General features: G+C 44.1%; 104 protein-coding genes and 1 tRNA gene (1 of these 105 running past the window's edge). 44 read left to right on the top strand and 61 right to left on the bottom strand.

Annotated features, from left to right (window positions below; translation table 11 throughout):
• Positions 1–189: 189 nt before the first annotated feature.
• The 7 genes from parC to MHN30_RS04300 form a co-directional block, all read right to left on the bottom strand.
• Positions 190–2,493, bottom strand: coding sequence for a DNA topoisomerase IV subunit A (gene parC / locus MHN30_RS04270; RefSeq protein WP_239358606.1), 2,304 nt, complete (start codon positions 2,491–2,493; stop codon positions 190–192).
• Between the two features lie 8 nt (positions 2,494–2,501).
• Positions 2,502–3,611 carry a PQQ-dependent sugar dehydrogenase gene (locus tag MHN30_RS04275; protein WP_010379057.1) on the bottom strand — a complete coding sequence of 370 codons (1,110 nt, stop codon included), beginning with the start codon at positions 3,609–3,611 and terminating at the stop codon, positions 2,502–2,504.
• Position 3,612: 1 nt separating this feature from the next.
• Positions 3,613–5,502 carry a DNA topoisomerase IV subunit B gene (gene parE, locus MHN30_RS04280; protein ID WP_239358608.1) on the bottom strand — a complete coding sequence of 630 codons (1,890 nt, stop codon included), beginning with the start codon at positions 5,500–5,502 and terminating at the stop codon, positions 3,613–3,615.
• A 77-nt stretch (positions 5,503–5,579) separates the two neighbouring features.
• A complete protein-coding gene (locus MHN30_RS04285; RefSeq protein ID WP_130164756.1) occupies positions 5,580–6,143 on the bottom strand; it encodes a YqiA/YcfP family alpha/beta fold hydrolase in 564 nt (187 codons plus the stop codon).
• Positions 6,128–6,901: a metallophosphoesterase gene (locus MHN30_RS04290; protein ID WP_239358610.1), complete on the bottom strand. Its 774-nt coding sequence runs from the start codon at positions 6,899–6,901 to the stop codon at positions 6,128–6,130. The genes MHN30_RS04285 and MHN30_RS04290 overlap by 16 nt, the downstream gene beginning before the upstream one ends.
• Positions 6,888–7,343, bottom strand: a complete 456-nt coding sequence (locus MHN30_RS04295; protein ID WP_010379051.1) for a DUF1249 domain-containing protein — start codon at positions 7,341–7,343, stop codon at positions 6,888–6,890. Before MHN30_RS04295 ends, MHN30_RS04290 begins: the two co-directional genes overlap by 14 nt.
• 22 nt (positions 7,344–7,365) lie before the next feature.
• Positions 7,366–7,968: an NUDIX domain-containing protein gene (locus MHN30_RS04300; RefSeq protein WP_239358612.1), complete on the bottom strand. Its 603-nt coding sequence runs from the start codon at positions 7,966–7,968 to the stop codon at positions 7,366–7,368.
• 247 nt (positions 7,969–8,215) lie between these two features.
• On the opposite strand from MHN30_RS04300, the gene tolC reads away from it, so the two are divergent.
• The 5 genes from tolC (at position 8,216) to MHN30_RS04325 (ending at position 13,078) form a co-directional block, all read left to right on the top strand.
• Positions 8,216–9,562 carry an outer membrane channel protein TolC gene (tolC, locus tag MHN30_RS04305; protein WP_045989153.1) on the top strand — a complete coding sequence of 449 codons (1,347 nt, stop codon included), beginning with the start codon at positions 8,216–8,218 and terminating at the stop codon, positions 9,560–9,562.
• Positions 9,563–9,667: 105 nt separating this feature from the next.
• On the top strand, positions 9,668–10,591 hold the full coding sequence (lpxL, locus tag MHN30_RS04310) for an LpxL/LpxP family Kdo(2)-lipid IV(A) lauroyl/palmitoleoyl acyltransferase (RefSeq protein ID WP_239358614.1): 924 nt from the start codon (positions 9,668–9,670) through the stop codon (positions 10,589–10,591).
• 26 nt (positions 10,592–10,617) lie between these two features.
• Complete coding sequence (locus MHN30_RS04315) at positions 10,618–11,226, top strand: TcpQ domain-containing protein (RefSeq protein WP_017217000.1); 609 nt, start codon at positions 10,618–10,620, stop codon at positions 11,224–11,226.
• Between the two features lie 476 nt (positions 11,227–11,702).
• The gene (locus MHN30_RS04320) at positions 11,703–12,548 is read left to right on the top strand and encodes an SsrA-binding protein (protein ID WP_239358616.1); all 846 of its coding nucleotides are present in this window, start codon (positions 11,703–11,705) and stop codon (positions 12,546–12,548) included.
• A gap of 41 nt (positions 12,549–12,589) precedes the next feature.
• Positions 12,590–13,078, top strand: coding sequence for a hypothetical protein (locus tag MHN30_RS04325; RefSeq protein ID WP_130164760.1), 489 nt, complete (start codon positions 12,590–12,592; stop codon positions 13,076–13,078).
• 207 nt (positions 13,079–13,285) lie between these two features.
• Here MHN30_RS04325 and glnE read toward each other — a convergent pair whose 3' ends face one another.
• Positions 13,286–16,084 carry a bifunctional [glutamate--ammonia ligase]-adenylyl-L-tyrosine phosphorylase/[glutamate--ammonia-ligase] adenylyltransferase gene (glnE, locus tag MHN30_RS04330; RefSeq protein WP_239358618.1) on the bottom strand — a complete coding sequence of 933 codons (2,799 nt, stop codon included), beginning with the start codon at positions 16,082–16,084 and terminating at the stop codon, positions 13,286–13,288.
• Positions 16,085–16,163: 79 nt separating this feature from the next.
• Here glnE and MHN30_RS04335 point away from each other — a divergent pair, with 79 nt between their 5' ends.
• From MHN30_RS04335 to ruvX, 6 genes are all read left to right on the top strand, one after another.
• Positions 16,164–17,057 (top strand): hypothetical protein, encoded by an 894-nt coding sequence (locus tag MHN30_RS04335; RefSeq protein WP_045989157.1) that lies wholly within the window; start codon positions 16,164–16,166, stop codon positions 17,055–17,057.
• 11 nt (positions 17,058–17,068) lie between these two features.
• Positions 17,069–17,566 carry a hypothetical protein gene (locus MHN30_RS04340; RefSeq protein ID WP_039494456.1) on the top strand — a complete coding sequence of 166 codons (498 nt, stop codon included), beginning with the start codon at positions 17,069–17,071 and terminating at the stop codon, positions 17,564–17,566.
• Between the two features lie 62 nt (positions 17,567–17,628).
• Entirely contained in the window at positions 17,629–18,363 is a 735-nt protein-coding gene (gene rsmE, locus MHN30_RS04345) for a 16S rRNA (uracil(1498)-N(3))-methyltransferase (RefSeq protein WP_010379040.1), read from the top strand.
• Between the two features lie 57 nt (positions 18,364–18,420).
• Entirely contained in the window at positions 18,421–19,380 is a 960-nt protein-coding gene (gshB, locus tag MHN30_RS04350; RefSeq protein WP_010379037.1) for a glutathione synthase, read from the top strand.
• Positions 19,381–19,399: 19 nt separating this feature from the next.
• Complete coding sequence (locus tag MHN30_RS04355; protein ID WP_010379034.1) at positions 19,400–19,957, top strand: YqgE/AlgH family protein; 558 nt, start codon at positions 19,400–19,402, stop codon at positions 19,955–19,957.
• Between the two features lie 42 nt (positions 19,958–19,999).
• Positions 20,000–20,449, top strand: coding sequence for a Holliday junction resolvase RuvX (gene ruvX / locus MHN30_RS04360; protein WP_017217006.1), 450 nt, complete (start codon positions 20,000–20,002; stop codon positions 20,447–20,449).
• A 314-nt stretch (positions 20,450–20,763) separates the two neighbouring features.
• Here ruvX and MHN30_RS04365 read toward each other — a convergent pair whose 3' ends face one another.
• From MHN30_RS04365 to MHN30_RS04375, 3 genes are read right to left on the bottom strand one after another with little or no spacing between them, the layout of a single operon-like run.
• Positions 20,764–21,648, bottom strand: coding sequence for a hypothetical protein (locus MHN30_RS04365; RefSeq protein WP_239358627.1), 885 nt, complete (start codon positions 21,646–21,648; stop codon positions 20,764–20,766).
• On the bottom strand, positions 21,626–22,747 hold the full coding sequence (locus tag MHN30_RS04370; protein WP_222242509.1) for a PilT/PilU family type 4a pilus ATPase: 1,122 nt from the start codon (positions 22,745–22,747) through the stop codon (positions 21,626–21,628). The genes MHN30_RS04365 and MHN30_RS04370 overlap by 23 nt, the downstream gene beginning before the upstream one ends.
• 14 nt (positions 22,748–22,761) lie before the next feature.
• Positions 22,762–23,808 (bottom strand): type IV pilus twitching motility protein PilT, encoded by a 1,047-nt coding sequence (locus tag MHN30_RS04375; protein WP_130126814.1) that lies wholly within the window; start codon positions 23,806–23,808, stop codon positions 22,762–22,764.
• 30 nt (positions 23,809–23,838) lie between these two features.
• Here MHN30_RS04375 and MHN30_RS04380 point away from each other — a divergent pair, with 30 nt between their 5' ends.
• The 7 genes from MHN30_RS04380 to MHN30_RS04410 all read left to right on the top strand — a co-directional run bounded on the left by MHN30_RS04380 (position 23,839) and on the right by MHN30_RS04410 (position 29,992).
• Positions 23,839–24,522 carry a YggS family pyridoxal phosphate-dependent enzyme gene (locus MHN30_RS04380; RefSeq protein WP_239358629.1) on the top strand — a complete coding sequence of 228 codons (684 nt, stop codon included), beginning with the start codon at positions 23,839–23,841 and terminating at the stop codon, positions 24,520–24,522.
• 13 nt (positions 24,523–24,535) lie between these two features.
• Positions 24,536–25,357 (top strand): pyrroline-5-carboxylate reductase, encoded by an 822-nt coding sequence (proC, locus tag MHN30_RS04385; protein WP_039494449.1) that lies wholly within the window; start codon positions 24,536–24,538, stop codon positions 25,355–25,357.
• Positions 25,358–25,366: 9 nt separating this feature from the next.
• Positions 25,367–25,900, top strand: coding sequence for a YggT family protein (locus MHN30_RS04390; RefSeq protein WP_010379021.1), 534 nt, complete (start codon positions 25,367–25,369; stop codon positions 25,898–25,900).
• Between the two features lie 10 nt (positions 25,901–25,910).
• Positions 25,911–26,345, top strand: coding sequence for a DUF4426 domain-containing protein (locus MHN30_RS04395; protein WP_069020914.1), 435 nt, complete (start codon positions 25,911–25,913; stop codon positions 26,343–26,345).
• Between the two features lie 8 nt (positions 26,346–26,353).
• Complete coding sequence (locus MHN30_RS04400) at positions 26,354–26,947, top strand: XTP/dITP diphosphatase (protein WP_239358631.1); 594 nt, start codon at positions 26,354–26,356, stop codon at positions 26,945–26,947.
• Entirely contained in the window at positions 26,944–28,080 is a 1,137-nt protein-coding gene (gene hemW, locus MHN30_RS04405; protein WP_069020912.1) for a radical SAM family heme chaperone HemW, read from the top strand. Before MHN30_RS04400 ends, hemW begins: the two co-directional genes overlap by 4 nt.
• A gap of 79 nt (positions 28,081–28,159) precedes the next feature.
• Positions 28,160–29,992 (top strand): DUF885 domain-containing protein, encoded by a 1,833-nt coding sequence (locus MHN30_RS04410; protein WP_239358633.1) that lies wholly within the window; start codon positions 28,160–28,162, stop codon positions 29,990–29,992.
• 400 nt (positions 29,993–30,392) lie between these two features.
• On the opposite strand, the gene MHN30_RS04415 is transcribed toward MHN30_RS04410, so the two are convergent.
• The 3 genes from MHN30_RS04415 to MHN30_RS04425 all read right to left on the bottom strand — a co-directional run bounded on the left by MHN30_RS04415 (position 30,393) and on the right by MHN30_RS04425 (position 34,291).
• Complete coding sequence (locus tag MHN30_RS04415; protein ID WP_130164768.1) at positions 30,393–32,195, bottom strand: HAMP domain-containing sensor histidine kinase; 1,803 nt, start codon at positions 32,193–32,195, stop codon at positions 30,393–30,395.
• A 44-nt stretch (positions 32,196–32,239) separates the two neighbouring features.
• Positions 32,240–33,631, bottom strand: coding sequence for a diguanylate cyclase (locus MHN30_RS04420; RefSeq protein WP_130164769.1), 1,392 nt, complete (start codon positions 33,629–33,631; stop codon positions 32,240–32,242).
• A 575-nt stretch (positions 33,632–34,206) separates the two neighbouring features.
• Positions 34,207–34,291: transfer RNA gene (locus tag MHN30_RS04425), tRNA-Leu, on the bottom strand.
• 317 nt (positions 34,292–34,608) lie between these two features.
• On the opposite strand from MHN30_RS04425, the gene MHN30_RS04430 reads away from it, so the two are divergent.
• Positions 34,609–35,106 carry an RDD family protein gene (locus tag MHN30_RS04430; RefSeq protein ID WP_130164770.1) on the top strand — a complete coding sequence of 166 codons (498 nt, stop codon included), beginning with the start codon at positions 34,609–34,611 and terminating at the stop codon, positions 35,104–35,106.
• 93 nt (positions 35,107–35,199) lie between these two features.
• Here the strand turns inward: MHN30_RS04430 and lptG are convergent, their stop codons facing one another.
• A complete protein-coding gene (lptG, locus tag MHN30_RS04435) occupies positions 35,200–36,267 on the bottom strand; it encodes an LPS export ABC transporter permease LptG (RefSeq protein WP_088531502.1) in 1,068 nt (355 codons plus the stop codon).
• The gene (gene lptF, locus MHN30_RS04440) at positions 36,264–37,376 is read right to left on the bottom strand and encodes an LPS export ABC transporter permease LptF (RefSeq protein ID WP_130164771.1); all 1,113 of its coding nucleotides are present in this window, start codon (positions 37,374–37,376) and stop codon (positions 36,264–36,266) included. The genes lptG and lptF overlap by 4 nt, the downstream gene beginning before the upstream one ends.
• A gap of 196 nt (positions 37,377–37,572) precedes the next feature.
• Here lptF and pepA point away from each other — a divergent pair, with 196 nt between their 5' ends.
• From pepA to MHN30_RS04455, 3 genes are all read left to right on the top strand, one after another.
• Positions 37,573–39,084, top strand: a complete 1,512-nt coding sequence (gene pepA, locus MHN30_RS04445) for a leucyl aminopeptidase (protein ID WP_010377415.1) — start codon at positions 37,573–37,575, stop codon at positions 39,082–39,084.
• Between the two features lie 447 nt (positions 39,085–39,531).
• Positions 39,532–39,978 (top strand): DNA polymerase III subunit chi, encoded by a 447-nt coding sequence (locus MHN30_RS04450; protein ID WP_010377414.1) that lies wholly within the window; start codon positions 39,532–39,534, stop codon positions 39,976–39,978.
• Between the two features lie 20 nt (positions 39,979–39,998).
• Positions 39,999–42,848 carry a valine--tRNA ligase gene (locus MHN30_RS04455; RefSeq protein ID WP_130164772.1) on the top strand — a complete coding sequence of 950 codons (2,850 nt, stop codon included), beginning with the start codon at positions 39,999–40,001 and terminating at the stop codon, positions 42,846–42,848.
• A gap of 86 nt (positions 42,849–42,934) precedes the next feature.
• Here the strand turns inward: MHN30_RS04455 and rpoS are convergent, their stop codons facing one another.
• From rpoS to MHN30_RS04505, 10 genes are all read right to left on the bottom strand, one after another.
• Positions 42,935–43,915, bottom strand: coding sequence for an RNA polymerase sigma factor RpoS (gene rpoS, locus MHN30_RS04460; protein ID WP_017217021.1), 981 nt, complete (start codon positions 43,913–43,915; stop codon positions 42,935–42,937).
• Between the two features lie 63 nt (positions 43,916–43,978).
• Positions 43,979–44,800: a peptidoglycan DD-metalloendopeptidase family protein gene (locus MHN30_RS04465; protein WP_130164773.1), complete on the bottom strand. Its 822-nt coding sequence runs from the start codon at positions 44,798–44,800 to the stop codon at positions 43,979–43,981.
• A 124-nt stretch (positions 44,801–44,924) separates the two neighbouring features.
• On the bottom strand, positions 44,925–45,563 hold the full coding sequence (locus tag MHN30_RS04470) for a protein-L-isoaspartate(D-aspartate) O-methyltransferase (RefSeq protein WP_039494434.1): 639 nt from the start codon (positions 45,561–45,563) through the stop codon (positions 44,925–44,927).
• A gap of 9 nt (positions 45,564–45,572) precedes the next feature.
• Complete coding sequence (surE, locus tag MHN30_RS04475) at positions 45,573–46,313, bottom strand: 5'/3'-nucleotidase SurE (protein WP_010377409.1); 741 nt, start codon at positions 46,311–46,313, stop codon at positions 45,573–45,575.
• 35 nt (positions 46,314–46,348) lie between these two features.
• Complete coding sequence (locus tag MHN30_RS04480; protein ID WP_130164774.1) at positions 46,349–47,386, bottom strand: tRNA pseudouridine(13) synthase TruD; 1,038 nt, start codon at positions 47,384–47,386, stop codon at positions 46,349–46,351.
• Positions 47,383–47,859 (bottom strand): 2-C-methyl-D-erythritol 2,4-cyclodiphosphate synthase, encoded by a 477-nt coding sequence (gene ispF / locus MHN30_RS04485; RefSeq protein ID WP_130164775.1) that lies wholly within the window; start codon positions 47,857–47,859, stop codon positions 47,383–47,385. The genes MHN30_RS04480 and ispF overlap by 4 nt, the downstream gene beginning before the upstream one ends.
• A complete protein-coding gene (gene ispD / locus MHN30_RS04490; protein ID WP_239358635.1) occupies positions 47,852–48,550 on the bottom strand; it encodes a 2-C-methyl-D-erythritol 4-phosphate cytidylyltransferase in 699 nt (232 codons plus the stop codon). The genes ispF and ispD overlap by 8 nt, the downstream gene beginning before the upstream one ends.
• Positions 48,534–48,827: a cell division protein FtsB gene (ftsB, locus tag MHN30_RS04495; protein ID WP_010377404.1), complete on the bottom strand. Its 294-nt coding sequence runs from the start codon at positions 48,825–48,827 to the stop codon at positions 48,534–48,536. Before ftsB ends, ispD begins: the two co-directional genes overlap by 17 nt.
• Before the next feature lie 32 nt (positions 48,828–48,859).
• On the bottom strand, positions 48,860–49,504 hold the full coding sequence (locus MHN30_RS04500) for a hypothetical protein (protein ID WP_205991262.1): 645 nt from the start codon (positions 49,502–49,504) through the stop codon (positions 48,860–48,862).
• 84 nt (positions 49,505–49,588) lie between these two features.
• Positions 49,589–50,059 (bottom strand): DUF2947 domain-containing protein, encoded by a 471-nt coding sequence (locus MHN30_RS04505; protein WP_045962078.1) that lies wholly within the window; start codon positions 50,057–50,059, stop codon positions 49,589–49,591.
• Positions 50,060–50,143: 84 nt separating this feature from the next.
• Here MHN30_RS04505 and MHN30_RS04510 point away from each other — a divergent pair, with 84 nt between their 5' ends.
• Genes MHN30_RS04510 through MHN30_RS04520 form a run of 3 tightly spaced genes read left to right on the top strand, consistent with a single transcriptional unit; the run spans position 50,144 to position 52,447 of the window.
• On the top strand, positions 50,144–50,380 hold the full coding sequence (locus MHN30_RS04510; protein ID WP_010377401.1) for a DUF1653 domain-containing protein: 237 nt from the start codon (positions 50,144–50,146) through the stop codon (positions 50,378–50,380).
• 43 nt (positions 50,381–50,423) lie between these two features.
• On the top strand, positions 50,424–51,260 hold the full coding sequence (locus MHN30_RS04515) for a MoxR family ATPase (protein WP_088531513.1): 837 nt from the start codon (positions 50,424–50,426) through the stop codon (positions 51,258–51,260).
• 2 nt (positions 51,261–51,262) lie between these two features.
• Positions 51,263–52,447: a VWA domain-containing protein gene (locus MHN30_RS04520; RefSeq protein WP_010605646.1), complete on the top strand. Its 1,185-nt coding sequence runs from the start codon at positions 51,263–51,265 to the stop codon at positions 52,445–52,447.
• A gap of 46 nt (positions 52,448–52,493) precedes the next feature.
• On the opposite strand, the gene MHN30_RS04525 is transcribed toward MHN30_RS04520, so the two are convergent.
• Positions 52,494–53,147 carry a response regulator transcription factor gene (locus MHN30_RS04525; protein ID WP_239358637.1) on the bottom strand — a complete coding sequence of 218 codons (654 nt, stop codon included), beginning with the start codon at positions 53,145–53,147 and terminating at the stop codon, positions 52,494–52,496.
• 86 nt (positions 53,148–53,233) lie between these two features.
• The gene (gene acs / locus MHN30_RS04530; RefSeq protein WP_239358648.1) at positions 53,234–55,174 is read right to left on the bottom strand and encodes an acetate--CoA ligase; all 1,941 of its coding nucleotides are present in this window, start codon (positions 55,172–55,174) and stop codon (positions 53,234–53,236) included.
• A 314-nt stretch (positions 55,175–55,488) separates the two neighbouring features.
• Here acs and MHN30_RS04535 point away from each other — a divergent pair, with 314 nt between their 5' ends.
• Positions 55,489–56,649 (top strand): DcaP family trimeric outer membrane transporter, encoded by a 1,161-nt coding sequence (locus MHN30_RS04535; protein ID WP_239358650.1) that lies wholly within the window; start codon positions 55,489–55,491, stop codon positions 56,647–56,649.
• Positions 56,650–57,012: 363 nt separating this feature from the next.
• On the opposite strand, the gene hflC is transcribed toward MHN30_RS04535, so the two are convergent.
• The 9 genes from hflC to MHN30_RS04580 all read right to left on the bottom strand — a co-directional run bounded on the left by hflC (position 57,013) and on the right by MHN30_RS04580 (position 66,975).
• Positions 57,013–57,891, bottom strand: a complete 879-nt coding sequence (gene hflC, locus MHN30_RS04540) for a protease modulator HflC (protein ID WP_010377388.1) — start codon at positions 57,889–57,891, stop codon at positions 57,013–57,015.
• Between the two features lie 5 nt (positions 57,892–57,896).
• The gene (hflK, locus tag MHN30_RS04545; protein WP_239358665.1) at positions 57,897–59,072 is read right to left on the bottom strand and encodes an FtsH protease activity modulator HflK; all 1,176 of its coding nucleotides are present in this window, start codon (positions 59,070–59,072) and stop codon (positions 57,897–57,899) included.
• Between the two features lie 92 nt (positions 59,073–59,164).
• Positions 59,165–60,454 (bottom strand): ribosome rescue GTPase HflX, encoded by a 1,290-nt coding sequence (hflX, locus tag MHN30_RS04550; protein WP_010605651.1) that lies wholly within the window; start codon positions 60,452–60,454, stop codon positions 59,165–59,167.
• A 24-nt stretch (positions 60,455–60,478) separates the two neighbouring features.
• Positions 60,479–60,742 (bottom strand): RNA chaperone Hfq, encoded by a 264-nt coding sequence (hfq, locus tag MHN30_RS04555; RefSeq protein WP_010377383.1) that lies wholly within the window; start codon positions 60,740–60,742, stop codon positions 60,479–60,481.
• A gap of 76 nt (positions 60,743–60,818) precedes the next feature.
• Positions 60,819–61,709: a tRNA (adenosine(37)-N6)-dimethylallyltransferase MiaA gene (gene miaA / locus MHN30_RS04560; protein ID WP_239358928.1), complete on the bottom strand. Its 891-nt coding sequence runs from the start codon at positions 61,707–61,709 to the stop codon at positions 60,819–60,821.
• Positions 61,710–61,815: 106 nt separating this feature from the next.
• Positions 61,816–63,681: a DNA mismatch repair endonuclease MutL gene (mutL, locus tag MHN30_RS04565; protein WP_239358667.1), complete on the bottom strand. Its 1,866-nt coding sequence runs from the start codon at positions 63,679–63,681 to the stop codon at positions 61,816–61,818.
• A gap of 3 nt (positions 63,682–63,684) precedes the next feature.
• Positions 63,685–65,028: an N-acetylmuramoyl-L-alanine amidase gene (locus MHN30_RS04570; protein ID WP_239358669.1), complete on the bottom strand. Its 1,344-nt coding sequence runs from the start codon at positions 65,026–65,028 to the stop codon at positions 63,685–63,687.
• The gene (tsaE, locus tag MHN30_RS04575; RefSeq protein ID WP_010605655.1) at positions 65,021–65,494 is read right to left on the bottom strand and encodes a tRNA (adenosine(37)-N6)-threonylcarbamoyltransferase complex ATPase subunit type 1 TsaE; all 474 of its coding nucleotides are present in this window, start codon (positions 65,492–65,494) and stop codon (positions 65,021–65,023) included. Before tsaE ends, MHN30_RS04570 begins: the two co-directional genes overlap by 8 nt.
• Positions 65,491–66,975 (bottom strand): NAD(P)H-hydrate dehydratase, encoded by a 1,485-nt coding sequence (locus MHN30_RS04580; RefSeq protein ID WP_239358671.1) that lies wholly within the window; start codon positions 66,973–66,975, stop codon positions 65,491–65,493. The genes tsaE and MHN30_RS04580 overlap by 4 nt, the downstream gene beginning before the upstream one ends.
• 11 nt (positions 66,976–66,986) lie before the next feature.
• Here MHN30_RS04580 and queG point away from each other — a divergent pair, with 11 nt between their 5' ends.
• Entirely contained in the window at positions 66,987–68,120 is a 1,134-nt protein-coding gene (queG, locus tag MHN30_RS04585) for a tRNA epoxyqueuosine(34) reductase QueG (protein WP_010377373.1), read from the top strand.
• A 141-nt stretch (positions 68,121–68,261) separates the two neighbouring features.
• Here queG and MHN30_RS04590 read toward each other — a convergent pair whose 3' ends face one another.
• The 3 genes from MHN30_RS04590 to MHN30_RS04600 form a co-directional block, all read right to left on the bottom strand.
• A complete protein-coding gene (locus MHN30_RS04590; RefSeq protein WP_045988582.1) occupies positions 68,262–69,395 on the bottom strand; it encodes a response regulator in 1,134 nt (377 codons plus the stop codon).
• Between the two features lie 157 nt (positions 69,396–69,552).
• Positions 69,553–71,520 (bottom strand): hybrid sensor histidine kinase/response regulator, encoded by a 1,968-nt coding sequence (locus MHN30_RS04595; protein ID WP_130164785.1) that lies wholly within the window; start codon positions 71,518–71,520, stop codon positions 69,553–69,555.
• A 149-nt stretch (positions 71,521–71,669) separates the two neighbouring features.
• Positions 71,670–72,158 carry a GNAT family N-acetyltransferase gene (locus tag MHN30_RS04600; protein WP_130164786.1) on the bottom strand — a complete coding sequence of 163 codons (489 nt, stop codon included), beginning with the start codon at positions 72,156–72,158 and terminating at the stop codon, positions 71,670–71,672.
• Between the two features lie 67 nt (positions 72,159–72,225).
• On the opposite strand from MHN30_RS04600, the gene MHN30_RS04605 reads away from it, so the two are divergent.
• The 4 genes from MHN30_RS04605 (at position 72,226) to MHN30_RS04620 (ending at position 74,169) form a co-directional block, all read left to right on the top strand.
• Positions 72,226–72,777 (top strand): glutathione peroxidase, encoded by a 552-nt coding sequence (locus MHN30_RS04605; RefSeq protein ID WP_026000907.1) that lies wholly within the window; start codon positions 72,226–72,228, stop codon positions 72,775–72,777.
• 64 nt (positions 72,778–72,841) lie between these two features.
• A complete protein-coding gene (locus tag MHN30_RS04610) occupies positions 72,842–73,123 on the top strand; it encodes a peptidylprolyl isomerase (protein ID WP_010377362.1) in 282 nt (93 codons plus the stop codon).
• A 99-nt stretch (positions 73,124–73,222) separates the two neighbouring features.
• Positions 73,223–73,801 carry a glutathione S-transferase family protein gene (locus tag MHN30_RS04615; protein ID WP_017217044.1) on the top strand — a complete coding sequence of 193 codons (579 nt, stop codon included), beginning with the start codon at positions 73,223–73,225 and terminating at the stop codon, positions 73,799–73,801.
• 11 nt (positions 73,802–73,812) lie between these two features.
• Positions 73,813–74,169, top strand: coding sequence for a DUF2750 domain-containing protein (locus MHN30_RS04620; RefSeq protein ID WP_010605663.1), 357 nt, complete (start codon positions 73,813–73,815; stop codon positions 74,167–74,169).
• Between the two features lie 43 nt (positions 74,170–74,212).
• On the opposite strand, the gene MHN30_RS04625 is transcribed toward MHN30_RS04620, so the two are convergent.
• The 10 genes from MHN30_RS04625 to ndk all read right to left on the bottom strand — a co-directional run bounded on the left by MHN30_RS04625 (position 74,213) and on the right by ndk (position 85,248).
• Positions 74,213–74,599 (bottom strand): VOC family protein, encoded by a 387-nt coding sequence (locus MHN30_RS04625; RefSeq protein ID WP_239358673.1) that lies wholly within the window; start codon positions 74,597–74,599, stop codon positions 74,213–74,215.
• A 449-nt stretch (positions 74,600–75,048) separates the two neighbouring features.
• Complete coding sequence (gene der / locus MHN30_RS04630; RefSeq protein ID WP_039494393.1) at positions 75,049–76,518, bottom strand: ribosome biogenesis GTPase Der; 1,470 nt, start codon at positions 76,516–76,518, stop codon at positions 75,049–75,051.
• A 74-nt stretch (positions 76,519–76,592) separates the two neighbouring features.
• Positions 76,593–77,774, bottom strand: coding sequence for an outer membrane protein assembly factor BamB (bamB, locus tag MHN30_RS04635; RefSeq protein ID WP_010377353.1), 1,182 nt, complete (start codon positions 77,772–77,774; stop codon positions 76,593–76,595).
• 9 nt (positions 77,775–77,783) lie between these two features.
• The gene (locus MHN30_RS04640) at positions 77,784–78,401 is read right to left on the bottom strand and encodes a tetratricopeptide repeat protein (protein ID WP_130126834.1); all 618 of its coding nucleotides are present in this window, start codon (positions 78,399–78,401) and stop codon (positions 77,784–77,786) included.
• A 9-nt stretch (positions 78,402–78,410) separates the two neighbouring features.
• The gene (gene hisS / locus MHN30_RS04645; protein ID WP_239358675.1) at positions 78,411–79,688 is read right to left on the bottom strand and encodes a histidine--tRNA ligase; all 1,278 of its coding nucleotides are present in this window, start codon (positions 79,686–79,688) and stop codon (positions 78,411–78,413) included.
• Between the two features lie 177 nt (positions 79,689–79,865).
• Entirely contained in the window at positions 79,866–80,984 is a 1,119-nt protein-coding gene (gene ispG / locus MHN30_RS04650; RefSeq protein ID WP_017217050.1) for a flavodoxin-dependent (E)-4-hydroxy-3-methylbut-2-enyl-diphosphate synthase, read from the bottom strand.
• A gap of 5 nt (positions 80,985–80,989) precedes the next feature.
• Positions 80,990–81,841: a RodZ domain-containing protein gene (locus MHN30_RS04655; protein ID WP_239358677.1), complete on the bottom strand. Its 852-nt coding sequence runs from the start codon at positions 81,839–81,841 to the stop codon at positions 80,990–80,992.
• A gap of 8 nt (positions 81,842–81,849) precedes the next feature.
• On the bottom strand, positions 81,850–83,343 hold the full coding sequence (gene pilW / locus MHN30_RS04660; RefSeq protein WP_239358679.1) for a type IV pilus biogenesis/stability protein PilW: 1,494 nt from the start codon (positions 83,341–83,343) through the stop codon (positions 81,850–81,852).
• Between the two features lie 141 nt (positions 83,344–83,484).
• Positions 83,485–84,621, bottom strand: coding sequence for a bifunctional tRNA (adenosine(37)-C2)-methyltransferase TrmG/ribosomal RNA large subunit methyltransferase RlmN (locus MHN30_RS04665; protein WP_039494386.1), 1,137 nt, complete (start codon positions 84,619–84,621; stop codon positions 83,485–83,487).
• Positions 84,622–84,816: 195 nt separating this feature from the next.
• A complete protein-coding gene (gene ndk, locus MHN30_RS04670) occupies positions 84,817–85,248 on the bottom strand; it encodes a nucleoside-diphosphate kinase (RefSeq protein ID WP_010377338.1) in 432 nt (143 codons plus the stop codon).
• A 584-nt stretch (positions 85,249–85,832) separates the two neighbouring features.
• Between ndk and yegQ the strand changes: the two genes are divergently transcribed.
• From yegQ to MHN30_RS04695, 5 genes are all read left to right on the top strand, one after another.
• Positions 85,833–87,191, top strand: a complete 1,359-nt coding sequence (gene yegQ / locus MHN30_RS04675) for a tRNA 5-hydroxyuridine modification protein YegQ (RefSeq protein ID WP_045989481.1) — start codon at positions 85,833–85,835, stop codon at positions 87,189–87,191.
• A 2-nt stretch (positions 87,192–87,193) separates the two neighbouring features.
• Complete coding sequence (locus tag MHN30_RS04680; protein WP_010377334.1) at positions 87,194–87,439, top strand: YfhL family 4Fe-4S dicluster ferredoxin; 246 nt, start codon at positions 87,194–87,196, stop codon at positions 87,437–87,439.
• A 233-nt stretch (positions 87,440–87,672) separates the two neighbouring features.
• The gene (locus MHN30_RS04685; protein WP_239358681.1) at positions 87,673–90,360 is read left to right on the top strand and encodes a PAS domain-containing sensor histidine kinase; all 2,688 of its coding nucleotides are present in this window, start codon (positions 87,673–87,675) and stop codon (positions 90,358–90,360) included.
• A 2-nt stretch (positions 90,361–90,362) separates the two neighbouring features.
• Positions 90,363–90,767 carry a response regulator gene (locus tag MHN30_RS04690; RefSeq protein ID WP_010377331.1) on the top strand — a complete coding sequence of 135 codons (405 nt, stop codon included), beginning with the start codon at positions 90,363–90,365 and terminating at the stop codon, positions 90,765–90,767.
• 2 nt (positions 90,768–90,769) lie between these two features.
• Complete coding sequence (locus tag MHN30_RS04695) at positions 90,770–91,702, top strand: GGDEF domain-containing response regulator (protein WP_010377329.1); 933 nt, start codon at positions 90,770–90,772, stop codon at positions 91,700–91,702.
• A gap of 16 nt (positions 91,703–91,718) precedes the next feature.
• On the opposite strand, the gene MHN30_RS04700 is transcribed toward MHN30_RS04695, so the two are convergent.
• On the bottom strand, positions 91,719–91,880 hold the full coding sequence (locus MHN30_RS04700; protein ID WP_188249445.1) for a hypothetical protein: 162 nt from the start codon (positions 91,878–91,880) through the stop codon (positions 91,719–91,721).
• Between the two features lie 179 nt (positions 91,881–92,059).
• Here MHN30_RS04700 and MHN30_RS04705 point away from each other — a divergent pair, with 179 nt between their 5' ends.
• The gene (locus MHN30_RS04705) at positions 92,060–93,220 is read left to right on the top strand and encodes a M23 family metallopeptidase (protein WP_130164790.1); all 1,161 of its coding nucleotides are present in this window, start codon (positions 92,060–92,062) and stop codon (positions 93,218–93,220) included.
• A gap of 130 nt (positions 93,221–93,350) precedes the next feature.
• On the top strand, positions 93,351–94,064 hold the full coding sequence (locus MHN30_RS04710) for a response regulator transcription factor (RefSeq protein ID WP_045989477.1): 714 nt from the start codon (positions 93,351–93,353) through the stop codon (positions 94,062–94,064).
• Positions 94,065–94,176: 112 nt separating this feature from the next.
• Here MHN30_RS04710 and pyrE read toward each other — a convergent pair whose 3' ends face one another.
• Positions 94,177–94,821 (bottom strand): orotate phosphoribosyltransferase, encoded by a 645-nt coding sequence (pyrE, locus tag MHN30_RS04715; protein ID WP_239358683.1) that lies wholly within the window; start codon positions 94,819–94,821, stop codon positions 94,177–94,179.
• Positions 94,822–94,842: 21 nt separating this feature from the next.
• Positions 94,843–95,556 carry a ribonuclease PH gene (gene rph / locus MHN30_RS04720; protein ID WP_010377321.1) on the bottom strand — a complete coding sequence of 238 codons (714 nt, stop codon included), beginning with the start codon at positions 95,554–95,556 and terminating at the stop codon, positions 94,843–94,845.
• A gap of 153 nt (positions 95,557–95,709) precedes the next feature.
• Here rph and MHN30_RS04725 point away from each other — a divergent pair, with 153 nt between their 5' ends.
• Positions 95,710–96,570 carry a YicC/YloC family endoribonuclease gene (locus MHN30_RS04725; RefSeq protein ID WP_130164792.1) on the top strand — a complete coding sequence of 287 codons (861 nt, stop codon included), beginning with the start codon at positions 95,710–95,712 and terminating at the stop codon, positions 96,568–96,570.
• A gap of 129 nt (positions 96,571–96,699) precedes the next feature.
• Positions 96,700–97,245, top strand: coding sequence for a hypothetical protein (locus MHN30_RS04730; RefSeq protein ID WP_239358685.1), 546 nt, complete (start codon positions 96,700–96,702; stop codon positions 97,243–97,245).
• Positions 97,246–97,263: 18 nt separating this feature from the next.
• On the opposite strand, the gene MHN30_RS04735 is transcribed toward MHN30_RS04730, so the two are convergent.
• The 3 genes from MHN30_RS04735 to MHN30_RS04745 all read right to left on the bottom strand — a co-directional run bounded on the left by MHN30_RS04735 (position 97,264) and on the right by MHN30_RS04745 (position 102,720).
• The gene (locus MHN30_RS04735) at positions 97,264–100,386 is read right to left on the bottom strand and encodes a DEAD/DEAH box helicase (protein ID WP_239358687.1); all 3,123 of its coding nucleotides are present in this window, start codon (positions 100,384–100,386) and stop codon (positions 97,264–97,266) included.
• Between the two features lie 781 nt (positions 100,387–101,167).
• Entirely contained in the window at positions 101,168–102,418 is a 1,251-nt protein-coding gene (locus MHN30_RS04740; protein ID WP_130164802.1) for a type II toxin-antitoxin system HipA family toxin, read from the bottom strand.
• The gene (locus MHN30_RS04745; protein WP_036984862.1) at positions 102,415–102,720 is read right to left on the bottom strand and encodes a helix-turn-helix domain-containing protein; all 306 of its coding nucleotides are present in this window, start codon (positions 102,718–102,720) and stop codon (positions 102,415–102,417) included. The genes MHN30_RS04740 and MHN30_RS04745 overlap by 4 nt, the downstream gene beginning before the upstream one ends.
• Before the next feature lie 318 nt (positions 102,721–103,038).
• Between MHN30_RS04745 and MHN30_RS04750 the strand changes: the two genes are divergently transcribed.
• Positions 103,039–104,352: an AAA family ATPase gene (locus tag MHN30_RS04750; RefSeq protein ID WP_239358689.1), complete on the top strand. Its 1,314-nt coding sequence runs from the start codon at positions 103,039–103,041 to the stop codon at positions 104,350–104,352.
• A 521-nt stretch (positions 104,353–104,873) separates the two neighbouring features.
• Here MHN30_RS04750 and MHN30_RS04755 read toward each other — a convergent pair.
• From MHN30_RS04755 to MHN30_RS04765, 3 genes are all read right to left on the bottom strand, one after another.
• Positions 104,874–106,757 (bottom strand): hypothetical protein, encoded by a 1,884-nt coding sequence (locus MHN30_RS04755; protein WP_130164804.1) that lies wholly within the window; start codon positions 106,755–106,757, stop codon positions 104,874–104,876.
• 137 nt (positions 106,758–106,894) lie between these two features.
• Positions 106,895–109,327, bottom strand: coding sequence for a DUF2309 domain-containing protein (locus MHN30_RS04760; RefSeq protein ID WP_239358691.1), 2,433 nt, complete (start codon positions 109,325–109,327; stop codon positions 106,895–106,897).
• On the bottom strand, positions 109,327–110,895 hold the full coding sequence (locus tag MHN30_RS04765) for an NADH-quinone oxidoreductase subunit L (protein WP_130164932.1): 1,569 nt from the start codon (positions 110,893–110,895) through the stop codon (positions 109,327–109,329). Before MHN30_RS04765 ends, MHN30_RS04760 begins: the two co-directional genes overlap by 1 nt.
• Before the next feature lie 110 nt (positions 110,896–111,005).
• On the opposite strand from MHN30_RS04765, the gene MHN30_RS04770 reads away from it, so the two are divergent.
• The gene (locus MHN30_RS04770; protein WP_239358693.1) at positions 111,006–111,899 is read left to right on the top strand and encodes a LysR family transcriptional regulator; all 894 of its coding nucleotides are present in this window, start codon (positions 111,006–111,008) and stop codon (positions 111,897–111,899) included.
• 163 nt (positions 111,900–112,062) lie between these two features.
• Positions 112,063–113,682: a FapA family protein gene (locus tag MHN30_RS04775; RefSeq protein ID WP_130164807.1), complete on the top strand. Its 1,620-nt coding sequence runs from the start codon at positions 112,063–112,065 to the stop codon at positions 113,680–113,682.
• Positions 113,683–113,695: 13 nt separating this feature from the next.
• On the opposite strand, the gene mutM is transcribed toward MHN30_RS04775, so the two are convergent.
• Both mutM and MHN30_RS04785 read right to left on the bottom strand, forming a co-directional pair.
• Positions 113,696–114,505 (bottom strand): bifunctional DNA-formamidopyrimidine glycosylase/DNA-(apurinic or apyrimidinic site) lyase, encoded by an 810-nt coding sequence (gene mutM, locus MHN30_RS04780; protein WP_039494310.1) that lies wholly within the window; start codon positions 114,503–114,505, stop codon positions 113,696–113,698.
• A gap of 31 nt (positions 114,506–114,536) precedes the next feature.
• Entirely contained in the window at positions 114,537–115,022 is a 486-nt protein-coding gene (locus MHN30_RS04785; RefSeq protein WP_010605723.1) for a hypothetical protein, read from the bottom strand.
• A gap of 207 nt (positions 115,023–115,229) precedes the next feature.
• Between MHN30_RS04785 and MHN30_RS04790 the strand changes: the two genes are divergently transcribed.
• Positions 115,230–115,343, top strand: partial view of a manganese-dependent inorganic pyrophosphatase gene (locus MHN30_RS04790; protein WP_130164809.1) — the start only. The gene runs 810 nt beyond the window's last position; the window shows 114 of its 924 coding nt (coding positions 1–114); it begins with the start codon at positions 115,230–115,232; its stop codon lies off the right edge, out of view.

Here is a 115,343-nt window from a genome sequence, read left to right on the forward strand (position 1 = left end):
AAGGCACAAGGGCGCGAATACATCAAAGAGGCCGAGGTAGCACCTCATCAAGAGCCCGGATATAAGCACGCAATCACACTAATAATGCTAAAAGTGGCTTGTACAATTGGAGGAGTCCATATAAGCGAGTTTACCTCGCGATGGTTTTCAAGAGATAAAAATAAGGCCGCGGTGGGCGGCCTGTATCGGTTATTCTTCGGTATCTGCGCTGGCGTCATTATCTTCTGGTGTCTCGACACCATTGTGCTCCAGATCATAGCTATCAACGCGCTGTAATCCGCGCGGTAACTTATTACCTCTGCGCCCTCGCTCACCGTAATAGTGTTCTAAATCACTTGGCTTTAAGGTTAGCTTGCGCTTACCTGCATGCAAGGTAACAGAAACGCCTTCAGGTACTACCGCTAACACTTTGACAAACTCTTCACGGCTTTGCACCTTCGCGCTAGGGATAGAGATAATCTTATTCCCCTTACCTTTACCAAGTTTAGGTAGATCACGTAACGGGAATAGCAGCATTCTGCCTTCGCTCGAAATCGCCATACACATATCAGTGGCAACATCAAATACCTGAATTGGTGCCATCAAATGGGCACCTTTTGGCACGCTAACAAACGCTTTACCATTTTTGTTCTTGCTCACCATATCCGCAAAGTCACTGATAAAGCCGTAACCACCATCAGTCGCCATCAGATAAGTCGATTTCTCTTCGCCCATGACCACATGTTCAAAGTTACATCCTGACGCCAAGTTAAAGCGTCCCGTCATCGGCTCGCCCTGACTCCGAGCTGAAGGTAAGCTATGCGCATCGGTTGCAAAGGCTCGCCCTGAGGTATCTAAGAACACCGCAGGCTGATTACTCTTACCTTTGGCCGAGGCTTTATAACTGTCACCTGAGCGGTAGCTTAGTCCTTCGGCATCGATATCGTGGCCCTTCGCAAAACGCGCCCAGCCTTTCTCAGATAGCACAACAGTTACAGACTCTGATGGGATCAAATCCTTTTCGCTAAGCGCTTTGGCTTCACCACGCTCAACTACCGGTGAGCGTCTATCATCGCCATACAACTCAGCAGCTTCTTGGATTTCTTTTTTCATCAATGTCGACATGCGACGCTCTGAACCTAAGGTTTTTTCCAATCCATCACGCTCTTTTTCAAGCTCATCTTGCTCACCACGGATCTTCATTTCTTCAAGCTTTGCAAGGTGGCGTAATTTCAGGTCTAGAATTGCTTCAGCCTGCTTATCTGAAAGACCAAAACGCGCTATCAACTCTTCTTTTGGTTTGTCTTCGTTGCGAATGATTTCGATGACTTCATCGATATTCAAAAATGCAATCATCAAACCTTCAAGAATATGCAAACGCGCAAGCACTTTGTCTAAACGATACTGCAAACGTCTACGCACCGTTTCACGACGGAATACTAACCACTCAGATAAAATCTGACGCAAGTCTTTAACTTGTGGACGCCCGTCTAAACCAATCATGTTGATGTTAACACGGTAGTTCTTTTCAAGATCCGTCGTGGCAAATAGGTGCGCCATTAATGGCTCGACCTTAACTCGATTTGAGCGCGGTACGATGACGATACGCGTCGGATTTTCATGGTCCGATTCGTCACGTAAATCCGCTACCATAGGGAGTTTCTTCGCTGTCATTTGCGCTGCTATCTGCTCTAGCACCTTGGCACCCGAACATTGGTGCGGCAACGCGGTGATCACCACTTCACCTTGCTCTTCGGTGTACACAGCACGCATCTTGATTGAGCCACGACCTGTGGTGTAAAGCTTTTTGATCTCTTCTTGCGGCGTAATGATTTCCGCATCGGTTGGATAGTCTGGCGCTTTGACCAATTCTAGAATTTCTTCTAGTTCGGTTTTAGGCTTATCCAATAACAAACAACAAGCTTCAGCAACTTCGCGTACGTTATGCGGCGGAATATCGGTTGCCATCCCCACTGCAATACCTGTCACCCCATTCAGCAAGATATGTGGTAAACGCGCGGGTAACACTTGTGGCTCATCTAAGGTGCCATCAAAGTTAGCGGTCCAATCAACCGTACCTTGACCAAGCTCTTTCAGCAGTATTTCTGAGAACTTAGATAAACGCGCCTCGGTATAACGCATCGCAGCAAATGATTTAGGATCATCCGCAGCACCCCAGTTACCTTGGCCATCCACCAGCGGATAGCGATAAGAAAACGGCTGCGCCATGAGTACCATAGCCTCATAACAAGCACTGTCGCCATGAGGGTGATATTTACCCAATACGTCACCGACGGTACGGGCAGATTTTTTGTATTTTGCTTGAGCAGACAAGCCCAGCTCACTCATCGCATATACAATACGACGTTGTACAGGCTTCAGGCCGTCACCAATATGTGGCAACGCCCTATCCATGATCACATACATGGAATAGTTCAGGTAGGCGTCTTCAGTAAAACGCCCCATCGGAAGTTGTTCAATGCCTTGCAAGGACAAGGCTTGAGGATCTGTCATGTTACACCTTACTTGTTGTTGTAGCTGATGCGATATATCGCATTGGCGTAATCATCGGAAACGAGCAGGCTACCGTCATCGAGCTCTGCAATTGCGGCTGGTCGACCATAGGTTGTTTCGTTTTCCATAAAGCCGGTAAGGAAAGGCTCATAGCCCCTAATTTGGCCATCTTGCACGTTTGCTCGCATTACTCGATAGCCCACTTTTTTGCTGCGGTTCCAAGAACCATGTTCAGCAACAAAAAGCTGATGCTTCATTGCCTTTGGAAATTGCTCGCCACGGTAAAAGTGAATGCCCAGCGGTGCAACGTGCGCTTGTAGTGCAAGGGCTGGCATAGCGTAATCAGTCACCGATTTACCCTCGCCAAACTCAGGGTCTAGCACGCTGCCGCCATGAACATACGGGAAGCCAAAATGCTGACCTATTTCGTCAACACGGTTGATTTCACATGGTGGAATGTCATCTCCCATCATGTCGCGACCGTTATCGCTAAACCATAACTTTCCGGTTACTGGGTGATAATCAAAACCCACTGAGTTACGCACGCCTTTGGCAATCGTCGAAAGCTTTTTTGTCTCAAGATTTAGTGAAAATATACGGCCAAACTTAGGGTCTTCGGCACAAATATTACAAGGCACGCCAACCGGAATGATCAGTTCGCCTTCAGGCGATACTGTTAGGTACTTCCAGCCGTGGTGACGTTTGTCAGGCAAATCATCGAACACCACTTCTTTTACCGGTGCCTTAAGGTTTTTTGCAATTTGCTTAAAACGCACAATACGCTCTACTTCAGCAACGTATAAGTCACCATCTTTTAGGGCAATACCGGAGGGCATATTCAGCCCTTCTGCAACCAAAATTTTCTTGTCGGCTACGCCATCACGGTTATTGTCAATGAGTGCGTGAACTTTACCCGCTTTGCGAGAGCCAACATACACAGTGCCATCTTTGCCCACCGCCATTTGTCTTGCATTTTCAACATCTTTCGCAAAATAGCTCAGCTCATACCCTTTAGGTACTGAAAGGCGCGAAAGCATATCGTTTGCCAGCGCTGGTGAGCTTAATAACGCAACTGCCAGTGTCGTCGCTACCGTGGTCAATTTGCTATGTATTTTCATGTTAAACCTCTGCCTTATCTCCGTGCTGCTCAAGCCAAACTTTACGGTCGCCAGAGCGCTTTTTAGCTAACAGCATATCCATCATTTCGAGGGTTTGTTCAGGCTCATCTAATGTCAGCTGAACTAAACGTCTAGTATTTGGATCCATGGTGGTTTCACGCAATTGCAACGGGTTCATTTCACCCAACCCTTTAAAGCGCTGTACGTTGACTTTACCGCGTTTCTTTTCGGCCTCAATACGATCTAATATGCCCTTTTTCTCATCTTCATCAAGGGCGTAGTAAACTTCTTTACCAACATCAATCCGAAATAGCGGCGGCATGGCAACAAAAACATGGCCCTTACGAACAAGCTCAGGGAAATGCTTCACAAAGAGTGCGCATAATAAAGTTGCAATGTGAAGCCCGTCAGAATCCGCATCCGCGAGGATACATACTTTGCCATAGCGCAAACCTGATAAATCTTCAGAGTCTGGGTCAATACCTAAGGCAACAGAAATATCATGTACTTCTTGCGAGGCTAAGATCTGTCCAGATTCCACTTCCCAAGTATTTAGGATTTTACCGCGCAGTGGCATGATTGCTTGAAACTCACGATCTCGTGCTTGTTTTGCCGAGCCACCTGCTGAGTCCCCTTCCACCAAAAAGATTTCTGAGCGTTCGGTTTCACTTCCAGAACAATCGGTTAATTTACCCGGTAAAGCTGGACCCGAAGTGACTTTTTTACGAACCACTTTTTTCGCAGCACGCAAACGTTTTTGCGCATTGCTGATACACAGCTCAGCAAGTAACTCTGCCGTTTCAGTGTGTTCATTTAACCATAAACTAAAGGCGTCTTTGACAATGCCAGATACAAAGGTAGCGCAAGAACGTGATGACAGCTTTTCTTTGGTTTGACCGGCAAATTGTGGATCTTGCATTTTAACCGACAAGACATAACTACAGCGGTCCCAAACATCATCAGGCGTCAGTTTAACGCCACGCGGGATCAGGTTTCTGAACTCACAAAACTCACGCATTGCTTCAAGTAAGCCTTGGCGTAACCCATTTACATGAGTCCCGCCTTGCGCCGTTGGAATAAGGTTTACGTAGCTTTCAGCGATAGATTCGCCGCCCTCTGGCAACCAATGAAGCGCCCAATCAACCCCTTCGGTTGAGCCACTGAAACTGCCTGTAAATGGAGATTTCGGCAGCACTTCATAGCCTTCAGCGCTGTCTTTTAGGTAATCTTCAAGACCTGCCTCATAGTGCCATTCTTGCGTTTCTTTCGTCTGTTTATTTACAAAACGAATCCTAAGCCCAGGACACAATACAGCCTTAGCTTTGAGCAAGTGGTTTAACTTAGTAATTGAGAAGTTAGCTGAGTCAAAATAACTCGCGTCGGGCCAAAAGTGTACTGAAGTGCCGGTATTACGCTTACCAACGCTGCCGGTCACTCTTAAGTCTTCAACTTTATCGCCGTTTTCAAATGCCATTTCATAGATTTGCGCATCGCGTTTAACGGTAATTTCGACTCGAGTCGACAACGCATTAACAACCGATATACCCACCCCATGAAGACCACCAGAGAACTGGTAGTTTTTATTGGAAAACTTGCCCCCAGCATGAAGCTTGGTCAGGATCAATTCAACCCCAGGCACGCCCTCATCTGGGTGAATGTCCACGGGCATACCTCGACCGTCATCGATGACTTCAAAGGAGTTGTCTTCATGCAAGATCACGTCAATCTTGGTGGCATGTCCAGCTAAGGCTTCATCGACACTGTTATCGATAACCTCTTGGCCTAAATGATTAGGTCTGGTGGTATCGGTATACATGCCAGGACGGCGCTTAACTGGCTCTAAGCCATTGAGTACCTCAATAGCTTCGGCATTATAGTTTTGCTGACTCATAGGCTAGTTCTAGTTATCTTTTTATCCGCTAGTATATGCACAACGTACAGTTTTGAGCAGAGCTTTGTGCATAAATTCTAATTTTTGATAGTTAAAAATTTGGTGATGGTGTCAAAATAGCGTGGAAATTCAACAAAGCTATGATCCCCACCAAACTCAATAATTTGACGACAATGACTATAATAACGCACCGCCTCTGCAAAAGGCAGCACCTCGTCGCCCGTTTGTTGCAATAATAGCAAGTTTTCTGGATTACTAAGCTGCTCGACATACATGGATTTTAACGCATCAATATGTTCATAATGCAGCTCATAATGACAGTCCTGATAAGGATTGTATTGTGGTCCAAGGTAGTCATTTAATAATGAAAAAGGCCTAACTGCAGGGTTTATCACCACCGCTTTACAGCCAAGATGTTGCGAAAAATAGGTGGCGTAATAGCCGCCTAACGAGCTACCTAACAACACAGTATCAGAATCAATGACGCTATCCAACTGTGCCAATGCGACTCTCGGGTCATAATGTAGTCTTGGGACAAGGTATGGCGTTTGTTTATCCATCATATATTCACCAAACGCCGTCGCTTTATAGGATAGCTCAGAGCTATTAAAGCCGTGAATATAAACTACTTTCCGAGCCATTTTACCTCTGTTGTTATAGCGCTTTTACTAAATACGATGACACGATAAGCGGGACCCAAATCAGACTGATACCAGTCCTTTGTGTGCTTATCAAATTGGATTGATGTTGCAGGCGTAGCGTAGATAGGTAAAGTGCGAAATTGTTGTTGATATTCATTATGCACATGACCATGAAATAGCCCTAAGACTTGCTCTGAATCCACCAACAGGTTTAACAGTGCAGGACCATTTTCGAGCATATGTTTATCTAAATAGCCATCTATCGGCCTAGGATGGTGGTGAGCAAATACAATCGTATTGTTGATCTTATTGTTAAGCTTGTCTTTGAGCGCACCTAAATGTGACTTAGCACACCATCCGGCGGGTGTTTCACCTTTTGAGTTTAACAGTAACACCTGCCCAAACGGACCTGTGATGCATTTATGACGGACGATTTGCCCAGCACTTATTTCTTCGAGTAAAGCTAGCTCGTCGTGGTTACCCGGCACCCAAAGCACAGGACATTGCAACTTACTCTCTCTCACTAAACGGGCAAACTCTTGATAAGAAGCCGCACTGTGATCTTGTGTTAAATCACCGCCAAACACCAAACAATCAAAATGCTCTTTTGCCATCGCGGCGAGAGTGCGTTCAAGGTTAGCGGCGGTATTTACCGCAAAATATTCCCCAGAGGGCATGGCAAACAAATGACAATCCGTAAAATGGCCAATACGAATTTGCGCTTTATCGAATTGCAGCTCAAGATCAAACCAAGCCATTGTTTACATCCCAGTTTAAATGCACGCGGCCTTTTTCTAAACACACCATAAGCCAATCAGCTAAAAACGCATTTATTTGATACTTTTCATCTTTTTGGTGCATATCAGGATTTGGGTAGCCATAGGATGGCTTTATTCGACGATGATAATCACGGTGAATTACTTCAGCCACTTTAGCATCATGGTAGAGGCGCACAGACAAAGAGAAGTGTGGTAGATGGGCGCTTACTGTCGCCATCTGCTCGATGTGAATGTCCGTTGTGTATTTACTGACTCCAGCTACGCTCAAACTGTATCGCGCAGAGGCTAAGTCAATCACTCGACTCTCACCGACCACTTCTTCAGGTAGCAATTTTAGCGCCCGTAAATAATTACGTTCGCACAGCGTGATGTAACGGGGCAGAGATTGAATATACTGCTTTGAGCTCAGCACTTGTGACAAAAATACGACTCCTAAACTGCTTCTATATCCGCGCTTTATTTAATGCCAACCATTGTAGACTAATAACAGTGGCAGCGTTATCGATTTCCTCATTATCAAGACGTGCAAGGGCTTCATCAAGTGGCATCACATGCACTTTGATATCTTCACCTTCTTCAGCCAGTCCATAAACCCCACCCGCTTCAGATAAATCAGCAAGCGCTAAATACAAATATAGTCGTTCTGTTGTACCACCTGGGCTTGATAAATAAGAGCGCATATAAATGAGCTTATCCAGCTCAAGTCCAGCTTCTTCTTTGGCTTCTTTTCTTGCTACACTCTCATAATCTTCGCTCCCTTCAGCCATCCCTGCAATGCATTCCAAAAGCCAAGGGGAATTTTTTGAAGCCAACGCCCCTATGCGAATTTGCTCAATAAGCAACACGCTGTCTGTAATAGGATCATACGGCAATATTGCAACCGCATGACCACGCTCTAATATCTCGCGAGTTATCGGCTCTGATACCCCACCATTAAATAAGGCGTGAGTAAATTGGTACTTGTGAATGGTGAAAAAACCATTGAAGATTGTTTCTATTGAAGAAACATTGACGTCGACTTTGTTGAATTGACTCAAAGGTTTCATAAAATAATCCTGTATTTTTTAATAGCAACGGTTTAAAAGCTAACCAATCGCCCTTATAGTAGGGTCATACCTGAATAAGTAAACGAAGTCGTTTACCTTTAACTTTTTCCACTTTACAATACCCAAGTGGTATTAATATATTCTGTTACACTTGTTGGCGATGTTTTACGCATTTGGTCTTTAATTGGGCCGCAAAAACAGGGTAACATGCTGACAGTATAAAAATTGTCTAAGGACTGAGCGAAAAATGAAAAAAACTCTACTATCATTAGTTGTTGGGTTGTCGTGCGCACTTTCAAGCAGCCTGTCCCACGCGGAAGACCTACTGCAAGTATACGACATTGCAACGGCTAACGATCCTACCGTATTAAAGGCTAAAGCGCAGGCTGATGCGCAAAAATATGCACAAGACCAAGCGTTAGGCGTATTGCTACCTCAGCTTGGCTTTCAAATGAGTTATACCGATGTCACATCAGAAGGCGCCCTGAACGATCAGCATGATGGTACTGGTTACACTTTACATGAGTCTGACACTGACACTTTTCAGCGTTCAATCTCTTTGAACCAAACCATCTTTAATATGGCATCTTGGCAAGGACTATCGATTGCCGAAAAGCGTGCTATGCAAGCGGCAACACAGTATGAACAACAAAAGCAAACTCTAATCGTCCGTATCGCTGAAGGTTACTTTAATGTGCTAAGCGCATTAGATAGTCTAGAGTTCGTACAAGCAGAGAAGCGCGCTATCGAACGTCAGCTTGAACAAACGAAGCAGCGCTATGAAGTCGGATTAACCGCGATCACGGATGTGCATGAAGCAAGAGCGCAATTTGACCGTGCAGTTGCAGACGAAATCATAGCTGGTAATGCTGTTGAAACAGCACGTGAAACATTACGTACAATTACGGGTAAGTATCACGCTAAGTTAGATAAGTTGAATACTGAAACCTTCTCAACAGTTAAGCCCACGCAAAATACGAACGATTTTATCGAGATTGCAAAAGCGAAAAACTTAGACCTTCAAGTTGCAAAATCCGCGGTTGACATCGCAAAAGACCAAATAGATTTAGCAAACGCGGGGCACTACCCTACACTAAAATTAAACGCTACTTATTCTGATTCTTTAGCTGACAGTGCAGGTAGACAACACGCACCACGTAGTGACAGAACTTCAGTAGGTTTAACGTTGGACGTACCAATTTACACTGGTGGTCAAACCGTTGCGGCGACCGATCAAGCTCGTGCAAACTTTGTTGCTAGCAGCGAAGATATGGAAGCAGCAATGCGTAACATGACACGTTCAGTGATCACGTCTTATAATCAAGTGGTTTCAGACGTTGCAACTTACCGTGCGCTAGAACAAGCGGTTGTTTCAGCAGAAAGTGCATTGCAAGCAACTGAAGCGGGTTTTGATGTAGGTACTCGTACTATCGTGGACGTACTCGTAAGTACGCAAAACCTGTATAACGCGAAACGTAACTTAGCTGACATTCGTTATCGCTATGTACTTTCGTCGCTGCGCTTAAAACAAGCAGCAGGTACACTATCTCGTACCGATCTTGAAGCAATCAACCAAGGTTTAATTGAAGGCTAAGCACTTCGATTATCATCTCTGAAAAGGCCAGCTATGCTGGCTTTTTGTATTTTTACAGCAATATAGATAAACTAGCCGCTTCAATTAAGTCTTAGGTATATTACTTTGGTTACTCACTCACCTTTCAAATGGTCATTCTTAGCACCTAAATTTTGGCTGACTTGGCTTGGTGTTTTCGCCCTGTATTTAATCTCATGGCTCCCGCAAAGTGTTCAATTTGCACTGGGTAGAGGCCTTGGACGTCTAGTCCATAAATATATGAAACGTCGCCGTCATATTGCTGATGTCAATTTGAAACTTTGCTTTCCACACCTAACTGAAGCAGAACACAAAGCTATGCTCCTAAAAAATATGGAAAATACCGGCATAGCAACACTTGAAACGGGGATGGCGTGGTGGTGGCCAAAATGGCGCATCAATCAGGTGGTGGGCTCGATTAAAGGGCTCGAGCATATTGAAGCCGTGCAAAAACAAGGAAAAGGGGTACTTATGCTGGTCCCCCATATGTTGCATCTTGAGATGGCGAGCCGAGTGCTAGGCACAAAAATGCAAGGTGTTGGCTTTTATCGCCCACACAATAATCCACTTATGGAGTTTTTTATGACCCGTGGGAGACTGCGCTCAAATGAGTATTTAGTCACCAAGCGAGACGTCAAAGGGTTATTGAAAACGCTCTCGAGCAACCGCGTTTGTTATTACCTGCCTGATCAAGATTATGGCCGCAAGCGCTGCGAGTTCGCACCTTTCTTTGCAGTTCCTGATGCTGCAACAACAACTGGTACTTTATTATTTTCTGCGAGTAAAAAGGCTGAGACTTTAAGCTTACACTGTACGAGGGATGCGAAAGGGATGTATCATTTAGACATACAACCTATTTTAGAATCATTCCCAAGTGGCAATGATCTTGCGGATGTTACTCGCGTCAACGAGAGAATGGAGCAAGCAATCAATTGTGCGCCGGATCAATATATGTGGGTGCATCGTCGCTTTAAAACGCGACCTGATGAAAAGGCACCTTCACTTTATTAGGGCTTAGAGTCTTGGAGTAGTTTGAAATGGCTAAGAAGAAAAAAAATAAATTATCGTCAATCTGGTTTTGGACGAAACACCTATCACTAGGTGTGTTACTCATTTGGGCTGCCTACTATTTTCTTTTTGGTGCCTCTAAAGACATGAACTTTAGGGAAACCACCAATGTTGCAGCGCAAGGCCTGTCGCAATTTTACGAAAGCTTTAGAAATAGCATGAGCAATCGTGATACTGATCGTGAAAAGTACGTTATCACGCTCGGCAAGCCCACCTATCCTCTTGATGACGCACTAGCGCAAAGAGCGCTTGCTGTTAAGCCATCTAACCCTAAATGGACCGGTGAAAAACAACCAAGACGCTTTGATACTGGAGATACCCTAAAAGATGTGCTTACTAAGCAAGCCAAAGAAGAAGGTGTGGAACTGTTCTGGTATCTAGAGCGTGATTATGTGGTGAAATACAACTTCCGTCTTGATACCGACTTTGTTTCTGCACTCTATCAGGTTGGAACGGCGATAAACGACGACTTTGAATTTCAAGTCTATACATTTTTCTGTCCGCGAGAGCGTGCTGCGGTTATCACCGAAAACCCACCAATCTATGTACGTGAGAACTGTCGTAAGCTAGCGGGCTAACAAAATACAAGCTTCCTTTTAGGTCTTTATGCTTAAAGGAAGCATTCATAGCAATTAGTCTTAATACTTGCTCAATTTGAAGGAGCAAACCGGATGTTAAGTGTGTTAAAGCTTTCTCATTTTGAACAACCAAATAGCAAAGCTCTCGCCTGGCCTACATGGATGTTGGTATCTCGCGATAACAGGACGCAGTAGCGGTGTTATCAACAAAATTTTCTCGCCTCAAAATAGCTCACTAATTAAACGAATTGGTATTACACCAAAGCCCTACCCTTTAAAGAAAAAATAACCATATAAATCAAACAATTAAATTTATTCAGCACAATTACTCTTAATATAAATACCCTATTTCAACCATACTTCTAAAAGTTAATTTATATCGTTTAGCTCAATAAAAACACAAATAAAACTTTACAAAAAATAACAAAGGATCAAATATAGAAACAAATAATAAAAATAAAAAAACAATGAGCATCATGTTTAACACCTTGATTTCCTTTTTTACGGGCATTACTTTGGCTTCTGCTTATTTTATCTTCTCCACTAATCAGCCACAGGTTGCAGAGTCAATTAATAAAACTCATCTACAAACTATTAATACACTTCAAACAGAGTTAGCGCAGATCGAATCTAAAAATAGTGAATTGCAAAAGAGATTAGTTGAAAGCCAAACAAAGAGAGACTCAAACTTTACGAACTTAGATACCACAGACGAGCTTCAATCAACCTTCTCTCAACTGCCAAAACCTGAACTATCAGCGCCTCGCGCTGTTTCACTTGATAACTTGAAGGTTGTCAATGTTATGCCCACGGTCAGTCACTTGTCTGCCGAGATGGAGCTTGATGATGCTGAAAAAGTCGAATTACAAGAAGCCTTAATGGCAAAGGCAAATCAAGACTATGAGATCTGGGAGCATTATCAAGCGACAGCATCATTAGATCCTACGAATGTTTCTCAAATTCGAGCTGATTTCGAATATAAACTACAAAATAATGCCAAGTCTTTCGCAACAACCGTAAGCAGCTTATTAACCGCAGATCAAATTAAGCAATATCAAGCCTTTGAATTAAGAGAGCAAAAGCTGTTAGCAAGTCAAAAGTTAGCCATGTTACAAAATGAATTAAATAAAATTGAATTATCAGAGTATCAAAAACAAGAGGTATCTCGATTAAGTCAATCTGTTTTTAGTACGCCAAGTGATATCACGCTAGGTACCGCAGGCAGCCCTTATGCCAAGCAACAAGTTTCCACCGACTTTGAAAAGCTGGCTGAAATAAAGTCACTTTTCAATGAACAGCAGCTCCTACAGTTTACATACTGATCAAAGTTGCATTTAACTATAACTAATAATAAAGGAATAAAATGAAGAACTTTTATCTATCCGTATTAGGAACTACACTACTCGCATGTAGCTCAGTCTCTGAAGCCAGAATTGACTGCCCAGGAGGGCAAGGTTATTGGGATTATCAAACACGACAAGTTCAAGTTTGTGACACTGAAACGAGAACGGTTGAAACGACAAAAAGACATTGTAGCTATGGGGGTGTCACTTGGTTAGGCCATTTATGGCATGAACCAGACTTTCCACTACCAATGACAAGCTATGAAACAGGCTTGAGGATCATTGAACAGTCTAATGCTTGCCCTTCTAGCGTTTACACTTCAAGAACTGGAACTTATTGGTACACAGATCCAGAAGGAAGAAGGTGGATTAGCAATTACACTTACAGCGGTAATATAGGGTTAACTAACAACAAGCTAGTAACTACAACATCAACCGAGACAATTAAGACCAACTGCCGCACGGAAACTCAAACAGTGAGAGTGTGGCGTTGTGGCATGATCCCTTAACAGCAAATATTTGAAGTAAGGCCAATCACCCCACGTGTATTGGCTTTACTTATTCACCTCGCTAACATCGTTATGTAGCTTGTTTTCTCCAATGGAATAACATTAAGTTCAGATAAAAAGCAAACTGAAATACTGACTTTCCACCTTGCCTAGGACTCTCAGCGCTAGAACTGGATGCTAGAAGGTATTAATTACCCAAAGTTCAGGCTAAATACCCAAAGTGGAGCGCCAAATATCACTAACAGCGTTTCTCATGCTTTCGCATTCCGTTAAACTGATACATCGAGCGCCCGAATTAAGGCATTGATAATGATAAGTATCCCGATAAAAACAATAAGCATCCACTAAACTTTTGCACTCCCCCTCTGATAAGACTGAGACCTGCTTCGCAACCTCTAAAATACGAATATTATCTGGGTAGATGCAAAGCTCTGGGTACTGATTACCATATCGTAAAACGATAAATTGACTGATAAATTCAATATCAGTCATCCCACCCACCCCCTGCTTTAAGTCAAAAAGGCTATCGCTATCTCGGTTAAGGTGGGTTCGCATTTTTTCACGCATATTGCGAACATCTTCCGCCAATTTAGGCACGTCTCGCTGCTGCATTAGTATTGCATGTCGTATTTCCTCAAATCGTGCGGCCATTTGCGGCTCACCTAACACCATACGAGCTCTGACCAGCGCCTGATGCTCCCATGTCCAAGCTTGCTCTAACTGGTATTGGTAAAAACTTTCTAGATTGATAGCGAGTAAGCCCGAGTTTCCTTCAGGGCGAAGTCGTGTATCTAATTCGTAAAGCATGCCAGAGAGCGTTTTGGTATTGAACAAATGCATTAAACGCTGTGCCAGCTTCATATAAAACTGTCTTGAAGAGATAGGTTTATCACCTTGAGTTTGGCTTTCGCCGTCACGATTATGCACAAACACTAAGTCTAGATCTGAGTTGTAACCGAGCTCATATCCCCCCGCCTTGCCATACGCTATTACAGCAAAGCCTTTTTCTTTTATTGTTGCACCTTCAGGCGCGCCAAAACGCGCGACCATGTGCCCCCAAGCAATATCGACGGCTTTTGCGATAATCGCCTCAGCAAGCGCAGTTAGATGATCGCTCACCTTCATAATATCCAACACGCCAGTGGCGTCTGCAGCCGCGACTTTTAGCTGATGCGTTTGTTTAAATTGTCGCAGCGCTTCCATCTGTAGCTCAACATCTTGCTCATCTATACGTAAAAATGCTTGCTGGATCTCGTTTTTATAGGCCGTTAATGGCAAAGGTTTATAGAGAGTTTGTGGGTCGATAAGCTCATCAAGAAGGATCGGGTATTTCGCAATATGCTCAGCAATCCACGCGCTATGACAACAAAGCTTGATAAGTTGAGTCAATGCACCGTGATTTTCATACAGTAGCTCCAAATATGCAGTGCGAGATGCTACTTTATTGATCACACTGAGCACGCGAGCAAGTGCCGGCTCCATGTTTTGTTTACTGAGCTCTCGCAGCAAAGCAGGCATTAACTTATCAAGAATATCGCGACCACGCGTGCCCGCCTGCTTTTTACTTAGTCCTTGTTTAAACTCCACCAAGTCAGTTTGCCAAGTCTCAAAACACGGTGCAGCTCGGCACTGGCCTAGCTGAGCAATTTCTCCCGTTTGCCACGCATAAACTGCGCTATCGTCTTCATCTAACTCTTCTTCAGGCGGTTGACCAATGACTTGACTAAACTCAGCCCGGATATGCTGCGTCACAACCTTTAGCATTTGCTCGACTTCAGCGTAATCGTTACATTGCAATAAGTGGCTCAGGCGCAGACAGTCTAAGTTGTTGTCGGGTAAAGTTTGCGTTTGTTTGTCGTCAAATGCTTGTAGATATTGCTCAACTTTACGCAGCACTAAATAGTTCTCATGCAGACGGTTTTTGACCTCAATAGGGACAATTTCAAGCGTTTCAAGCTCTTCTAACGCCTGTAACAATGAAGGGGTTTGTAATGGCGTTTCGCGACCGCCGCGTATCAGTTGCAAAGCCTGCACAATAAACTCTACTTCTCGAATGCCACCAGCGCCCAGCTTTATGTTATTCGTTAAGCCTTTGCGTCTCACCTCTTGGGCAATCATGTTTTTCATCTTTCGCAGTGAATCTATCACAGAAAAGTCGATATAACGGCGATAGACGAACGGCCGGATTAAGTCGTAAAACTCTTGCCAATACAGCGACGGTTCACCAATTGGTCGCGCCTTTAACATCGCATAGCGCTCCCATTCTCGACCTTGATCTTGATAATAATCTTCCATCGCGGCATAGCTCATTACCAAAGGACCACTATCCCCAAATGGTCTTAAACGCATATCGACTCTGAATACTTGGCCATCAATGGTAACTTGATTAAGCGCTGAAATAAGTTTTTGTGCCACTCGAGTGTAAAATACTTGCGCCTCAATGCTACGCCGGCCACCGGATGTGTCGACACTTCTTGGATAGGCAAAGATCAAATCGATATCAGAGGAAAAATTCAACTCCTTACCGCCAAGCTTCCCCATGCCTAATACCGTCATGGGTATCGAGTTACCAGCCTCATCTTTTGGTGAGCCTGATTGCGCTTCTACGCTTAAGTACGCCCATTGATAAGCATTTGAAATCAAAGTATCGGACAGCTGGGAAACATAGCGGATGCTGTCATCAATCTCATTGCCTGCAACCAAATCCAGCCACATCACTTTAAGCCAATACTTTAAGCGATAGTGACGCAGCTGCTGCCAAGCTTGTTTTTCTTCAACCAATGGCGCGGAGAAGTCAAACACATCAGGACAGTCGCGCATTTGCATCTGCGTATCATCGAGCAACCAAGCTCCCCACTCAGGAAATCGTGCAAGCGTACGCTCGGCAAAATCACTCAGCGCCAGTAACCGTGCCAGTTTGGGCTCCATCGGTGCATCACCATAAATCATTTGGTAACGCTCTTGAGCAAGCGTATTCAGCGCTGCTTGAACAAACAATTCCGACATAAAAAACTCCACGGTAGACTGGCTCTCTTTGTGAGCAGTGTTATAGTAACTCTATCTAAAACACAACCTTACACCGAGTATGAGTTATTTGTCTTTAAACAATATCAACTTTTTAGCGATTTTGATTTGCTTTGTCATTGTCTGCGGTTTGACTATTTTGCTGCGCTTAATGATCCAGCGTAGCGCCAACAATCTTCTGGATGACGAGCTCGCACAACGTGACAACTTTGCACTTGGGATCAGCTATGCCAGTCAAGTGACGATGCTGTGTGTTTGTGTTGCATATTTATTCAATGATTTAGGTGTGGTGAGAGCGCAGGCACACCCTCTGCAAGTGGCCTTACATATTGGGTTGATTATTGCCTTTGTATACTTCGGCCAATGGATCCATCGCAAATGGATTTTGTATCAGTTTGACGAAGAAGAAGCGATTTTAAAGCAAAATATCTGCGCCGCGATGGTGGACTCAGGCATGTTACTCGGTAACACCATATTGGTGCTTGGTTTATATCATTGGGTGCATCCGAAAGGCTGGAGCGATCTATTAGTCGTAGCCCTTGGCTTTATGCTATTGCAGCTGCTTTATACGCTAGATAGTAAAATCAGAGAAAGTCGTTTTGCCAAGTTTAACCAAGGGGCTTCTTTACAACAAAACTTTAATCTCAGAAACACTTCGATTGGTATTCGTTATGCGGGCAAATCCATCGGCCTCTCTTTAGCCATGTATGCGGGACTGCACAGTGCTCCCTACCATGGTGCAAAAGTGGTAGAAAACTTGTTTTCGGTTGTCATGCATTGCGGTGTAATGTGGCTTTTTCTTTACATTGGTAGCTACGTATTACTGCATTTATCCTTACCTAAGGTCAATATTGGCCTAGAGGTAGACCATCAAGATAACGTTGGTATCGCATGTTTGGAGTTTGCGGTTTTCTGCTCCATAGGCTATTTACTTATTAACTTGTTTTCGGTGTAACGCAATACTGCATGAATGCTTTAAGTGATGGATTTTTACTGGTAGATAGCAATTGGGATTTTAGCCAAGAACTCGTCGAGCATTTGCAAAACGTGCGCTCTAGCCAAGCCAGTAATATTATTATCGCAGGTGACAACACCAAACAAATGCTCAAGATGATGTTTAAAGAGCAAATAAAAGACTACTGTTATTGTGACTTTGACAATGAAATTAGCGTTTCTGAACTTGCCAGCTATTTGCATCGTCACCATAACATTCATGCCGTGCTGCTCTATTCTCTGGACTATCATTTAGCCACCGAGGAGCAGCGCTTTATTTTTGATTCTCTTCACCCCCACCGGTTTTTAATAGAACAATCCCCGCAAGGTTTTCAGATCACTAAACTGCACTCACAAGCATTAATCAATCACTTATCTTGTCATCCGGATACCGCTGGCCTCCCCGACCCTGACTTGATGCTTGCCAAGCTCACCGGGTTACTATGCGGTAAAGCTAAAGTGGCAGGATGATGTAGACTAACCGTGCGCGAGCGCTTACCATTGCCACAAAACAGCAACTGAATAATCGAATTATGCGTATTCCACATATTTATCAAGACTCGCCTTTGGCCATTGGTGTGCCAGTTACTTTGGATGATGACGCCGCAGGACACATAGGCCGAGTGCTTAGAATGACAACCAAAGATAAAGTCAGCCTGTTCAACGGACAAGGCGGCGAGTACCTATGTCAATTAAGTGAAGTTGGGAAAAAGAAAGTTGTTGCTGTACCTGAATCATTTGAAGACAAAAATGTAGAATCTCCACTAGCCATACATCTTGGGCAAGGGATTTCTCGCGGTGATAAAATGGACTTCACAATTCAAAAGTCGGTAGAGCTGGGCGTGAGCGAAATTACCCCTTTGTTTACCACGCGCTGCGGCGTTAAATTAAGTGGTGAGCGTCTAGCAAAAAAACACCAGCAATGGCAAAAGATAGCAATTGCCGCGGCCGAGCAATCCGGACGTAATACCATCACTGTTATTCACCCGCCGATGGAGTTGTCTGAGTGGCTGGCACAGCAAAGCGACGAGTTAAAAATCACACTACATCCTCGCGCCGAACATTCAATAAAAACACTGCCTTATACCCAGTCTGGGATCCGCTTTTTAGTGGGCCCTGAAGGCGGCTTTACCGATGAAGAGCTAGACGCCACCGCTCAACAACGGTTTGTGGATGTCCGTTTAGGCCCACGTGTACTACGTACAGAAACCGCAGCGCTAACGGTACTGAGCGCACTACAGCTGCAATTTGGCGATTTAGCACTTTAAATACACAGAGCAACCCCCATATCATGGGTAAACTCAGCAAGCGCAATGGGAGCGTCTATGACGATTAAATTAGGGATCATTTCCGATCCAATCAGTGGCTTTAACATTAAAAAAGACACCGGGTTTGCCATGATGCTGGCGGCACAACAGCGCGGCTATGAATTGTATTACATGGAAATGAATGACCTTTTCTTGTACCAAGGCGTTGCCAAAGCGACCGCAGCAAAAGCGCAGGTATTTGACGATACTTCCCATTGGTATGAACTAGCTGAGAAACAAGAAATCGATTTAGGCGACCTCGACGTTATTTTAATGCGTAAAGATCCGCCTTTTGACACTGAATATATTTACGCCACTTATATTCTTGAGCGCGCTGAACTTGCGGGATCGCTTGTGGTAAATAAACCACAAAGCCTGCGCGACGCCAATGAAAAGCTCTTTACTGCGTGGTTTAGCGAACATACTCCAGATACTTTGGTTACGCGTAATCAATCACAAATTCGCGAGTTTTTAGCTAAACATGGCGATATCATTCTCAAGCCTTTAGATGGGATGGGCGGCGCGTCTATTTTTAGAGTGAAACAAGATGATGCAAATATTGGCGTGATCTGCGAAACACTTACCGAGCATGGTTCTCGCTATGCGATGGCGCAAAACTATATCCCAGCCATTAAAGACGGTGATAAGCGCGTGTTAGTGGTAGATGGTGAAGTGATGCCATACTGCTTGGCTCGCATTCCACAGGGCGGTGAAACTCGTGGTAATCTCGCGGCAGGTGGCCGTGGTGAAGCAAGACCTATTAGCGAATCGGACCGGAAAATTGCCGAAGCCATTGCCCCAACGTTGAAGGCAAAGGGCCTGATATTCGTTGGCTTAGATATCATTGGCGATAAGCTTACCGAAATCAATGTCACCGCACCAACTTGCGTGAAAGAAATTGAAGCGGCATATGACATTTCAATTATGGATAAGTTTTATGATGCGATCGAGCGAAAACTCGACCATACTAAAAACTAACCATTAAGGGGGTCTGGTTATGAAATCACTCGCTAATCACTTTTTAGTGGCAATGCCCAGCATGGACGACCCTTTTTTCAATCATACGGTAACCTATCTTTGTGAACACAGCGAAGATGGTGCGATGGGGTTGGTGGTAAACCACCCTATCGATATCACCGTGGGCGAATTGCTTGATCAAATTGATATCGATAACGACAAATCTAGCCAAGCGGCTAAGGTAAATATCTACGCCGGTGGGCCTGTTCACACCGACAGAGGTTTTGTACTACATACGCCAAAGTTTGGTTACGCCTCAAGCCAAGAGCTTAGCTCCGAAATTATGATCACCACATCAAAAGATGTTTTAGCCTCTTTAACGTCATCACACTCTCCCGAAGGTTTTATCATCACCTTGGGCTATGCTGGATGGGTAAGTGGTCAACTAGAGAAAGAACTGAAAGAAAACACTTGGTTAGTCGTCGAGGCTGACCCCGAAATCATATTTAATACGCCACCCGAAAAGCGTTGGGAAAAAGCAGTGCAAATGCTTGGTATCGACGTTGCACAATTAAGCTCGCAAGCGGGTCATGCGTAACTAGCCTGTAATTTTGAGCTTAGGTTAATAAACGAAGTATTCATGGAAAACAAAAAAGAAAAAGTGCCTAAAGGTAAACGTAGCGTCATTGGGTTTGACTTTGGCACTAAAAGTATCGGCTTGGCCATCGGCCAAGAAATCACCGCAACCGCATCAAGCCTAGGTGCTGTAAAGGCAAACGATGGCATTCCAAATTGGGATGACATCGCTGTATTCATTAACGAATGGCAACCTGATTTATTGGTGGTTGGCTTACCACTGAATATGGATGGTACCAATCAAGATTTAACATTCAGAGCAAAAAAGTTTGCTAACCGCTTGCATAACCACTTCCGGTTGCCGGTAGAAACACAAGATGAGCGCTTGACGACAGCAGACGCCAGAGCACGCTTATTTGAACAAGGAGGCTATAAGAACCTTGCAAAAGGTAAGGTAGATGGCATGTCTGCTTGTATCATTCTTGAAAGCTACTTTGAAGCAATGTGGGAATAGCTAGTCTAACTCTTGGGCCTGTTGAGCTTTATGGCTTTATTTTCCACCAAGTGAATTGATATTTATGCACGGCATAGTCGGTGTAGTGATAACACACTAAAAATATCAATCTAGCGCCGACCTTTAATATCAAAAATTCAGTACTGATATTAAAGGTACGGCTAACTGTCTGTAAAAACCCATCATATTTAACGGACTCTCAACGCTTTCAATCACCAGCAGTAAGGCAACTCTTATTCCCTAAACACTATGGTGAAATCGCCATTGTTGTACACCTAGCAAAGCAACTCTAGCCGCGAATAGTGTATGAATGACTAGCGGATCTCCTGTACGGGGTTTACGACTTGGTACTTATCCAAATCTGGTATTAACCCAGCTTGCTGATATGCGCTAGTGATCCGGCCTTGCTCACGAAGTATTGCAAGACCTTTTTGTAATGCAGCAAACGCTCGTTCACCTTCTGGATGAAGCCGAGACACCGCAAAGTGCCTGCTGTCGTTTAACAGCACGACTAGATGTTCATTAGCAATGAGCTCAACATCTTCCAAAACAAAACGATTATCTAGCTTCGGCATAAGCGGCATCAACATAAAGTCGACCCAACCTTTGCTCACCATACGCGCTTGTGACATCCAATCGGATTCAGCATGAAGCTGTTTAAGCGGAAGTGACTCCAAGGTTTGCCAATCGGTCTGCCACTTAGGGTTCGATACCGAAGTTAGCTGGGTGAGCCCTTGCTCCTCTTTTAGCTGCTTTACTTTTTGATTATCTATCCCGTGATAAATACCAGCAAAATACTGACCTTTTTGAATAACCGGCTCACTGATAAAAAGCAGCCGACCTTTATTTTCAAGGTCTGCTTTCCAATAACTATCAAAGTGAAGTAGTTGTTCCCCTTTTTCAAGCAAATTGGATTCACGAAAACTGACAAAGCCTGGCGTAAAAATAAATGCTTTGTCGAAGCCACCTTTTTGCAAGGCTTGCTGTGCTATCACCATATCGACAACATCACGGCGTAAATACTGGCCACTAAAATCGGTAATTCTTGTGACGTCGCGTTCACCAACAAAACGTTGATAATCTGCGAGGACATCATCTCTAATAAAAACATTAAGTGCTTCGCTGGCATTAAGTACACCAGCAAAGCTCAGCACAAAAGCGAATAGATAGCTGCGTTTAGTTCTTCGAATCCAACCCATCTACCGTAACCCCTTGTAGGAAGCCCGCACCTTTTTGTTCATTATTTTGCAGCTTGATCATCAGGCGCAGATCGTTTGGCGAGTCAGCATGATGTAGTGCGTCGGCATAGTTGATCCGCTGCTGCTTATAAAGCTCAAACAACGCTTGATCAAAGGTTTGCATGCCCATGTCTTTCGATTTTGCCATTGCCTCTTTAATCGAGCCAATATCGCCTTTTTTAATAAGCTCGGCAACGAGTGGGGAGTTCAGTAACACTTCAATGGCCGCCTCTCGACCTTCGCCTTTTGAAGAAGGCACTAGTTGTTGCGCCACAATAGCGCGCAAGTTCAGCGCCAAATCGTACTTCAGTTTATCGTGCTTTTCTTTGGGGACTAAGTGCATGATACGGTCGATAGCTTGGTTAGCATTATTGGCGTGTAAGGTTGCAACGCATAAATGCCCCGTTTCAGCAAAGCTCAGTGCATACTCCATGGTTTCTTGCGAGCGAATTTCACCAATTAAAATAACATCTGGCGCTTGGCGTAATGAACTTTTTAAGGCAGATTCAAAACTGTCAGTATCAATGCCCACTTCACGCTGAGTAATGATGCTTTTTTGGTGTTGATGCACAAACTCAATAGGATCTTCAATGGTCAAAATGTGGCCACGTTGGTTACGATTGCGATAACCGAGCAGTGCAGCAAGCGAGGTTGACTTACCCGTGCCCGTACCACCCACAAATAACACTAAGCCACGTTTGGACATGATCACATCGGTCAGTACCGACGGTAAACCTAGCTCATTGACATCAGGAATAGCAGTAACGATACGGCGGATAACCATGCCCGCACAGTCTCGTTGCCAAAATGCAGAAACACGAAAACGCCCGATATCATTGGCAATCGCAAAGTTACACTCTTTAGTGTTAAAGAATTCTTGCTTTTGCTTGTCGCTCATAATCGAGGTAACAAGATTCAGTGACTGCTCGGCATTTAAGCTTTCTTCACTTAACGCTCTAAGTTCGCCATCAATTTTGGCGCTCACCGCAAGCCCTGCCGAGACGAACAAGTCGGATGCTTGCTGATCGGCCATCGCTTGCAAAAACGGTTCTATATTCATCGCTACACCACTACTTAATAGCCGCTATTAAACTGATTTTTGTCATGCGCTTTTGCACGCGCATCTTGCTGTGTGATCAAACCACGGTTTAATAAATTTGTAAGGCATTGATCCATGGTTTGCATACCGTGCATTGCACCGGTTTGAATTGCCGAATACATCTGTGCAATCTTGTCTTCACGAATAAGGTTACGAATAGCAGGGATCCCGAGCATGATTTCATGCGCTGCTATGCGCCCGCCGCCAACTTTTTTCACCAGTGTTTGTGAAATCACCGCTTGTAGCGACTCTGACAGCATAGAGCGCACCATGTCTTTTTCTTCACCTGGGAACACATCCACAATACGGTCGATGGTTTTAGGTGCTGAGGTAGTATGCAAAGTACCAAATACTAAGTGGCCTGTTTCCGCGGCAGTTAGCGCTAAACGAATGGTCTCAAGATCACGTAATTCACCAACTAAAATAACGTCAGGGTCTTCACGGAGTGCACTTCTCAGCGCCGCGTTAAAGCTGTGTGTGTCTCTATGTACTTCACGTTGGTTAATAAGGCTTTGCTTGTTGTCGTGAACAAATTCTATCGGGTCTTCGATGGTTAGAATATGGTGATGTTTGTTGTTATTAATATAATCCACCATCGCAGCCAGCGTGGTTGATTTACCAGAACCTGTCGGGCCGGTTACCAATACTAAGCCACGTGGGTTATCGGAAATTTTGGTGAAAATGTCTGGTGCCCCCAAATCATCTAAACTCAGCACTTGATTTGGAATGGTACGGAACACCGCAGCAGGACCACGATTTGAATTAAAGGCGTTAACACGAAAACGCGCCAGATTTGGCACTTCGAACGAGAAATCTACCTCAAGGTTTTGCTCATAGTCACGACGTTGATTATCATTCATAATATCGTAGATGAGGCTGCTGACGTCTTTTACTTCTAACGGCGGAATATTCACCCGGCGTACGTCCCCGTCAACACGGATCATAGGGGAAACACCTGAAGAAAGGTGTAAGTCAGATGCTTTGTGTTGAACACTAAAAGCCAATAATTCTGTAATATCCATTTATAACTCCACAATGAGCACTAGTACTATATGGTTACAATAGCAGAACGCTTAGATAACGCCTACGGCAGGATAGAAAAAGCCAAGCAAAACTGTCAATTCAGCGAAACAGTACAATTACTCGCGGTTTCTAAAACCAAACCTATCACCGATATTGAGGCTGCGATTGCGGCAGGTCAAACCCAATTCGGTGAATCTTACGTACAAGAAGCGGTTAATAAAGTTGCCTATTTCAAACAAAACAAAGCGCTTGAATGGCACTTTATTGGTCCAATCCAGTCCAATAAATCAAGATTAGTCGCCGAAAACTTCCATTGGGTACAAAGCGTGGATAGAGAGAAAATCGCACGCAGGCTAAATGAGCAAAGACCAACAAACTTAAAGCCACTCAAGGTGCTGTTGCAGGTCAATATTAGCGGTGATGACAACAAATCAGGTTGTCATCTCAATGAGGTTGATACGCTGGCGCAGTTTATTAATGACTGTCGTCAATTGGAGCTTCGTGGCTTGATGACTATCACAGAGCAAACCGATAATAAACAAAAGCAATTACAATATTTCCAGCAAATGCGCGCTTGCTTTGATAGACTAAAGGACCAATATCAACAGCTAGATACCTTATCGATGGGAATGAGTGGCGATTTAGATACTGCGATTGCAGCAGGTTCCACTATGGTTCGCATTGGTACTGATATTTTTGGCAAACGACAGTGAGGTGAATAACACAATGTCAAACAAGACAATTGCATTTATTGGAACGGGAAATATGAGCTATGCCATTATCGGTGGCATGATCAAAAGTGGCTTTGACGCGCAGTCTATTATTGCCACCAACCGCAATGCAGAGAAACTTGCCAAAGTCGCAGAGCAATTATCGGTAAGAACAACACAAGATAATCTAGAAGCAGTCGCCGCGGCTGACGTCATTGTCTTGTCTGTAAAACCACAGATGATGGCCGAGCTGTGTCAGACCTTTCAAGATGCAGATATTGATATTAGCAATAAACTGTTTATCTCTGTCGCCGCCGGAATTACCGTTGCACGACTGAGAGAAATGCTCGGCCAACCGGTAAAAATGGTGCGCTGTATGCCTAACACGCCATCGTTGCTAGGACGCGGTGTGTCTGGCTTGTATGGCGTCGACATCAGCGACGAAGAAAAAGACTATGTTGAGCAAGTATTTTCATCCACGGGGATTGCCCTGTGGCTTGATGAAGAGTCGAAAATCAACGACGTTATTGCGGTAACGGGTTCGTCTCCAGCGTATTTCTTCTTATTTATGGAAGCCATTGAAGAAAAGGCTAAAGCCCTAGGTTTTAGTCCTGAGGAAGCCAGAAAGCTTGTGCAGCAAACTGCGCTAGGCGCAGCTGAAATGGCATTATCACAACCAGAAATTAGCATCGCTCAGCTACGCGCTAACGTCACCTCTAAAGGTGGCACAACCCACGCAGCCGTTGAGCACTTAAAAGCACAGCAATTACCAAAAACCGTAGCGGACGCGATGGATGCATGTATCGCGCGCGCTGAAGCAATGGAAAAAGAAATCTAAAGGTGACCAATGAATGCCATGCAATTTTTAGTCGGGATCGTATTTGATCTATTTTTAATGGTCGTATTACTACGATTCTGGTTGCAGCTTGTCAAAGCGGACTTTTATAACCCGCTAAGCCAAGCGGTTGTTAAAGCAACCTCTTTTGCCGTGAACCCACTGAGAAAAATCATTCCGGGTGTGGGCGGTTTAGATCTTGCCTCTTTGGTGCTGGCATTCATTATTGGCTTTGCCAAAATGGCGACGCTGATGGCGTTATTCGGTGGTTACTTTGACGCTTTAGGCGCGCTGATTGGTGGCGCTATTACGGTAGTAAAAGAAGCATTTAGTCTGGTGTTCTGGATCCTTATTATTCGTGCCATTTTAAGTTGGGTAGCGCAAGGCTACAATCCAGTTGCCGCCGTGTTCGAGCAATTAACAGAGCCGATGCTAAGACCTATTCGTAAGGTTATCCCACCGCTAGGCGGACTGGACTTATCTATTTTAGTCCTAATTATCGGCATGCAATTTTTGCAGATCCTAATGATGGATTTACTGAGATAGGAGCATCCAAATGAAATCATTTATTATTGCGTTAATGATGCTGCTTGCACCAATCGCATTCGCTCAAGATGAACAAGGCGGCCAATTTAAAGACTTAGGTCCTTGGGAAGTGCATTATATCGCCTTCCCGTCCACCTTTGTTCAGCCCACAATTGCAAAAGCGTATGGCTTAATTCGTAGCGGTAACAAAGCGATTGTAAATATCTCAGTCTTGGCCGACAAGCCAGGAAAACCCGCAGTTAAGGCACGCGTTGCAGGTAGCGCCAAAAACTTACTTGGTAAAACCGTACAGCTAGAGTTTAAAGAAGTCGTGGAAGGTGAGGCAATATACTATCTTGCCCAATTAGATTACGACGATGAAGATATTTTTCGTTTCGACATTGAGATCAGTGAAGGTAAGCAAAGCCGCAAACTCACGTTCTCACAAAAGTTTTATGTAGAGTAGAGAAACATATGTCAAATAAAGTGGTACTTGCCACGGGCAACCAAGGTAAAGTCAAAGAGCTTAGCGCGATGCTAAATCAGTATGACATTGAGGTATTACCGCAAAGTGATTTCAAGGTGCCAGAGGTTGCAGAAACCGGCACGACCTTTGTGGAAAACGCCATTATCAAGGCTCGTCATGCTGCTAAGATTTCTGGCTTGCCTGCCATTGCCGATGACTCAGGCCTTGAGGTAGACGCATTAAACGGCGCACCTGGAGTATATTCAGCGCGTTATGCTGGCGAAAACGCCGACGACCAAAAAAATATTTATCACTTACTCGCAGCGCTTGGTGAACAAACTGAGCGCAGCGCCCGTTTTTGGTGTGTTCTAGTTTATATGCGCCACGCTGACGACCCAACGCCGATTATTTGTCAGGCGAGCTGGGAAGGTGAAATCACTACAACGCAACAAGGCCGAGAAGGGTTTGGTTACGACCCAATCTTTAAGGTACAAGGTTTAGACTGCACATCAGCAGAGCTAACCAAGGAAGAAAAAAACGCAATCAGCCACAGAGGACAGGCACTTAAACAACTCGTCAGTCACTTTCAAGGCCTCGCGTGAAACTACCTCCATTAAGTCTTTATGTGCACGTACCTTGGTGCGTGCAAAAGTGCCCTTACTGTGATTTCAACAGCCATGGTAAAAAGGGCGATATTCCTGAAACGGAATATATTCAACATTTGCTCCACGATATCAAAGCCGATCTTCACTATGTTCAGGGCCGTAAACTCAGTAGTATTTTTATTGGCGGTGGCACCCCTAGCCTGCTTTCAGGTGAAGCGTACCGCTATTTACTCAGTGAAATTGAGGCGCTAATTGGTTTTGAGGATGACATTGAGGTCACTTTAGAAGCGAATCCAGGCACAGTTGAGACAGATCGTTTTAAGCATTATGTTGCGGCTGGCATCAATCGTATTTCGATAGGCGTGCAAAGCTTACAACAGGAAAAGCTTACTCAACTTGGTCGTATTCATGGCGAGCAAGAAGCGCTCAATGCCGCACAAGAAGCCCATCAAGCAGGGTTAAATAGCTTTAATCTTGATTTGATGCATGGCCTTCCCAATCAATCGGTTAGCGATGCCTTAAGTGATTTAGAAAAAGCCATTGCGATGGCACCGCCACACCTTTCTTGGTATCAATTAACCATTGAGCCAAATACGCAGTTTGCCTCTAAGCCTCCGGTTTTACCTGAGGATGAAACACTGTGGGACATCCAAGAACAAGGTCAGGCATTGCTTGCAGAGCACGGCTACCAGCAATATGAGATCTCAGGCTATGCCAAAGCGGGATTTCAATGTCGACATAACTTGAATTATTGGCAATTTGGCGATTATCTCGGGATTGGCTGTGGTGCACATGGCAAAATCACTTTGCCTGAGCAGCAACAGATCTTAAGAACCGTAAAGGTAAAACACCCTCGCGGCTATATGGATCTGAGTAAACCCTATTTGTATGAGCAGTGGCATGTTGCAAACGATGACAGACCATTTGAGTTTTTTATGAATGTATTCCGTTTAAAAACTGCTGCATCAAAACAACAGTTTATTGACTACACTGGTCTTGAACTTAGCGCTATTGCAACGCAAATTGCTGAGGCCGTAGATAAGGGTTTGATTGAGGAAACCAACGATTCATGGCTAGTTACAAATAAAGGCCACCGATACCTCAACGATCTGCTAGAGTTATTTGTTTAATATAGAAATTATGCGGGTGATATTCACTGCAACCCGCATGAAAACCGCCATTCGGCAACATATAATAAAAGGGTATAAAATGCGTAAATTAACCATTTTAGCAGCAGCGGTAAGCGTCGCGCTTTTTGCTGGCTGTCAACAAACCACACACTCTCCAGCACCTGCTCCAAAAGCTGAACAACAAGTCGTAAAAAGTGAAGTAGAAAAGGCGAACGCACTTTTTGAAGCGTCGTTTACCCGTGGCGTAATGCGTAGCCCAGTTTACCAAACTTATATGGGTATCAAACAAGACTACGACAAGTGGGATGACGGCAGCGAAGCGCGCCAACTTGAAGATCTTGAACTGACGAAACAAGACTTAGCTGCGCTTAATGCGATTGATCGCAGTAAGCTAGATGCCAATACGCAAGTGAGCTACGACTTATTCAAGCAAGGTCTTGAAAACACCATTGCTGATTTTAAATGGCGTTATCACTCATACCCGGTAAATCAGATGTATGGTACACACTCAATGGTGCCTGCATTTTTAATCAACCAACATCAAATTACCGATGTGAAAGATGCCAAAGCCTATATCTCACGTTTAAACGGCGTACCGGCTGTATTTGATCAGCTCATCATCGACTTAAAAGCGCGTGCAGATAAAGGTATTATTGCACCGAAATTCGTTTTCCCTCACGTCATTGAATCAAGTGAAAATATCATCAAAGGTGCACCATTTGCTGCGGGTGATGACTCAACGTTACTGGCTGACTTCAAACGCAAAGTAGCAACACTTGAAATCAGTGAAGACGAGAAGTCAGCGCTGGTAAAAGAAGCAACAGACGCGCTAACAACAGCAGTAAAACCTGCTTATAACAAGTTGATTGGTTACCTACATAAACTTGAGAAAAAAGCAGACAATCGTGATGGTGCATGGAAGTTCCCTAACGGCGAAAAGTTTTATAATAACGCCCTAGCACGTACGACAACCACAGCATTAAGCGCTGAAGAAATTCACGAAATCGGTTTATCTGAAGTGGCGCGTATTCATGACGAAATGCGAGCAATCAAAGAGAAAGTGGGCTTCAAAGGCGATTTAAAAGCCTTTATGGAGTTCATGAAAACCGACAAGCAGTTTTACCTTCCAAATACAGAAGCTGGTAAGGCACAATATTTAGCCGAAGCCAAAGCGATGATCGATAATATGAAGTCACGCTTGGATGAGCTGTTTATCGTTAAGCCAAAAGCGGACATGATAGTAAAACGCGTAGAGGCATTCCGCGAAAAATCTGCTGGTAAAGCTTTCTACCAACAACCTGCGCCTGACGGATCACGTCCTGGTGTTTACTATGCAAACCTTTACGACATGGAAGCGATGCCGACTTACCAAATGGAAGCCTTGGCTTATCACGAAGGTATTCCGGGTCACCACATGCAGATCGCAATTGCTCAAGAGCTAGAAGATATGCCTAAATTCCGAAAGTTCGGTGGCTACACTGCATACATCGAAGGTTGGGGCTTATATTCTGAGCTTGTACCAAAAGAAATGGGTTTATACGAAGACCCTTATTCAGATTTTGGTCGCTTATCGATGGAATTATGGCGTGCGTGCCGTTTAGTAGTAGACACGGGGATCCATGCAATGAAGTGGACACGTCAAGAAGGTATTGATTACTACGTAAATAATACACCTAATGCTAAGTCAGACGCAGTGAAGATGGTAGAGCGCCATATTGTTATGCCTTCACAAGCTACAGCGTATAAAGTGGGGATGTTGAAGATCTTAGAACTTCGTGAAGCCGCTAAGAAAGAACTAGGCGATAAGTTTGATATTCGTGAGTTCCACGACGTCGTACTGAAAAATGGCCCAGTTCCACTAAACGTGCTTGAATCATTTGTTGATGAGTGGGTAGCGAGCAAAAAAGGCTAATACCTACTGCCAATGAACCGAATAAAAGCCAGCATGATCAGTCATGCCGGCTTTTTTACTTTATTTACCTTACATAAGCTGTATTCAGATAAGCAAATCCGCATAAGAAATAACGGCCGCTAGAAAGCGAGTTGTTATCCCACGCTCCGGTTACTTAACCTGAGGTTTGGATAAGGAATGAGCTAACTAATTGCTTTTAAACTCACATTAAACTATTTCCTTATCTAGCCAGAGAGTTTTGGGGATAACCCCGCTCTCGCGTCCTGCTACCGCCCTGGTACCTACATCCTGTAGGCAAGACGAATTCACTTCCAATAGCTAGCTATTGGAAGTGAATTCAACGCAGTTAGCACAGAAACTGGCTGTTAGAAAGGCGTTAATTATCCGAAGCTCAGGTTACTCACTCTTCTGTAAAATTAAACTCTGTTCCGGTCAAAATAATATGTAAGCAGGCACCGCCATGCGCAGGGCTTTGCATTTTGATTTCACCCTTCAACTTCTGTGTTACTAAGTTATATACGATACTCAAGCCAAGCCCTGTCCCTCCCGAAAAACGCTTCGAAGTAACGAAAGGCTCAAAGATAGCGGGCAATAGCTCTTTATCTATTCCCGCGCCGTCATCTTTAAAATAAAAATGGATATAATCATTAATTAATACGGTAGATACCACAATATTGAGCTTTTGCCCGTCAATCTTGGCGTGCTTGATGCAATTGTTAATACTGTACCCAACAACTTGGCTAAACACCGACGGGTAGCTGATCAAAGTTAGGTTTTCGGGGATTTCGAGTTCAATGGCATAGTCTTCTTGGTTTAATTCTGATTGGTAGCAATCAAAGACATTTTTAACTAAATGCTTAAGGTTGAACGTGCTCTTTTCTTCAAACTCTCGATTCACTGCCACAAGCTTAAAATCATCTACCAGCGAGGCTGTGCGGTGGAGGTTATTTTCTAATAAATATAGCGCGGCTTCTGCCTCAGTAATTAGTGTCGTCAAGGTTTGCCGCTGTAACTTACCAAGTTCAAGTTGCGATTTTAGTGTCGCGACTTGCTCTTTTAAATGCGATTGGCTGGTAATAGCAACACCAAGCGGCGTATTAAGCTCATGAGCAAAGCCACTCACCATATTTCCTAAACTCGCCATTTTGGCTTCTTCGATTAAGCGTTGCTGCGCTGCGCTTAGGCGCGCAAGCAAGGTTTCAATAAATGCTAATAGGTCATCGAGTTGATGAGCAATTTGTGCAATCTCATCGTTACCGTCAATATTCACCCTTAAACTAAAGTCTTCAAGCTTAGCAACTTTTACGAGTACTTTATTGATAGCCAGTATATGCCGTGTGACTTTGCTATTTTGATAATTCAGTAAGATAAGCACAGCAATATTCATCAGTACAATTAAAATGAGGCCATATAAAATGATACTTTCTTTACGTTCTTGCGTAACGGCTTGGGTACGGATTGATACTAGCTCAAACTGGCTTCGTAATTTTTGCTTCTCGGTGAATAGCTCCGCGCGAACGCCTTCACCATCGTGCAAACCTAGCTTTCGCAAAATAGCAACATAGCTTGCAAAACCCGCTTCATAACGTTTAAGCAAATTGCTTATCTCTTCACTTAGCGCGCTGTCTTTGATTAGTTGCTCAGCATGCATGACGAGTTGTTCATGCTGCTGCAAATAACTTAAGTCAGCTCTTAACAAAAAGTCTTTTTCTCTACGCCTTAATTCCAATATGGCAATTTCCAACTGAGGCATAGCCTTACCAGAAATTCGATCCTGCAAGGCATGGGCGCTACGTCTGAACTCACCATAAATACCTGCATTTTCGTCATAGCCGAGCTGTTCATGCAAGCGGATAAGTTCATCTAGTTTACCAAAGTAAGCTTTTGACAGTTCATCGAGCTGTAATAGCAAAGGCAGCAAGGCCTCTTCATTGGCCATAGAATTAAGCAAGTTACTAAAGCTATCCTGATAGCTGTACTTTAATTGTGGGATGGCAGAAACATCATCTTTTTGTGCTCTAATAAGAATATGCTCTTCTTGATCTATGGTTCGTTGTAGAGCAGTTTGCAGCTGAGTAAGTTGTGCAGTTAGGCGGGCACTACGACTCACTTCGTAATACAAAAACCAACTGACGAAAATGATCACTATCGCAGAAGTCAACGCGGCAATTTTGAAAAATAGAACTGACTGCTTTAGCTGCACGGCATATTCTCACTTAATTGATACTCTGTAAGCTTAGTATAGTTCTAGTGGGTTTCCTGATTTGTTTCCAAAACCTCACTTTCTTTTTGCTGTCGTTGCGACAGATTTTTATCGTAATACATGCTGTGATCGGCGCGAGCCATGAGTTCCGAAACACTATCTTGATTTGCTGAAGGGAAAGCATAACCAACGCTCACTGTCGTTTGAATAGTGTGTCTATCAACTTGTAGCGGTTGCTTTTCAACCTGCTCCTTAATGTTTTTTATAATTGAGTTAACCAAAGCGTCTTCTGACACTCTGTGTAAAATAATAACAAACTCGTCTCCCCCCAATCGCGCGATAAAATCGTACACACGCACTGAATTCATCAAAATTGACGAGACATGGAGCAACAGCTTATCTCCCACTTCATGACCAAACTTATCGTTTACTTGTTTAAAATTATTTAGATCGAGGTTAAGCAGCACAAATGACGGTTGCTCTGAACGACCAAGTAACGTATTGAGTTGCCTAATCGCATAGCGACGGTTGGGCAACTTAGTTAAATCATCTTGCAACGAGGCGGTATGTGCTAAGTGATACGAACGATAGAGTACTAATAACGAGAGAAACAATATTGAGGCAACAGCAGTAACCAAAATCTGAGCTTGTTGCCTTGCCTCCGCATAGGTGTTCTCGTCTATTTGATAATCAGCCACAAGCTGCCATTCACCAGATGGTAAATTGATTGGGATGACTAAATCTGGTGTTTCAAACAAGGTAGCAGAGCCATAAAAGACATCCCCCTGTTCACCTAGCCCATCTCGACCTCGAATCGCTAAAGTGGCACTGTCCAATTCGTTAATGCCACTATATTCAAGCAGCTTTTGATAATCTAAAACTACACTAATTGCGCCCCAGTAGTTTTCATTCCTCGGATAATCCGAAAATACAGGAAACCTCGCAATCAAGGCTTCACCGCCTTGCACTAGCTGCAATGGACCGGCGATAAATACTTTTTGAGAGGTTCTTGCAATTTCAACAGTGCGAAATTGTTCAGGGTTTGTGCGAAAATCGAAACCGATAGCCGCTCGGTTCCCTTCAACTGGATAGACATGACTAATAATATTATTGGGTGCAAGCCCCACATGACGAATCAGCGTCGACTTTTCAACGGCTTTAGCAACCACATGAGACCAATGCTCAATTGCAAAGTCAGGATCGATTGTAACAAAAGTCGCTAAACTCTCAGCCAGATAGGTGTCCATAAATATGGCGTTTTCAATTTTAGCGCGAACAAGTGAAATGTTAGACCTTACCGTTTCGGTTCTTTCGCTTACTTCCTGAACCACAATAGAGTGAGAAATAAGATTTACCGCGTAGAAAGTCAAACTCCAGAACACGATGGTAAACAACGATAACAGCACTATGGTTTGCTTTTCTACGGTTACCTTCATCGCCTCTCTTGCCTAATAAAATTTAGCTGCTTAAATCTACAATAAACCAATTTAATTACAAAAGCATAGGCAATCTATCAAAAACTGCCAGTTTTGTGAGGAAGTAACTGTCAGTTCAGAATTATGGGTTGAACCGTGGAGGTGACTTGATTTGTAGCGACGAATAGCACCTGTGATGTGACGCTTGCTTAAATCAATTCGTCGAGATAAGACCAATTCGTTCGTCAAGATAGGCCCAATTAGTCGAGATAAATCTCGACCTACAGACAATTTGAGGCATAAAAAAACCTTGCTAAAAAGCAAGGGTTATAAAAAATGGTACCAATGGGTGGACTCTTAACCTGTATTAGCGCCACCGCGTGGCGTCCAAGTCCGATACCATAATTTCAAAGCATAAATTTGAGGCATAAAAAAACCCTTGCTAAAAAGCAAGGGTTATAAAAAGTGGTACCAGTGGGCGGACTCTTAACCTGTATTAGCGCCACCCGCGTGGCGTCCAAGTCCGATACCATAATTTCAAAACATAAATTCGAGGCATAAAAAAACCCTTGCTAAAAAGCAAGGGTTATAAAAAGTGGTACCAGTGGGCGGACTTGAACCGCCACGCCCGAAGGCAACGGATTTTGAATCCGTCATGTCTACCAATTCCATCACACTGGCATAATTTTTCTTTCATCTTCTAAAACAAGAGAAAATAAAGAAAAACCACTTTGAGCTCAGGCTTTTTTTATTTGCCTTCGTCTCTATGCTTTGCATTATACAAAGGCGATTAAGAACGGCAAGTAATTTTTTTGCAATAAGGCGTTAACTGCTTGTTATTTGCGCACAAGCTGTTAAATATTGCCCTAAAGTCAACTTTATTCCTGCTAAAACGGCAAGGGCAAGGCGTTGCTAATCCATTAGTTAACGTAATTCAGTAAACGTTTTATCGGTTTATGTGTAAAATACTCCGCAACCTTGTAATTATGAGAGTTGTTATGTCACATTTTGCTCCAGCGAATTTCAGCCGTCGCTTGGCTTCACTTATATACGACAGCTTAGTGGTCGTCGCGTTCGCAATGCTGACTACCGTGTTATTTTTACTAACTATCAATGCCTTAATTTCATTTAACCTGCTCGCGCTTGGCAATCATGAAGACGTATCGGCGCTGATCCAAGCGGATCCTATCTTATATACACTTAGAGCCATGTTATTGGTGCTGGTTTCGGTGCTGTTTTTTGCCTATTTTTGGACTAAGAGCGGCCAAACTATCGGCATGCGCGCGTGGCGCTTAAAAGTGCAAACCCCTGACGGAGCACTGTTAACTTGGCCAAAAGCAATCGCTCGTAGCCTATGCGCGCTACTTGGACTGGGTAATCTGATAGTATTGTTAGACTTTAAAAAGAAAAGATCGCTCCAGGATATGCTGTGTGGCACTGAGGTAGTGCTACTGAGCAAAGAGGAAAATAAAAAGGTGTATAACAGCTTAGACTAATCTAAGCTTCAAATAGCAGCCTATTCCATTAGCCATGTCCATAAAAAATATAGGCCTCAATATGAGACCTATATTTTTACTTAATTCAAAACGTTAATTTTGTTTCTTCAGCAGATGGATAGCCAATCCAATAAATAACAAGCTTGGCATTAACGCACCAACTACCGGTGGAACTTGATATACCATCACGATAGGGCCAAAAATTTCATTACTCAGATGGAAAGCTAAGCCTGTTACCACGCCCATAATAATCCGCGCGCCCATGCTCACCGTCCTCAATGGCCCGAAGATAAATGACAAAGCCACCAGCAGCATTACCCCAATCGTCAGCGGCTGCATCACCTTACGCCACAGCGCGAGTTCATAGCTACTTGAATCTTGCTCATTTTGCTTTAGATAAGCGAGAAATGACCATAACCCTGTAAAAGACAAAGCATCGGGCTCTATCGATACAACACCTAGCCTGTCTTCACTTAATTCAGACTCGTAGAGCATTGATTTTGAATAATGCGTTGTAATTTGCTGTTGATCGATATGCACTTCTTCCACATCTTGCAATTGCCAGCCATTAGACATGCTTTGCGCCGACTGAGCGCGTACGATTTTTGCCAGTGTTAGTGAGTCATCGAAATAATAGATTGCGATATCTTTAAGCTTACCGTTTTTTTCAACATTACCAATGTTAATAAAATTGCCGCCATCTTTCGCCCAAACACCACGCTGAGCACTGTAGACTTCACCGCCATAAATTGCTTCGTTTTTTAACCGTTTTGCGGTTTGTTCCGCTTTTGGTGCGCCCCACTCCCCAAGCGCCATCATCAGTAGCGCCAGCACCACTGCCGTTTTCATCACCGACATAATAATTTGAAAACGCGACCACCCAGCCGCTTGCATAACAATTAGTTCACTGCTTGAGGCAAGTGCACCAAGGCCAATCAGACCACCAATCAACGCAGCCATCGGGAAAAATACAACAATATCGCTTGGCATGCTGTAAATGGTATAGAGCATGGCGCCAAGTAAATCATAGCTGCCACGACCAACCGAGCGTAATTGCTCAATAAACTTTATAAGCGTATTGATCCCCACAAAAACTAATAGCGCGAAACCTGTGGTTTGTAAGATGCTACGCCCTAAATACCAATCTAGCGTCTTCATCATACCACCGTCTCCCGTTTCATAAATACCGAGCGAACCCACACACCAAAAGGTCTTCCTTTCGCAATTAAATAAACGCCAATAAAGAGCACACTTAAATGGATCCACCAGAGACCGACTGAGGCTGGTACTTTTTCTTCAGCTAACAGAAACTTGCCTGCATTGAGTAAAATAAAATAACCCAAATATAGCGTAATTGCTGGCACGAGCTTAGCGAACTTGCCTTGTCTTGGGTTAACCACACTCAGTGGCACAGCCAATAGAGTGAGTAACAAAATGGAAATAGGCACCGACAATCGCAACTGAAATTGCGCTTTTGCTTCTGGCGTATCCATTTCAAGTAACTGTAAGCTTGGAATGGCCTCTAATTTACGGCGCTGGTGTTCAATTTCTTGTTCTTTAATTTGCACTTGATAAGTACCAAATTCAGTGCGATTAAGTGCTTGGCTGAAGCCATCAGTCTCGTAACGCTTACCTTCATGAAGGAGTAGTTGCTGCTCACCACTATCAAGCTCAATCACTTCTCCTTTTTGCGCATACACTAAACGAGCGGCTTGATTTGAGTCCTTCTCGGGCAATTGCGCGACAAACACTTTGTCTAATTCGCGGCCTTGTTCGCTAATGCCGTGAACAAATACCACCGCTTTTTCATTGCCCGTTTGCTGAAATCTACCGGCTCTAAGGGTAGATAGCCCCGATTCCGCATCGGCTTGCTCTCTTAATTGATACTCTTTTTCACTCGCCCAAGGTGCAATATACATACTCACACAAGCGGCCAGTAATGCAAAAAATACACTAGAGACTAAAGTCACCCTAACCACATACCACTCACTGACCCCGCAGGCGCGCAGTACCGTCATTTCACTGTCGGCGTAGATGCGACTATAGGCTAAAATGATCCCAAGAAAGAGACTAAGCGGTAAAATATAACCGGCCAACTGTGGCAGTTTTAACGCAAGCATAGCAAGTACTAACTTACCCGGTATACTCCCTTCAGACGCTGAGCTCAGAATGAGTACAAACTTTTGTGACAAAAATATTGTCATTAAGGTGAGAAAAACCGCAACCTGAGATTTTAGTACTTCACCCGTTAAATAGCGGAAAATAAGCAATGTTCGTCCCTATAAAACGTCTTGTTTCACTGGAATAGTGGGAAAAATTGAGTAAACTGATTATTTTAGTCACTTTATTATATGTCAATGCGCCGGAATATCCTACCTAAGGTTAAAGCATATTCATGACTTTAATGTAGGAAAGTGTGTTGGCGTAAAAAGTTCAAAATGACATGACAAAGACTCAGGAGTCGCAATGGAATTCAGCGTTAAAAGTGGTAGTCCAGAGAAACAGCGTAGCGCATGTATTGTTGTAGGTGTATACGAGCCACGCCGTCTCTCACCAATTGGTGAACAGCTGGATAAAATAAGCGAAGGCTATATCTCAAATTTACTCAGACGTGGTGATCTTGAAGGCAAACCAGGACAAGTTCTACTTCTTCATCATGTACCAAATGTACTAAGCGAACGCGTTTTGTTGGTGGGTTGTGGTAAGGAAAGAGAGCTCGATGATAAACAATACAAACAAATCATCTCTAAGACCATCAATACGTTAAATGAAACTGGCTCAATGGAAGCGGTATGTTTTCTGACCGAGCAACATGTTAAGGGCCGTGATACTTACTGGAAAGTTCGCCAAGCGGTCGAAACCACGCAAGATTGCCTGTATACCTTTAATCAACTAAAAAGCAAAAAGAGTGAGGCTAGACGCCCGCTACGTAAAATCGTTTTTAACGTACCAACGCGTCGTGAATTAACAATCGGTGAAAGTGCGATTGAGCACGGTCTTGCTATCGCCGCTGGCAGTAAGCTATGTAAAGATGTTGCGAATATGCCACCAAATATCTGTAACCCTCGTTATTTGGGCGAGCAAGCACAACAGTTGGCTGAAGACTTTGATAACGTTACCGTAAACCTTGTTGGTGAACAAGAAATGGAAGAGCTGGGTATGCACTCATACCTAGCAGTTGGCCGTGGTAGTCGCAACGAGTCAGTGATGTCGGTTATCCACTATAACGGTGGTGACGAAGGCCAAGCACCAATCGTATTCGTGGGTAAAGGCTTAACATTTGACTCGGGTGGTATTTCTATCAAGCCTGGCGAAGCGATGGATGAAATGAAATACGACATGGGCGGAGCCGCAGGCGTACTTGGTTTAATGCGAGCTGTCGTACAAATGCAACTGCCACTTAATGTAATTGGTGTTTTAGCTGGCTGCGAAAATATGCCAGGGGGCGATGCTTACCGTCCGGGCGATATTTTAACCACTATGTCCGGTCAAACCGTTGAAGTACTCAATACCGATGCCGAAGGCCGCTTAGTACTGTGCGATGCGCTAACTTACGTTGAAGCATTCGAGCCAGAAACCGTTGTCGATGTTGCGACATTAACGGGGGCATGTATCGTTGCACTTGGTAGCCATGCGACAGGTTTATTATCTAACCATAACCCGCTTGCCCATGATTTGCTAAAAGCGTCAGAACAAAGTGGCGACAGAGCGTGGCAACTGCCGCTTTGGGATGATTATCAAGAACAACTTGAAAGCCCATTTGCTGACTTTACGAACTTAGGTGGTCGCGCAGCTGGCACAATTACAGCCGCGTGTTTCTTGTCTAAATTTACGAAAAAGTACAACTGGGCGCATTTAGACATCGCAGGTACGGCATGGCGCAGCGGCAAGAACAAAGGCGCTACAGGTCGTCCTGTGCCTATGCTGATGCAATATTTACTTAACCGCGCCAATATCACGGACGCACAGCAAGACTAATAGTCTAGTCGCGACACTTAACAAGCATAAGTCGCGACATAAAGTCGCTGCTACATAAGGTTACTCCAAACCGTAGCAGCGGGTTTACCCCGCGACATAACATCGCAGCTCACAAGGTTAATCCAAACCGTAGCAGCGGGTTTACCCCGCGACTATATCCCGCACCAAATTAACACTACAAAGCTACTAAACCACCTCAGCGAGCGCTTCCTACCACTTGCCATATTTTATTCTTCTTCTCTTGCTTCTTGATTGATGGTATTGCCTTTATATGGCAGAATACAGGCTTATTTATGTGCATTTAAGTGGCGCTATAATTAGTTTTAAACTAAGCCGCGCATACTGATTTTCTTCGTCTACGCTATCACGGTAAACAAGATTACAGATATTGAGCAGCTGTGGAGCCTGTGGCAAACCTCAGTACTCCTCGCAATTGGTATTATTATCATGACTATCAAAGCGCGCTTTTACGTGTTAAAACAAAACGATGAGCCGGGGATTAGCGTTCCGGCTCATTTTGATCTGGCAGCACAAACTGCGGCGAGCTTATATCAAGCTGGACACCGTATCTTTGTTAACGTCGATAATACTGACGACGCTCATTTATTCGATGAGCACCTTTGGTGTTTTGACGCAGACAGGTTTGTGCCCCACAACTTACAAGGCGAAGGCCCCAAAGGCGGCGCACCGGTGGAAATTGGCACTATGCCTCCTGCTGCTCGTCGCCCCGTGCTTATTAATCTAGCTCGGGTCGTCCCTGACTTTATTCGTCGCTTTGAACAGGTGATAGATTTTGTGCCTGTTGAAGCCAGCGCTAAGCAAGCCGCACGAGAACGCTTTAAGCAACTTCGTGCACTTGGCGCAACAATTTCCACTGAAGACATTGAGAAATAGCATTTTTAGGGTTCTGTGTAATGGATAAAACCTACAATCCACAAGATATTGAACAGTCTTTGTACCAAGACTGGGAGTCAAATGGCTACTTTAAGCCATCAGGCAATGGTGACGCATATTCGATTATGATCCCACCGCCGAATGTCACAGGTAGTCTACACATGGGCCACGCGTTCCAAGACACTATCATGGACACTTTGATCCGCTATCAGCGTATGAAAGGTAAAAACACGCTATGGCAAGTGGGTACTGACCACGCTGGTATCGCCACTCAGATGGTGGTTGAGCGCAAGCTTGCAGCCGAAGAAGGTAAATCACGCCATGATTTAGGCCGTGACGAATTCATCAATAAAATCTGGGAATGGAAAGAGCAATCAGGTGGCACAATCACCAAACAATTACGCCGTTTAGGTGCGTCTGTAGATTGGGATAGAGAACGCTTTACGATGGATGACGGCCTGTCTGAAGCGGTAAAAGAAGTATTCGTTCGCCTATATCAAGATGACTTAATCTACCGTGGTAAGCGTCTAGTTAACTGGGATCCTAAATTACACACTGCGATTTCTGATTTAGAAGTTGAGAATAAAGACAAGCAGGGTCATATGTGGAATTTGCGCTATCCACTTGCGGATGGCGTAACCACTAAAGATGGTAAAGACTACATTATCGTAGCAACCACTCGTCCAGAAACCATGCTTGGTGACACTGGCGTTGCAGTAAACCCGGATGATGAACGTTACCAAGACTTAATTGGTAAAGAAATTCTACTTCCTATCGTCAACCGTCGCATTCCTATCGTTGCTGATGAACATGCAGATATGGAAAAAGGCACCGGCTGCGTAAAAATCACGCCAGCACACGACTTTAACGATAACGAAGTTGGTAAGCGCCATGAGCTGCCAATGATCAACGTGTTCAACAAAGACGCAGCAGTTCTGAATACGGGTGAGTGCTTTACTTTTGATGGTAAGCCACTTGAAGCGATGGACGCACCAATTCCAGAGCGTTTCCACGGCCTTGACCGTTTCGATGCGCGTAAGCAAATCGTTGACGAGTTTGAGCAGCTTGGTCTACTTGAGAAAATCGACGATCACAGTCTAACCGTTCCTTACGGCGACCGCTCTGGCGTAGTTATCGAGCCATTACTTACCGATCAGTGGTATGTTCGCGTTGCTCCTCTTGCAGAGCCTGCGGTAAAAGCGGTAGAAGATGGCGATATTCAATTTGTACCTAAGCAATACGAGAACATGTACTTCTCTTGGATGCGTGATGTCCAAGACTGGTGTATTTCCCGTCAACTTTGGTGGGGCCACAGGATCCCGGCATGGTATGACAGCGAAGGTAATGTATATGTTGGTCGTGACGAAGCTGAAGTTCGTCAAAACCATAACCTGGATGCGAGCGTAACGCTGACCCAAGATGAAGACGTACTAGACACTTGGTTCTCTTCTGCACTGTGGACTTTCTCAACGTTAGGTTGGCCTGAAAACACGGAAGATCTAAAGGTATTCCACCCTTCAGATACCTTGGTTACTGGTTTCGACATTATCTTCTTCTGGGTAGCTCGCATGATCATGATGACCATGCATTTCATCAAAGATGAAGATGGTAAACCTCAAGTTCCATTTAAGACCGTTTATGTGACTGGCCTTATTCGCGATGAAAATGGCGATAAGATGTCTAAGTCAAAAGGTAACGTGTTAGATCCACTAGACATGATTGACGGTATCGATCTTGAGAGCCTAGTGACTAAACGTACTGGCAACATGATGCAACCACAGCTTGCGGCAAAAATCGAAAAGAATACGCGCAAAACATTTGTCGATGGTATTGAAGCACACGGTACTGATGCATTGCGTTTCACTCTTGCAGCAATGGCGTCAACGGGACGTGATATCAACTGGGATATGAACCGTCTTGAAGGTTACCGTAACTTCTGTAACAAGCTTTGGAATGCTAGCCGTTATGTATTGATGAACACAGAAGAACAAGACTGTGGCTTCAACGATAACGAAAAAGTGTATTCTCTAGCGGACCGTTGGATTTTAGGTCAATTCCAAAATACAGTTAAGGTGTTCTCTGAGCACTTGGATAACTATCGCTTTGACCTTGCGGCAAACACTATTTATGAGTTCACATGGAACCAATTCTGCGACTGGTATCTAGAGCTAACTAAGCCAATTCTATTTAAAGGCAATGAAGCGCAGCAGCGTGGTACACGCCATACGCTTATCACTGTATTGGAAGGCTTACTTCGTTTGATGCACCCACTAATGCCTTATATTACAGAGACAATTTGGCAACGTGTAGCACCAATCGCAGGTGTCGAAGCGAAGACGATTATGCTTGAAGCGTTCCCAGTATTCGACGAAAGCAAAGTTGATGCGCAAGCGATGGCAGACCTTGAGTGGGTGAAGCAGTTTATTATTGCTATCCGTAACATTCGTGGTGAAATGGACATCAGTCCAAGCAAACCGTTAAACGTGTTACTTACTGGTGCAAGCGAAGATGACAAACGTCGTCTAGAAGAAAACCAAGCTTTCTTAAGCGCTCTGGCAAAACTGGAAACGGTAGACTTACTTGCAAGCAAAGACGAAGCACCAGCTTGTGCGACTGCGTTTATCGGTGACCTTGAAATCATGATCCCAATGGCAGGTTTGATTGATGTAGAAGCAGAACTTGCGCGTATTGCTAAGCAGCTTGAAAAAGCAGAAAAAGGTCTTGAGCAGGTTGAAAAGAAACTCGCAAACGAAAAGTTTGTAAGTAACGCACCTGAAGCAGTACTTGCTAAAGAGAAAGCAAAATTAGCTGAGTTTAGCGATGCAAAAACGAAGCTACTTGAACAAAAAGCAAAGATAGAAAGCTTGTAATCGCTTTCTATCTTTGCTGGTTTTATACATTTCAAGAATTAAAAAAGCCGCATATTGCGGCTTTTTAATGAGCAAATTGGTATGATTTACTGTTGCTCAAATAGGCTATCTGTACTTAACCCTTCGTGTTGTAAAATGTCTTTTAAGCGTCTCAACGCCTCAACTTGAATTTGTCTTACACGCTCTCTCGTTAGCCCAATTTCGCGGCCAACATCCTCAAGCGTAGATGGCTCATAACCAAGCAAACCAAAGCGTCTCGCGAGCACTTCTCGCTGTTTTGGGTTTAACTCTCCCAGCCAATCAACAATGTGTTTGTTAATATCGTTGCTCTGCACTTCGGTTTCTGGACCACCGCCCTTTTCATCCGCGATAATATCGAGCAGTGCTTTGTCATTTTCACCACCAATAGGCGTATCAACCGAAGTGATCCTTTCGTTTAGACGGAGCATTTTACTGACTTCTTCGACGGGTTTGTCGAGACATTCAGCGATTTCTTCAGCGGTAGGTTCATGATCCAGCTTTTGTGTCAATTCACGTGCTGTACGTAGGTAAACATTGAGCTCTTTAACAACATGAATAGGCAAACGAATGGTACGAGTTTGGTTCATGATCGCACGTTCGATAGTTTGACGGATCCACCAAGTTGCATATGTAGAAAATCTAAATCCACGTTCTGGATCAAACTTTTCCACCGCCCGGATCAGGCCTAAGTTACCTTCTTCAATGAGGTCAAGTAATGCCAAACCACGGTTGTTATAACGACGAGCGATTTTAACCACTAATCTCAAGTTACTCTCTATCATCCGTTTACGTGAGGCTTCGCACCCCTTTAACGCTTTACGCGCAAAGTAAACTTCTTCTTCTGCACTGAGCAGTGGGGAAAATCCAATTTCACCTAAATAGAGTTGAGTAGCATCTAAGTTTTTAACCACTTCTTCTTTGGCAAAAACTTCTTCGTCGTCTTCGAGGTCTTCAAGTAATTCGTCTTTCGGTTCGTCAATATTATCATCTTCGAACTTGTCTAACTCTGGAGTAGATTTTGTAGGTAATTTTGCAGTGTGAGCCATAAGTATTCTCCCCAAGCGAATAAAAGTAAGGGTACTCGAACCAATCGATGTACTCGCATTACTTTATGGCAAGTATTTTGCCGGGTTTACAGCTTGACCTTTAAAACGGATCTCAAACCTAAGCGCCGTCTTAGAAGCATCTGTACTACCCATTTCGGCAATTTTTTCCCCAACTTTAACTTTTTGCTGTTCTCTGACGAGTAACTTAGCGTTGTGGGCATACGCACTTAGATAATCATCCGTATGTTTCAGAATGATTAAATTACCATACCCACGCAACGCACTCCCTGCATATACAACTACACCGCCAGCAGCAGCCTTAACTGAAGTACCTGGTTTATTAGAGATCTCCAATCCCTTATAACCATTCTCTTTAACAGAGAAGTGACGAGTCACTTTACCTTCAGCAGGCCATTTCCATAGTACCTTATTATTATACAAAGCCTTGGTACTACTAGATTTTTGTGTGGCTTGTCTTTGAACATACTCTCGTTGATTTGGCTTATCAAGCTCTTTTTTGGGGCTTTTGTTACTTTTTTGTTTTAAAGACTGAGACTTGTGGTTTACTTTCGTGTATTTTGTGTTCTTTTTGTTTTTATTTTTGGGATATTCTAGACGAATGATCTGATTGGGGTAGATCGTGTACGGAGGCTTAATTTTATTGATTTTCGCGAGCGTTCTTACATCTTTGTTCGCGCTAAATGCAATTGCAAATAAAGTATCGCCTTTTTTTACTTTGTAACTGCTTCCGTTAATATTAATTTTATGTGACGAAGTGGTCTTACCAGAATATAAAGTCGTTACAGGCGCAGGCGTATGATTCGATGAGCAGGCAACAAGCAGGCCGCTTAAACAAATCGATATGATGACCTGAGACTTGTACATTACTTATATTTTCCAGTGCTACTATCAACGACTATCATATCAATCTAACTTAATTTTGCTTGGTTTTCACATTCTACTGGAAAAAATAGTTATATTTTATGGAGTTGTTTGTAAAGCTACAAAATTAACCGACTTCGCCAGCGACTAAAGGCACAAAGCGTACAGGTGCGAGGGCGTGACGAATAAACTGCTCCCCTTGTTTAACAAACAAGGTGAGTGTTTGCGCTTCAACCCCGATGGGAATGACCATAGCACCGCCATCTTCTAGTTGCGCCAATAGCTCATCTGGCACTGATTGTGCTGCGGCAGTAACAATGATCCCTGCAAAAGGCGCTTTTGACGCCCAGCCTTTCCAACCGTCTCCATGTTTCATCGTCACATTATATAAATCCAGCAAATGCAGCCTTCTGCGCGCTTGCCACTGCAGTGACTTGATCCGTTCAATGCTAAAGACCTGTTCAAACACTTGCGCGAGTACTGCGGTCTGATAACCAGAGCCCGTCCCCACTTCCAAAATACGCCCTTTAACACCTACTTGTTTTAACACTTCGGTCATTTTTGCAACGATAAAAGGTTGCGATATTGTTTGTCCTTGTCCGATAGGAAGAGCTGTATTTTCATATGACTTATGTTTAAGCACTTCATCGACAAACATATGTCTAGGCGTGTTAGCGATGGCGTTAAGTACCACTTCATCCTCTACGCCTTGCTGTTTTAGCAGTTCCACTAGCGCATTAGCGCTGCCCTGATAATTACTCAGCACATACGCCTCTTAAGATAACCAGCTCGCCACAGCATCTAAGCTCTCGTAAGCCGTCATATCCACCTTGAGTGGTGTGATAGCGGCATAACCGTTGTTTACAGCATGAAAATCCGTGCCTTCACCAGCGTCACTTTCATGACCTAAGGTGCCATACCAATACACACTTCGGCCCCATGGGTCGATTTGTTCGGTCATGGTATCCGCTTTATGACGTGAGCCTAGTCGAGTGACTTTAATCCCTTTTAAGTCACTTAATGGAATATCAGGGACGTTGATATTAATGATTTGGTCTTTTGGTAGCGGATGGTTTGCAAGCTTTTTAATGATCTCTACCGTGACATGTGCTGCAGTTTCATAATGGGCTTCATTTTTAGAGCAAAGAGAAACGGCAATCGCAGGTAAGCCCACATGTCGACCTTCAGTGGCCGCCGCAACAGTACCTGAGTACAGCGTATCATCGCCAAGGTTAGCGCCATTGTTGATCCCTGCAACGACTAAATCTGGCAATTCATCCATCAGTTTGTTCACTCCAAGGTGAACACAATCGGTTGGCGTGCCATTCACGGAGATAAAACCATTATCTAGCGTAGTTGCTCTGAGTGGGTTTAATAAGGTTAACGAGTTACTCGCACCGCTACAATTTCTATCTGGACCAATGACGGTTACGTCCGCGATTTGTGATAACGCTTGATACAAGATAGCAATGCCCTTGGCGTGAACACCATCGTCATTACTCAATAGGATCTTCATATTTCACCTCTTTTTCTTGTTAGACAATGAGTATCTCACTGCTGTATCGACTCTTCATGTTTATTAAACTTTTTACTGGCATCTTTATGATTAACAAGCTCTCTGAGCAGCGCCGTGGCAAAAGTTCCTTTTGGTAAACTGAATTCAAGGGTGAGCGTACTGTCGTCAGCCATACTCACCTTAAGCGCTTCGGGTATTAATCTAAGCGCTCTACGCTCATTTTTCATCCCAAATTCAGCCAACCCTTCGTGCCATTTAGCGAAAGGAGCCAACCATTCACGCTCTTGCGGCAATAATCCCTTTTCACCTTTACCAACCAATGGCGCCGAAAGCAAAATATCGCCATTCAGTAACCGCTCGATGAGTTCGCAATCAATCTCTGAGTCAAAAAAGGCGTTACTACCGCTCAGTAAAAAGATTTCACGGTGCCAAGTCGTTGCCAAACCATGCTCTGCCACGCGGCGACTGACGACTTCGTTGAACAGATGAGAGCGAGCGGCTGAAAGCACTAGCCCTCGGAGCTTTTTATCGCGGATCTTTTCACCGTCAAATAACCTATCTGCCATGGCTAAGTTGTGGCCATCATGACCAAAACGTTGTTCTCCAAAATAATTAGGAACCCCTTGGCGTACAGCATTAATACGCGACAGAATATCAAGTGGAGCAGTCACGTTTCTGAGGGTAATGGCAAAGCGATTGCCCTTGTGACAACCTGTTTTTAACTTTCGATTGTGCCGTATTTGCTGCACCACAAAAATAGAGTCACTATTTAATGCACTAAAATCTAACGACTTTTTAATTGCCACCGGCACGCTAAACCACTGCGTACATACGCCGTGTCTGTCTTTAATTCCTGCATAGCTGACATCTCGCGGTGAGATTTGAGCAAATTCTGCAAGCTTTTTAGCGACAAAAGCGGTGTTTTCTCCCTTTTTTATGATCTGCAAGCAAACGTGCTCACCTTCGCCAGTAAAAGGAATATCTAAAATTTCTTCGACTCTAAAGTCTTCTGGTTGTGACTTATAATCGCCGTCAGATAACGGTTTACCATAAAGATAATTGAGTGTCTTCATGCTTTTACCAATAGCACCACAGCATGGCTTGAGATCCCTTCTTTACGTCCTTCAAAACCCAGTTTTTCAGTGGTAGTTGCTTTAACATTAACTTGGTCTAGCTGCGCTTCACAATCCGCAGCAAGGTTAGTGCGCATCGCATCAATATGTGGTCGCATCTTTGGTGCTTGTGCGACAATCGTGACGTCGACATTGCCTATTTTATAGCCAACCGCTTTTACTTGTTCCATCACGCGGCGTAATAAAATACGACTATCGATATTTTCAAATTCACTCGCGGTATCAGGAAAGTGCTTACCAATATCTCCCAACGCAAGTGCTCCCAACAAGGCATCACACAATGCATGAATTGCCACATCACCATCGGAGTGAGCAATAAAACCCTGTTCGTAAGGAATTTTTTCCCCACAAATAGTCAATGGGCCAGCTCCACCAAATTTATGAACATCAAATCCGTGGCCAATTCTAATCATTCTGTTTACCTTGTTGTTGAATTATAAACTCCGCCAGAGGTAAATCCTCCGGCGTCGTGATCTTAATGTTATCCGTACGCGCGGCAATGAGTTGGACAGGCTGATTTTGTAATTCCATTGCTGATGCTTCATCTGTGATATTTGCACCTTGAGAAAGTCCAAGCTCCAGCGCAGCCAATAACTCTTCATACCTAAACATTTGAGGCGTAAAAGCCTGCCATAACGACGCTCTAGGTACGGTTTCCTGTACCAACTCCGTACCGCGTTTGATGGTATCTTTAACCTTGGCAGCCAGTATGCCGCCTTGCTGTTGGTTTATACATCGTGAAATCAACTGATGAATATCGTCCAACGCAACTAAAGGTCGAGCTGCATCATGAACTAACACCCAGTCAGGGCGACTTGGTGCCAATGCTTTTAGCGCCAATAAAACGGAGTCGGCACGCTCTTGTCCACCTTCGCAGTGGCTAAAACGGCTATCAGGCAGTAACGCCGATGAAAAATATCCATCTTCTTTGGAAACGGCGACCATAAATTGACTGACGCACTCAAGCCCGGCTAGTTTTTCTAGTGTGTGTACTAAAATTGGTTTACCTAATAGTGGAATATATTGTTTAGGCATCTGCGCCTGCATACGACTGCCAACCCCAGCTGCGGGGATGACGACTGCAAGTTTATCGTTTCTTTTCATGAGGTACTTTCGGTAATACACGGATAAAAGTTTCGCCAGGCTTAATCATGCCGAGCTCATGACGAGCACGCTCCTCAACCCCTTCAAGGCCGAGTTTTAAATCGTCGATATCCGCTTTTAATAATTTATTTCGTTTACTGAGATTGGCATTGGTTTCTTGGTGCGATTTAACCACGGATTTTATCCGAGTGTAGTCCTCCACGCCGTTGTGGCCGAACCAAAGTCTGTACTGAATAAATAGCGCTAAAACCAACAGCGCTAACTGAAAAAATCGCATTGCTTAATCCCAACTTCTGTTTTTTGAGTCGATTAGGATAGTTGACTCATTTTTGTTTTTTGTACTTGTGGCCAATTAATTGAACTGGCAAGTAACATTTCTCTTAGCGTCAGTCTTCGTGGTACTACCGCCTTGCCAAAATACCAAGTATGGCCACAACAAGCCGCTGTCATTAACGCTTTCGTTGGTTTTAGCAATTGTACACGCGCTTCGTCGCTTGCTTGTAAGCTATTACCATTAACACTAAACCAGCCAAATTGGTTGCAGTGCAATTTGTCAGCCTCATTCACTTGGTCGACACTGTCGAGCCTTACGGTTGTCCCCGTCGAGTCTGCATATAGCACGGGAACCACCAGCCCCACTTTCACCTTAGTGGTAAAAAATGCTGCGTTGGCAGCGTCATCACATTTAGGCTGTGATTTTTGCTTTGCTAACCAACATCCATTGAAACTATCTAGCTCAAGCGGGACATCACCATGAATAATATGTGTGGCCGCGCGCTCAACATAATACGGCAGGCTGTTTAACAAACGCTGAAGGCGAGTATGATCTGAGAGTTCAGCAAGCTTCGGCAACTCTCTGGCATAAAATACGTTTACAAGCTCGGCAAATACAAGGCGAGATGCTTCGTCATACCAGATTGTATTTTGCTGTTGCTCCAAAACGCCTCCCGTCAATGCAATCTACTTTAGTAGACTGGTGTACATCCTTTATACACTAGCCATGTTTCAAATCAAAGCAAACTGCTCAGTTGTACTTGCTTACGGCTTGGTTCCTAATTTTGCTTGCCCCTCAGCCATAAATTGTACTACCGAACTACGTTTTTTTCCTATTAAGAAACTACCGTCAGTCAAAAACATAAAGTTCTGCCAACATCGCTTAAATACATCAAAACGGGTCTCGATCACATCATCTCGAGAGAGACAAAAATACACGGTGGTATTGGCTTGCCAATCAAGAAATTGCTCGATAGTTTCAGGAAATGCTTCTCCGGCTTCCCACGGCTGCTCCCAATTGAGGGTTTCTTGCCATGAGTCCGCTTTACCAACCCAATCTGTTTTATCAAAGAAATCAGGGTGATCTTTTTCGTTGCTTACCATAGTGCTCCAAAGCACCGCAGCGCGCGCCGCTGACATTGGTTTTATCAATGCCAGGTCGGATTCTTCGATTGGAAGATCTTTATGTTTGAAAACCCAAGCTTTCTTATAATCGTCCAGCGCAATATAATTCATCTTTAAACACCTTCAGTCTTAATGGCACGGATTATAACATTTCAGTCCGTCACGTACGGCTTTTATTTTTTGGAGCTTGAATTAGTGGATATCACACCTGGAATTTACCGCCACTACAAAGGAAAATTATATCGAGTGCACGCCTTGGCAACGCACAGTGAAACGCAAGAGAAGCAAGTGGTTTATCAAACCCTATATGGAGATATGAGTTTTTGGGTTCGACCACTTGAAATGTTTTTAGAAGACGTTATGGTCGAAGGCGAAGCGGTGCCTCGCTTCACCTTAATCGAAACCGAAGCAGGGTTGGCAGCGAAAAGCTGATTGTGGCAAGATGAGCCAATCTCATCTGACCACAAGAAGTTGAATTATGTTTAAAGGTACTGATCAATATATTGCTACCTCTGCTCTACAACAGGCCGTGAATGCGGCCATCGTTTTAGAAAAACCACTCCTAATTAAAGGTGAACCTGGTACAGGCAAGACCTTACTTGCCGAAGAATTGGCAAAAAGTTTAGATACCGAACTAATCCAATGGCATATAAAGTCAACAACCAAAGCCCAGCAAGGCCTGTACGAATACGATGCGGTCTCGCGTTTACGCGACAGTCAACTTGGCGATCCTCGCGTTAATGACGTTGGCAATTACATCATCAAAGGTAAGCTGTGGCAGGCCTTTACCGCCACAAAACGCCCCGTTCTGCTGATTGATGAAATCGACAAAGCCGATATTGAGTTTCCCAATGATCTACTGTTAGAACTCGATAAAATGGAGTTTCACGTTTACGAAACTAACGAGCAAATAAAGGCAAAGGTGCGCCCCATCGTAATTATTACTTCAAATAATGAAAAAGAGCTACCAGATGCCTTTTTACGCCGCTGCTTTTTCCACTACATCGACTTTCCGAGCAAAGAAGAGATGCAGCAGATTGTAGACGTACATTTTCCACATATTAAAGCGAATTTAGTACAACGAGCACTCGAAAGCTTTTTCCAATTACGCGACACACCAAACCTAAAGAAAAAGCCAAGTACGAGTGAGCTACTCGACTGGTTAAAACTATTATTAGCGGAAGATATTTCCCCTGACGCGTTGCATGACAAATCTAACCAAGGTGGCCTAATGCCGTTATTTGGTGCGCTACTTAAAAACGAGCAAGATGTTTCTTTGGTTGAGAAACTCGCCTTTATGAGCCGCCGCTGATCATGCTCATCGATTTTGTGCTCACCCTTAGGCGTTACGGTATCAAAGCGAGCCTGCGCGAATTACTAGACTGTCTAGAGGCGCTGGATAAAGAAGTTTGCTTTGCCGATCTAGACGGTTTTTACTTTTTGGCAAAAACCATCTTCGTCAAAGATGAAACCTTGTTTGATAAATTCGACCGTGCGTTTGCTGATTATTTTGAGGGGATAGAATCAATAGACCTCTTCTCACAACTTCAACAGCAGCAATTACCAGAGGATTGGTTGCGTAAAGAGTTTGAGAAGTCGTTGTCTGAAGAAGAAAAAGCCAAACTTAACGCCATGGGTGGACTCGATAAGCTCCTTGAAACGTTAAAAGCACGCTTGGCAGAGCAACAAAAACGTCACGCAGGTGGTAATAAATGGGTTGGTACAGGTGGCACTTCGCCTTTTGGCGCTTACGGCTATAATCCTGAAGGGATCCGGATTGGCCAAGATGGAAACCGTCATCGCCGAGCAGTAAAGGTCTGGGATAAAAGGCAATACCGTAATCTCGATAGCAATACTGACATCAGCAGCCGCAATATTAAGCTTGCACTCAAGCAATTGCGTAAATTTGCGCGCAGTGGAGCAAGCGATCAGCTCGATCTTAATGAAACCATTCGCGCTACCGCAAGACAAGGCGGCATGCTGGATGTGAAAATGGCTCCTGAGCGACATAACTCAGTGAAGGTATTGATGCTGTTTGATATTGGCGGCTCTATGGATGACCATATCCAGCTTTGTGAACAACTCTTTAGTGCCGCACACAGTGAATTTAAGCACCTTGAATTTTTTTACTTTCATAATTGTGTGTACGAACATGTTTGGCACGATAATGACCGTCGTGACAGCGAATTGCTTGATACTTATCAGCTAATCAACCGTTACGGCTCAGACTATCGACTAATATTTGTTGGTGACGCGACAATGGGCCCCTATGAAATCACCTATCCCGGCGGTAGTGTAGAGCATTGGAATCAAGAAGCAGGAGCTACTTGGCTGAATCGTTTAACCAATCACTTTAGTAAGGTGGCTTGGCTTAACCCTCAGCCGCAAAGCTATTGGTCTTATTACCATTCGATAGAGCTAATAAATCAATTAATGCAAGACAGAATGTATCCGCTAACAATAGAGGGACTAAGTCAGGCGTTTAAAGAGTTAAGCTAAAGCAGTGCTGCTTGCAAGGTAAGCGCCTTGCAAGCAATGATGCGAATTACTCACTCGCTTCGATAGGTTCTAGTTGTAGTTTTGAAGCAATCAATACGGCTTGAGTACGGTTATAGACACCCAACTTTCTGAAGATAGCGGTGATATGTGCTTTCACCGTTGCCTCTGAAATATTTAGCTCGTAGGCAATTTGCTTATTCAGTAAACCTTCGTGTAAATATTGCAGCACTTTATATTGCTGCGGCGTGAGCGAGGCCACTTGTTGGGCAAGCTCTTTGTCTTCCCCTTCCAGTTCAGCCACTTTGTCTTTCATGCCTTCAGGCAACCACGTGTCACCTTCAAGCACTTGCTCTATGGCTTCGGTAATTTGTTCTACTGACGCCGCTTTTGGGATAAAACCCATCGCGCCGTATCCCATCACTTTAGAAATGATAGAAAGGTCTTCGCTTCCCGAAACCACAACAACAGGAAGACTTGGGTGATCCTCACGGATCCGAATTAGTCCATATAAATCACCATTGCCCGGCATATGTAAATCGAGCAGGAGTAGGTCTAGTTCTTCTTGTTGTTGTAAGACCGAGAGCGTAGTGTCAAAGTTTTCAGATTCGAATACCTCTAGTCCTTCAAACTGCGCTTTTAGAGCCCCCTTAAGCGCCTCTCGAAATAGAGGATGATCATCCGCGATTAAAAACTGATACATGCTATGCTCCTAAAAAATCGGCTGTTATCGTAAAGATAACAGCCGTTATAGTATGTTTATATTAGGTCGCAATTCAAGTTATTCAGTTAACGATTCAATCTATTCTCGATTAATTCATCAACCACACTTGGATCGGCAAGTGTAGAAGTATCCCCTAACTGTTGATACTCATTGGCTGCAATCTTACGCAAAATACGGCGCATGATTTTACCAGAACGGGTTTTAGGTAAACCTGGAGACCATTGGATCATGTCAGGGGTTGCAATTGGGCTTAGCTCTTTACGCACCCAATTTCTCACCTCTTTAGTTAACTCGTCAGATACCGTTACCCCTTCATTTGGCGTGATATAGACATAGATCCCTTGGCCTTTAATGTCGTGTGGATAGCCTACCACAGCCGCCTCAGCAACCGCTTCGTGAGCGACTAACGCACTTTCGATTTCAGCAGTACCGAGGCGGTGACCTGAAACGTTAAGTACATCATCCACGCGACCGGTGATCCAGTAGTAACCGTCTTCATCACGGCGACAACCATCGCCCGTAAAATAAACGCCCGGATAAGCCGAGAAGTACGTTTGTTCAAAGCGATCATGGTCGCCATAAACCGTACGGGCTTGTGAAGGCCAACTATCCAAAATCACCAGATTACCTTCGGTCGCGCCTGTCAGCGTATTGCCTTCCGCGTCAAACAGTGCAGGAGCAATACCAAAGAATGGACGGGTCGCAGAACCCGGCTTAAGTGCAGTAGCGCCAGGTAATGGCGTGATCATGATGCCGCCCGTTTCGGTTTGCCACCAAGTATCTACGATAGGACAATCACTATTACCAATTTGCTCATAATACCAAGACCAAGCCTCTGGATTAATTGGCTCACCCACCGAACCCAAAATACGTAAACTATCACGCTTGGAACTTGCTGTCGGCTCGTCACCTTTTGCCATCAGAGCACGGATCGCGGTAGGCGCAGTATAAAGGATAGTAACGCCATGTTTATCAACGATTTCACCCATGCGACCAGACGTTGGATAAGTTGGCACGCCTTCGAATACAACTTGAGTACAACCATTTACTAGCGGACCATAAGCAATATAACTGTGACCCGTGATCCAGCCCACATCCGCGCTACACCAGTAAATATCATCTTCTTGAAGGTCGAATACATACTCATGGGTCATTGATGCATACACTAGGTATCCACCCGTAGTATGCACTACCCCTTTCGGCTGACCGGTAGAGCCCGAGGTATAAAGAATAAAGAGCGGATCTTCCGCATTCATCATTTCAGGTTCACATTCGGCAGGTTTATCAGCAATTAATTCATGCCACCAGACATCGTGAGCATTCCATTCAACATCGCCTCCTGTTAATTGGTGTACAACCACATGCTCGATAGTGGTGACGCTAGCTTGCGCTACCGCTTCATCAACATTTGCTTTAAGCGGCACACAATTACCACCGCGACGACCTTCATCTGAGGTGATGACAACTTTGGCACCAGAATCTTTAATGCGATCTGCAATCGCTGAAGGTGAAAAGCCCCCAAACACAACGGAATGGATAGCACCGATTCTTGCACAGGCCTGCATGGCATAAATTGCTTGTGGAGTCATCGGCATGTAGATAGCGACGCGGTCACCCTTTGCAACTCCTAAGCTCTTGAGGCCATTGGCAAGCTTTGCGACTTCATCGTGTAGTTGTTGGTAGGTAATATTTTCTGTTTGTTCTGGGTTATCACCTTCCCAAATCAATGCAACCTTATCAGCGCGCTTTTCAAGGTGTCTATCGATACAGTTATAAGAGGCATTTAGTACGCCGTCTTCATACCATTTAATATTGATATGGCCTTTGTCGAATGAGGTATTTTTAACTTTACTGTAGGGTTTGAACCAATCTAAACGTTGACCGTGCTCTTTCCAAAACTCTGCGGGGTCATCAACCGACTTTTGATATAGTTCTTGATATTGCTCGTCGTTGATTAATGCTGCGTTCTTGATTTTTTCAGGAACTGGATAAATGCTCTGTGACATAGTCATCTCCATTATATTTAGAGGTCTAGGTCTGCTAGACACGCTTTTCCTAAGGATCACCCAGCCTTGGGTGTTTAAGTATTAGACCTTAGTTGTAGAACAGCTGCAAACGTAAAAGTTTCATACAACTTACCGACTGTACCTAATTCAATCGTTATGATCGCCTCATCCTCCGCTCATTTACTGTATGCCACCTTAGTCTAATAGACCAATAGGTAATTGAGTAAAAACCAACCTTAAACAACAGTTAGTGATGATTAATATGAATATCGGCTGCTGCCAACTGCAAAGCACAGCTATTGAGGAACTGGATTATGACAACGAATAACATTAATAAAAAACTGCTCGCAGTTGCTATCAGTAGTCTCTGCGCTCTCCCTGCCACTGCGGCAGAGATTGGCGATACAAAAGTTAACTATGGTGGTTATATCAAGCTTGATGCCATTTGGAGTGACTTTTCTGACGGCGCGTTGGGTGCGCAAAATATAGGTCGAGATTTTTACGTTCCTGGTACGACTCCTGTCGGGGTTAAATCAGATAGCGACGCTGTATTTGATATGCACGCTCGTCAATCTCGCTTTAGCTTCGGGACCGATACTAAGCTTGACGATGGCAGCAGTATCAAGACTAAAATCGAGCTAGACTTTATTTCTACATCTGGAGGAAATGAGCGTGTTAGTAACTCCTACTCACCTCGTATTCGTCAGGCCTTTGTGAGTTACAAAGGCTTCTTGTTCGGTCAGGCTTGGTCAAACTTCCAAAATGTTAGTGCATTACCAGAGACTTTAGACTTCGTTGGCCCAGCTGAAGGTACCGTTTTCGTACGCCAAGCCATGGCTAAATACACCACTGGAAACTGGTCTTTTTCTATTGAAAACCCAGAAAGCACAGTTACCACTGCAGATAGTGGCCGTGTCGTCACTGATGACGCTAGCATGCCTGATTTCACTGCACGTTACACACACAATGCTGATTGGGGTCATATTGCGGTAGCGGCACTTGCGCGCCAAATTACCTATAAAGTCGGTGGAGCTGATGAGTCTGAAAGCTCATTTGGGGTCAGTGCATCTGGTCGTGTTAATTTCGGTGACAATAATTTGAAATTTATGCTGACTCAAGGTCAAGGGCTTGGTCGTTACGTAGGCCTAAACGTTGCTAATGGCGCGGTATACGACGGTAACTCGTTACATGCAATTGACTCGACGTCGGGCTTTATCGCTTATCAACATAGCTGGAATGAACAATTCCGTTCAACATTCTTATACTCTTTCTTTAATGCTGATAACGAAAGCGATTTGCTGGCGGTGACTGGCGATCCGACAAAATCAAGTATGAGTTACAGCGCAAACCTACTTTATTCACCCGTGAAAAAGCTTACCTTTGGTGCTGAATATAAAATGGGTACTCGGGAAACAGAAAGTGGCCTCGAAGGTGATTTAGACAGACTGCAACTTTCAGTGAAATACGTGTTTTAAGAGTTTGTTATTTTAATAGACTACTACCAATTCACTTCCTAACTGCGGCCTATTGGCCGCTTTTTTATTGTTGGTCGCGACATAAAGTCCACAGCAACGGTAGGCTTCTTCGCGACAAAAAGTCGCAGCTATGGTGTGTTTTTCGCGACATAAAGTCGCTGCTACGGCGTGTTTCTTCGCGACATAAAGTCGCTGCTACGGCGTACTTCTTCGCAACGTAAAGGCGCTGCTATGGTGTGTTTTTTTGCGGTATAAGGTCGCGGCTACTCGTGGGATTTCATCGTCTAACGTTGTGACCATATCGCGCCAATAAAAAAACCCCGCTGGCTGGCGGGGTTTTACAATCATCTAAAAAGCATCATCTTATTGAGCTTTTGCATCCTTCATATAATCAAAGAACTTGCTGTCCGGTGATAACACCATAACGTCATTCTTATCTTTAAAGGTATTTTTATATGCTTCAAGCGAACGAACAAACCCAAAAAATTCAGGGTCTTTATTATATGCTTTAGCGTAAATGTTTGCCGCCGTTGCATCACCTTGACCACGAACCGCGCGAGCATTACGCTCAGCATCTGCAAGCATGACTGTCACTCGACGGTCAACATTAGCACGGATGGTCTCCGCCTTCTCTTGGCCCTCAGAACGGTGCTCTTTTGCCACAGCTTGACGCTCCGCACGCATACGCTGGTAGATTGAGTTACTTACTTCGTTAGGCAAGTTAATCTGCTTAACACGGACATCCAGCACTTCAATCCCAAGCTCAGTTGCACTTTCAGACGCTTGAACTAACGCTTCTTCCATTAGCTCGCTGCGTTCACCAGATACTATTTCTTTAATAGTACGCGAACCGAAGTTTGTTCTCAGACCATTGTTAACCTTTTGCTTAAGTAGCGTTTCAGCATACTGCTTATCACCACGCGCACGTAGGTAATAAGCACTAAAGTCATTCACGCGCCACTTAACGTAAGAATCCACGATCAAGTCTTTCTTCTCGCTCGTTACAAAGCGATCAGGTTGACCATCAAGTGTTTGGATCCGTGCATCTAATTTACGTACTTGGCTAAAGAAAGGCACTTTCAGGTGAAGGCCAGGTTCATACACCAGAGCATCGCCATTCGCGTCTTTTTGTACCTTGCTAAATAGCAGTACAATTGCTCTTTGACCTTCGTTTACTACAAAGATACCAGAGAACGACATGATCACGGCAGTGACTAATAGAAGTAGACTAAAATTCTTCATATTGATTATCTCCCGTTACCAAATCTGTCGCGATTAAATCTATCACCGCCTGAATTGACAGAGCTATTTTGCTGTTGAGTACCTTCAATCGTTCTACGAAGCTGCTCAATATCGCTCTGATTTGGCAAACGTACTGGTGACGAAGCGTTGTTATGGGATTGCATAATCTTATCAAGTGGTAGATACAGCATGTTATTACCACCTTCAACATCAACCAATACCTTTGAGCTACGGCCCAAAACTTGCTCCATTGTATCAATATATAAGCGTTTACGCGTTACTTCTTTCGCAGCTTGGTATTCTGGTAGTAACTTTTCAAAGCGCTCCACTTCACCTCGAGATTCAAGGATAATACGCTCGCGATAAGCTTCTGCTTCTTGCGTCATACGAGTCACTTGACCACGCGCACGCGGTTCAATTTCTTTCGCATAAGCTTCTGCTTCACGAATGAAACGCTCTTCATCTTCTTGTGCAGCAATCGCATCATCAAATGCGTCTTTTACTTCTGAAGGAGGACGCGAGTCCTTAAAGTTAACGTCTGTAACAATCAAACCAAGATTGTATGGTTCGATAATACTGTTTAGCTCTTCCCAAGTGCGCTGACGAACCACTTCACGACCCGTAGTTAACACTTGGTCCATGCGAGCATGACCCACAACATAACGCAGAGCACTGTCTAGCGCTTGTTGTAAGCTGTGGTCAGCATCGGTCACACTGAAACGATAAAGTGTTGGATCAACAACACGATATTGCACTTCAAACTCAACGCTTACTACGTTTTCGTCTTCCGTAAGCATAAAGCCTGAAGCCGACAATGAACGTACTGCTTCAATATCTACAGGAATAACACGCTCGATGAACGTGGCTTTCCAACGCAGACCCGGCTCAGCAATACGGTCAAATTTACCAAATTGCAGCACGATACCACGCTCAGCTTCTTTTACAGTGTAAATACCACTTAGTGCCCATACGATGGCTGCGATAATAAGTATAAAGACGAAACCAGCACCGCCTAATCCGCCATTACCACCTTTCCCCGGCTTACCGCCGAAAATACCGCCGAATTTATTACCAAATTTACGGAATACTTCATCTAGATCAGGTGGGCCTTGATCCCGCCCCCCGCGGTTTTTCCACGGATCGTTATCATTGCCATTATTACCCGGTTCGTTCCAGGCCATAGCTATACTCCATTGTTATTTAAATGAATTAGGTTAAATCTAACAAAATTCGAGCGACTCTCATATAAAAATACGCTCGAAATTGACGATTTTTAACTACCAACAACCAAATCATTGAGATTTCGCCCGAATTCCTTATTGAGCTTTTCCCATTCGATTTTTGGCATTCTTACCGAAACAAGCCAGTTGCCTTGCTCGTCGTAGCCTTTTTCATCCACGGCATTGAGCTCAAATAGCGCACCTCGTAAACGCCCAAGCGCAGGAGGGACAGCAAGCTCAGCTGTGAAAACGGTTTTTGCCAACAACTCTTTAACGGCGTCGAATAACAACGAAATCCCTTCCCCAGAGTGTGCGCTTAACCACACTCTGATCGGTTTTCCTTCATCGTCTCTATCTATTCTAGGCGCAACTTCGTCCATTAGATCAATTTTGTTGTAGACTAAAAGTTGAGGAATGTCATTGGCTTCAATTTCCTCTAGAACCAATTGTACCTGTTCTATGTTTTCTTTTCTTCTCGGATCTGCAACATCGATGACATGAAGCTGTAAATCTGCCTCACGAGTCTCTGTTAAAGTCGCTTTAAATGCTGCTACCAAGTCATGAGGTAAATGACGAATAAAACCTACTGTATCTGCTAAGATAACGGGGCCAACATCATCGATTTCTATCTTTCTTAGCGTAGGATCAAGCGTTGCGAACAATTGGTCCGCAGCATATACATCCGCATCCGTAATTTTGTTAAACAGCGTCGATTTACCCGCATTGGTGTAACCTACTAGAGAAACTGTTGGGATCTCGTTACGACTGCGCGCTCGACGCCCTTGCTCACGCACAACGGCTACCTTGTCTAATCGTTTACGAATACTCTTAATTCGCTCTCTTAGTAACCGTCTATCGGTTTCTAATTGGGTTTCACCAGGACCACGTAAGCCGATCCCCCCTTTTTGCCTTTCTAAGTGCGTCCATCCTCGAATTAAGCGCGTAGAGATATGCCTTAGCTGAGCAAGCTCAACCTGCAATTTACCTTCGTGGGTACGGGCTCTTTGCGCGAAAATATCTAAGATCAGCGTTGTCCTATCTAACACTCGGCACTTACAAACGCGTTCTAAATTGCGCTCTTGTGAGGGACTGAGTTGGTGGTTAAATATGATGACATCTGCGTTGTGGATGTTGACAATCTCGGCAATTTCTTCAGCTTTACCCGTTCCGACAAACAACTTTGCATGTGGTGCTTGACGGCTGCCTTGCACAACCGCCACACTACTAACACCAGCAGAAGAAACTAGCATTTCCAATTCACGTAGATCTTCGCGATCTCCTTCGTGAGGAAATTCTATATGAACCAAGACTGCCTGTTCGCCGGCTTCATAACGGTCAAACAAGCATTAAGCTCCTACTAATAAGAATTAATAATTACCTTCTTCACCTTGGTCGCCCGCTTCACTTCCGGTTGCATTTTGGAAGTTAACCGCACGAGCTGGAACCACAGTGGAGATGGCGTGTTTGTAAACCATTTGGTTTACTGTGTTTTCAAGCAAAATCACAAATTGGTCAAATGACTGGATCTTGCCCTGTAATTTAATGCCATTCACTAAAAAAATTGAGACAGGAATGCGCTCACGACGCAAGACATTCAAAAATGGGTCTTGTAAAGATTGGCCTTTTGCCATTTTCTTATCCTTCGTTTTAGGTGTTATTATGTCAGGTCGTTGATTTAATCAGAACACGCTGATTTAACAACTACTATTAGCTTAGCGAAGTTAGAACACGTTGCAAGTTTTCTTGACTATCGGTGTCAAGCCAAGTCACATCTTGCCACCCCCTCAGCCAAGTTAATTGCCGCTTCGCCAGTTGTCTGGTCGCTGCGACGCCTTTGAAAACCATTTCGTTATAATCGCACTCGCCAGCTAAATACTCCCACATTTGCCGATATCCGACACAGCGAATAGAAGGCAAATCAGGGTGTAAATCTTTACGTTGATATAAGGCCAAAACTTCATTTTTAAAGCCTTCATCCAACATTATTTTAAATCTTTTCTCTATACGTTCATGTAAGACTTTTCGGTCATTTGGCGCAATCGCAAATTGATGAAACTGATACGGCAATGCATCCTGTTTGCTTTGCTGCAATTGAGTCATCGTTTTACCACTAATGCGATAAACTTCCAAAGCGCGGTTAATGCGTTGCGAATCGTTTTCGCTGATTTTAGCCGCAGCTTCTGGGTCAATCTCTTTTAACTGTTGATGCAGCGCAGGCCAACCCTTTTGTTCGGCTTCGCGCTCCAATACCGCTCTGATTTCAGCATCAGCCTCTGGTAATGGCGACAGGCCTTCAATCAAGCCTTTAAAGTACATCATCGTGCCGCCGACTAAAATTGGCACCTTGCCACTCTGATGAAAATCATCAATTAGTTTAATAGCATCAGCACGAAACTCAGCAACCGAATAGCTTTGTGCCGGATCAATAATATCAATTAGGTGATGTGGTGCCTGTGCTTGCTCTTGTGCGTTCGGCTTCGCCGTACCAATATCCATCCCTTTGTACACTAACGCTGAGTCTACACTGATGATTTCGGTATTTAACGCTTGGCATAACTCTATGGCCAATGCGGTTTTGCCCGCTGCTGTCGGTCCCATTAGGGTAATGACAGGTAACTTGTTCACATCTAACCTACTAATAAACTGCACTAATCTCGTATTATAGCTGATAGTACATGGTAATTAATACCTACTTAGGCACGAATTACTGCGAACTTAAAAAACTGACTAACTTCTGGGCATCAATTGTAACCGCACTTTTATGAATACGAGCCAAACATGAGGCTTTTGAAAGTAATTTTTCTTTAACTAAATCAAAATGCTGGCTATCGAAATAGCTGCTGGGTGTCGAGACTTCTAGCCACTGTAACCAATCTTGGAGTTCAGCATCTGAGCTTGGTTCCATCATCTGCTTAGAAATTTCACCAACATCTATGCTATAGAGCGACACTGGTAATTTTTTAACTAAGATATGGCCATCAAAAATTTCAATCGCAAACCCTAAAATTGCCAACCAAGTTTCACGCTGCTGCAATGCTTCCAGTGCGGCTTTATCTAACTTGATGCGCACGGGTAACAGCAGCGCTTTGCCTTGCAATGTGCCATCTTGCTCAATTTGCATTTGCCAATATGGCAACAGCCCTTGCCTACAATCACCAAACAACAACTGATTATCTTGCTCAAGCATGACTTTGCCTTGCGGCAACAACATCCAGCTAGATTTACTGGCGGATATCGGGATGCTACTTACTTCATTTGACGGTAATGCAGCTTCTTCAATTTGATCGAAGTGCTGCATCTGTTGATGTGATAGCCCTTGATAGAGCTGGTTTACATTCACCTGCTTTTTGCCACCACCCGTTGCACTGCCATAGTTACTTCGACCACTACCTGAGGCAGATCTTGATGCCTCCGAGCATTCACCGAAGGTACTTGGAGCCGAATAGGCCTGTGCTTGCGTTTCGGGCTGTAAGGTTGAACGGTAACTTTGATGATAGGCTTCATCTACCTGTTCTTGAGGCATAAATAATGGCGATGCGGTATCAGGTGCTTGAGTCTCGGTCTCGCTTGCACAAGGTAAATCAATTTGCTCCGTCGCGACCTGCTTTATTGCTTGTACAATAAAGTCGTGAACCAAGCGCGCTTGATGAAAGCGAACTTCGTGTTTCGCGGGGTGGACATTAACGTCAACTTGTCTCGGATCTAACTCAAGATATATGACAAAACCGGGAAGCTCTTCATGCCCGATTGATTCATCAAATGCTTGGCGAATCGCATGCAAGATGAGCTTATCTCGCATCATACGACCGTTTACGTAGGTATATTGTGTGCCGTTGTTCACCCCCGCAGGTAACACCCAACCGAATAACCTCAGTCCCTCATGCCCTGAGTCAATAAAGCTTGCTTGCTGTAAGAATGCTTTGCCACCAACTTGCGCAACTCGCTCAACCCCTTTTTCAATAGTGCGAGGGCGATATTGGCGAACCACCTTTTGGTTATGAGTGAGCGTGATGGCAACATCAAAACGACTCAATGCAATACGCTTAACCAGCTCATCGATATGGCTAAACTCAGTTTTTTCAGTACGTAGAAATTTCCTGCGCGCAGGCGTGTTGAAAAACAGATCTTTGACTTCAATGGTGGTACCGTCTGGGTGCGCGGTAGGTTGAACCTGCACAGCCATATCTCGCCCTTCGGCGAAAGCCTGCCAAGCAGTTTCTTGCGCTTGAGGTTTAGAGCTCAGAGTCAGTCGCGATACTGAACTGATGGATGCCAGCGCCTCACCTCGAAAGCCCAGCGAAGCAATACACTCCAGATCATCCAAGCTTTTCAGTTTACTTGTCGCGTGGCGAGACAGCGCCAACATCAGCTCGTCTTTAACAATGCCAATACCATTATCACGGATCCGAATAAGCTTGTGTCCTCCACGCTCAATATCTATTTGAATGCGCGTCGCACCAGCATCAATACTATTTTCCACCAGCTCTTTCACAACGGACGCTGGCCGCTCCACCACCTCACCGGCAGCGATTTGGTTGGCTAACCGAGCTGGAAGTATTTCTATCGTCATCATTTACGCTTTTGGAATAGTTAAGACTTGCCCAATAAACAAGGTATTGTTTTTCAGGTTATTTGCTTTTTTCAATTCACTGACCGTAATGCCATAACGGCTAGCCAGCACACTCAATGACTCGCCACTTTTTACTTTATGCGTTACCGGCTTATTGGATTGCATACGCGCAAATAGCGAGTTATCTGGTGGGTTTTTTTCATAATAGCCCTTGATCGAACTAAAAATAGCCCGAGCTAAACGCTCTTGATAATGCGGAGACATTAATAGTTTTTCTTCTTGAGGGTTTGAAATAAACCCGGTTTCCACTAGGATCGAAGGTATATCTGGTGACTTTAGTACCCCAAAGTTTGCAGCTTGCGGTCTGCTTTTGTGCATTTTTGCCACTTTTTTCAGCTCTTTGACGACTTCTTCTGCGACCTGAAACCCGGTTTTCATCGAATGTTCCATCGACATATCAAGTAGCGCCTTGGCTAAATATTTTTCGTTGGCCGTATCTTTAATTAAATCGGCAGCCCCTCCCAATAACTGTGAGTGTTTTTCTTTGTCTTCTAGCCACTTACCTATTTCAGAATTTGCTCTGCGCAGTGATAACACCCAGACCGACGCACCGCGTGGTTGAGGGCTGGTGAAGGCATCTGCGTGAATAGACACAAAGAAATCCGCTTTTCTTTCACGCGCTCTTGCGGTTCTCGTATTCAACTTGAGGTAATAATCGCCAGTACGAATAAGCTTTGCGCTCATCCCCGGCTGGCTATCTACTAAGCGTGCTAAACGCTTCGCAATTTGAATGGTTACGAGCTTTTCATAAGTACCTGAAGGTCCAATAGAACCCGGATCTTCACCGCCATGACCGGCATCGATGGCGATGACAATATCTCTGTCTTGCGCCAGTGTTTTTCGTGGTATGGCAGTTTTTGTATCGTCATAAGCACTCATCTGCTTACCATACAAATCAACAACTAGTCGGTTTTTATATGGACCGGTTGGTGCTAACGCAAAGATTTTTGGCGTAGCGCTACGACTTAGCTCCACAACAATCCGTGCAGAATTGCTGTTTTTTGGTTTGCTGTGGCGCACCTTGTTTACAACTCGATGTTCGTCAGGAACACTCGGAAAGTCTTTTTGTTGCTTGGTGTTTTCAAGGTCGATCACCAAGCGCAGTGGATTTTTCAGCACAAAATAGCTGTAATCCGGCTTATCGCTCATATCAAAAACAATACGAGTGCTTTCTGGGGAGGGCCAAACACGCACACTTTCGATGGCGTTTTGGGCGATGCTGTGCATGCTCGTTAAGAGCATGCAGATAAAAATGAAAATATAACTAATAGTCGGCTGATTACGCATAATCTTGTAATTGTTTTAATAGTGCCTCGCCGCGGCTAGACTTGGCCTCAAGTGTAATTTGACGGCCATCACCAGCATACTGCATTGTGACGTCTATATCTGGGTTTGGAATAAAGCCTTCACCTTTTTCAGGCCACTCAACAACACAGATAGCATTACTTGCAAAGTAATCCCGGATCCCCATGTATTCGAGCTCTTCAGGCGAACCTAATCGATATAAATCAAAATGATATATTGAGACATCATCCAGTTCATAAGGTTCAACTAAGGTATAAGTTGGACTTTTTACCTTACCTGAATGGCCAAGGCTTTGCACGATCCCGCGAGTGAGCGTGGTTTTACCCGCGCCTAAATCACCGTGTAAAAATAGTACCGCACCTTGACGAATAACATTGGCAATTTTATTACCCATAGCAACTGTTGCTGGCTCATCAGCCAAATCGAATTTCATATGACCTGTCGTCACCCTAAAACACCTCGAATATGTTCGAATAAATCCCCGGCCAACATACCTTTTTCGCCATCATTGGCGGCCTGCTCGGCAGCTAAACCATGAATATACACGGCTAGGTTTGTTGCAGCAAATGCTTCCATCCCTTGGGCAATTAAACCGCCTATGATACCAGATAAAACATCGCCCATCCCAGCACTCGCCATTCCCGCACAGCCTGAACGATTAATATTTATTCGCTCACCTTCAGATATCAAACTGCCCGGCCCTTTTAGTACCGTAACAGCGCCATATTCATGGCTAATTTCTTTAGCCACCGCGAAGCGGTCATGTTCATTTAGCGGTGTCTCTAAGTGACTCAATAACCGCCTTGCTTCACCTAGGTGAGGCGTTAACACCCAGTTTGATTTTTGCCTCGGTGCATGCGCTAAACAATTGAGCCCATCAGCATCCACAACCATCGACAATTCAGTTGCCATCGCACAATTAAAAAGTGATTTTGCCCAAGCGTCTTGAGCAAGCCCGGGACCAAGCACTATAACACTGGCTTTTTTCATCAGTGGCGATAACTCATTCGCACTCTCGACACCGTGCACCATTAATTCAAAGCGCCCCTGTAAGACGCTTGCGATATTATCAGGATGAGTAGCGACCGATACAAGGCCAGCTCCTGCTCGCAGAGCGGCTTCTGCTGCCAATCGAATTGCCCCAGCCATGCCACGATTACCGCCAATAAGTAACACATGACCATGGGCATTTTTATAGCTATCTAGTACTCGCTGCGGCCTTGCTGCCATGAAGGTTTCATGATTTAAGTAATTAGATGTTGGCATTACTAGGGTTTTGAATGCTTCACCAACATCCAAATCGGCTAACAATAACGTTCCCACGAAACGCTTTGCTGAGCCGCTAAGTAAGCCCTGTTTTAACGCGATAAAGGTGATGGTTTTGGTAGCTAAAAATGCACTGGCCGCAACTTCTCCTGTTGTGGCATTTATACCGCTCGGTACATCAAGTGCCAACCTAGTAATTGGCAGTTTATTTATTTTGTCAAAACAAAGGCAAACATGGTCAGGCAGCTCACCTCTAAAACCGGTGCCGAACACACCATCAACCACCACCGTAAACTGGCTTAACTCTACCTCGTTCAACGAAAAAGCCAATGCGCCTTGATATTGAGAAAATGCCTGCTGCGCATCGCCCGTTAAGCTTTCAGGTGCAAATAACGCGAATACGGTGACGGAAAATCCGGCCTGCTGACATAATTGAGCAACGACAAAACCGTCTCCCGCGTTATTACCTTTACCTGTGATAACAAAGATATGGCTGGATTTTGGCTGGCTGTTTTCAATAAAGCGAAATGCAGCAGTCCCTGCTCGCTTCATTAAAGTACTTAGATCTGTGCCTGATAACTTTGCGGCTTTTGCTTCATATTGCTGCACTTGTTGGGCTGAATAAGCAAATTGTGGTAAATTGTCCGTGTATTCATTAGCCATTATTTCTTCCCGTGACGACCGATAATATCAATTATAGTGAACTTGCAGCACAAATTAAGCAATGGGGCCAAGAACTTGGCTTTGCAGAAGTCGGTATAACCGACATTGATTTACGCGAGCATGAAGCGCAACTTCAGCGCTGGTTAGACGCAGGCTATCATGGTGAAATGGCTTACATGGCGGCGCATGGAATGAAGCGTGCCCGCCCCGCAGAACTGGTTCCTGGCACTCAACGTATTATTTCGGTGAAAATGAACTATCTGCCACCCGATGCCAGCTTTGCCAGAGCGCTTGGTAATAAAACCACAGCCTACATCTCTCGTTATGCATTAGGTCGAGACTATCATAAGGTAATGCGCAACAAGCTAAAGCAGCTCGGACAAAAGATTGAGCAAGAAGTCGGCACGTTAGGGTTTCGCCCTTTTGTCGACTCAGCCCCGGTACTAGAGCGACAAATTGCAGAAAAAGCAGGACTTGGCTGGCGTGGAAAAAACAGTCTAGTGATTAATAAGCAGGCGGGATCTTGGTTTTTCTTGGGTGAGCTGTTTGTTGATATTCCTCTTCCCATTGATAAACCAAACCAAGAAGAAGGTTGTGGCCGTTGTACCGCCTGCCTAACTTTATGCCCTACCGGCGCCATCGTAGAACCTTATGTCGTTGATGCGAGACGCTGTATTTCTTATCTCACCATAGAGCTTCAAGGCGCAATTCCAGAGGAATTTAGAGCAAAAATGGGCAATCGGATATACGGTTGTGATGATTGCCAGTTAGTCTGCCCATGGAATCGCTATGGTCAAATAACGGAAGAAGCCGACTTTTTGCCGCGGACTCAACTTAAAGATCAGCAATTGTTGAGCTTATTTGCTTGGGATGAAGCAACATTTTTGAAAAACACCGAAGGCAGCCCCATTCGCCGGATTGGACATGAACGTTGGCTACGAAACTTAGCCGTTGGCCTTGGCAATGCACAATACGATGAAGCTATCGTTATAGCACTGGAAGATAAGCGCCAAAGTGCCACTCCCCTTGTTATCGAGCATATCGACTGGGCGCTGGAACAACAAAGACAAAAGTCAGACCAACATGAACGCAAAAAAGCAAGGCTGATCCGCATTATTGAAAAGGGCTTGCCACGAGACGCTTAGCTGATTTGTCGCGATAAAGAAGTCGCGCTAAAGCACGACCTACGGTCAAATGAGTTGAGAGAATCACGATAAAAAAGCTGCGCTATAAAAGCTAAAGAAGTCGCGCTAAAGCGCGACCTACGGCGGTATTGGAAGTAGGGTTTATTCTGAGCGTCGCGAGAGTAGTTTTAAGTCTTCTTCAATATCATGGAAAGCGGTTTTCACCTCTCGCACACTTTCTTCCCTTGCGACTGAGCTTTGAATCGCTTTATCGACGTTTTGATAGATAAACATCTCCTGATCTTCGTCTAGGCCCATTGTCGGAATGCGCTCTTCAAATAACTCTTGTAATGAGCGGAACACTTTTTCATTTTCTTGACGATTTTTATCAAGCAGCGACACCATGCTGTTAAACTTACCTTGCACCATTTTTATCGCTTCTTCCAGGTCCTCGTGTTGCTGTACCAGCTTGCGTTTAGTGGAAATGGCAATTAACTGTTGCTCCGTTACGCTGGCAATAAAGCAAATATGATCCCGCAATCTTCCGTGTTTATCTGGATCGTCTCCCGGCATATTGAGGATCAAAATACTCAAAAATGGATAGTTAACCAATATGCGGTTAGTAAATTCATGTAATCGCCCTTTGGTGTGTAAGATTTCAAATAATTCAATGACGATAGGTGAGCAAATCCCCGTAGTTGCAAAGTGATGTTTTTGTCCCTCAAGCCGAACTTCAACATTACAATTAAGTCCCAGTCCCTTTAAACACTGACATAAAGCTTCCGCCAGTCGCGGGATTGTTTCTATCTCACCGATTTGCTCAATGTAGGTAACGATTTGCCCCATTTCACTGCTATTAGCCATGGCGCTAAATGCCGTGGAGGTTGCATCTTCAATTTGCTGAGCCAGAATATCTTTTTCTAGTAGCATTTGATTCAAGTGCGTGAGCTTGGCTTTTAACTCACCTTGGCCAAACGGCTTAACAATATAATCTTCAGCACCCACTGAGTAGCCTTCCATGCGCTCTTCAACAGAGCCTCTTGCAGACACGAACATAACGATAATATGCTGTGTGTTTGGATTGGCTTTAATTGCCTTACATACCTCATAACCGCTCATTTTTGGCATGCTTACATCAAGTAAAATTACTTGAGGGTCAAAGTCTTCGACTACAGCTAGACATTCATGACCGCTTTCAACGGTTTTTAACTCAAAGTCTAAGTCTTCTAAAATCTCTTCAATGATTTCTAGATTAAATGGTTCGTCGTCAACTGCTAAGATTCTGCGTAAAGCCATAAATGAATATCCTTCGTCGGTTCACAATGGGAAAGGCACTGTGGGGAAAATACGGTAACTTAAGACCAGTGCTTCAACAGCTCCCAATCAGATTATATTAATACAAGCTCTATTATTATTTATAGACGCTTACTCAACGCCTTTCCAATTACAACCATTACACCGCATTACTCTCAAGATGCTCTGTTAACGGCAGACTCACATTGATACATGCACCACCCTCAGGATTATTCTCGGCGTAAATCTGCCCTTTATGCAGTAAAATAAATTCCTTACAAATAGCAAGACCTAAACCCGTGCCGCCGGCACCACTGTCTGTTTTACTACTTTGCACAAACTTGGCAAAAATCTGTTCCAATTCGTCATCCGGAATACCAACCCCTTGATCGGCAATCTTGATATGAATATCTTGATCTTTACAGCTTAACAGTACACTCACCTCACTGCCTTCAGGGCTAAACTTGAGCGCGTTGCCCAATAGGTTTCTGATCACTTGATTCATTTGCTCCGGATCGCAAAAGGTCATCACGCCTTGAGCTGGCTTTTCAAAGCGGATCTTTATCTTTTTCTCAAGCGCAGTCCCCGATACATCTTCAATACCGCTTTGGATCACATTCACCAGGTTGTGAAAGCTTGGATTAAATGGAAAGCGGCCTGCGTCTAACTTTGATAAATCAAGTAGATTGTTAAGCAGTACCAATAGACGTTCTCCACTGGTTTCGATACGAGATAAATACTTTTTGAGCTTGTCCGTCGGTACTTCAGGAGCCGTTAGCTTATCTAAACCGAAACGTGCAAAACTTAATATAGAGTGCATTGGTGTGCGCAATTCATGGGACATATTGGCTAGAAATTCAGATTTAGATAGGTTGGCCGCTTCCGCCGCTTCTTTGGCTTTTTGTAACTGTGCCGTTCGAGCTTGCACTTCAAACTCTAGTAACTCTTTGGTTTCTTCTAGCACTTCTTGTTGCTCTTTAAGCTTTGAGACATTTTTAAAAATGACCGCAAATGCCATATCGCCGTGATGATCGATTTCGTTAAACGTTCCCATCAAAGGAATGCTGCGCTCACCCGCTTTTGGCAGACTCAGCTCACAGTTAAAGTGCTTTAACATACCAACATGCTTCATCAAATCGCGTAATTGCGACACGGATATTTCATCAAATAGCTCAAAAATAGAGAGTGGCTGTAGCTCTTCTTCCGTTAGCTCAAACAATTCGCAACACGCGTCATTTGCTTCAATAATATGGCCTTGACGGTTGAACAGCATAATCGGATCCGGAGTATGTTTATAAATCACGCGCAGCAGACTGTCGCGTTCAATCAAGGCATCGACCGTATCTTGGAGGCGCTCAACCAACTCTTGGTTATGACGTCTTAAGAGCTCTGTTTGCCATAATTTATGTAGGCTTTGTAATAAATCGCTCTCATCAAACGGTTTAATCAGAATGTCTTCTACCCCTTGACGCACGGCTTCTAACATATCCACTTGATTAACCCGAGAAGTCATCAATAAGCAGCGGCAATTGTGGTGCACTTGACGAACTTTATTAAACACATCTAAGCCTGTGTCTTTTTCTAGATTAAAGTCACAAATAAGGAGATCAACAGGATGTCGCTCGGCAACTTGCATCGCTTCATCAAGCGTCGTCGCGGTCGTCACCGCAAGCTGTGCTCCGCGTAGGCCGTTAGCTAAGGTCTCTAGGCGAGGCGTATGATGGTCAACCAGCAACACTTTGGGCAGCACTAAGGTATTAGTAGAACCAATTTCCAGTAGGCGTTCAAGTAAGCCAGTAATATCTTTATTAGCAAAGAAGGGGTAGATAACAATGCCATTTGGCAAGGCGCGGTTGATTTCACTGAAAGATTTTAAGTGCTCGGCATTATCGGGTTTAGGTGCCAGCAACACTAACTTATCATGATTCCTCAGTTGATATAACGCTTGGAGCTTACTGGCTGGCACCCCATGAGCAATAACAACAACATCAAACTTATCAAAATCGAGATTTGCTTCTAGACTCCGGTAATGCACATGCTCTACCTCACCACCGAGTAACTCAAATAATACCTTTACTCGCATCGCTTGCACACTGCTGCTGTCAATAATCAGCACTCGATTCGCCATAACCAGATCCTTTACCGATAATTCTGAGATCCAGTTTAGTAGAAGAATCACAAGACGCTAAAAAATAGCACTATTTTGATATGTTTGACGCCGCGGTCTAATTCTCGCAGCGAAAAAATTCAAACAGCAAAGACCAACGGCGTATAATGCTATGCGAGAGACTTGCCCAAAATCGTCAAGCTATAGTGATTACCATCCATGACCGCGATGTTAGGCAGCTCTCCCCACTTTTTATAACCGTGTTTTTCAAACAAGCGGATACTGGGGAGATTATGAGAAAAAATAAAGCCAAGTAACGTTGTAATAAACAGGGTCGGCGCTTGCTGCTCTGCAAAATCCATGAGTTTACTACCTAACCCTTGGCCTTGTGCCGCTTTTGCAAGATAGATACTCACCTCAGCCGTACCATCGTAGGCAGGACGTCCATAAAAGCTGCTAAAGCTTATCCATGCAATCACCTCACCCGCCTGCTCTACCACATAAATTGGGCGATTTTGCGTATGTGCGGCGAACCAACTTTGCTTTTGTGCTACGCTTACGGGCTCCGTATCCGCAGTGACTTGGCGGCTCGGTATCGTTTCGTTGTAAATGGCAACAATGGCGCAAAGGTCATGCGGTTTAGCGAGTCTAATATTCATGAAAGCTGATCAAGGTAACGAATATTTTCGTATCATAAGAGATAACATAAATAAAAGGAAAGCACTGATGATAAAAAGTCTTTCGATTCTGAGCTTAGCGCTCGGTTTCCTAATCTCGAGTAACGCGTATGCAAAGACATCCAGCTGTGATGATTTTACCAATGTTGAGCTGCGAAAACTGCGCTCTGATGACTCACTTAATCTATGTGAATTTAAAGACAAACCGCTTCTCATCGTAAATACAGCCAGTAACTGTGGATTTACAGGTCAGTTTGAAGGGCTTGAGCAACTACATCAAAAATATCAAGATAAAGGCCTTGTTGTACTTGGTTTTCCCTCTGATGACTTTTTCCAAGAAGAAGACGACGAAAAGGAAACTGCAAAAGTATGCTTTATCAACTACGGTGTAACCTTCAATATGTTTGCGACATCGGAAGTTCGAGGCTCGGATGCCAACCCCATTTTCCAACATTTAAACGAAGTAACAAGCTCTCCAAATTGGAATTTTTACAAATACTTAGTGTCAGCTGATCGGAAAACAATTAAGCGCTTTAACAGCCGCACTAAACCTATGTCTGACGAACTCACTAGCGAAATTGAAAAACTCTTGCCTAGATAAGCTGATTTTTTAACGTACCTAGATTAGAATAAAGTATGAATAATAAATAATCATCGGAGAAATTATGGCAATCGCTAGTGCAAGACACATCCTAGTAGATAGTGAAGCGCAATGCATGGAGCTCAAAGAACGCATTGCAGCAGGGGAAGATTTCGCAGAAATCGCAAAGCAGTACTCCAATTGCCCGTCGGGCCAAGATGGTGGTGCGCTAGGTGAGTTCGGACCAGGCATGATGGTGCCTGAATTCGATAAAGTGGTTTTTTCAGCCCCAATCAATCAAGTACAAGGGCCAGTGCAAACGCAGTTTGGTTTTCACTTGCTTGAGGTAACCAGTCGTAGCGATTAATTCGCTTGCGAAAAGTTAATCACTTCGCCATCATTCCTTAATACCAACTCGCTACATTTACAGAATGAGCGAAAGTTACTTAGTTGAAGGAATGATGGCATGAAACTTATCGGTTCGAACACCAGTCCATACGCCCGTCGAATTAGAATGTGGGCCGCGGCTAAACAGCTCCCAATGAGCTACCAGCATATAGATATATTTTCTGAAGCAGGCCATGACGAACTTATTCGCCATAATCCTGCCCGTAAGATCCCATTTTTAATAGACGATGCACAACTTATTTGTGATTCCAACCTGATTGTTCGCTATCTCCGTGAAAAACATCAACTTCCATTTCCCAGTTGGGATCAAGAAAATTGGCTGATCCTTATCAATGCCTGTAATGATTCTTTGGTGGAACTGTTACTTAGCAAGCGCTCTGGTTTTGATATTGAACAAGATAAACTGTTTTTTAATCTACAGCGGGAACGAATTGGCCATACCCTGCACTATCTCAATGAAGAGTGTGTGACAGAAGAGTTTTTACACTGTGATTATCTCCAAATCAGTTTATACTGCCTTATTGATTGGGTTCTATTTAGAGAGCTCGTCGACCTGAGCGATTACACCAACCTGATGGCATTTCATGACCGTTGGCAAAGCCAAGCAATCGCCCAGCAAACTGATCCACGAAATTGAGAACACCTATGATGAATGAAGAAGAAATTGGCTCAGAAGTCAGTGAGTTTATTGAGCAAGTAAAAAATACTGAAAGCGTTTGGGCACTTAGCTCTGATGACGGCGGGATGGTTGTGGTTGACTCAAACCAGTTTGACGAGACTGATGTGTTATTGCTGTGGGATAGTGAAGAAAAAGCGCAAGCTCAATGTCGCGACGAGTGGAGTGAGTTTTCACCGATGAGTATTGATGTTGAAAGTTTTCTTGACGAATGGGTACTCGACCTAAAAGAAGATGATGCACTCGTTGGTCTAAACTGGAATGATGACAACGTTTGTGTTGAAATCGAGCCCGTTGGTCTTGCGAGACTACTTGTCGATATCGAATAAAAGCTCACCTAATCAAAGTGGCGCTCATCCTTTGTGAGTGCCGCTATTCCCCCGGCTTTGACACCAAAGCAATTAAAGTCCCTTCAATGGCTCTTACATAAGCTTGTGTTACTCTGCCTTTTTGGTTTGGTGGGCTTAATGGCTCAGCCCCAGCGGCGACCGCCTTATCATAGCATTCAGGGACATTTTCACAGCTGATGGTAATTTCAAAACCAAGTGCAGGCTGTTTAGGATGGCAACGAATATAGTCTTGCCTAAACTGTGATTGAGCTAACGGGTGGCTGGCAAAGGCGAGTTTCACTTCACCTGTGTCTAACTCACCATAATCCCCTTCATCTGTCATATCAAAAGTGCTCAAGCCAAATGCTTGATAGTAAAAATCCAGCACTTCCTCAACACTTTCTACATAAATCACCGTTTTGGCAAACACCTAAGCCTCACTATCAATAAAACCTAATGTAACTTAACCTGAGTTTTGGGTAAGAAATGAGCTAACTCTTTATTTTTCAAGCTTGTCTAAACCATATACTTGTCTAGCCAGAGAGTTTTAGGGATAACTCCGCTCTCGCGTCCTGCTACCGCCCTGGTACCTACATCCTGTAGGCAAGGCGGATTTACGCACCAATAGCTGGCTATTGGAAGTAAATCCAACAAAGTTAGCGCTGAAACTAACTGCTAGAAAGGCATTAATTATCCGAAGCTCAGGTTATATATAACTTAAGCACAAATGTTGGGCAAGGTAAAACAAAGCGAGAGAGTTCAGGGTTAAAGTTAAATAAAGTCGGATGTGGAAAAGGAGTTGGTTGGATAGGTAGGGAACTTATGTTTAGCTCGACACACTAGCCAGATAGTGTCGAGCTAAAATTCTCGCAATAAGCCTTACGACTTATTGCGGTTTTCTTTTGCGAATGCGCGAAGCTTACGCTTTTGCGATAGCGTCATTTTGTTTGAACGACCAGCATAAGGGTTATCCCCTTCGCGGAATTCAATCTTAATCGGCGTACCCATAACGTTAAGCGCTTTACGATAGTAGTTCATCAAATAGCGCTTATAGCTATCTGGCAGTTCGTGCACCATATTACCGTGGATAACGATACGGGGCGGGTTATAACCACCTGCGTGTGCATACTTAAGCTTCACACGGCGCCCACGAACCAGTGGTGGCTGGTGATCCGCCTGAGCCATATCCATAATACGACGTAACATTGCCGTGCTTACTCGCTTAGTCGCTGATTCATATGCTTCGTCAATCGACTCAAACAAGTGACCAACACCTGTACCATGTAATGCGCTGATAAAGTGCAGACGAGCAAAGTCAACAAAACCCAGTCGTCTGTCTAGCTCAGTTTTAATACGCTCTTTGACATAGTCATCAAGACCATCCCACTTGTTTACTGCAATAACCAACGAGCGACCCGCATTTAGTGCAAAACCAAGTAGACTCAAGTCTTGATCTGAGATCCCCTCGCGCGCGTCTACAACGAGCAATACCACGTTGGCATCTTCAATCGCTTGCAGGGTTTTGATAACCGAGAATTTCTCTACGACATCGCTGACTTTCTTACGCTTACGTACACCGGCGGTGTCGATTAACACGTACTCTTTATCATTACGCGTCATTGGAATGTAAATTGAGTCGCGCGTTGTGCCCGGCATATCGTAAACGATAACGCGGTCTTCACCTAAAATACGGTTAGTTAGTGTTGACTTACCTACATTTGGACGACCGATAATCGCGAGTTTAACAGGCTTGTCTTCAAAACCCGTTTTGCCGTCTTCGGCTTCTTCACCTTCAAGGTAAAGCTCTGCGATATCTTCATCGTCATGCTCAAGCTCTTCATCTTGAGCCGTAAGCTCAGCGATAACCGGTTGTAGCGTCAACTCTAATAATTGAGTAACACCACGACCATGCGCGGCGGCGATCTGTTGCACGTCACCGAGCGCTAGCTGGTAAAATTCAGCACAGTTCGAGTCAGCATCAATGCCATCCGTTTTATTAGCGACAACAAAGCAATTCTTCTGTTGTTTACGAAGGTGCTGCGCGATAGCTTGATCAGCAACCGTCATACCTGCGCGCGCATCCACCAAAAATAGCACAATATCCGCTTCTTCAATTGCAAGCAGCGACTGCTCGGCCATTTCAGTTTCAATGCCTTCTTCAGAGCCATCGATACCACCCGTGTCTACCACAATAAACTCGTAGCCTTCATAGTTTGCTTGGCCGTATTTACGGTCGCGAGTCAGACCCGGAAAGTCAGCAACTAACGCGTCACGAGTACGTGTTAAACGATTAAACAGTGTGGATTTACCCACATTAGGTCGCCCAACCAGAGCGATCACAGGAAGCATAGACTACCTCTTTTAAAAACAACAAAAGGCTTCGCAAAAGCGAAGCCCCATAAAATATCTAAAAATTCAGAAAGTTACTGCGGAATTTGAACTGCGCTAAGTTCACCATCACGCGTGTAAACAAATACTTTGCCATCAACCACTATCGGTTCGACAAAAAAGCCTGAACTATCAAACTCGGTACGCGATACCAACTCACCAGAACTCTTATCCAGCCAGTGTAAGTTACCTTCCTGATCGCCAACCACTACGTAGTTGCCAGCAACCGTTGGAGCGGTTAGATACCAACCGCGCAGAGCTGGTTGTGTCCAACGTTCAATACCTGAGTTTTTGTCTAGTGCGTACAGTACGCCATCGCTATCAACCAAATAAATTACGTCAAGATCGAGTGTGAGATCTCGGTAACTACTGTACTCACGATCCCACACTACATTACCGCTGCGCACATCAATGGCGACTAGTTTACCATTATAGGCGATAGAATACACATATGCGCCGCTTACAACGGGTTTAGTATCAACATCCACCAAACGCTCAAACTCAGAAGCCCCTTTTGCAATTGCAACATCTGAGCTCCATGCGGTAAAACCGTTTTCAGCGATAAGTGCTGTTAACTTACCACTTTCTTCGCCAACCAATACGCCACCATTCGCGCTGGTTGGTGAGCTTAAACCACGTAATGTCAGCGCGGGAACTTCTTGCTCATAGTGCCAACGCTCTTCACCTGTATCTGGGTGTAGCGCAACCAGCTTGCCTGAACCTAAGTTAACGTAAAGAAGACCATCGCCTGCAGCTGGCGCTGACAGCGCTTCACCTGGTACCGACTTACGCCAAACTATTTCGCCGGTTTCACGGTCAAGCGCAAAAACCTGTCCGTGCTCAGAGCCAACATATAGTTTGCCATAAGCTTGTGTGATCCCACCTGACAGCTTTGCACTGTCATTGTCTTCCCATGGCCAAAAGTTCTTATTCTCACGAACATCAACTCGCCACTTTTCTTTACCTGTTTCAGTATCAAACGCTGTCACTATACCTTCACGGGCAGCTGCAAAAACAGTGTTCTGATAGCTTACAGGAGATAAACGCGAAAAGTAGTGCTCAACCCCGTCTCCAATCCCCTCTTGCCATACAACAGTAGCGTCGAATTGATTGTTGATCTCAGGGAGTTTTAACTCTTCTTCATCATCACTAGAAGAACAACCTGCGGTGAGTGCTGCAACACATAAAGCCAATGAGGCCATCGTTAACTTCTTCATGGCAACTCCTTAAACCGTTGTCTTTTGTGCAAGATCATCCAGTTTAATTTGCAGCATAGGGTTGCTATTGCCTTCCGCCGCTTCTAATGCCGATTGATAAGCACTACGTGCTTTATCTTTATCGCCTTGAGCAAGGTAAATATCACCTTGGATCTCAGCAAGCTGCGCCTTAAACGCTTCAGGCATAGGCTTAGCTAGTGTTGCAAGTGCTTGTTCGTATTGAGACTGAGACGCTTGTACACGTGCAAGTCTTAATAAAGCCGTTGCTTTTAGCTCAGCGTTGGCTACATTATCAGCCGCCCAAGTTAGCTTCTGTGCAGCTAGCTTAAGATCGTCTTTGTCGATTGCCTCTTTAGCAGCAACGAAAGCCGCTAACACGGCGTAGTTAGAATCTGCATTTGCAGCAACAAAGGCGTCGCTTTTTGCTAGTACATCGTCACTTTCAACAACCTGAGTGAATGCTTCTGATGCTGCTTCTGCGCTATCGATCTGGCTTTGGTTATACGCTTTCCAGCCATACAGACCACCTAAACCAAGCACGGCACCGACTACTATCGTTGTACCATTTTCACGGAAAAATCGTTTTATTGCTTCTGCTTGTTGTTCTTCTGTTGAATAAATTTCCATTCTAACCTCTTAGCTTACCAGCTCTGCTAACAGCGTTTTTACTTCTGCAAGTGGTAAGGTGATTTGTTCTTTCTCTTCACGCAGATACTTCACTGTCACTTTGCCTTCAGCGAGTTCATCTTCGCCTAGCACGAGCGCAATAACAGCATCGCTTTTATCTGCACGTTTAAATTGTTTCTTAAAGTTGCCACCGCCACAATGAACCATCACGCGAAGGCCAGCAATATCATCTCGTAATTGCTGTGCAACGACTGGAGCTTGAATCGCCGCTTTGTCACCCATAGCAACGACATATACATCAGCATTACGACGAATATCACCCACACATTCCAGCGTTTGTAGCATCAACACTAAACGTTCGATACCCATAGCAAAACCAACGGCTGGCGTTGCTTTGCCGCCAAGTTGCTCAACCAAGCCATCGTAACGGCCGCCAGCACATACAGTACCCTGAGAACCTAAGCTTGTTGTCACCCACTCAAATACGGTGCGGTTGTAGTAATCTAGGCCACGTACCAGTTTTTCATTAACTTGGTATTCGACGCCAGCTGCTTCTAAACGTTCACACAAATTAGCAAAATGTTCGCGTGATTCTTCATCTAAGTGTTCAGAAAGCTTAGGTGCATCAACCAGTACAGCTTGCACCTCTGGGTTTTTGCTATCTAACACGCGCAGTGGATTGCTGTACATACGGCGCAGACTGTCTTCGTCAAGCGCTTCTTTGTGTTGCTCCAGATATGCAATCAGAGCATCGCGATATTCAGCACGCGCTTCATTTGACCCCAAAGAATTGAGCTCAAGCTTTACATGATCTTGAATACCAAACTGCTGCCATAAGCGCGCCGTCATTAGGATCACTTCAGCATCAATATCTGGTGTTGCCATACCAAAAGTTTCAACACCAAATTGATGGAATTGACGGTAACGGCCTTTTTGCGGTCTTTCGTGGCGGAACATCGGCCCCATGTACCAAAGGCGCTGTTCTTGGTTATATAGCAAACCATTTTGATTACCCGCTCGTACGCACACAGCAGTACCTTCCGGGCGTAGCGTTAAGCTATCGCCATTACGGTCATCAAAGGTATACATTTCTTTTTCGACGATATCGGTCACTTCACCGATAGAGCGCTTAAATAGATCGGTCGACTCAACGACTGGAAAGCGGATCTCTTGATAACCAAAAGCCGCTACTGTCTCTCTTAATACCGATTCTACTTTCTGCCAGACTTGCGTGTCACCTGGCAGACAATCATTCATTCCACGGATTGCCTGAAGTTGTTTAGTCACTGAAAACCCTAACTTAAATTTGTCACCAATCGATTTACTGCTGCTTGAACCTTTGGCTAAATACGCTCAAACAGCCTCATCGCATTGGTTTTATTTCTTTAATGCCATTTATCGTCGTGCAGTTTAGCACGCCGTGAGAAAGCGCGAAATTCGCTTATCTTAACGATTACACAGGTGTCAGTCGATGATTTTTACATCGATTTTTTCTTCACTTTCTTTTTTCTCTACATATTCTCGGATCTGAGACTCTAATTGAGCGACGATATCATCATTATCAATCCGTGTTTTTTGGCGCTCGCCATTGATATAAAGGCCTGAACGGCGATTTGCGCCAGCAAGACCTAAGTCACTGACAAGTGCTTCACCAGGGCCATTGACCACGCAGCCAATCACAGACACCGAAATTGGCGTGACGATATCTTCTAATCGCTCTTCCAGCTGATTCATTGTATTCACTACATCAAACTCTTGGCGAGAGCAACTTGGGCAAGCAATAAAATTAATGCCGCGCGAACGAATTCGCAGTGACTTTAGAATATCAAAACCCACTTTGATTTCTTGCACTGGATCAGCCGCAAGTGAAACACGTAATGTATCACCAATTCCTTCAGCAAGTAACATCCCTAGACCAACTGCCGATTTAACTGAACCGGCTCTAAAACCACCTGCTTCGGTGATCCCAAGGTGCAGAGGTTGGTCGATTTCTTTTGCCAATAAACGATAAGCGCCAACGGCTAAGAATACGTCGGAAGCTTTTACCGAGACTTTAAACTGATCAAAGTTATGGCGCTGGAGAATTTCGACATGTCGCATCGCAGACTCAAGTAAGGCTTCAGGTGTTGGTTCACCATACTTTTCTTGCAAATCGCGCTCTAGTGAGCCGCCATTCACGCCAATACGAATTGGAATGTTGTGCTCACCCGCCGCATCAATCACTGCACGAATACGGTCTTCACTACCAATATTCCCAGGATTTATCCGCAAACAATCGGCACCGTACTTAGCCACTTGTAATGCAATACGATAATCGAAGTGAATATCCGTGACGAGTGGAATATCCACTTGCTCTTTAATGCTTTTGAATGCTTCAGCTGCATCCATTGTCGGCACAGAAACACGGACAATATCCGCTCCGGCGTCTTGGATAGCTTTAATTTGTGCCACCGTCGCATCAACATCTAGAGTATTGGTGTTCGTCATAGACTGTACTGCTATCGGTGCGCCATCACCAATAGGCACATTACCGACATAGATCCTTGTTGATTTTCTACGCTTTATAGGTGGTTCTGAAAACATGCTGACTACTCTGTTAACGGTAAATTGAATTTAGCTAGACGGTTTTTAGTAAACGCAGGCAATGACACTGGTTTACCGTCAAGCGTGACCTCTACGGCCTGATGCTTGCCGAGTATAACAGAAAAAGGGGCCTTACCTTCAACTGTCATAGTATATCCCGCTTTTTTAACACCAAACGCGACACGCTCTTGTGTTGCGTCAAACATTTCAACCCAACTTTCTTCGTTGAAATGCATGACTACCGTGCTCAATGCAGAGTCTCGTTTTGTCGCTTGCGGTTTCGTTTCAACTGGCACTGAAACCTCCGCTTCACTCGCCTGTGGCTCGCTTTGCGGGGTTGTGTCATTGTTTTGCTCAGTAGGTAATGCTAACTCATCAACCTTTGGCGTTGTGGCATTTTCAACTGGCGTCTCAAGCTGAGTGACCGGCGTTTCAGGCACCACTTCTTGTTCTGAGCTACTGGTCTGCCAAAACCAAAATGCCGACGACCCCAGCACGATAGCCAGCACAATGTAGCTCACCATCATTAGGCGGTTATCGTGGGCTTCTTTATGAGTCCGGCGAGAAAAGCTTTGCATTCGCTTTTTCTGTGGCGGCAACTCCGGAGATTGATATCGAGCCAGTACTTCCGTCGGATTCAATCCCAGTAACGCGGCGTAATTTTTAATATAGCCACGCACAAAGGTTTCAGGCCCTAGGTCTTGATAGTCATCCTGCTCGAGCTTGGTAAGTTGGGCATGAGTCATCTTTAAGCGCGATTCAATTTCAGCAAAGCTGATCCCGGCATTTTGTCTTGCCGTTGCTAAAGTTTGCCCGAGTGAAGGCTGCTCTTGTTCAGGTGCTTCCTGCTCTTTCATTGTTTGGTTCATAAAACGTAATTTGTTGGGTCTACAATTAGTAATCCGTGGCCTGCTTGCAGCGCCACATCAGGAGTGAGTTTATTCCATCGCATAATTTCATCGATCAACACACCATATCGATCGGCAATACTGAGCAAAGTATCTCCCGCCGCAATTTCATGCACGACATTGGGATTGTTAAGATACACCTTTTGACCTGCGTACAATCTTGCAGATTCCCGCACTTGATTATATTCCATCAATTCAACCATTTTAATGTCGTATTTGACTGAAATACTAAATAGGTTTTCACCTGCAATAACAGTATGAAAAGGTACCTGAGGAGGCGCAATGTCACGATTTAATAACGGCACACTTGAACTACTTGATGACGTAGACGCTAACACTTGAGGCTCACGTGAGCGAGGACTAAATGTGACTTCCGATGGATCCGGTTGATAAAACTCAACCCGAGCTTCAGAGTCCGAGCTAACATTCACTAAAGACGTGCTTTTTGCCACTTCAGGTTTTGCCGAAGGCGCAAAATTATTGGCCTCAGCGGGTGAATCAACGGTGAATGACTGGGTTGAATTCGATTGCGTTTTCTTACGTTTAATTTTAATTTTTGGATTCGCAACAATATGACTAGGCGACGCCTCGGCAAGCTTATTTAACTGTGCTTCTCGGTAGCGATTGCGCAACCGTTCAAATTCACTTGCAGCGATATTATTCGTTAAGATCAGCCCTGCTTGAGCAGATTTTGGGTAACTTTGCACCAAAGTCGTGGCGATGTCTTGCGCCTTCTGTAAGTGGCCCATTTGCATATGCACTAAGTGCCCAAGCATTAAGCTTCTTGGTGAAATAAATCCACGCTTGGCAACGTTATCAAGCACATCTTCTGCTCTTAAGAAATCGCTGCGAGCATAGTACAGGCCCGCGAGCGCAAGCTGCGATGACATCTGCTGAGCGTTATGCTTAATCGCGCTTTGCAGATACTCTTCAGCTAGGGAATACTCATTTTGTTTCAGCGCACACAGCGCCAAGTTTTCATAGCTTGCCGATACCCGCAAATAACTCGGTACCTCTATCGCTTTGAAAAAATATTGGCTCGCCTTGTCATACTGACCAACTCGGCAAAGAAAAGTGCCATAGTTGTTTAGCGTGTCGGGGTTATCTGGCTCAATATCCAAAGCCGCCTGATAGGCATTATCAGCGCGATGTTGCTCACCCACCTGCTCGTAATAATACGCCAACGTATAATGGGCTTCGGCCAGTTTTGGCGCTAGCTGTAATGCCCGCTCTAAATTAAATTTGGCTGAGGTAGTGTTACCTGAATTGAGATATTGAAGTGCCAGTGCAATGCGAGTTCTTGCGGCATTGGTGTTATTGACTTGTTGTTCGGCCACAGGACGCCCGTCGGAGCGATAACTACTCTCCGTCACACAACCTGACAGAACTAAACTCGCGCCTGCGAGAATGGATGCAGCCAATCCTGTTTTGCGATAATTTCGCGATTGCATCACTCACCTTTGAATGCCACTGGGTTCTATGTGTGCCCTATATTACCCAAAAGGCTAAGAGATTCATCTATTTTTTACCAGATAGTCAGAACTTATCTGTGGTCAAGATGAAATGAGCTGGGTAAACCCAGCTCATGAATATTATTGTGCGCTCACATTGACAGCAATGGCATTATCGTCACGCTGTTTTTTCTTAGCTAAACGCTTGGTTCTGTCTACGACATCGCCCACTAACTGTCCACATGCAGCGTCAATGTCATCGCCACGAGTACGACGAACGATACAGGTCAGTCCTGCTGCTTGTAACACCTTAGAAAACCTATCGATGCGGCTGTTGCTAGAGCGGCCATATTCATTACCCGGGAACGGGTTAAATGGGATTAAGTTAATTTTTGACGGCGTGCCTTTGAGAACTTGCACCAACTCATGGGCATGATCTGTACTGTCATTAACATCTTGTAGCATCACGTACTCAATGGTGACGTCCTTATTTGCTTTAGAACCGTCGATATAGCGACGACATGCTGCTAAGAACTCTTCAATCGGATACTTTTTGTTGATTGGTACAAGCACATCACGTAGTGGATTGTTTGGCGCATGTAGTGAAATCGCCAGTGCCACATCAATCTTTTCTTTCAAAATATCAAGCGCAGGTACCACACCCGATGTACTTAGCGTAACGCGGCGCTTGGATAAACCAAATGCCCAATCGTCCATCATCAGTTCCATCGCTGGTACAACGTTATTTAGGTTTAGCAGAGGCTCACCCATCCCCATCATAACGATGTTAGTAATTGGGCGTTTAGTGCTATCGCCTTTATGCAGACCAATGTCGGTTGCCACGCGCCAAACCTGGCCAATGATCTCAGACACTTTTAAGTTACGATTAAAGCCTTGCTGTGCCGTTGAGCAGAAAGTACATTCCAAAGCACAACCAACCTGAGAAGATACACACAGTGTTGCTCGGTCTTTTTCTGGGATCCACACAGTTTCAACTTCTTGGCCGCCTTCAAGTAATAGTGCGTATTTTATAGTACCGTCAGAAGCCACTTGCTTTACTGAAATTTCAGGTGCTTTAATCTCACACTCAGCTTGCAACCGCGCACGCAACTTTTTGTTCAAATTGCTCATGTCATCAAAGTTGTCGATACCAAAATGATAAATCCATTTCATCACCTGATCCGCGCGAAACGGCTTTTCGCCATATGATGCAAACAACTCGCGCATCCCCTCGCGATTTAAATCAAGTAAGTTAATTTTTTTCTCAATAGTGGTCATGAACAACCTCGGTTAAAGACGGTAAGAACAGCTAAATTGCCAACAACACATTGTACAAAAAAGCAGCAAACATCACAAATAATGTAACGTGTTTTGTGAAGTAGTGTGATTACTTTACAAAGCACGCTTATCCCGCAACTTAGCTGCGGGACAAAAAAAGGGCTCGAAAGCCCTTCTTTGGCACCAAGTCTCGAATTAACGAGTACGTGGGCAGATTTCTTCTTCAGCGAAGAAGTAAGCGATTTCGCGAGCAGCAGACTCAGGCGCGTCAGAACCGTGTACTGCGTTCTCGTCGATGCTGTCTGCGTAGTCAGCACGTAGTGTACCAGCTAGCGCTTCAGCAGGGTTAGTAGCACCCATGATTTCGCGGTTTTTACGAACTGCGTCTTCACCTTCAAGCACCTGAACCATTACTGGACCAGAAGTCATGAAAGAAACTAGTGCACCAAAGAAAGGACGCTCTTTGTGCTCTGCGTAGAAACCTTCAGCTTTCTCTTGAGAAAGGTGAACCATTTTTGATGCAACGATTTTAAGACCAGCAGACTCAAAACGGTTGTAGATAGCACCGATGTGGTTTTTAGCTACAGCATCAGGCTTGATGATTGAAAAAGTGCGCTCTAAAGCCATCTTTTTTGCTCCAAAATATTATTGTGAATATTAACGGGCGCGAATTATACGTGTTTTGGTAGAAAAAACCTACTATCTCACGCCGCTTTCTTTGCGAAGAAACGAAAGTTTGGTGAATTATTTGTCGATTAAATACGCAGAATTGCCAGCAGAAGCCTTAACAGTAAGGCCACTTGCCCTTCCTTGCACAATGTCAAAAAACCTGATCTACATCAAAATTACTTACTTAGCTTTCTTCTATACTGCGCCGCTTTTTAGAATCAGCACGCGAAATCACTCAACAGCTGACCCGTAATTAGGGCCTGTTTATCTTTCAAGTTTGTTTTTGCAGCAGTTTGATTGGTATTTATACAAGGCAGAGCCTGCGTAGCATAGTTGTTCTATGTGAGTCAGGCGATAACACAGTAGAAATGCCAATCAATCGCTGCCCTTTGGGTTCACCTGAGTGCGCTTTGTTCATTGTTGCTCAACTTTTGCCTAGATTACTAGGCGGCAAGTCGAGCGTCGCGACCAAAACACACTCAGGAGAACAAAAATAAAACAGCAAAGGTCAACAGGCCCTAGTTCAATGTATGAGGTAAACCATGTTTGTACCAGAACTTCTCTCTCCTGCCGGCAGTTTAAAGAATATGCGTTACGCTTTTGCGTACGGTGCCGACGCTGTTTACGCCGGACAACCAAGATACAGTCTGCGCGTACGTAATAACGAATTTGACCTAAACAACCTCGAAATCGGTATTAATGAAGCCCACCAGCAAAACAAAAAGCTCTATGTCGTATCAAATATTGCGCCGCACAACGGCAAAGTGAAAACTTACTTACGTGATATTGAGCCTGTTATCGCGATGAAGCCAGACGCGCTTATCATGTCCGATCCCGGGCTAATTATGCTGGTGCGCGATAAGTGGCCAGACATGCCAATTCACCTATCCGTACAGGCAAATGCTGTTAACTATGCGACGGTGCAATTTTGGGCCAAACAAGGGGTTGAGCGCGTTATTCTTTCTCGCGAGTTGTCGCTACAAGAAATAGAAGAAATTCGTACATTGTGTCCAGACACTGAGCTTGAAGTGTTCGTTCACGGCGCCCTATGCATGGCTTATTCTGGTCGCTGTTTATTGTCGGGTTATATCAACAAGCGCGATCCAAACCAAGGTACTTGTACCAATGCCTGCCGCTGGAGCTACGATGTCAAACCTGGTCAAGAAAACGAAACCGGGGATGTTGTCCATAAGGTCGATCCAAAAGCAATTATTCCAACCTTAGGGGAGGGTCAACCAAGCGACGAAGTGTTTATGCTCGAAGAGCAAGGTCGACCTGGTGAATACATGCCAGCATTTGAGGATGAGCATGGTACTTACATCATGAATTCCAAAGATTTACGTGCTGTTCAGTATGTTGATCAACTGACTCGCATGGGCGTGCACAGCCTTAAGATCGAAGGCCGTACCAAGTCATTCTATTATGTTGCTCGCACCGCACAAGTCTATCGTAAAGCCATTGATGATGCTGTTGCGGGTAAACCATTTGACCCAAGCTTAATGAAAACCCTAGAAAACCTAGCCCACCGAGGATATACCGAGGGCTTCTTGAAACGTCATGTACATCAAGACTATCAAAATTACGACTACGGTCATTCGGTGTCTGACCAACAGCAGTTTGTTGGTGAAGTGCTAGGTCGCACTAATAATGGTCTCGTTGAAATTGAGGTTAAAAACAAGTTCTGTACTGGCCACAGCTTGGAATTAATGACGCCTAAGGGCAATATTCACTTTAATCTTGAACACATGGAAAATAAAAAAGGCGAAGCGATAGATGACGCCAAGGGCTCTGGTCATATCGTCAAAATTCCACTGCCAGAAGACATAGACTTAAGTCACGCCATTTTAATGCGCAATTTGGGCCAAAGTGAGGACACTCGTAATCCTTTTAAAAAGGCATAACGATGGCACTGCTTATTAATGATAAATGTATCAACTGTGATATGTGCGACCCTGAGTGTCCTAATCAAGCCATTTACATGGGCGATAAAATTTATCAAATTGACCCTGACAAATGCACTGAATGCGTCGGCCATTACGACACACCAACCTGTGTAAGTGTCTGCCCCATTGATTGCATTAAACCAGATCCAAACCACAAAGAAAGCCTTGACCAGTTAGCCGAAAAGTACCTTCGACTCACTGAATAACAAGGTGAAGCCAGGCGCTTCACCTTGTTAATCTCTCAACTCCCCCTCTTCCCTACCTCACGATAAAGATTTCTTACACCTCTTGTCGAAATTTCAAATAGATATACTACAGTTAAAGCAGAGCATTAGGACTTTTAAAGCGTATTTTACTATCGCAGCTTGAGTGCGCTTTTAGCGTCTTAACCGCGGATATTTTTATATGAATTGGCTACACGTTGAGGTAAGGAAATAACATGGATTTGAACTCATTTGAGTCATTTTTTAATAGCGCGTACATGCCACATGGTCATTGCTATTTGTGGCAACCTCACCTGCTATGGACCAATGTCATCTCCGATATCTTGATAGCCGCAGCCTACTTTTCGATTCCCATGGCGATTATGATTTATGCAAAACAGCGCCCTGATGTTGGCAGAAATTGGGTCTTTGTGTTGTTTTGTAGCTTCATCACTTTATGTGGACTCACGCACTTAATTGGCGTTTATACCGTTTGGCATGGCGCTTATGGTATTCATGGCATTTCAAAAGCAGTCACAGCATTTATCTCAATGGTAACGGCGGTTTATCTTTTTAGACTTATCCCAAGCGCCGTCGCAATCCCAACCCCCAATCAATTCCATGGCGTAACCGCAAGGCTCAAACGTATTACCGATGAAAAGCAGGCGCTTCATTCGCAACTAGACCAACACAGAGTTACCGAGTTTATGCTCGATGCCTTACCCACCAGTACCTTGCTACTTGACCAGCTACTCACCGTGAGTAAGTGCAATCCTTATTTTTATCGCGAGCTTGGGTACGACACGCCAGATGCATTAATTGGGCTGAGATTACACGATATCGTCAGTTTGGATGATCCGTTCGACAGCTTAGAATCCATTAGCCAATCTCTACTCAACCAAAACGATTACAGTAAAGAAGCACTGTGCCATGTGAAAGACAAATTTGGCAATCAAATACCGATGGAGATGCGCTTAGTACAAGAGCCCCATGACGGTGCCAATCTCATTTTAGCGGTGTTTAATAACCTTTCGTCACTTAAACGCACAGAGCAAGCACTCGCGGAATCCACCGAACAAATGAAGCGTGCAATCGGGGCAACCGAAGATGGCATTTGGGAGTGGAACGTTGTCGACAACAGCGTCAGCTATTCATCTCGTTTAAAAACCATGATAGGTAAACGCGATGACGAAAAAGTCACCTATGACGACTGGTTTGCACATATCCACCCAGACCACCAAGGCAAAGTGCAAGATGCCATAGACCATCACTTTGCCACCAAAGACCAATATTTTGTCGAGTACTTAGGGCGAGACAACAAAGGAGAATACGCTTGGTTTTCCGCCGTAGGCAACAGCCAATTTGACGACCACGGTAAAGCATTGGTGATGTCTGGAGCACTTAGAAATATCCATCAGAAAAAATCCCTTGAGCTGCAAGTGGCGGAAAAAAACAAAATTCTCAATGCCATCTACGAAGGTGCAAGTCAGGCTATTTGGCTATTAAAGGTAGAAGAAAAGCAAACATTTCGAGTGCTCGAGTACAATAAGTTTGCCTGCCAGCGCACTGGCGTCAAACTTGATGAAATATTGGGTAAAACCCTCAGCGAACTAAGAGGGACAGTGTTAGAAGCGGAGCTAGTAGATAGAATCGAAAAAAACTACCAACTTTGCGTTGAGGTCGCAAAACCCGTAGATTATACCGAAATGATACCATTCAAAAATAAAGAACATTGGTATCAGACGACTCTTTATCCACTTAAAGACAGTAAAAACCAAGTTGAGCGGATCGTTGGTATCGCCGTCGATATTACTGCGCGAAAATTCGCAGAAAAAGAGCTTGAAGACAACCAACGCTTTTTACAGCGAATGATAGATTCAGCGGTGTGTGGCCTTTATCTCTACGACTTAAAACTCCACAAAAACACGCGCATAAACAAGCGTTATACTCAACTCCTTGGTTATACAATTCAAGAGTTAGAAAGTTCAAATTTAGAACTATGTTTTCATGAAAGTGAACGCGCACTCGTTTACGAGCATATTGATGAAGTGAGAGCCAGCCAAGACGGTGAACTTATCCCGATAAAGTATCGTTTTAGACACAAAGAAGGGCATTGGGTTTGGTGTTACTCCGTCGATACCGTGATCACTCGAGATCACAATGGCGAGCCAGAGTTGATGCTGGGTACTTTTGTCGATATGACCGAGCACACTGAATTGCTATTACAGCTGCAAGAATCCAACGCCCACCTTGAGCACTTTGCCTATATTGCTTCTCATGATTTACAAGAGCCTCTCAGAAAGATCACCGCTTTTTCGGACAGTTTGGCGCAAAGAATTACGCCAGAACTCAAAGACTACGACGATGCAAAGTTTGAAATAGAGCGCTTGGTTGATGCCAGTCAACGAATGCGGATCATGATCCAAGACCTACTCAAGTTATCACGCTTGCATTCCCATGAGTTGAAGCTACAAACAACCAATCTAACTTTGTTGTTAGAAGATGTTTGTGAAGTGATGAGCTTTAGTATCGAGGAAAGCGGCGCAGAAATTAAACTAGAGAATGGTGATTTACCTATCGAACTTGATCCCTCGCTTTTTCTTCAAGTGCTGCAAAACTTAATCAGTAACAGCATTAAGTTTAAGTCACCAGAGCTTGCGCCCGTGATCCAAATTTACACCAGCAAAACCGGCCATGAAACGGTGATCCATTACAAAGACAATGGGCTTGGGATCCCAAAATCTCGACGTCAGCAAATCTTTGAACCGTTCAGGCGTTTTGGCACCACACAAGAGTATGGCAGTGGTATTGGACTAGCGCTGTGCCGACAAATCGTAAAACTGCATGGCGGCACAATAAAATGCCTGCAAAGTGATGATGGCGCTTTGTTTGAAATCATACTGCCAAAAGAAGTTAAGGAGTAATAATGGAACTGTTATTAGTTGAAGATGATCCCGATGATGTCTACTTTTTTAAAAGAGCATACAGCAGTATTGCCAATGCGCCAGAGCTTAAAATTTTTTCTGACGGTCATGAGCTGCTGCATTACCTCGATTCTATCGCAACCTATGACCAAGTTATTTTATTGGATTTAAACATGCCAAAAATGAGTGGCTTTGAAGTTATGGAAGCTTTAAAAAATGAGCAAGTTGCCGATAAATTAATAACGGTGTGCTATACCACTTCTACTCACCACAGTGACATTCGTAAAGCATATCAATTGGGCGCTAAGTCATATATTACCAAGCCCGGACGCTTAAGTGATTTAGAGTCGTTGATCAAATTAATCAAGCAGTATTGGTTTGACAATAACTGTGTCGTGCAAGGGTAACTATGAATACATGGCTGATTTATCTTCTTGAAGACAACGATGAAGATGCTTACTTAGTAAAGCGCACACTTGCAAGTACTGATGGTAGACAAAAGTTTAACGTTAAACACTTCAAAAATTTAGAACAACTTGAAACCGCCTTAAACACAGTCAAGCCTGAAGCCATCCTTATCGATTTAAATATCGATGAGAGCCAAGGTCTGACCACGCTGATTAAAGTAAAACAGTTGCCAATCAGCGCCCCTATAATCGTGCTAACAGGGGTATCTGAAACACTGTTTGGCGAAAAGGCAATTCAACTTGGTGCGCAAGATTATATCCCAAAACACGAAGTGAGCGGCCCACTATTGGCACGTACAATCACCTTCTCAAAAGAACGCTACGAAATGCAGCGAAATCTAGAGAACCTAGTGGTGATGGATAGACTCACTATGCTACATAACCGCGGCGCATTTGATAACGAATTAGAAAGAGCGATTTCTGAGTCAGAGCGGTATGGTCATGGATTTGGTGTGCTGTTTATTGATCTCGACAATTTTAAACCAGTCAATGATCAGCTTGGTCATCAAGCGGGCGATCAATTGCTAAAAATACTGGCAGCAAAACTTAAAATGTATAAACGTGCGTCAGACTTTGTTGCACGCTACGGTGGTGATGAATTCGTGGTTATCGCCCCTCATCTAACCGAAAAAAATCAGTTACGAAAACTTGCTCAGCATAAGTATGACTTGCTCAGTGATAATTACTGTCTCCAAGATGAAAGCGCCAATATCCGCGAAGTAAAACTGGACTTAAGCATTGGCGCAGTGATTTATCCAACTGACGCCACATCAGCAGAAGAGTTAGTTGCTAAAGCAGATAAAGCTATGTATCACGCGAAGACGAATCAATTGCCTTACGCGTTTTACTCGGATGCAGGACTCACAGCAAAATAGTAGAGTGAGGAGTGTACTAATCCATTCTATTTTTAAGGTATTGTTTGTCGGCTTTTCTCCTTACGTGGTTGCGTCTTTCGACGAAAGGCAAAACATTACTTCGTTGTTTTCGACGCTCTCCCCCCTGCCTTTCCTCTAGCAACTCTTCTAGTTGAGACAGAGTAATTAGCCTTTTCATAGCAACCTCCACATCACACCACTTTCTTTTTTATAGTCGCTTTTACAAAAAACCCCAATCTAGCAGGCAAAAATCTAAGCCCACCACTCAACAAAATCACATTTTAAACTTTTATTTTACAAAATACTCACATTTAGGTATAACTTGATTGAACAAAAAACAAACAGAAAGGATACAACATGAAACGCCACTATCTATCAGCGTGTTTAATCGCGCTCCTCTCACATCAGGCAACAGCTGCAGGTCAGCATGACTCTGTAGCTATGCCTGAATTTACTGCTGAACACATCAGTGCCTTACCTATTTCTAGTGTAATAGCAGTAAACCCTGAACTGTTTCTTTTCAGCAATGCTTTACAACAAGTAGATTGGCAGCAGGTGCTTGACAGCACGGCACCGCATTTAAGCGACAAGCTCGAAGTGATCTTGCACTATGCTGGATATGCCAGTATTAACCCTAAATTGTTGCTGGCACTAATGGAACTTGAGTCTGGTGTGATAAGTAACCCAGATAAACAATCCCTCTTTGCACCGTTTGGTACACTCTCTCATGAACATGGATTTGATGCGCAAGTAAAAGATGTAGCGCTTAATCTCAGTGCAAGATACTACGCATTCCAAAAACTTCGTGATGAAGGCAAAGCTAAAAAATTACCAGCAGTAAACGAAGCAACCGTAGCACTTGCAGATCTGACACACACATCGGCAGATGCCCTATTCAATACTTACCAAACGTTATTTAACGGTGAGTCATTAGCATTAAAAGCGGACAACAGCCTCGCTTTTAATGAACAAGCTTCAACACAAGCGGTATCAGCTGCTAGCTTTAGCATGAGCTTCCCATGGCCATCCGGTTACGCTTGGTATAGCGGTGGCGCACACTCAAATACAGGTTCAGGTTACCCTTACTCGTCGCTTGATTTTAATAACGGCTCAGGTGGCTGGGGAAGTAATACACCTTGGGTTCAAGCAGCGCATGGCGGCACAGTGACTCGTTACTCAGCTTGTAATATTCGCGTGACTCACTCAAGCGGTTATTCAACTCAGTATTACCATATGGAAAGTTTGCAATATAACACTGGTGATGTCATTTCTGCAGGTGCTTGGCTTGGCCGTTATGCGGACGATAAAGCAACAGCATTGTGCCAAGGTGGTCAATCAACCGGTCCTCACGTTCACTTTTCGCTACTGTACAACGGTGGGCATATTTCGCTGCATAACTGGTACATCAGTGGCTATCGTATAGATGTGGGTAACTCCAACTATGACGATAACTGTAATCGCTTCTTCTTTGAGAAGAACGGCTATCGTACTTGTGCATGGCGTGCATTGTACAAATAAACAGTCTTAGCTTACACAAGCATGGTATTAGGCTCAGCTTTTTAGTTTGAGCCTAATAAATAACTTAAATTTTTTGTAAAACAAATGTATATTAAATTTAATCTGGAATAAAAAAGGATTTAATACTTCTATGTTTGCAAAGGAATATTCCAACAACTCGCTAGCATGGCAAGATCGAGCATTTTTTATTCTGACTCATGCTCGAGCCAATACCAGCTCCACCAATTATACTGTGCTAATCAAAGTACTTGAGACGCTAGGACATACAGTCAAAGTTGATACTCGACTACCAGAGCCTGCGCTGCGTGAACAAATCGCATTATTTTTGGTGGATACAGAACACCGAGATTGTAATGAACTTATCAGTGCTGAAGTAAAGCTATTGGCGGCTAAACACAAAGTACTGCTCTTTAATGCCTATGAAGACAGCGTGAATGAAAAAACGGCGCTACTTGGCAATGTGAAAGGTATACTCTATCACAATGCTCCGCCAGAGACGTTATTTCAAGGATTAAGCAGTGTGCTCAAAGGCGAGCTTTGGTTTTGTCGCAGCGCTATCTCAGAGGCATTTAGCGAACTGATCGCCGCGATGCCACAAGCATTGCCTAACAGCGACATTATCTTAAGTAATGAAGAGTTAAATATGCTTACCGGCAGAGAAAAGTCTGTGATCAAGCTTATTGCTGCTGGTGCTAAAAACGAAGATATCGCTGATAGACTAAACATAAGTAGTCACACAGTTAAAACGCATATCTACAGCGCATTTAAAAAAACCAATTCGCGCAACCGAGTTGAACTTGCTAATTGGGCGCTACGCCATATACCAATAGTGAGTTTGAATTAAGAGCTGTGTAAAGACACGCAATAAAACTGAGATAAAAGAGAAGTAAATAACCTGAGGTTTGGATAAATAGATGGCTAGCATGGTACTAGCCATCTGCAGAAAATCGTAGGGCTTACGCTACACCGTAGCTATCACGGTATGCTTTAACTGCATCCAAGTGCGCATCCATACCACCTTGTTGCTCAAGGTAAGTGATCAGATCAGCCAATTTCACGATAGACACCACTTGAGTATTAAAGTCGCGCTCAACTTCCTGAATAGCAGAAAGCTCCGCTTTACCTTTTTCTTGGCGGTCTAACGCAATTAGTACACCAGCAAGATCAGCGCCGTTTGCCGCAATAATTTCCATCGACTCACGAATAGCTGTACCCGCTGTGATCACGTCGTCTACCAACATAATACGGCCTTCAAGTGCAGAACCAACAAGGTTTCCGCCTTCACCGTGGTCTTTCTTTTCTTTACGGTTAAAGCAGTAAGGCACGTCTTTGTTATGATGATCAGCAAGTGCAACCGCTGTTGTCGTTGCAATTGGAATGCCTTTGTAGGCAGGACCAAATAACACGTCAAACTCAATACCTGCATCTTCTAGCGCCGAAGCATAGAAACGACCTAAACGCGCCAGATCACGACCCGTGTTAAACAAGCCAGCATTGAAGAAATAAGGGCTCGTGCGACCCGACTTTAACGTAAACTCGCCAAACTTAAGCACCTGCTTTTCTAAGGCAAATTCAATAAACTCTTTTTGATACGGTTTCATGTTTTTCCTACTGAGTGTTGATTACGCTAACGCTTGCTTTTGTAGATCAATGATTTCACGAATTGAGTGTTTCGCAAGACCTAGTAACTCATCTAGCTCGTCGAACGAGAACGGTTCGCCTTCAGCTGTCCCTTGTACTTCAATCAGTTTGCCAGTTTCAGTCATGATCACGTTCATGTCTGTCTCAGCCTCTGAATCCTCAAGATACTCAAGATCGGTAATTGGCTGACCTTTATAAACCCCAACCGAGATTGCCGCTATCATAAATTTTAACGGGTTTACATTGATCATGCCTTTGGCACGCATGTGCGTTAGTGCATCTACCAATGCCACACAAGCACCGCTAATTGATGCCGTACGTGTACCACCGTCCGCTTGAATAACATCACAGTCGATAGTAATGGTGTTCTCACCTAACGCTTTTAAATCAACTGCGGCACGGAGAGCGCGCGCGATTAAGCGTTGAATTTCCATGGTACGGCCGCCTTGTTTGCCACGTGCCGCTTCACGGTTGTTACGCGTATGTGTAGAGCGCGGAAGCATACCGTATTCTGCGGTGATCCAGCCCTTGCCTTGACCTTTCATAAAGCGTGGCACACCCGCTTCTACAGAAGCCGTACATAACACTTTAGTGTTACCAAACTCTACCATTACTGAGCCTTCAGCGTGCATTGTATAGTTACGAGTAAATGTAACCGGCCTGATCTGATTTGCAGTTCTTTCGCTTGGACGCATCCACGTTCCCCCATCATCAAAATTTGCCGTACATTATAAAGGGATCATAGAGACTATGCCACGCGATCCGACTAAAAATAAAATTCACTTTAGGGCTGTGCGGAAATTCGGCTATAATGCCTCGGTTAAACCAAGCTAATTTAGGGACTTTATATGATCCATAGTATGACCGCCTACGCCCGCAAAGAAGTGAAAGGTGACTGGGGCACTGGGGTTTGGGAAATTCGTTCAGTGAATCAACGCTACCTCGAAACCTTTATCCGCGCACCAGAACAATTTAGAGGCTTAGAGCCAGTAATACGTGAACGCCTGCGTAAACACTTACAACGCGGCAAAGTTGAAGTATTCCTAAAGTTCACCGCAAATCCTGCGCACGTTGGCCAACTAACCGTCAACGAATCGCTTGCAAAGCAACTTGTTGAAAGCGCCAAGTGGCTACAATCACAAAGCGGCGGTGATATCAATCCTGTAGATATTCTACGCTGGCCTGGCGTAATGGAAGCCGAAGAAGTCGATTTAGACACCGTAAACAGCGAACTGTTAGGTGGCTTTGATGAGCTAATAGAAGACTTTAAAGCTGCACGAGCAAGTGAAGGCGAAAACCTAGAAACCATGCTCACCACTCGTCTTGAAGGTATTCTAGAGCAAGTTGCCATCGTTGAAGGCTACATGCCTGAAGTCACTAAGTGGCAACGTGAAAAACTTTCACAAAAGTTAGAAGAACTAAAAACCGACATCGACGAAGGCCGCCTAGAGCAAGAGCTGATTTACCTTGCGCAAAAGCAAGATGTTGCAGAAGAACTCGACCGCCTCAAGTCACACGTCAAAGAAACCCACAAAATCCTCAAAAAAGGAGGCGCTTGTGGCCGTCGTTTAGACTTTATGATGCAAGAATTCAACCGCGAATCTAACACCCTAGCCTCAAAGTCAATCAACAGCGACATCACCAATGCAGCGGTTGAACTTAAAGTTCTAATTGAGCAAATGCGCGAGCAGATCCAAAATATTGAATAACACGCCGATATTCTATCAGCTTTGAAAAACCGCCTCTCGGCGGTTTTTTATTGGGTTCATTTTATGAAATATATTAACCTTCATAATTTCGCTAAACTTCAACTGTTATTAGAACAAAAAAGCAATCACATGATTAACCTTTTCTGTACACAAAAACTCATTGCAAAGCTCCCTGTCAATGAAGGAGTTATATCCGCTTGTTCCGATGCAAAGCTGACTGATTTAAGCACGCCAAACACTCACCCTTTGTCAGATTGGCATGCTAATTTGCTCACAATACAACGCAGAAACTGTGTGCTCCTGATGCATAATCAAACCCGCTTTCCGGTATTTATTATTGGTCTCACCAAACCAGATTTTGCAAAGTTAGATTTTCTATTTGCTGATAGCTTTATGAATACCTTGCTAAAAGTAGGTGCAACTAACCAGCAATTACAAAAAGCAGCTTCATTACTCGGCCCGCTAACAATTGCCAAAGCCAATAACCGTAGTGTGCAAGGGACGATGAATCAAATGAAAGGCGATATAGAATATCAACTTTGGTTCGACCAAATTAACATCATGGATTGTTCACCTTATAGAACTGCCGCCTGGTTAGCTGAACGCCCTTGCATGGTTAAAGGACAAAAAGACTGTATTTGGCCAATTAAGGAAATGCTCGCTTTATTAAGCTAACGCTCCAATATCAACCTGCTAAGCCATTGCTAACTTAGCCGCCTGTTTCCACATAAATGTCGGCATGGTATTTCGCAACTGCCAAGTGATGTTCATGGGCTGCCTACCAATGTGCGATACATAGTCAACTTCGCCAAAATTAACAAATCCTATGGTTTTGCCAAATTCGTCTTTTGCTTGCTCTCTAACAAACAGAAAAAGTCGCTTACCCTTTGCTTTGTGAGTGACATAGTCTAGACCTCTACCATAATCAGGCCTTGCTGAGTTTTGGCTTTGCCAATGGAAAAGCTGTTCATTTATCGCGTAGTCGTGATACATAGTAGTGGGCGAAAACTGCTTTTCGTTTTTATTCAACGTAACGAATAGCAGCTCAATATTTTGCTCTCGAATGCTAAAAACACCTTCTCGAGAATTCGGCTGCTTTTCAAAAGTAGACACACCAAAACCAACCAATATTTGCTCTCTGGCATAACGAGCATGAAGCTTTATCGGGTGATTGCCCATCATAGGCATGGTTTCTTGATTATGGTGTATACGGTCAATTAACAAAGAGGTTAGACTCGCTAATTCCGATTTTAACCACTGATGCTCAAGTCGGTTTAAACTGTCGTTTATATCTTGGAAGCCTAGCTTTTCTCCTGATTGTTGCCAGAAATCATAATGCAACATGAGTTGGTGTAAATCTGAAGTTATCGCTCCATTAGTAGCGAATTCTTTTAATTTGCTTAGATAGTCATGATCATCACACACTAGCAACCTTGTCTTTACCATCCGGGCAAAGTTACGAACAAGCTCAAGATCTACATCGTTTAACAAACCAGCATCTAAACAAAGCTCAGTCCAGCATAGTCTTTTATACAAAGCTTCTACTTCAACTTGTGGGTATACCTTTATGAAATTTGCCAAGTTCATTTCTAAGGTTGAGTCTCGAGAAAACGAACCAGCTAAACCAATTAACCTCTGTCTAGTCAAGGTCGCCTGCTTAATGTTACGCAGCACCATGTCTTGCGTTTGTTTCGAGAGCTCAATGCGACAACCTAAAGGCGCATGAGGAAAGCCATTTTTAATTTCATCACTTATTGCCCCATCGGTTTTGCCAACCAAAGCTCTAAACTTATGAGCAAAGTCATATTCAGCATTGGCATTACCGACAAAGTCTAAAATAGTGCACACCTCTTTGCCGTCGGCTAAGCGCAAGCCTCGCCCCAATTGCTGCAAGAATATCGTTAAGCTTTCTGTAGGTCGTAAAAATAGTAAAGTGTCGACTTCAGGAATATCGACTCCTTCGTTAAAGATATCCACCACAAATAAAACGTTAATATTGCCTGAACGAAGCGCTTGTTGCTTTTGAGTTCTATCTTGGCTGTTATCACTGGTCAAATAATCGCAAGATATACCTTTAAGCAGGAACTGCTTACACATAAATTCTGCATGCTCCTTGCTGACACAGAATGCCAATGCCTTCATGCAAGACATAGACGTTATAAGCTCGTTTAATGTTTGATAAATCTTCTCAACTCGTTGCTGGTTATGCGTATACAAATTGGTTAATGCAGCTATGTCGTACCGCCCTCGACTCCAACTGACACTTCTGAGATCGGTATCATCATCAACGCAAAAATATTGGAACGGACATAAATGGCGACGGTTAATCGCCTCTGGTAAGCGGATTTCAGCTGCAATCACGCCACAAAAGTCATCAAGAATATTTGCACCGTCATGACGCTCCGGCGTTGCTGTTAATCCTAGCAAAATACTCGGCGTAAACTTATTTAAAATACTGCGATAAGAGCTGGCAGCAACGTGATGCACTTCATCAATGACAATATAATCAAAGTAGTCACTAGAAAGGGATAAGTTGTTAAGTTGGTTGTTTAACATTTGCACCGATGCAAACAATTGTTCATAGCGCTCAGGCGTGTAGTTACTCACCCAAAGCTCGCCAAAGGTCGAGTTTTTTAAAACACCTCGATAAGCCTGACGCGCCTGTTTAAGAATTTCTTCTCGATGGGCAATAAATAAAAAATTAGCATCGGGTTTGTGTTTGAGAAACTTTGCAAAATCAAAGGCCGAAATTAACGTTTTACCAGTGCCTGTTGCCGCCACAACTAGATTTTTAAAGCGCTTGTGTAAAGCTCGCTCAACCTCTAATTGCTCTAAGATTTCTTGCTGATGTGTAAATGGCTTAATTTCAAAGTAATGGTTTGGCTCTTGAACGCCGCCCATTTTGGCATTTTTGAGCGCTATATTGAGCTTTTCTCGTGCCTTAACTTGACCATCAAACACTTCAAATTCCCTCGAATTCCAGTAGCTTTCAAATGTATTAATTGAACGCTCAATAATGTGCGGAATTTCTTGTGACGTGATCTTTAAATTCCACTCAAGGCCACTGGTTAAAGCGGAGTGCGATAAATTAGACGAACCAATGTAACCAGTATGAAAGCCTGTATCTCGAAGAAACAAATAGCTCTTTGCATGTAGTCGCTCACGCTGAGTATTGTAGCTGAGTTTAACCTCTGTATTGGGCAGTGAAGCCAAAAACTCAACCGCTTTAGCATCGGTTGCGCCCATGTAAGAAGTGGTGATAACTTTGAGCTGCTTACCGCTGCGGGTAAATTCCTCTAGCTCATTTTTGAAAATCCTGATCCCCGCCCATTTTATAAATGAGACCAGCCAATAAATTTTGTCTGACGATCTTATTTCACGCTTTAACTCACTCTCGAGAGATAAACCTGCATTGCTGCCACAAAATAATTCGCTTTGTGTTAAGCCCGTTAGCGGAAATATATCTTCAACATACTTCTTTAAATCGGCGGCAACAGGATTTTCAATTTCGTATAAAGCCGTAAGTATTTTTCCTTGTCCTGCTAGTAAGTTTTCATCGAAGAATTCATCTTCTCGGACCCTATCTTTAAGCCATAATATCAATTGATTTGATAACTCAATTTGACGCTGTAATTGGTCGTCTCCGGCAGGCAAGCAATTAACCGCATACTCAATGATCCTGCTTAGAAACCGAGATAGCCATATTGCAGCTTCGGCTTGTTCAAGCTCACGCTCCCCAATGTAGAATTGCTCTTTATTGAGGCGACCCGTGATCAAGTTAGTGATCATTTGCTCATAAATGCCAGTTTGATTCATAAGTACTGCTATTCCTTTAATTATGAAAGATAAATTTACACGCTCTCGCATTTAGTTAAAAGCGTGGTGTGGTTTTTTAAGTGCTTTTTAGCCATTAACACCTCTACCACCTGCACGTTTAAAGCCAACCCAATTAAGCGGTCGTAGTCATGCATTAAGCTAAGAGCTAGCTCTCCAACCTGGCTCTTAATATTTATAAACAAGCTTAAAATTACTTCTAAGGGTGATAGCGTTACCACGGCTAAAATTACGACTACGCCGCACGCCAATCCGAATGTATCGCGGAAATTTTCTACCGGTATCTCTGCCAATAAGTAAAGAACATAAATGGACTGCGGCCAAAACCAGTTTTGGCCTTTACCTCAGGCAAGTGCAAAATCCGCTGCTGACGCGCTGGATATACTGAGTTTGTGGGTGATTGTGTGGTTGAGTTCATCGTTTCTATTTTTTCAAAATAAGCCTCACTGATCTGTTAAGTTCAGTTAGGAGTTTGCCAGTACTAAACGGACGCAGTAGGCAGATAAATGCCCAGATCGTGCAGCTTTCTGAGGGTGCAGGTAGCGAGCTGCCCCAGAATTTACATAAAGCCCCTGGTGATAAATACCCTGTGGGCAGGGCTAGTATATTGCTAAGTAGCGTGAATTAAGGCGTTGCCTATACTGCCCCAAAAGCCCAAGGGATAAGAGGTGTGTGACAACACATGGAGTGTGAGGCAAAGATTAAAAATGAAACTATAACTTCTCTATATGCTAAAAAATGAAAATATAGTTTCACTGACTCATTAAACGTTAAACGCTGATTGTTTCATGGCTTGCTCCGCTCGGCTGATCCCTAGCCGCTTAGCAACGGTGTGCCATTGCTTAACCGCCATTAATACTTCATCGTAAATTTGTGTGGCTTGGGTTTGCGAAAGTCGGAAGAAGTCTTTTACGTCAAAGGCTAATTGGTAGTCTAAAGTGTTGTCTGCATCGGTAATATTTAGATGCAGGCCATGCTTACCCACTATCGGGTTTAAATCATAAGCTGGTGATAACTTCCAGCCATTTTTTGTTAATAAAAACCCATGGTTACGCAGGTGATCATCCGTGTTAGACACCGCAATATTAAACACGATTCGACGCCATAACTGAGCTAAATCGGCTGTTGTTTGTGCACCACAATTGGAAATAAATTCAGCAATCTCTAGGTAGCTGGCACCTTGAGATTGTTCACCATCATAGTATTGAAGCTGTGTCATGGCCGATGAAAAATGCAGCCGCCTTTCACCGTCGCGGTCAAACCGTTTGGTTAAAAAGGTATGGTGCTGTGACGAAAATTGCCTGATCTCACTTGGATACATGTCAATACCTGCCGCCAGAGCCAATTCATAACAGACCATCTCCCACGCGCCCACATCATGGGTATCATTTAAATTGGGAAACTTGGCAATCCACAAGTGGCCTTGTTCATCTGTGACACAAGCCTTGGGCCTTGCACCACCTAATGATGAGCCTGGAGAAATCAGCCTCTTCAACCAGCGGTAATACTCGTCACTGTCGATGTTATCGTCTTTTTCAATCTGCATTGCGGCGTGCTCTAGCTCTCGCAAAGAAGCCATTGGTGGCGCAGCAAACTCAGAGTTGTCGTCCAAAAAAGCATCTGAGCCTACTCGCTTAAATCGAATCCCGCCCATCCGATAAGAGTCATGTACGCCCAGTAGGTAATCCAATTCGTTTAATCGACTTGTTGCTCGAATGCCTTTGCGCGCCTCAATGGCCGCACGCCGCTGCATTAAAATACGCCCCCATCTATCAGGCGATGAATCAAGAAATGCGCGAAAGTTTTTATCGGCTTCATCGTTATAGAGTTCACCGGAGTGAAGCGTTAGGATTGGATCAATTTGCAAGCGATAGGCTGAGGTTAAAAATGCTTTATCGTAGGCAAAACTAAATACGCCCCCTCGGCTTGAATCGCTGTAAGCAAGCAGCCCAATTAGCAAAGGCGCTTCAATTGGCTGCCAGTCGGCATAGACTTCGACGATTTCACGGCTCATTTTGAACCTTCCAGCAATTTTATGTTTTGCAGCTTGATACCCACTTCATCATGAGCGGCCATTTCTGCAAAGTTGCTTTCCATGCCAAGAACGGCCATCACTTTTAAGTAAGTGCCTATGGCAACGCCCGGATCACCGGCGAAGACTTTATTCACGGTTTTATGATCAAAACCAGTACGTTCACACAGTAGCTTTTTTGTAAAACCACGTCGTTTCATCGCCAACAGCAAGTCTTCACCAAAATGCGTCAGGATTTTGCGCTGCTTTGGAAACAGTACATTGTGTAAGTCACGCTTAGCCATATCACAAACCAAAGGGACTATATTCCCATTATTCAATCGTTAATGGGAATATAGTCCAACTTTGAATCCCAAGCAACTCCAACAACTTACACATGGGACTATATTCCCACTTTACTCAATATAATTGGATTTATATCCTACTTTTAGGTTTAGTTTGCGCGTTGGCCAAGGCGATGATGTGAATCCCTGAATGCCAAAGGCCATCAAATTACACTTTTACGCGCATAAAAATGTAAAATATCACACTTTTCTGCGCGTAAAAGTGTAGACTGAGTTATACTACAGGCAGTTAACAGTCTTAATTGGCGGGAAATGACAATGCAGCGCAACTTACTCAACGCCCTAATAGCATGGAAAAGTCAATCTGTACGCAAGCCATTATTAATCGATGGCGCAAGACAAACAGGTAAAACCTATCTGCTGCAAGAGTTGTTTGGTAACACCTTTGCCAACATCCTTCGTATCGACTTTCTTGAAAATCCCGCCTACAAAGAAGCGTTCGATGGCTCACTCTCACCTGACGAGCTAATAATGAACATTGAACTTTTGACCAATCAGGTGTTCAACCCAGAAACCGATCTGCTGATATTAGATGAAATTGGCGAATGTGAGCGTGCCGTTACCTCACTTAAGTACTTTGCCGAGAAAGCCCCCTCCTATTTTGTCGCTGCCAGCGGTTCAAATATTGGTTTGCTCAACACCTTCCCTGTGGGCAAGGTAGAACAATACAATTTACGACCACTGACCTTCCAAGAATTTATTTACGCATCCAACGAGCAAGCACTGATCAAAGCATTTGATAGTCAAGCAAGCACACCGGCGGTGCACACTAAATTGATGGATAAACTAACCGACTATTTTTTTACCGGTGGTATGCCGGAAGCCGTTTCTGCTTGGTATCAGTTTAAGGATTCAAGCATTCTAGAGCGTGTTGAAAAAGTCACAAAAATTCATGCCGATTTAGTTGAAGGTTATCGCCGCGATTTCGGTAAGTACGCGGGCAAGGTCGATGCCACACTGATTGAATCGGTGTTTAATAGCATTCCAGCCCAGCTATCACTTGTCAGCGATGAGTCAGTTAAACGCTTTAAATTTAAGCATGTGCATGAGCGTAAATCTCGTTATAGCGATTTTGAAACCGCGATCCATTGGCTTAACTGCTGCCGCTTAGCTTTGCCAAACTACCCTATTGAAGGATTACCGAAAACTCCGTTGGCGGCCTATAAAAAAGACAATATGGTTAAACTATTTCTGTTTGATGTGGGCCTACTCAATCATATGCTGGGCAGCAGTTATAAAGAGATTAAGCAACAAAACTATGAATACAAAGGCTATGTGGCTGAAAACTTTGTGCTACAAGAGCTCACAGCTATTGGCGTTGACCCAAGCTATTCATGGAATGACGCCCGCGCCGAAATCGAATTTATTTTGGCGACCGATGAAGGCGATATCATCCCTGTGGAAGTCAAAAGTGGTAAACGTACAAGAGCAAAATCGTTGGCATCCTACGTTGAAAAATGTACTCCAAATAAAACCTTTAAGTTAACGGGTACACAAGGCTCTTCAGCGTTAGAACAAACCAATATCGTGATGCCTTTGTATTTCACGCAGTATTTACCAGAGAGATGGTAAAGGCGCGTTGCCTAGCCCCGAAGGTCTACACAAAGTTACCTTAGGGATAACAATTTGTAGACCTGATGCTTACCATTCGACACTCAGTCTTATCTCTTTTGGATACCATAGCATCCATATTGAGCTTATTTCTATTAAAATGGACACCATAATGTCCATTTCAGGCTAAGTGAGCTTTCTGCTGACTCATTACTATCGTGTAAAACCAGTGAAAAAATGGCAAAGCTATGTCGACGGAAATCATGCTCGATAAAGCCCTTCAAAGCTTCTATTTTTAAGTCCTAACAGCAGCATAAAAACGGCACTGTTTTTCCATTGCTAACCACTAAGATTTAGTAAAAGCCATAGGCAAGTGGTGGGCAGTTTGGTGGGCAAACAGGCATTTTTGAACGGTTTCTTTTCGGTAAACTTTTGAATTTTTAAATGTTTAGATTGCCACTTAAAGAGCAAATTCAAAAAAATATATTGAATAAAGCTCACTAGCTTCAACAAAATTGCCACCTGAGGGTGGCACTTGTCTTTTACTCTTCTTTATTTTCGAGTGCTTCTTCTCGGCGCAGATAAGCGCCGGCTTCATCACTACTTGCGCGCAGTTGATGGTTTTTATCCACCGCTCTCGTTTGCTGATTGAGTTGGTATACTTGTGAGGCGTTACCTAAATCACGTTCGCTGGTAATCGCGGCGATGGATTCTCGGTCTTTTAAGAAGCTAATCACATCTTTACGGATGTCGCTTAGCTGTGCATCGTCTTTATGCATTTCTAATATATGCCTTGGGTGCTCTAGGTTTTTCATGCCCGTGGCAGCGAAGGTCGTTGATACAATTCTCGACACCACTACCCAAGGGGTAATACTGCTGCGTACTAGCGTATTTTCAGAGCGTGTGGAATCGTGAATACCAGTACCTGTTGATATTTTTGACTCAGTAAATGTCCCTTCACACTTAAAATAAACCAGCAGAGATTCAAACTGCATCTCGGCATAGAATACGTGTGCAGCATTGTTTAGCATTGACGCAAACGATTTAATCAATAAGCCACTTAGCAGTAAATGTACGGCTACCATCACAACAGCGCTGAATGACGCAATGTTCTCTTCGCTGAAAGCACTAGAAAAATTACTGATATTGGCGCTCGTTATATAGTGGTAAATATCTACTATGGCATAAGCAAAAAAGACGCTTAATCCAAGGGTCACTAGCAGCAGTAAGTTACCACCTAGCAAAGATAAAAACCTAAAGCGTTCGAATGATTTACCTAAATCTAGGGGTAGGACTTTAGGTTGTACTTCTTGGATCATTTCACCTTTAAAGCCACCTTTACCATCAACTTGTTCTTGCAAGCTGGGATCTAGCTCACGATAAACCCGGTTTGGTACTTCTTTATAGCGGCGATTAGCCATCACCAAGTTGTCGAGGTTAATAAATATCTCGTTTGGATGTACTGATTCTTGCCAGTTTTCTCTTAACTCAGACACTTCAACCACTGGGTTTACTTTGTCTAACCGCGCTTTAAGCATAACAGCAATAATCGCGCTACAGCCAAGTGCAAGCACGATAACGCCCGTGAGATAAGCCCAAGTATGAAGACTAGGCAAAGGCGCAAAAAAGAGCTCAATATCGGCTTTACTTAACTTTCCTTCATCCATGATGTAAGACAAAGTTAAACCAATCAGGATTGGTAACACAAAAGAGAGCGAAATCACTTTAGTGAGGGTCGCACTCCCCAAAGATTCAATGGCATGTTCCGCTTTGCGTGAAATCGGTTTAGCCGCGCTATACCAACATGACAAAATATATATCATCAGTAAGGTGCTATAGATTGGGAAAGTCAGCTCCCCAGCATCACCGGCAAAGCCAGAAAGCGATACAAACGCCACCACACCATAAAGCACAAGTGCAGTTAATGTACTCACCCATGCACCAAATAAGCGTTGGCTCATATTTCTGATAGGATAAGGAAGAAAGAGTAATTTAGGTGCAATGCTGTGAAGTAAACGCGATAAGAACCCTTTCGGCTCTACAAACGTGCTGTTTTTTCGGCCAATCAACATTTCTTCAAGCGTTTTAGCACGGTAAGCCACATCAGCCTTTTCTTGCTGGGCGGTTGAAGTTTCTGACTTACTGAAGTTATAAGCTAAAGAGGTGGGATGGTTACGACCCACAAAAAAACGCAGCGTTGCATATATTCCTTTTGCAAGAGAGGTGATCCCAAGACCTAAAATCAACATGCCAAATAGCATGATGATCCAACCCATACCCGCATCGCTCTTAACGGAGCTGGCGGCAATCACCAGTAATGCAATTCCAGCAATAGTTTGTATTGCACCACGAATAGCAGTGATTTTACCTTCCGTTTTAAATGGGTTTTTAAGCCCTAAATCAATAGAGCCATAATCAAAAGCCACTAGCAGCCTCCTTGTATAAACAGTCCAATGTCGGTGGCTAGGAGGTCGTCTAGTTTACGCAGCGTCCAGCCACACCTTTCAATTTCTGCAATACTCTGCACAATAACTTGTTAAGTTGCAACGAGTTTCGTTTGAATTCAAAGAAGTTCCCACTTACTGTTATCAAATCGCCTAACTTCGTTACAATTAGGCGAAATAGACAGAAGATAAAGCCACTCGTTTTCTACCAATTGTTTTACAACTGGATGTGCTGCCATGATTTGCTCTAGTGCTTCGGTTGGTGCTTGTACAATGACGCTTAAACGTTGTGGGGTATGCATCCATTTTTCACCGTTGTGAACGGATTGCATTGGCAGACCAATTCGCAAATCTCCGCCATTACCTTCAAACACTCCAATCCTTCCCCCTACTACATTATGCAGCACCTTGTTACCACTGCCGTATTTGTGGGTATCGGTTACCGAAGCGTTATATTGCATATTGATCCAGTTAGTGACGAGCATAGGAGCGGTTAAAATAGCAGTTAACTGACTAAAGTCTTGGTCTTGCTCGGCACTGTATTCATGCAAAAAGACTCGGCCTTGCAAGTCAACTCCCTGCGTAACTTGTCTCGGTGCGACCACAAATGCTGCATTGTTGGCAAGGCCCCATTCTGGCCTAACTTGAGACCAATCTTTAGTACGGGCTATAAATCGCTGCTCTAATTGCTGTTCGGATAACTCTTTACCAGTTATCGCAAGTGTATGGGCACGCTCTACTCGAGCCAGATGCGCTGCCTGCTTTAACCAGCGGGTTATCTCTGTATCTATTTCGCCATAGGGGGTAATTGTTTCAGTGGTGGTATTATGTAGCGCTGCAACAAAACGTGTTTGCGGCGGAATAGCGATGCCAAGCGCGATTAATTCTGCGCGTACCGCTTGGTCGTTAAGAAGTTGCGCGAGTACTTTAACATTCACTTCTCCCGACTGCCCGCCACATGCACCACATTGTAGCCCGGCTTCATGTAAATTATTGGTGGTATGCGCTCCGTGGCCAACCAGTAGGACCGTATCAGCAAATTCGGTCAGTCCCATCCCTTTTACTATGCCAGCTGCGAGTTTAGCTTGCTCCAAAACAGTAACTTCATGTTCGCCTTGCTTTAACTGCCACTTCCTTAAATCAATATGGCTATCGACGGGGTGCTGAGTTTTTTGCAATGAAAACACTTTGCTAAATAGCTGATAAAAGTAGCTCATCCCCATCGACTCCACCATTGAAAATGAAGCCGCAGCAGAGTGAGACCAGCTATGCCAACGGCCAGCTTGCTGGCGTTTTGTGGCAAGGTGCTGGGGTGCGGGCGTTTGTATTGCGGTGATTGGCGCTTTTAGTAATCCGGGTAACTGTGGCCGACTAAAACGGCAGTTAGTCGCATGATAATCAATCGGTAGGCCAAAGAAACCAGCATAGCCTATGGTTTGAATGCCTGCGCTTTGAGCTTCTATCGCACGGCGGATCACCTCTGAGCGCACATCAATACAAAAAGCAGCTTGTAAGGTCGGTGTAGCTTGCTCACGAGCACCCTCAGATTTTACCTGCTGAGTTTTTAGCTGCCCCACTAAAGTGGCTTGATAACTGCACTCGAGTGCCCGCTGAAATACCAGGCGCGGCAACAAAGCTTTTTTATGCTCAAGCACGATCTCAGCAAGTTGCAGCTTTTGCTTGTTCCAATGGTGTTGAATACGGGTAAAGGTCGTTGGATGGCGCTCACTCACGTAACGCCAAATCACCAGCTCCCACGCCATTCGAATGGCCAATAGCGCACGCATATCGGAAGCCGGATGCTGGGCAAGATCTGCTTGCCAGCGTTCATAAGCCGCCCAAGATGCCCAGCCATTAATGTCTAGCAGTAGCATGTGCGAATAATCACTCAGCTCATTGAACCCAATCCCTAAGGTGTCGACAGCGAGTGCAATTAAAGACTCAGGAGACGTTGGCAAAGCCTTAAAGTAATCCACTAAACCCGACTCCCCCATAACGATGCTTATTCCCAAATCTCGTGATACGGTTTCATGCCAGTGACGATACAAGCAGAGTCTCTCTTCACCTTGGGTTTGTTTGAGAATAGGCTGCACCTGCTGATAATGCGCGGCGCAAAATTGGCTAATTTGGTGGCTGATCTCCTCTTGCCATGGCATCTTATGCTCAGAGCGATAACGGTCAAGCAAGTCCGCTAATGTATGCCAGTGTGGCAACTCGCCGCAGTGACTTTTTTTGAGCCAATTAAGTAACGCATTGGTGCTGCGATCCACCGCGTAATGTGCCGCAGATTGCTGCAATGCTTGCTCTGAAATCGCCTCTAGCTGCCATTGTTCAAGATAAAATGCCACGGGCATCAGCATTCTAACCTGTGCCAACGCACTCATTTTATTGACCACCGCATCAAAAGGCAGATCTCGCATTCCCCAAAATGGATTCACTGCGATCAATTGATCGAGTGGCCAAGTTGGCGCAATACGTGTTTCAGCGCTCAGGAGTTGTTGCTGTTGCGGCTTAGATAGCTGAGTCTGTTTGTTGTCTTGTGTCTCTATCATTACTTCTGCTCCTCGTGCCCCGCAGCATAGCGATGAATGGCTAGGTGTTTCTGCTTTTTAATACTTGGCAAATGGACGGGCCAAAGTAATATGGTTAATCGCGTCATCCACTCGTCTAAATACAGCCCGGCATACAACACCCGAGAGAGTTTTTGCACTGTTATCAGATGTGCGCGGTAATAGAGCAGATAATTTACTACAATGAGTACCACTACTAGGCTGAGTAACCAAATATCAGCACCATCGAGTGCTTGCGCTCTAAGATCATTTGGTAGCGCGACCACCAAGTGCAATAGCCACTTTTGCGCACTATAGGCTGCCAACAACACAACGGCTGCGGTGATAATTCTAAAATAGCTGCTAGGGGCTTGCGCCTCAAAACGCAGCGCTAACCACACCGTTAATGCGCCAACCATTAATCCCCAAATACTGATAGGACCTTGATATTCAATGACAACTGCAGCTGCTGTCGTGAGGCCAGTTGCCACGACAAGTGCAATAAGCCATTGCCATAAGGGCGGTTCAAGCTGGTCGCTCAAGCGACGAGTCAAATCTTCATGGATCCACTGGCTTGAGTTTAAAAATGCGTGGGCCTTGTAGGCTGAATGCGCTAATAAGTGCAGCAGCGCTAATTCATATAGTCCCAAAGCACACTCCACTAGCATCAGTCCCATTTGTGCACAGGTTGACCAAGCCAAGCGCACTTTTAAACTGATCCGCGTTGTCATGATAAGCGCGGCCAATAATGTCGTTATTCCTGCCACGATCAAGATCAGCCATTTCGCAGCTTCTACGCGTAAAATCAAAGGGCCAAACACCATCACCAAAAAACCACCCAGATTAATGATCCCTGCATGCAGCAGCGCACTTACCGGTGTGGGTGATTCAACCACTTGCATCAACCAGCCATGCACTGGCAGTTGCGCGCATTTTATCAGCGCCACAATTGCGAGTAAGCCAGCTGCTGATTGCTCTAGCGCAGTCAGTGTTGTTGAGTGAGTTAAGTAATAGTTTGTGATGTCATTAAGCTGGAGCATGCCAGTGCTGAGGTAGATACAAATAAAAGCTCCAAGCAATGCACTTTCTGCCAAGCGCGCCAAAATAAACTTTTTGTGTGCGGCCAATGCCGCTCTCGGGCGGTTAGGATAAAACAGCAGTAGACGATGCAAGCTCAAGCTAATGCCGACCCAAGCCAACCAAAATAGGACTAAGTGATTACTGAGCACCACGACAGTTACGCTCAGTAACGTGGTGAGTAGATAGCGAAAATAGCGGCCCCGGTGTTTTTCACCATGTAAATAGTGAATGGAGTAACGCAGTAAAATAAAGCTCATAAAGCCAATCAATGACACCACGCTAAGCCGTAAAAAGTTTATTTCAAACAGGCTACTGGCAATATCACCTTGCGTTGCCCAACTCCCCCAGCCAAAAGCGATACAAATTGCCACACCGATAGCAAAACCGTTCGCGATACGAAATAACCCAGCGTTACTACGAGACGCTTTGCTCATGAAAGACGCAGCAATCAAAAAGTGTAATAGCAACAACACCACTAAGATATTAATCATCACTTTCTATGCTTCTCACCTAAGTCTTGAATTAGGTCATTATTCCAACCTTTTTAATTTAATAAAAATAGATATAATTTAACCATTCGTTCTGTTTTACTTATATATAGATGAGCCGACTTAATTATCACCACCTTTACTACTTTTGGCAGGTTGCCAAGCTCGGAAACCTGACTCAGGCCGCTAAAGAATTACATGTTTCGCAATCTGCGCTCTCGGCGCAAATCAAACAGTTGGAACATAATGTCGGAGTATCGCTATTTGAGCGCGTAGGCCGCAGCCTAATGCTTACCGATCAGGGTAAAAAGGTGCTGAGCTATGCCGATGATATTTTTACCACGGGGCAAGAGCTCGAAGCTTTGCTAAGCAAAGGCGTACAGTCAACCACCCACGTGACGATTGGGGTGTTGACCACTCTGTCACGTAACTTTGTAGAAGCTTTTATTAGTCCTTTGATGCGACGCAACGATGTGCAATTTAAGTTAAAGTCAGGCAGTATTTCTGAGCTACTCAACGGCTTAACCAATTATGAACTGGACTTAGTGCTTACCAACCGAACAATAAACCTAGATACTTCAGATCCCTATTGGCAGTGCCAACTGGTTGCCAAGCAACCGCTGGCGATCATTGGTCCGCCTGCGCTCAAGCCAAGCTCGCCATTTCCACAAGGCTTTGAAAAAACACGCTGGATCTTGCCACCTGCCAACTCAGATTTACGCACCGCATTTAATGCTCTGTGCGCTCAGTATCAGTATTTCCCCAACATTTTGGCAGAGGTCGACGATATGGCGATGATGCGACTACTGGCACGAGACAGTGGCGCGGTGGCTGTTTTACCAGCCGTAGTAGTAAAAGACGAAATAGCCCAAGGGGTGCTACAGCAATATCAGGAACTACCTAATATTTATGAGTATTTTTATGCGATTTCAACACAGAAAAAGGTTGTTCCTGAAGCGATTAAAATCCTGCTGCAAGAAGCGCATGATAAGCCCGCACATTTTTAAGCGCGGTGATTTTATTCATCTGAAAGTATTAGAAAATCACGATTTATTTCTGTTTTTTAACTTAACCCATATTAACGTAAGAAAATTGGCCTAAGCACTTGACCAATTGATGTTTCTTTAGCAAGCTGAAACTATAGGATAAAAATTCGACGAGGCAGTTATCGTGTTCAAGCTTGCGCACAATGGCAATATCTTAATGGATGTGAAGTCTGCTTCACCGCCGAGTGCTGCGTTTGTGATTGAAGCCCTTGAAAAGTCGCAATTTGCCGACTGCGAAATTGATCACGACTCGATTAATGCCTTTTTCCAAAGCGACTTCCCCGAGAGCCAAATTGTCGTAGCTAAACAACATGATGCCGAGTTTGAAGTCACCTTAAGTGACGATAAAATGCAGGCCTTTGGGCAACTTAAAACGGCTCGCGGTGGTAAAGCGATATCATTAGAAGAAGCGAAAAAAGCCATTGTTAAAGCAGGCGTCAGTCGCGGCTATAAGCAAGCTTACCTAGAAAATATCCTGCGCAAACAATTTGAACTTCCACCTGGTGAAGAAGCATCTGGGTTAATCGCCCAAGGCCGGCCACCACAAGACGGCCAGTCAGCAAAATTACTGCCGCATGTACAAACTTTAAAAGAGAGACTCAAGCAACCTAGAATGCGTGAAGACGGCACCGTTGACATGCGTGATTTTGGTAAGCTTGCAAGCGTTGCACCGGGTGATTTATTGGTGACTCAAAAACCCGCAACACCAGGTAAAGAAGGCTTTACGGTTAGCGGTGAAAGTATTGAAGCAAAGCCCGGCGAATCGTTCCAGCTTATGGCGGGTGAAGGCACCGAGATCAACCCCACCAACCCACTAGAGCTTATCGCAACTATCGCAGGTTGCCCCTCAGATATCGCCAACGGTATGCGCGTGGATGATGTATTTACGATTGCCGATGTCACAGTAAAAAGTGGTCATGTCGACTTTAATGGCAGCGTTATCGTTACCCATAATGTGGAGCCGGGTATGCACGTAACCGCACAAGGCGATATCACAGTGCTCGGCACGGTAGAATCTGGAGAACTTATCGCTGGTGGTCATATTGAAGTGCGAGGTGGCGTGATTGGCCATGTCGACCATCAAAATAATGAGCAAGGCTTAACTTGCAAACTTATCGCCAAAGGCAATGTTGAGATTGCCCATGGACAATATACTTACCTTGAAGGCGATAACATTATTATCAATAAGCAAAGTAACCACTGCGATATTAAAGCGCAAAAGCTGATACAAGTTGGCACTGGCGATCATCCAAATGGCAAGTTGATAGGTGGCTCAATTATCGATGCACAAATGGTAGTTGCGGGAGAGATTGGCAGTGAGTCTGGCGCTAAGATGATGATTTATCTGGCACGCAAAGGTCTTAAAATCACCCAAGAAACCGACACCCTGTTCAAAGAAGTCGCCGCCACCAATGATTCTTTAGATCAACTACAGCAAGCGATAGAAAAAGCAGAGTTAGTAAAAGACGCAGCCAAAAAGCAGCAACTCAAAACTAAAATTGGCGCAACACAGATGCACTACTGCCAGCAAGCCGAGCACCTTGAGCAAAAGCTCAGCCAGCTTGATCACGACTTACACGATTTGCTCGACAACACGAAGCTTGCAGCAAACAAAGCGCTTCATTCAGGGGTTGAAATCCATATCTTTGACCGCGTGTATAAAACAACCCGCAGTTATCCCCCTTGCTCAGCAACGCTACAAGAAAACCAAGTTAAGATAGACTTTAAAACCGCAGGCTCCTAGCCTGCACTTTGCTCTAGCGCTGACATTTAGAGCAATACACTGTACTGCGTTGCCCTAGACGTATCTCTTTTAGTGGCGTTTCGCAGCTTACGCAAGGTTCACCTTTGCGACCATACACCAGCAATTCTTGGGCAAAATAACCCGGTTTACCATCACTTTGAGCAAAGTCTTTAAGTGTCGTTCCCCCTTGTTTGATAGCTGCACTTAAGGTTTCCTTGATGATCGGTGTCAGTAATTGGTAGCGTTTAAGTGAAATTTTACCTGCTTCTTTTTTGGGATGGATCCCCGCTTTAAACAAAGATTCATTGGCATAAATATTACCCACACCAACCACCACATGATTATCCATAACAAATTGTTTAATTGGCTGCTTCTTGCCTCTGCTTTTTTCAAATAAGTACTCTGCAGTAAAAAGCTCGGTCAACGGCTCAGGACCCAGCTTTTCAAAAACGCTATGATCTTCGCCTGCACCTTGCCATAAAAAGGCACCAAAGCGACGTGGGTCGTTCAACCTGAGCGACTTACCTGAGGCCAGAATGATCTCCACATGATCATGCTTTTTTAGTGGCTCTTTGCTATCAACAACGCGTAAGTTTCCTGACATCCCCAAATGCAAAATCGCAGTGCCATGCTTGGATTCGATAAGCAAATATTTTGCCCGTCGCTTAACCGCAAGCACCTTCTCACCTTCAAGCAATTGTACTTCCTCTGGTACAGGCCATCTTAGCTTACCATTGTGTACTTTTACGCTTTGGATAATATGTTGCTCTAAATACGGTTGAATGCCTAAACGGCTCACTTCGACTTCTGGTAACTCAGGCATAATTCACTCTATTACTGTGTGGTTTGTGGTATTACAATTCTATCGGTAGAAATAATGCTTTGGCTTGCACGCTATCAAGCTCAAACCAACGCTGTTGTTGTTTATCAAATAATACAAAGCCATTATCGCTAGGATACAGTTGGTAGCTAAGCGGAAGCTCTTGGGTTGCCAGCCAAAACTGCGCAGCGCTCAACGCGGGCTCCAACTGCTTTGGCGCCTCAACAACCAATAGCTGTAAACTTTGCCACTTGGCAACAAGCGCACGTAAGGCATCTTCACTAAAGCTCTGGTTTGAGCCTTGCGGTAACTCTATACGCCAGCTCGTACCAATGCGTTCAATTTTATAGCCAGGAAATGCCACAGTTAAGACAAAGCTTTGCTCTGGCAGCACAGCTTGTATCTTTGCTTTGTCGTCACTGGGATTCAATTTATAGTGGAGGCCGTTGAGAAAAAAGATCATCAGTAACATGGAAAAGATCACCACATTATTCCAGCCCTTACGGCTCATTTGAATCATACCCATCTCCTAAGCGTTTGAGCGGTTAGTGTATAATACTAATTTACATTTATACATGCTCAATTAGCCCTTGCTCAACGAGGCTATTTCGCCTAGTTCAACAATCTGTCGTTACCGCCCCCTATCTACGCCAAATTGCGCATTTACACTATTTAAATGACAAGTTATTTTGCTAGAATGTGGGCAAAATTTTAAGGAGTTCCGTCAATGGCAATGTATGTAGTGGGTCATAAGATCCCTGATTCAGATTCAATCTGCGGTGCAATCGCACTTGCTTATTTAAAAAACCAAATTGGTGAAGAAGCAATCCCAACGCGCTTG

The organism is Pseudoalteromonas sp. OF7H-1 (assembly GCF_022347825.1).
Taxonomy (GTDB): Bacteria; Pseudomonadota; Gammaproteobacteria; order Enterobacterales; family Alteromonadaceae; genus Pseudoalteromonas; species Pseudoalteromonas maricaloris.

Bases quoted from the DNA above. Each gene is read 5' to 3' on its own strand.
- MHN30_RS04595 (WP_130164785.1), bottom strand. From the start codon at position 71,520: ATGGCGAATCGAGTGCTGATTATTGACAGCAGCAGTGTGCAAGCGATG.
- MHN30_RS04770 (WP_239358693.1), top strand. From the start codon at position 111,006: ATGAGCCGACTTAATTATCACCACCTTTACTACTTTTGGCAGGTTGCC.
- tolC (WP_045989153.1), top strand. From the start codon at position 8,216: ATGAAAAAAACTCTACTATCATTAGTTGTTGGGTTGTCGTGCGCACTT.
- MHN30_RS04605 (WP_026000907.1), top strand. From the start codon at position 72,226: ATGATAAAAAGTCTTTCGATTCTGAGCTTAGCGCTCGGTTTCCTAATC.
- ispG (WP_017217050.1), bottom strand. From the start codon at position 80,984: ATGTTTTCAGAACCACCTATAAAGCGTAGAAAATCAACAAGGATCTAT.
- MHN30_RS04335 (WP_045989157.1), top strand. From the start codon at position 16,164: ATGAGTTATTTGTCTTTAAACAATATCAACTTTTTAGCGATTTTGATT.
- yegQ (WP_045989481.1), top strand. From the start codon at position 85,833: ATGTTTGTACCAGAACTTCTCTCTCCTGCCGGCAGTTTAAAGAATATG.
- MHN30_RS04740 (WP_130164802.1), bottom strand. From the start codon at position 102,418: ATGAGCCGTGAAATCGTCGAAGTCTATGCCGACTGGCAGCCAATTGAA.
- MHN30_RS04655 (WP_239358677.1), bottom strand. From the start codon at position 81,841: ATGAAAGAGCAGGAAGCACCTGAACAAGAGCAGCCTTCACTCGGGCAA.
- MHN30_RS04465 (WP_130164773.1), bottom strand. From the start codon at position 44,800: ATGTACAAGTCTCAGGTCATCATATCGATTTGTTTAAGCGGCCTGCTT.
- MHN30_RS04750 (WP_239358689.1), top strand. From the start codon at position 103,039: ATGCAGCGCAACTTACTCAACGCCCTAATAGCATGGAAAAGTCAATCT.
- MHN30_RS04690 (WP_010377331.1), top strand. From the start codon at position 90,363: ATGGAACTGTTATTAGTTGAAGATGATCCCGATGATGTCTACTTTTTT.
- MHN30_RS04525 (WP_239358637.1), bottom strand. From the start codon at position 53,147: ATGTATCAGTTTTTAATCGCGGATGATCATCCTCTATTTCGAGAGGCG.
- MHN30_RS04505 (WP_045962078.1), bottom strand. From the start codon at position 50,059: ATGAATTATATTGCGCTGGACGATTATAAGAAAGCTTGGGTTTTCAAA.
- hflC (WP_010377388.1), bottom strand. From the start codon at position 57,891: ATGAAGAATTTTAGTCTACTTCTATTAGTCACTGCCGTGATCATGTCG.
- pepA (WP_010377415.1), top strand. From the start codon at position 37,573: ATGGAATTCAGCGTTAAAAGTGGTAGTCCAGAGAAACAGCGTAGCGCA.
- MHN30_RS04370 (WP_222242509.1), bottom strand. From the start codon at position 22,747: ATGAATATAGAACCGTTTTTGCAAGCGATGGCCGATCAGCAAGCATCC.
- MHN30_RS04420 (WP_130164769.1), bottom strand. From the start codon at position 33,631: ATGAAGGTAACCGTAGAAAAGCAAACCATAGTGCTGTTATCGTTGTTT.
- MHN30_RS04410 (WP_239358633.1), top strand. From the start codon at position 28,160: ATGCGTAAATTAACCATTTTAGCAGCAGCGGTAAGCGTCGCGCTTTTT.
- MHN30_RS04570 (WP_239358669.1), bottom strand. From the start codon at position 65,028: ATGCGTAATCAGCCGACTATTAGTTATATTTTCATTTTTATCTGCATG.
- ispF (WP_130164775.1), bottom strand. From the start codon at position 47,859: ATGATTAGAATTGGCCACGGATTTGATGTTCATAAATTTGGTGGAGCT.
- MHN30_RS04315 (WP_017217000.1), top strand. From the start codon at position 10,618: ATGGCTAAGAAGAAAAAAAATAAATTATCGTCAATCTGGTTTTGGACG.
- MHN30_RS04400 (WP_239358631.1), top strand. From the start codon at position 26,354: ATGTCAAATAAAGTGGTACTTGCCACGGGCAACCAAGGTAAAGTCAAA.
- ruvX (WP_017217006.1), top strand. From the start codon at position 20,000: ATGGAAAACAAAAAAGAAAAAGTGCCTAAAGGTAAACGTAGCGTCATT.
- mutM (WP_039494310.1), bottom strand. From the start codon at position 114,505: ATGCCTGAGTTACCAGAAGTCGAAGTGAGCCGTTTAGGCATTCAACCG.
- MHN30_RS04730 (WP_239358685.1), top strand. From the start codon at position 96,700: ATGATTAACCTTTTCTGTACACAAAAACTCATTGCAAAGCTCCCTGTC.
- ispD (WP_239358635.1), bottom strand. From the start codon at position 48,550: ATGAAAAGAAACGATAAACTTGCAGTCGTCATCCCCGCAGCTGGGGTT.
- MHN30_RS04285 (WP_130164756.1), bottom strand. From the start codon at position 6,143: ATGGCTCGGAAAGTAGTTTATATTCACGGCTTTAATAGCTCTGAGCTA.
- MHN30_RS04455 (WP_130164772.1), top strand. From the start codon at position 39,999: ATGGATAAAACCTACAATCCACAAGATATTGAACAGTCTTTGTACCAA.
- MHN30_RS04580 (WP_239358671.1), bottom strand. From the start codon at position 66,975: ATGGCTAATGAATACACGGACAATTTACCACAATTTGCTTATTCAGCC.
- MHN30_RS04695 (WP_010377329.1), top strand. From the start codon at position 90,770: ATGAATACATGGCTGATTTATCTTCTTGAAGACAACGATGAAGATGCT.
- MHN30_RS04615 (WP_017217044.1), top strand. From the start codon at position 73,223: ATGAAACTTATCGGTTCGAACACCAGTCCATACGCCCGTCGAATTAGA.
- MHN30_RS04600 (WP_130164786.1), bottom strand. From the start codon at position 72,158: ATGAATATTAGACTCGCTAAACCGCATGACCTTTGCGCCATTGTTGCC.
- MHN30_RS04340 (WP_039494456.1), top strand. From the start codon at position 17,069: ATGAATGCTTTAAGTGATGGATTTTTACTGGTAGATAGCAATTGGGAT.
- hfq (WP_010377383.1), bottom strand. From the start codon at position 60,742: ATGGCAAAAGGCCAATCTTTACAAGACCCATTTTTGAATGTCTTGCGT.
- der (WP_039494393.1), bottom strand. From the start codon at position 76,518: ATGCTTCCTGTGATCGCTCTGGTTGGGCGACCTAATGTGGGTAAATCC.
- MHN30_RS04535 (WP_239358650.1), top strand. From the start codon at position 55,489: ATGACAACGAATAACATTAATAAAAAACTGCTCGCAGTTGCTATCAGT.
- MHN30_RS04290 (WP_239358610.1), bottom strand. From the start codon at position 6,901: ATGGCTTGGTTTGATCTTGAGCTGCAATTCGATAAAGCGCAAATTCGT.
- pyrE (WP_239358683.1), bottom strand. From the start codon at position 94,821: ATGAAACCGTATCAAAAAGAGTTTATTGAATTTGCCTTAGAAAAGCAG.
- bamB (WP_010377353.1), bottom strand. From the start codon at position 77,774: ATGAAGAAGTTAACGATGGCCTCATTGGCTTTATGTGTTGCAGCACTC.
- MHN30_RS04680 (WP_010377334.1), top strand. From the start codon at position 87,194: ATGGCACTGCTTATTAATGATAAATGTATCAACTGTGATATGTGCGAC.
- MHN30_RS04355 (WP_010379034.1), top strand. From the start codon at position 19,400: ATGAAATCACTCGCTAATCACTTTTTAGTGGCAATGCCCAGCATGGAC.
- MHN30_RS04380 (WP_239358629.1), top strand. From the start codon at position 23,839: ATGGTTACAATAGCAGAACGCTTAGATAACGCCTACGGCAGGATAGAA.
- MHN30_RS04700 (WP_188249445.1), bottom strand. From the start codon at position 91,880: ATGAAAAGGCTAATTACTCTGTCTCAACTAGAAGAGTTGCTAGAGGAA.
- parE (WP_239358608.1), bottom strand. From the start codon at position 5,502: ATGAGTCAGCAAAACTATAATGCCGAAGCTATTGAGGTACTCAATGGC.
- MHN30_RS04300 (WP_239358612.1), bottom strand. From the start codon at position 7,968: ATGAAACCTTTGAGTCAATTCAACAAAGTCGACGTCAATGTTTCTTCA.
- MHN30_RS04665 (WP_039494386.1), bottom strand. From the start codon at position 84,621: ATGACCACTATTGAGAAAAAAATTAACTTACTTGATTTAAATCGCGAG.
- ftsB (WP_010377404.1), bottom strand. From the start codon at position 48,827: ATGCGATTTTTTCAGTTAGCGCTGTTGGTTTTAGCGCTATTTATTCAG.
- MHN30_RS04725 (WP_130164792.1), top strand. From the start codon at position 95,710: ATGATCCATAGTATGACCGCCTACGCCCGCAAAGAAGTGAAAGGTGAC.
- ndk (WP_010377338.1), bottom strand. From the start codon at position 85,248: ATGGCTTTAGAGCGCACTTTTTCAATCATCAAGCCTGATGCTGTAGCT.
- mutL (WP_239358667.1), bottom strand. From the start codon at position 63,681: ATGACGATAGAAATACTTCCAGCTCGGTTAGCCAACCAAATCGCTGCC.
- hflK (WP_239358665.1), bottom strand. From the start codon at position 59,072: ATGGCCTGGAACGAACCGGGTAATAATGGCAATGATAACGATCCGTGG.
- MHN30_RS04520 (WP_010605646.1), top strand. From the start codon at position 51,263: ATGCTCATCGATTTTGTGCTCACCCTTAGGCGTTACGGTATCAAAGCG.
- MHN30_RS04735 (WP_239358687.1), bottom strand. From the start codon at position 100,386: ATGAATCAAACTGGCATTTATGAGCAAATGATCACTAACTTGATCACG.
- rpoS (WP_017217021.1), bottom strand. From the start codon at position 43,915: ATGGCTCACACTGCAAAATTACCTACAAAATCTACTCCAGAGTTAGAC.
- MHN30_RS04590 (WP_045988582.1), bottom strand. From the start codon at position 69,395: ATGGCTTTACGCAGAATCTTAGCAGTTGACGACGAACCATTTAATCTA.
- MHN30_RS04390 (WP_010379021.1), top strand. From the start codon at position 25,367: ATGAATGCCATGCAATTTTTAGTCGGGATCGTATTTGATCTATTTTTA.
- parC (WP_239358606.1), bottom strand. From the start codon at position 2,493: ATGACAGATCCTCAAGCCTTGTCCTTGCAAGGCATTGAACAACTTCCG.
- surE (WP_010377409.1), bottom strand. From the start codon at position 46,313: ATGAAGATCCTATTGAGTAATGACGATGGTGTTCACGCCAAGGGCATT.
- MHN30_RS04275 (WP_010379057.1), bottom strand. From the start codon at position 3,611: ATGAAAATACATAGCAAATTGACCACGGTAGCGACGACACTGGCAGTT.
- acs (WP_239358648.1), bottom strand. From the start codon at position 55,174: ATGTCACAGAGCATTTATCCAGTTCCTGAAAAAATCAAGAACGCAGCA.
- MHN30_RS04745 (WP_036984862.1), bottom strand. From the start codon at position 102,720: ATGGCTAAGCGTGACTTACACAATGTACTGTTTCCAAAGCAGCGCAAA.
- lptG (WP_088531502.1), bottom strand. From the start codon at position 36,267: ATGATGAAGACGCTAGATTGGTATTTAGGGCGTAGCATCTTACAAACC.
- pilW (WP_239358679.1), bottom strand. From the start codon at position 83,343: ATGCAATCGCGAAATTATCGCAAAACAGGATTGGCTGCATCCATTCTC.
- MHN30_RS04640 (WP_130126834.1), bottom strand. From the start codon at position 78,401: ATGGAAATTTATTCAACAGAAGAACAACAAGCAGAAGCAATAAAACGA.
- MHN30_RS04325 (WP_130164760.1), top strand. From the start codon at position 12,590: ATGAAGAACTTTTATCTATCCGTATTAGGAACTACACTACTCGCATGT.
- MHN30_RS04705 (WP_130164790.1), top strand. From the start codon at position 92,060: ATGAAACGCCACTATCTATCAGCGTGTTTAATCGCGCTCCTCTCACAT.
- MHN30_RS04375 (WP_130126814.1), bottom strand. From the start codon at position 23,808: ATGGATATTACAGAATTATTGGCTTTTAGTGTTCAACACAAAGCATCT.
- MHN30_RS04765 (WP_130164932.1), bottom strand. From the start codon at position 110,895: ATGATTAATATCTTAGTGGTGTTGTTGCTATTACACTTTTTGATTGCT.
- MHN30_RS04365 (WP_239358627.1), bottom strand. From the start codon at position 21,648: ATGGGTTGGATTCGAAGAACTAAACGCAGCTATCTATTCGCTTTTGTG.
- miaA (WP_239358928.1), bottom strand. From the start codon at position 61,709: ATGGGACCGACAGCAGCGGGCAAAACCGCATTGGCCATAGAGTTATGC.
- rsmE (WP_010379040.1), top strand. From the start codon at position 17,629: ATGCGTATTCCACATATTTATCAAGACTCGCCTTTGGCCATTGGTGTG.
- MHN30_RS04480 (WP_130164774.1), bottom strand. From the start codon at position 47,386: ATGAAGACACTCAATTATCTTTATGGTAAACCGTTATCTGACGGCGAT.
- MHN30_RS04710 (WP_045989477.1), top strand. From the start codon at position 93,351: ATGTTTGCAAAGGAATATTCCAACAACTCGCTAGCATGGCAAGATCGA.
- MHN30_RS04610 (WP_010377362.1), top strand. From the start codon at position 72,842: ATGGCAATCGCTAGTGCAAGACACATCCTAGTAGATAGTGAAGCGCAA.
- MHN30_RS04395 (WP_069020914.1), top strand. From the start codon at position 25,911: ATGAAATCATTTATTATTGCGTTAATGATGCTGCTTGCACCAATCGCA.
- MHN30_RS04450 (WP_010377414.1), top strand. From the start codon at position 39,532: ATGACTATCAAAGCGCGCTTTTACGTGTTAAAACAAAACGATGAGCCG.
- MHN30_RS04620 (WP_010605663.1), top strand. From the start codon at position 73,813: ATGAATGAAGAAGAAATTGGCTCAGAAGTCAGTGAGTTTATTGAGCAA.
- proC (WP_039494449.1), top strand. From the start codon at position 24,536: ATGTCAAACAAGACAATTGCATTTATTGGAACGGGAAATATGAGCTAT.
- MHN30_RS04685 (WP_239358681.1), top strand. From the start codon at position 87,673: ATGGATTTGAACTCATTTGAGTCATTTTTTAATAGCGCGTACATGCCA.
- gshB (WP_010379037.1), top strand. From the start codon at position 18,421: ATGACGATTAAATTAGGGATCATTTCCGATCCAATCAGTGGCTTTAAC.
- MHN30_RS04430 (WP_130164770.1), top strand. From the start codon at position 34,609: ATGTCACATTTTGCTCCAGCGAATTTCAGCCGTCGCTTGGCTTCACTT.
- glnE (WP_239358618.1), bottom strand. From the start codon at position 16,084: ATGTCGGAATTGTTTGTTCAAGCAGCGCTGAATACGCTTGCTCAAGAG.
- MHN30_RS04760 (WP_239358691.1), bottom strand. From the start codon at position 109,327: ATGATAGAGACACAAGACAACAAACAGACTCAGCTATCTAAGCCGCAA.
- rph (WP_010377321.1), bottom strand. From the start codon at position 95,556: ATGCGTCCAAGCGAAAGAACTGCAAATCAGATCAGGCCGGTTACATTT.
- MHN30_RS04320 (WP_239358616.1), top strand. From the start codon at position 11,703: ATGTTTAACACCTTGATTTCCTTTTTTACGGGCATTACTTTGGCTTCT.
- MHN30_RS04785 (WP_010605723.1), bottom strand. From the start codon at position 115,022: ATGATTCAAATGAGCCGTAAGGGCTGGAATAATGTGGTGATCTTTTCC.